Origin of the sequence: Paenibacillus sp. GYB004 (assembly GCF_036577605.1) — a bacterium.
Classification (GTDB): domain Bacteria; phylum Bacillota; class Bacilli; order Paenibacillales; family NBRC-103111; genus Paenibacillus_AB; species Paenibacillus_AB oceani.
Map to the genome: position 1 here is coordinate 403,700 of NZ_JARBDB010000047.1, position 115,343 is coordinate 519,042.

The 115,343-nt window shown below is 54.7% G+C and carries 84 protein-coding genes (2 of these 84 running past the window's edge); 65 read left to right on the forward strand and 19 right to left on the reverse strand.

Annotated elements, in window-relative coordinates:
* The 10 genes from PV433_RS20400 to PV433_RS20445 all read left to right on the forward strand — a co-directional run.
* Window positions 1–455, forward strand: partial view of an alpha-amylase family protein gene (locus PV433_RS20400; RefSeq protein ID WP_332073896.1) — the 3' portion only. It extends 1,474 nt beyond the left edge of the window; 455 of the gene's 1,929 nt are visible here — the last part of the coding sequence; its start codon lies off the left edge, out of view; its stop codon occupies window positions 453–455.
* Between the two features lie 202 nt (window positions 456–657).
* The gene (locus tag PV433_RS20405) at window positions 658–1,422 is read left to right on the forward strand and encodes a GTP pyrophosphokinase (RefSeq protein ID WP_332073897.1); all 765 of its coding nucleotides are present in this window, start codon (window positions 658–660) and stop codon (window positions 1,420–1,422) included.
* Window positions 1,423–1,476: 54 nt separating this feature from the next.
* Entirely contained in the window at window positions 1,477–2,547 is a 1,071-nt protein-coding gene (locus PV433_RS20410) for a hypothetical protein (protein WP_332073898.1), read from the forward strand.
* A gap of 27 nt (window positions 2,548–2,574) precedes the next feature.
* The gene (locus PV433_RS20415) at window positions 2,575–3,387 is read left to right on the forward strand and encodes an aminoglycoside adenylyltransferase domain-containing protein (protein WP_332073899.1); all 813 of its coding nucleotides are present in this window, start codon (window positions 2,575–2,577) and stop codon (window positions 3,385–3,387) included.
* A gap of 10 nt (window positions 3,388–3,397) precedes the next feature.
* Complete coding sequence (locus PV433_RS20420) at window positions 3,398–3,571, forward strand: hypothetical protein (RefSeq protein ID WP_332073900.1); 174 nt, start codon at window positions 3,398–3,400, stop codon at window positions 3,569–3,571.
* A gap of 314 nt (window positions 3,572–3,885) precedes the next feature.
* A complete protein-coding gene (locus PV433_RS20425) occupies window positions 3,886–4,443 on the forward strand; it encodes a sigma-70 family RNA polymerase sigma factor (RefSeq protein ID WP_332073901.1) in 558 nt (185 codons plus the stop codon).
* Complete coding sequence (locus PV433_RS20430; RefSeq protein WP_332073902.1) at window positions 4,403–4,747, forward strand: hypothetical protein; 345 nt, start codon at window positions 4,403–4,405, stop codon at window positions 4,745–4,747. Before PV433_RS20425 ends, PV433_RS20430 begins: the two co-directional genes overlap by 41 nt.
* Window positions 4,722–6,980, forward strand: coding sequence for a carboxypeptidase regulatory-like domain-containing protein (locus tag PV433_RS20435; RefSeq protein WP_332073903.1), 2,259 nt, complete (start codon window positions 4,722–4,724; stop codon window positions 6,978–6,980). The genes PV433_RS20430 and PV433_RS20435 overlap by 26 nt, the downstream gene beginning before the upstream one ends.
* A gap of 197 nt (window positions 6,981–7,177) precedes the next feature.
* Window positions 7,178–8,059, forward strand: coding sequence for an ADP-ribosylglycohydrolase family protein (locus PV433_RS20440; RefSeq protein ID WP_332073904.1), 882 nt, complete (start codon window positions 7,178–7,180; stop codon window positions 8,057–8,059).
* An 83-nt stretch (window positions 8,060–8,142) separates the two neighbouring features.
* Window positions 8,143–8,676, forward strand: a complete 534-nt coding sequence (locus PV433_RS20445) for a GNAT family N-acetyltransferase (protein WP_332073905.1) — start codon at window positions 8,143–8,145, stop codon at window positions 8,674–8,676.
* 138 nt (window positions 8,677–8,814) lie between these two features.
* On the opposite strand, the gene PV433_RS20450 is transcribed toward PV433_RS20445, so the two are convergent.
* Entirely contained in the window at window positions 8,815–9,348 is a 534-nt protein-coding gene (locus PV433_RS20450) for a type 1 glutamine amidotransferase domain-containing protein (RefSeq protein WP_332073906.1), read from the reverse strand.
* A 257-nt stretch (window positions 9,349–9,605) separates the two neighbouring features.
* On the opposite strand from PV433_RS20450, the gene melA reads away from it, so the two are divergent.
* From melA to PV433_RS20480, 6 genes are all read left to right on the forward strand, one after another.
* Complete coding sequence (gene melA, locus PV433_RS20455; protein ID WP_332073907.1) at window positions 9,606–11,018, forward strand: alpha-galactosidase; 1,413 nt, start codon at window positions 9,606–9,608, stop codon at window positions 11,016–11,018.
* A gap of 42 nt (window positions 11,019–11,060) precedes the next feature.
* The gene (locus PV433_RS20460; RefSeq protein ID WP_190928578.1) at window positions 11,061–12,251 is read left to right on the forward strand and encodes a HEAT repeat domain-containing protein; all 1,191 of its coding nucleotides are present in this window, start codon (window positions 11,061–11,063) and stop codon (window positions 12,249–12,251) included.
* A gap of 424 nt (window positions 12,252–12,675) precedes the next feature.
* Window positions 12,676–13,689 (forward strand): ABC transporter substrate-binding protein, encoded by a 1,014-nt coding sequence (locus PV433_RS20465; protein ID WP_317891207.1) that lies wholly within the window; start codon window positions 12,676–12,678, stop codon window positions 13,687–13,689.
* A 264-nt stretch (window positions 13,690–13,953) separates the two neighbouring features.
* Window positions 13,954–15,207: a threonine ammonia-lyase IlvA gene (gene ilvA, locus PV433_RS20470; protein ID WP_332073908.1), complete on the forward strand. Its 1,254-nt coding sequence runs from the start codon at window positions 13,954–13,956 to the stop codon at window positions 15,205–15,207.
* 226 nt (window positions 15,208–15,433) lie between these two features.
* The gene (locus tag PV433_RS20475; protein WP_332073909.1) at window positions 15,434–15,907 is read left to right on the forward strand and encodes a hypothetical protein; all 474 of its coding nucleotides are present in this window, start codon (window positions 15,434–15,436) and stop codon (window positions 15,905–15,907) included.
* Between the two features lie 31 nt (window positions 15,908–15,938).
* Complete coding sequence (locus tag PV433_RS20480) at window positions 15,939–16,454, forward strand: hypothetical protein (RefSeq protein WP_332073910.1); 516 nt, start codon at window positions 15,939–15,941, stop codon at window positions 16,452–16,454.
* A gap of 77 nt (window positions 16,455–16,531) precedes the next feature.
* Here PV433_RS20480 and PV433_RS20485 read toward each other — a convergent pair whose 3' ends face one another.
* The gene (locus tag PV433_RS20485; RefSeq protein WP_332073911.1) at window positions 16,532–17,476 is read right to left on the reverse strand and encodes an aldo/keto reductase; all 945 of its coding nucleotides are present in this window, start codon (window positions 17,474–17,476) and stop codon (window positions 16,532–16,534) included.
* 15 nt (window positions 17,477–17,491) lie between these two features.
* The gene (locus tag PV433_RS20490) at window positions 17,492–18,502 is read right to left on the reverse strand and encodes a Gfo/Idh/MocA family protein (protein WP_332073912.1); all 1,011 of its coding nucleotides are present in this window, start codon (window positions 18,500–18,502) and stop codon (window positions 17,492–17,494) included.
* A 299-nt stretch (window positions 18,503–18,801) separates the two neighbouring features.
* On the opposite strand from PV433_RS20490, the gene PV433_RS20495 reads away from it, so the two are divergent.
* On the forward strand, window positions 18,802–19,323 hold the full coding sequence (locus tag PV433_RS20495; RefSeq protein WP_332073913.1) for a hypothetical protein: 522 nt from the start codon (window positions 18,802–18,804) through the stop codon (window positions 19,321–19,323).
* A gap of 44 nt (window positions 19,324–19,367) precedes the next feature.
* Window positions 19,368–21,044, forward strand: coding sequence for an ankyrin repeat domain-containing protein (locus tag PV433_RS20500; protein ID WP_332073914.1), 1,677 nt, complete (start codon window positions 19,368–19,370; stop codon window positions 21,042–21,044).
* A gap of 81 nt (window positions 21,045–21,125) precedes the next feature.
* On the opposite strand, the gene PV433_RS20505 is transcribed toward PV433_RS20500, so the two are convergent.
* The 3 genes from PV433_RS20505 to PV433_RS20515 form a co-directional block, all read right to left on the reverse strand.
* Window positions 21,126–21,497: a Rieske (2Fe-2S) protein gene (locus PV433_RS20505; RefSeq protein WP_332073915.1), complete on the reverse strand. Its 372-nt coding sequence runs from the start codon at window positions 21,495–21,497 to the stop codon at window positions 21,126–21,128.
* Window positions 21,494–22,627 (reverse strand): amidohydrolase family protein, encoded by a 1,134-nt coding sequence (locus tag PV433_RS20510; protein ID WP_332073916.1) that lies wholly within the window; start codon window positions 22,625–22,627, stop codon window positions 21,494–21,496. Before PV433_RS20510 ends, PV433_RS20505 begins: the two co-directional genes overlap by 4 nt.
* 315 nt (window positions 22,628–22,942) lie before the next feature.
* A complete protein-coding gene (locus PV433_RS20515) occupies window positions 22,943–24,277 on the reverse strand; it encodes an ABC transporter substrate-binding protein (RefSeq protein ID WP_332073917.1) in 1,335 nt (444 codons plus the stop codon).
* 166 nt (window positions 24,278–24,443) lie between these two features.
* On the opposite strand from PV433_RS20515, the gene PV433_RS20520 reads away from it, so the two are divergent.
* From PV433_RS20520 to PV433_RS20560, 9 genes are all read left to right on the forward strand, one after another.
* Complete coding sequence (locus PV433_RS20520; RefSeq protein ID WP_332073918.1) at window positions 24,444–25,238, forward strand: AraC family transcriptional regulator; 795 nt, start codon at window positions 24,444–24,446, stop codon at window positions 25,236–25,238.
* Window positions 25,239–25,713: 475 nt separating this feature from the next.
* On the forward strand, window positions 25,714–26,979 hold the full coding sequence (hflX, locus tag PV433_RS20525; RefSeq protein WP_332073919.1) for a GTPase HflX: 1,266 nt from the start codon (window positions 25,714–25,716) through the stop codon (window positions 26,977–26,979).
* Window positions 26,980–27,637: 658 nt separating this feature from the next.
* On the forward strand, window positions 27,638–29,131 hold the full coding sequence (locus PV433_RS20530) for a HEAT repeat domain-containing protein (RefSeq protein WP_332073920.1): 1,494 nt from the start codon (window positions 27,638–27,640) through the stop codon (window positions 29,129–29,131).
* A 365-nt stretch (window positions 29,132–29,496) separates the two neighbouring features.
* The gene (locus tag PV433_RS20535) at window positions 29,497–30,831 is read left to right on the forward strand and encodes an ABC transporter substrate-binding protein (protein WP_332073921.1); all 1,335 of its coding nucleotides are present in this window, start codon (window positions 29,497–29,499) and stop codon (window positions 30,829–30,831) included.
* Between the two features lie 184 nt (window positions 30,832–31,015).
* Window positions 31,016–31,810: a class I SAM-dependent methyltransferase gene (locus PV433_RS20540; RefSeq protein WP_332073922.1), complete on the forward strand. Its 795-nt coding sequence runs from the start codon at window positions 31,016–31,018 to the stop codon at window positions 31,808–31,810.
* Window positions 31,811–31,870: 60 nt separating this feature from the next.
* The gene (locus PV433_RS20545; RefSeq protein ID WP_332073923.1) at window positions 31,871–33,649 is read left to right on the forward strand and encodes an ABC transporter ATP-binding protein; all 1,779 of its coding nucleotides are present in this window, start codon (window positions 31,871–31,873) and stop codon (window positions 33,647–33,649) included.
* Complete coding sequence (locus PV433_RS20550; RefSeq protein WP_332073924.1) at window positions 33,642–35,375, forward strand: ABC transporter ATP-binding protein; 1,734 nt, start codon at window positions 33,642–33,644, stop codon at window positions 35,373–35,375. The genes PV433_RS20545 and PV433_RS20550 overlap by 8 nt, the downstream gene beginning before the upstream one ends.
* A 120-nt stretch (window positions 35,376–35,495) precedes the next feature.
* On the forward strand, window positions 35,496–35,918 hold the full coding sequence (locus PV433_RS20555) for an NUDIX hydrolase (RefSeq protein WP_332073925.1): 423 nt from the start codon (window positions 35,496–35,498) through the stop codon (window positions 35,916–35,918).
* Window positions 35,919–36,064: 146 nt separating this feature from the next.
* Entirely contained in the window at window positions 36,065–37,582 is a 1,518-nt protein-coding gene (locus PV433_RS20560; RefSeq protein ID WP_442951552.1) for an MDR family MFS transporter, read from the forward strand.
* 64 nt (window positions 37,583–37,646) lie between these two features.
* Here the strand turns inward: PV433_RS20560 and PV433_RS20565 are convergent, their stop codons facing one another.
* Complete coding sequence (locus tag PV433_RS20565; protein ID WP_332073927.1) at window positions 37,647–37,868, reverse strand: hypothetical protein; 222 nt, start codon at window positions 37,866–37,868, stop codon at window positions 37,647–37,649.
* Window positions 37,869–38,049: 181 nt separating this feature from the next.
* Here PV433_RS20565 and PV433_RS20570 point away from each other — a divergent pair, with 181 nt between their 5' ends.
* The 14 genes from PV433_RS20570 to PV433_RS20635 all read left to right on the forward strand — a co-directional run bounded on the left by PV433_RS20570 (window position 38,050) and on the right by PV433_RS20635 (window position 66,910).
* Entirely contained in the window at window positions 38,050–38,790 is a 741-nt protein-coding gene (locus PV433_RS20570; RefSeq protein ID WP_332073928.1) for an MOSC domain-containing protein, read from the forward strand.
* Window positions 38,791–38,999: 209 nt separating this feature from the next.
* On the forward strand, window positions 39,000–39,416 hold the full coding sequence (locus PV433_RS20575; protein ID WP_332073929.1) for a VOC family protein: 417 nt from the start codon (window positions 39,000–39,002) through the stop codon (window positions 39,414–39,416).
* A 96-nt stretch (window positions 39,417–39,512) separates the two neighbouring features.
* Window positions 39,513–39,722: a hypothetical protein gene (locus PV433_RS20580; RefSeq protein WP_190928615.1), complete on the forward strand. Its 210-nt coding sequence runs from the start codon at window positions 39,513–39,515 to the stop codon at window positions 39,720–39,722.
* Window positions 39,723–40,055: 333 nt separating this feature from the next.
* Window positions 40,056–41,927 carry a leucine-rich repeat domain-containing protein gene (locus PV433_RS20585; protein ID WP_332073930.1) on the forward strand — a complete coding sequence of 624 codons (1,872 nt, stop codon included), beginning with the start codon at window positions 40,056–40,058 and terminating at the stop codon, window positions 41,925–41,927.
* A 247-nt stretch (window positions 41,928–42,174) separates the two neighbouring features.
* Window positions 42,175–42,879 carry a class I SAM-dependent methyltransferase gene (locus tag PV433_RS20590; RefSeq protein WP_332073931.1) on the forward strand — a complete coding sequence of 235 codons (705 nt, stop codon included), beginning with the start codon at window positions 42,175–42,177 and terminating at the stop codon, window positions 42,877–42,879.
* Between the two features lie 17 nt (window positions 42,880–42,896).
* The gene (gene nikA / locus PV433_RS20595; RefSeq protein WP_332073932.1) at window positions 42,897–44,504 is read left to right on the forward strand and encodes a nickel ABC transporter substrate-binding protein; all 1,608 of its coding nucleotides are present in this window, start codon (window positions 42,897–42,899) and stop codon (window positions 44,502–44,504) included.
* Window positions 44,501–45,463 (forward strand): nickel ABC transporter permease, encoded by a 963-nt coding sequence (gene nikB, locus PV433_RS20600; RefSeq protein WP_332073933.1) that lies wholly within the window; start codon window positions 44,501–44,503, stop codon window positions 45,461–45,463. Before nikA ends, nikB begins: the two co-directional genes overlap by 4 nt.
* Before the next feature lie 53 nt (window positions 45,464–45,516).
* Window positions 45,517–47,109, forward strand: a complete 1,593-nt coding sequence (locus tag PV433_RS20605) for a dipeptide/oligopeptide/nickel ABC transporter permease/ATP-binding protein (RefSeq protein ID WP_332073934.1) — start codon at window positions 45,517–45,519, stop codon at window positions 47,107–47,109.
* 45 nt (window positions 47,110–47,154) lie between these two features.
* Window positions 47,155–48,009 carry an ABC transporter ATP-binding protein gene (locus PV433_RS20610; RefSeq protein WP_332073935.1) on the forward strand — a complete coding sequence of 285 codons (855 nt, stop codon included), beginning with the start codon at window positions 47,155–47,157 and terminating at the stop codon, window positions 48,007–48,009.
* Window positions 48,010–48,141: 132 nt separating this feature from the next.
* Window positions 48,142–49,482: an extracellular solute-binding protein gene (locus PV433_RS20615; protein WP_332073936.1), complete on the forward strand. Its 1,341-nt coding sequence runs from the start codon at window positions 48,142–48,144 to the stop codon at window positions 49,480–49,482.
* A gap of 525 nt (window positions 49,483–50,007) precedes the next feature.
* Window positions 50,008–50,994: a hydroxyacid dehydrogenase gene (locus tag PV433_RS20620; protein WP_332073937.1), complete on the forward strand. Its 987-nt coding sequence runs from the start codon at window positions 50,008–50,010 to the stop codon at window positions 50,992–50,994.
* A gap of 60 nt (window positions 50,995–51,054) precedes the next feature.
* Window positions 51,055–52,389 (forward strand): ABC transporter substrate-binding protein, encoded by a 1,335-nt coding sequence (locus tag PV433_RS20625; RefSeq protein ID WP_332073938.1) that lies wholly within the window; start codon window positions 51,055–51,057, stop codon window positions 52,387–52,389.
* Window positions 52,390–52,541: 152 nt separating this feature from the next.
* A complete protein-coding gene (locus PV433_RS20630; protein ID WP_332073939.1) occupies window positions 52,542–57,998 on the forward strand; it encodes a heparinase II/III domain-containing protein in 5,457 nt (1,818 codons plus the stop codon).
* 374 nt (window positions 57,999–58,372) lie between these two features.
* Complete coding sequence (locus tag PV433_RS20635; RefSeq protein WP_332073940.1) at window positions 58,373–66,910, forward strand: S-layer homology domain-containing protein; 8,538 nt, start codon at window positions 58,373–58,375, stop codon at window positions 66,908–66,910.
* A 145-nt stretch (window positions 66,911–67,055) separates the two neighbouring features.
* Here the strand turns inward: PV433_RS20635 and PV433_RS20640 are convergent, their stop codons facing one another.
* Window positions 67,056–67,937: an AraC family transcriptional regulator gene (locus PV433_RS20640; protein WP_332073941.1), complete on the reverse strand. Its 882-nt coding sequence runs from the start codon at window positions 67,935–67,937 to the stop codon at window positions 67,056–67,058.
* Window positions 67,938–68,147: 210 nt separating this feature from the next.
* Between PV433_RS20640 and PV433_RS20645 the strand changes: the two genes are divergently transcribed.
* A complete protein-coding gene (locus PV433_RS20645) occupies window positions 68,148–69,008 on the forward strand; it encodes a phytanoyl-CoA dioxygenase family protein (RefSeq protein WP_332073942.1) in 861 nt (286 codons plus the stop codon).
* Window positions 69,009–69,901: 893 nt separating this feature from the next.
* Here PV433_RS20645 and PV433_RS20650 read toward each other — a convergent pair.
* Window positions 69,902–70,786, reverse strand: coding sequence for an AraC family transcriptional regulator (locus PV433_RS20650; protein ID WP_332073943.1), 885 nt, complete (start codon window positions 70,784–70,786; stop codon window positions 69,902–69,904).
* A 210-nt stretch (window positions 70,787–70,996) separates the two neighbouring features.
* On the opposite strand from PV433_RS20650, the gene PV433_RS20655 reads away from it, so the two are divergent.
* The 3 genes from PV433_RS20655 to PV433_RS20665 are packed head-to-tail and all read left to right on the forward strand — an operon-like array spanning window position 70,997 to window position 73,132.
* The gene (locus PV433_RS20655; protein ID WP_332073944.1) at window positions 70,997–71,341 is read left to right on the forward strand and encodes a hypothetical protein; all 345 of its coding nucleotides are present in this window, start codon (window positions 70,997–70,999) and stop codon (window positions 71,339–71,341) included.
* Between the two features lie 55 nt (window positions 71,342–71,396).
* Window positions 71,397–71,720 (forward strand): hypothetical protein, encoded by a 324-nt coding sequence (locus PV433_RS20660; RefSeq protein WP_332073945.1) that lies wholly within the window; start codon window positions 71,397–71,399, stop codon window positions 71,718–71,720.
* A gap of 47 nt (window positions 71,721–71,767) precedes the next feature.
* Complete coding sequence (locus PV433_RS20665) at window positions 71,768–73,132, forward strand: FAD-dependent oxidoreductase (protein WP_332073946.1); 1,365 nt, start codon at window positions 71,768–71,770, stop codon at window positions 73,130–73,132.
* Window positions 73,133–73,432: 300 nt separating this feature from the next.
* Here the strand turns inward: PV433_RS20665 and PV433_RS20670 are convergent, their stop codons facing one another.
* From PV433_RS20670 to PV433_RS20690, 5 genes are all read right to left on the reverse strand, one after another.
* Window positions 73,433–74,833: an ADP-ribosylglycohydrolase family protein gene (locus PV433_RS20670; protein ID WP_332073947.1), complete on the reverse strand. Its 1,401-nt coding sequence runs from the start codon at window positions 74,831–74,833 to the stop codon at window positions 73,433–73,435.
* A 72-nt stretch (window positions 74,834–74,905) separates the two neighbouring features.
* Window positions 74,906–75,775: an AraC family transcriptional regulator gene (locus PV433_RS20675; protein WP_332073948.1), complete on the reverse strand. Its 870-nt coding sequence runs from the start codon at window positions 75,773–75,775 to the stop codon at window positions 74,906–74,908.
* A gap of 52 nt (window positions 75,776–75,827) precedes the next feature.
* Window positions 75,828–76,724: an AraC family transcriptional regulator gene (locus tag PV433_RS20680; protein WP_332073949.1), complete on the reverse strand. Its 897-nt coding sequence runs from the start codon at window positions 76,722–76,724 to the stop codon at window positions 75,828–75,830.
* A 28-nt stretch (window positions 76,725–76,752) separates the two neighbouring features.
* Entirely contained in the window at window positions 76,753–77,496 is a 744-nt protein-coding gene (locus tag PV433_RS20685; protein WP_332073950.1) for a phytanoyl-CoA dioxygenase family protein, read from the reverse strand.
* An 87-nt stretch (window positions 77,497–77,583) separates the two neighbouring features.
* The gene (locus PV433_RS20690) at window positions 77,584–78,492 is read right to left on the reverse strand and encodes an AraC family transcriptional regulator (protein ID WP_332073951.1); all 909 of its coding nucleotides are present in this window, start codon (window positions 78,490–78,492) and stop codon (window positions 77,584–77,586) included.
* 169 nt (window positions 78,493–78,661) lie between these two features.
* On the opposite strand from PV433_RS20690, the gene PV433_RS20695 reads away from it, so the two are divergent.
* The 7 genes from PV433_RS20695 (at window position 78,662) to PV433_RS20725 (ending at window position 93,020) form a co-directional block, all read left to right on the forward strand.
* Window positions 78,662–79,723: a Gfo/Idh/MocA family protein gene (locus PV433_RS20695; RefSeq protein WP_332073952.1), complete on the forward strand. Its 1,062-nt coding sequence runs from the start codon at window positions 78,662–78,664 to the stop codon at window positions 79,721–79,723.
* Between the two features lie 23 nt (window positions 79,724–79,746).
* On the forward strand, window positions 79,747–81,093 hold the full coding sequence (locus tag PV433_RS20700) for an ABC transporter substrate-binding protein (protein ID WP_332073953.1): 1,347 nt from the start codon (window positions 79,747–79,749) through the stop codon (window positions 81,091–81,093).
* A 30-nt stretch (window positions 81,094–81,123) separates the two neighbouring features.
* Window positions 81,124–83,034: a hypothetical protein gene (locus PV433_RS20705; protein WP_332073954.1), complete on the forward strand. Its 1,911-nt coding sequence runs from the start codon at window positions 81,124–81,126 to the stop codon at window positions 83,032–83,034.
* 328 nt (window positions 83,035–83,362) lie between these two features.
* Window positions 83,363–84,757 (forward strand): extracellular solute-binding protein, encoded by a 1,395-nt coding sequence (locus PV433_RS20710; RefSeq protein ID WP_332073955.1) that lies wholly within the window; start codon window positions 83,363–83,365, stop codon window positions 84,755–84,757.
* The gene (locus PV433_RS20715) at window positions 84,754–85,761 is read left to right on the forward strand and encodes a Gfo/Idh/MocA family protein (protein ID WP_332073956.1); all 1,008 of its coding nucleotides are present in this window, start codon (window positions 84,754–84,756) and stop codon (window positions 85,759–85,761) included. The genes PV433_RS20710 and PV433_RS20715 overlap by 4 nt, the downstream gene beginning before the upstream one ends.
* A 22-nt stretch (window positions 85,762–85,783) precedes the next feature.
* The gene (locus PV433_RS20720; RefSeq protein ID WP_332073957.1) at window positions 85,784–87,085 is read left to right on the forward strand and encodes an ABC transporter substrate-binding protein; all 1,302 of its coding nucleotides are present in this window, start codon (window positions 85,784–85,786) and stop codon (window positions 87,083–87,085) included.
* A gap of 64 nt (window positions 87,086–87,149) precedes the next feature.
* A complete protein-coding gene (locus PV433_RS20725; RefSeq protein ID WP_332073958.1) occupies window positions 87,150–93,020 on the forward strand; it encodes a hemoblobin-interacting domain-containing protein in 5,871 nt (1,956 codons plus the stop codon).
* Window positions 93,021–93,289: 269 nt separating this feature from the next.
* Here the strand turns inward: PV433_RS20725 and PV433_RS20730 are convergent, their stop codons facing one another.
* Window positions 93,290–94,675, reverse strand: coding sequence for an FAD-dependent oxidoreductase (locus PV433_RS20730; protein WP_332073959.1), 1,386 nt, complete (start codon window positions 94,673–94,675; stop codon window positions 93,290–93,292).
* A gap of 114 nt (window positions 94,676–94,789) precedes the next feature.
* Here PV433_RS20730 and PV433_RS20735 point away from each other — a divergent pair, with 114 nt between their 5' ends.
* Entirely contained in the window at window positions 94,790–95,806 is a 1,017-nt protein-coding gene (locus PV433_RS20735; RefSeq protein WP_332073960.1) for a LacI family DNA-binding transcriptional regulator, read from the forward strand.
* Window positions 95,807–95,815: 9 nt separating this feature from the next.
* Here the strand turns inward: PV433_RS20735 and PV433_RS20740 are convergent, their stop codons facing one another.
* Window positions 95,816–96,688, reverse strand: a complete 873-nt coding sequence (locus tag PV433_RS20740; protein ID WP_332073961.1) for an AraC family transcriptional regulator — start codon at window positions 96,686–96,688, stop codon at window positions 95,816–95,818.
* Window positions 96,689–97,294: 606 nt separating this feature from the next.
* On the opposite strand from PV433_RS20740, the gene PV433_RS20745 reads away from it, so the two are divergent.
* The 3 genes from PV433_RS20745 to PV433_RS20755 all read left to right on the forward strand — a co-directional run bounded on the left by PV433_RS20745 (window position 97,295) and on the right by PV433_RS20755 (window position 101,110).
* Entirely contained in the window at window positions 97,295–98,608 is a 1,314-nt protein-coding gene (locus tag PV433_RS20745; RefSeq protein ID WP_332073962.1) for an ABC transporter substrate-binding protein, read from the forward strand.
* A 244-nt stretch (window positions 98,609–98,852) separates the two neighbouring features.
* Entirely contained in the window at window positions 98,853–99,746 is an 894-nt protein-coding gene (locus tag PV433_RS20750) for an AraC family transcriptional regulator (protein WP_332073963.1), read from the forward strand.
* Window positions 99,747–99,916: 170 nt separating this feature from the next.
* Window positions 99,917–101,110 carry a DegT/DnrJ/EryC1/StrS family aminotransferase gene (locus PV433_RS20755; protein ID WP_332073964.1) on the forward strand — a complete coding sequence of 398 codons (1,194 nt, stop codon included), beginning with the start codon at window positions 99,917–99,919 and terminating at the stop codon, window positions 101,108–101,110.
* 75 nt (window positions 101,111–101,185) lie between these two features.
* Here PV433_RS20755 and PV433_RS20760 read toward each other — a convergent pair whose 3' ends face one another.
* On the reverse strand, window positions 101,186–102,472 hold the full coding sequence (locus PV433_RS20760) for a neutral/alkaline non-lysosomal ceramidase N-terminal domain-containing protein (protein WP_332073965.1): 1,287 nt from the start codon (window positions 102,470–102,472) through the stop codon (window positions 101,186–101,188).
* A gap of 596 nt (window positions 102,473–103,068) precedes the next feature.
* Between PV433_RS20760 and PV433_RS20765 the strand changes: the two genes are divergently transcribed.
* The 8 genes from PV433_RS20765 to PV433_RS20800 all read left to right on the forward strand — a co-directional run bounded on the left by PV433_RS20765 (window position 103,069) and on the right by PV433_RS20800 (window position 111,384).
* Window positions 103,069–103,548 (forward strand): hypothetical protein, encoded by a 480-nt coding sequence (locus tag PV433_RS20765; RefSeq protein WP_332073966.1) that lies wholly within the window; start codon window positions 103,069–103,071, stop codon window positions 103,546–103,548.
* Window positions 103,478–103,783 carry a hypothetical protein gene (locus PV433_RS20770; RefSeq protein ID WP_332073967.1) on the forward strand — a complete coding sequence of 102 codons (306 nt, stop codon included), beginning with the start codon at window positions 103,478–103,480 and terminating at the stop codon, window positions 103,781–103,783. Before PV433_RS20765 ends, PV433_RS20770 begins: the two co-directional genes overlap by 71 nt.
* A 390-nt stretch (window positions 103,784–104,173) precedes the next feature.
* Window positions 104,174–105,493 carry an ABC transporter substrate-binding protein gene (locus PV433_RS20775; protein ID WP_332073968.1) on the forward strand — a complete coding sequence of 440 codons (1,320 nt, stop codon included), beginning with the start codon at window positions 104,174–104,176 and terminating at the stop codon, window positions 105,491–105,493.
* Between the two features lie 82 nt (window positions 105,494–105,575).
* Entirely contained in the window at window positions 105,576–105,827 is a 252-nt protein-coding gene (locus PV433_RS20780; RefSeq protein WP_332073969.1) for a hypothetical protein, read from the forward strand.
* A gap of 372 nt (window positions 105,828–106,199) precedes the next feature.
* Window positions 106,200–108,908, forward strand: coding sequence for a phage tail-collar fiber domain-containing protein (locus tag PV433_RS20785; protein WP_332073970.1), 2,709 nt, complete (start codon window positions 106,200–106,202; stop codon window positions 108,906–108,908).
* Window positions 108,909–109,016: 108 nt separating this feature from the next.
* Window positions 109,017–109,208, forward strand: a complete 192-nt coding sequence (locus PV433_RS20790) for a helix-turn-helix domain-containing protein (RefSeq protein WP_442951555.1) — start codon at window positions 109,017–109,019, stop codon at window positions 109,206–109,208.
* Window positions 109,209–109,219: 11 nt separating this feature from the next.
* Window positions 109,220–109,417 carry a hypothetical protein gene (locus PV433_RS20795; protein WP_332073971.1) on the forward strand — a complete coding sequence of 66 codons (198 nt, stop codon included), beginning with the start codon at window positions 109,220–109,222 and terminating at the stop codon, window positions 109,415–109,417.
* A gap of 611 nt (window positions 109,418–110,028) precedes the next feature.
* Window positions 110,029–111,384 (forward strand): ABC transporter substrate-binding protein, encoded by a 1,356-nt coding sequence (locus tag PV433_RS20800; RefSeq protein WP_332073972.1) that lies wholly within the window; start codon window positions 110,029–110,031, stop codon window positions 111,382–111,384.
* A gap of 295 nt (window positions 111,385–111,679) precedes the next feature.
* On the opposite strand, the gene PV433_RS20805 is transcribed toward PV433_RS20800, so the two are convergent.
* On the reverse strand, window positions 111,680–114,019 hold the full coding sequence (locus PV433_RS20805; RefSeq protein ID WP_332073973.1) for a hypothetical protein: 2,340 nt from the start codon (window positions 114,017–114,019) through the stop codon (window positions 111,680–111,682).
* Window positions 114,020–114,481: 462 nt separating this feature from the next.
* Between PV433_RS20805 and PV433_RS20810 the strand changes: the two genes are divergently transcribed.
* The gene (locus tag PV433_RS20810) at window positions 114,482–114,613 is read left to right on the forward strand and encodes a hypothetical protein (RefSeq protein WP_332073974.1); all 132 of its coding nucleotides are present in this window, start codon (window positions 114,482–114,484) and stop codon (window positions 114,611–114,613) included.
* A 411-nt stretch (window positions 114,614–115,024) separates the two neighbouring features.
* Here the strand turns inward: PV433_RS20810 and PV433_RS20815 are convergent, their stop codons facing one another.
* Window positions 115,025–115,343, reverse strand: partial view of a TIM-barrel domain-containing protein gene (locus PV433_RS20815; protein ID WP_332073975.1) — the final stretch only. 2,690 nt of this gene lie beyond the right edge of the window; the window shows 319 of its 3,009 coding nt (coding positions 2,691–3,009); its start codon lies off the right edge, out of view; the stop codon is at window positions 115,025–115,027.

Consider the following 115,343-nt stretch of genomic DNA (forward strand, 5'->3'; position numbering starts at 1 on the left):
CGCCTCCCGAGAAGGAGAACGGTGAACCGGCCGTTGCGAGAAGCGGAAACATCATTCACTTCTGCTTTCCCGTATTCGGCAATTACAACCGTCATGCGTATCCGGTGCACAAATATGCGGTGAAGCATTGCATCGATCAGCTGCTTGCGCAGCCGGTAATCCGGTGCGAACGAATCCCGACGACAGCGCGTGTGACGGTAACGGCGAAGGAGCGGAGCCGGATGATCCACATCAAGCTGACGTATCCGGAGAAGCGGGGCAACTACGAAGTGATTGAGGACCGTCCGATTCTGCACGGTGCGGCGGTTTCCTTAAGGGCGGACGGCGTGACGGCCGTCTATATGGCGCCGGACCGGACGCCGCTGCCCTTCGACCGGACGCCGGACGGCTATGTGCGGATCGCCTTGCCGCCCATTGAGGGGTATGCGATGGTTGTCGCGGAAGCCGCGTCCTGACGGACGGCTGACATGTGATGCGGAATGGGGAAGGGACACTTGCTTAACCGGCAAGTGTTTCTTTTTTGTCCTCCCGGACCGGTTTTCCGAAGCGGTATTTGTTCTGGCTGGGTTCCGTCTTATGGTATAATGGGATGGATAGGCTTGGGAAAACTGCCGGTATACGGCCATAACGAACGGACAGACAGAAAGGGAATCGGCAATGAGCATTAGTCAAGTGGAACAGGTAAAGTTCATCCGCAACAAGATTACGCGGTTTATGATGATGTACAAGTTTGCTCTAAGCGAGCTTGAAACGAAGGTGGATATTCTGAAGGAAGAGTTCCATCTGCTGCACGATTACAATCCGATCGAGCATACGAAGTCGCGGATCAAAACGCCGGTCAGCATTATGAACAAGCTTCGCCGCAAAGGCTGCGGCACTTCATTTTCCAGCATCAGGGAAAATATTAAGGATATTGCGGGGCTGCGGATCACGTGCTCCTTCATCTCGGATATTTATTGGATCAGCGAGATGCTCAGCAACCAGAGCGACTTGAACATTGTAGAAATCAAGGATTATATCATGAATCCGAAGCCCAACGGCTATCGCAGCCTCCACCTGCTGATGCAGGTGCCGGTTTTTATGTCGGACCGCCAGGAGAACGTTTTTGTCGAGGTGCAGATCCGGACGATTGCGATGGATTTTTGGGCGAGCCTGGAGCACAAAATTTTTTACAAATACGATCAATCCGTCCCTGCCCGTCTGCTGCAGGAGCTGAAAGAGGCGGCGGACTCGTCCAATCAGCTCGATCTGCGGATGGAACGGCTGCACCGGGAGATCGAAGCGATAAAGGGAGAACAGCATCACGACGATGCCGAGGAGCTGGCCCGGTTTATGATTGACAATAAGCATTTCTCGATCCCGGCCGCTTTGATGGAACTGCTCAGCAGCGAAGATATGGAGCTTGGAAAATCCGGGGGATAAGCGCCTGAAGCTCGATGTGCCGGGGGAGAGGAAGAAAAAGGGAGGGATTTCGAAATGAGCTGTACGGTTGTGTTTCCGCATGACGGCGATATGTTGAATGAGTACGACGGACAAATCCGGGAGGGGCGGCTCGTTATTAACGTGTCCATATCCGCGCCTGACGGCAGGCAATTGCTCGTGAACGGTGCCGAAGCGCGCCGGGAGGGCGAGTATTACTACGGGGAAGCCGCTTTGGACGGGTATGCGAATACGATAACGGTAACGGACAGGGAGACGGGTTACATCGACAGCCGGGTCGTCTATTGGCTGAAAAACGCCGTGAACAAATACCGTATTGCGGTAGACGACAACATCTGGTTTCTGAAAGACATCGCCGACAATCGCCATCAGTACCGGTCCATCTTCGACAACCCTTACCTCGGCATGTTCAAGGATATTCACGACAAGTACGGCACGAAGGTGCAGTTTAATCTGTACTACCAGACGGAAGGCTTCAACCTGTCGCAGATGCCGGATACGTACAAGGAGGAGTGGAAGGCGAATGCCCACTGGCTCCGGTTAACTTTTCATGCGCTGCAAAATGACCCGCCCCGGCCCTATGAACATGCGGAGCCCGAAGAGGTGCTGCGCGACTGCAAACTCGTCACCGGCGAGATCGTCCGGTTTGCGGGCGAGGAGGTTCTGGAGCCGGCCACGACGATCCATTACGGCGCAGCGACACGCGAAGGGTGCAGAGCGCTCCGGCAGTTCGGCTTCCGAGGATTAGCCGGTTATTTCCGGTTTGCGGGCGGCCGCCCGATCGTCTCTTATTATTTGAACGACGAGCAGACCGTGCATCTGAACGGCCGGGACTTCTGGAAAGATCATAGCGAGGATCTCATCTTCATCAAGATCGATGCGGTGCTGGACGGGCTGAAGAAAAACGATATCATCCGGGAGCTCGACCGGGTCAAGGCGAACCCCGGCGAAGCGGGATTTATCGAGCTGCTGATTCACGAGCAATACTATTATCCGCATTATACGGCTTACCAGCCGGATTACCGGGAGAAGCTGGAGACCGCAGCCAGGTGGGCGACGGAGAACGGTTACAGCCCGGCCTTTTTGAGCGAGTGCATCGGGGAGTAAGGAAGCCGGAAGGAGCGGGTGTATCGGATGAAGCGGATGAAGACGGACACATCGCTATATTTGAATAAGATCGTTGATCTGTTCAGGCAACTGCTCGAGGAGCGGTTGATCGGTATTTATCTACATGGTTCGCTCGCTATGGGCTGCTTTCATCCGGATCGGAGCGACATCGATTTTCTGGTCATCCTGAAGGAGAAGCCGGACGAGGACACGTACCGCGAACTGGCGCGTGCCGTACTGAAGATGGCCGACGACATGCCGGAGCTTCCCGAGCTCGAATTCAGCGTGCTGCTGGAATCCGCGGTGAAACCTTTTACGTATCCTACGCCTTTTGAATTTCATTACTCCCCGCTCCATAGAGAGAAATACCGGCAGGATGCAAACTACAGATGCGGCGGATTTAAGGACGAAGATTTGGCGGCCCACCTGACGATCGCCTATTATCGGGGCATCGCTCTATACGGCCGGCCGCTCCGGGAGCTGTACGAGCCTGTAGATGCCTTGCACTATACGTCGTCGATCCTGAATGACGTTAAGGATGCCGCCCGGGATATTCTTGTGAGTCCGCAGTATATGACGTTAAATTTATGCCGGGTGTTGTACTATTTGAAAGAAGGGGCGATAAGCTCCAAAAAAGAAGGCGGGGAGTGGGCGGTACAGGTTGTTCCGGACCGGTACAAGGCGCTGATCCGCCGTTGCCTGGACGAATACAGCGGAGTATCCGCGGGCCTGGAAGCGGAGACGCCGTTGCTGCCTAGCTTCGCTGAGTATATGCTAACTGAAATCAACCGGTCCCTCAAGGAGCGCGAATCGCCTGGAAATCGGCTGTTGAAGGAGTGAACGGCAGCAGATGAACCCTTATCATTGCTGTGCTTCCTGTACGCATTATGAGATCCGGAAGCACACTCCGGAGAAGTACTGGTGCAGCCGGCTCGGTTATGCAACGAACCCGAAGTACAAATTCGACTGCTGGACGCCGAAAGAATCGGTCCTTCATGCAATCGGGAAGAACAAGCCCAAGTAACCCGCCGCAGCTGCGTTCGGGTCGAGGAAGAGAGACGGCCTTTCCGCATTCCGGCAAATCGCTTCATCCTGGACGAGTACCAGCTTCAGGTTAACCGTACCTTTCCGGGCAGGAAAGCAGCTACACCGCTTGGAAGGAAGACCAGCAAGTTTCGGCAGGCCGAGCGCCTGCTTTTTTTTGTTTTTACGAATCGAAGAGGAGCTGTGTTTCAACTTTTTTTTGCAAAAAGGCGTACTTCATGCAACCGGATCGGTACAGCGTGCATCTAAAGTGCAGAGAGAGAGGGGGCGAGCGGACTGGATGTCATCGAACGGTTGAAGCGCCGGGATGAAGCTGCGCTGCAAAGTATGATGGAGATGTACGGCGACTATTTGCTTCGCACGGCCTATCTCCTGCTCAAAGACCGGCAGGCGGCGGAAGAGGCGGTTCAGGACACCTTCATCACCGCTTATTACAAGATCGGACAGCTCGCCGAGCCTTCCCGGCTGAAAGGCTGGCTGACCCGGATCGCCGTCAACCGGTGCCGGATGAAACTTCGTACCTGGGACTGGAACCGGCTGCTCTCATATGCACGGATGGAATCGTTTCTGGGGGACGATCCGGAGCCCGGTCCGGAGGAGCGTTTCTTTCTGGAGTGGCGCACCGAGCGCCTGACTGATGCGGTTCATCGGCTGACGTATTTATACAGAGAGGCGATCACGTTATATTACTACAATGAACTGACTGTGCGGGAAATGGCGGAACAGCTCGGAACGAACGAAAATACGGTTAAAGCGCGCCTCGCAAGAGGGCGTTCGATGCTGAAGCGGATCTGGGAGGAGGGGGACCACGATGAGCAGGGACAACGAGTCGGCAAAAACACGATTGGATAAGGAGCTCAGCGAGCTTCATTTTACGAAGCAGGAGGAGGTGCGGAAGCAAGCTTTTCCCGCTACACGGAGTGAACGGCTGCACGCGTTATGGAACAAAGAGATCGAGCTTCCGGTCGTGCCCGGCGCTGCGGCGGCGTTGTTATTGTTCGTCTTGCTGGGCGTCCAGCGGTTCCCCCAGGTCTCCGAACCGGAACATCCTGCGCCTGCGGCGGTCCGGCAGCTCGTCGAAGCGGGCGGCAATACGTATTGGGAAGATGAACTCGAGAAGGCGGTGACCTATGCTGAAAATCAAAATAAAAGTTAAGCATCTGGTCCTGTCGGTATTGGCGATCGCGGTGGCCTTGCCGCTGCTGACGGAAGTGGCGCTTCCTTACTGGAATTTGTATTACGCTCGACAGCAGGCGGCTGCCGGCAATATCCGGGGGGTGCAGGGCATCATGGAGGCGCTTGACGGTTCGCTGTTTACGGAAAAGCAGAAGCAGAAACTGATACGGGAGACGATGATCGAAGGAGCTATAGCGCCTGAGCGGATGCGCGCATCCAACTACGATTTGTATGTCGGACCCGGTCATACCCAGTCCCATCTGCCGAACCGTACGGAACTGTTCCGGACCGAAGAGAAAGTGCCTTACCTGGAATACTATGTGGACCAGGCGTCGATCGACGGTTATTGGTCGCAGGCGGTGAAACATCTGGCGTATGTCTACGAACGCCAAGGGCAGCCGGAGGAAGCGATCCGGACGCTTGAGGAGGCGGAGCGGCGGCTGACTGCCAAAAATTTCGCTTATGTGCGTCAAACGCTCGTCTTTAGACAGGCTGAGCTGCTTGCGGCCAGCGGACAAGTGGAGGAGGCGGACCGGGTTCTGGCAGAGTTCGCCTACCGTCTGCAAGAGGGCGGGACGAACGGCAGCGGGGAGATCGCCCGTATGAGAGCCCGGGTCTGGATCGATGCCGGTCAAAGCAGGCAAGCGCTGGAACGATTCAGTGCCGAGCTGGAGGAAGCGAATTCGCTCCCGGCGGCATCCGCCAATAGGCAGGTCTTTATACACCAATTAACGATGCTGCAGGAGCTGCTGCAAAAAGAGGAACAACGACTCGAAGCGGGACGTACGATCGTCTCGGGGACGCTCCGCCGCAGCGACGGCACGCCGATCGTAAACGCCGGCGTCTTCCTTCGGGAGGAGTCGATCGCGAATCGCAGCGTGACGGAACAAGATCCGTATCAGACGACTACGGATGCTTCCGGGCAGTATACGTTTTATGGAGTCACTCCCGGCAGCTACCAGCTGTACCTGGGGATGAATTTCGATCAAATCAGCGGCTGGACGTGGCCGATCGGCAATGACGAATGGACGATCATCGACGGACAACCGAACGTTTCGCTGCCGGTGACGTTATATCCGCTGTTGGAGCTGTTTTCTCCGGTGAACCAGCAGACCCTGTCCGGACCCGACATCGAGTTCGAATGGGAACGGGTGGAAGGAGCAGCCTATTATAATGTAAATGTAGGAATCGGATTCAAAAACGGATCGGGCAGCACGACGCTGCAGACGCATGTGGAAAATAACCGCTTAACGATTCCGGCGGAACGGTTGTACGATCAGGTATTCGGCTTGTCGTACGAGACGGAGAGGGACTGGGCGTCAGCCGACCCGTCGGGCCTGCTTGGTTTTTCCAATCCGGACAACCGGTTTTTCTGGAGTGTCGAAGCTTTCGGCGCGGACGGCCGGATGCTGACGAAGAGCAGCGGCTACCGGCTGGATGACGATTCCATCGGCAATCTGCCTTTCTTCTACATGAAGCAGAGAACGTTGACGGAAGCAGATCGGCTCGTTCAAGTGAGCCATTATGAGGAAGCTTTGTCGAAATACAAAGAGGTGCTGGAGAACGATCCGAACGACGTTCACGCTCTTCGAATGGTCATTCGCCTGCTCCAGTCGAAAGCGCTCGTGATGAAGGACGAGTCGATACAAGACGCGGTTGTTCCGTATTTGAAACGGATGCTGGAGGTTCATCCCGAAGCCGTCTATGCGAGCGCGCTGGCGGAATATTATGCCGGCAAACGGGACTGGACCGAATACAATGCAACAATCGGGCTTTACGACCGGCTGCGCCGCTCGCCGTTGTCCTCTTACGAGCAATCCGTGCGCGGCAAGACGCTGACGCAGCAAAGCCGGTTCGACGAAGCTTTGACGTACTTCGAACAGGCGATGCGGCAAGATGGCAGCCACCGATTCGTCGGATTGTATCTTGCAGTCGAAATCTATACAGACCGCTCGATGGAGGATGCGCTACGGATTGCAAAAGCTTACCCGGAACATTTCGTCGGTCCGCCGCAGCGGGATTGGGCCAGGCTGGTCGAGGCGATGGGCGAAGAAGCCGCATCCTCTTCCCAGGCGCTCACGTACATGGACGAATTAAGAAAGAAGCTGGAATGGGTGTTTCAAGGCGACGAGGAACGGTTGAGATCGTGGATCGCGGGGACCCGACAAGACGGTATGAAGGAGTTTGTAAGAGCGGTTATGGCGGTTCGATAACTGAATCGGGGTGGAGGAGAAAAGTCCGAGCGATCGGGCTTTTTTCGTTATGCCTTGAAGCTGGGGCATACGGCGAGCGGGCGTGTGCTTGACAGCAAGCGTAGGGGAGGATATATAATACTATTATGATAATAACAAAATGATACTAACAAATTTCAGTCTAGCTGACGGAATAAGCTGGATAGGGAGGGGAACTTATGAATCGGTTGAATCGTATAAAAGGCGGTCTGTACGGTGTCGCAATCGGGGATGCCCTGGGCGGAACGACGGAGTTTATGACCCGAAGCGAGGTCAAAAACAAATACGGCTACCTGACGGAGATCATCGGAGGCGGCGTCTGGGATCTGGAGCCGGGCGAAGTGACGGATGATACGATGATGACGCTCGCGGTCGGCGAAGGGATCGTCCGCAACCCGCATGATCCGATTCCGCATATCGGGTCAAACTTCCTGGAATGGTACCGGTCCGATCCGAAAGATATCGGCAATATCATTAGAAGAGTATTAAGCACTTATAACGACAGCTGGTTCGAAGCCGCCTACATCGCGGATCTGGATCTCGGTCAAAGCGCCGGGAACGGCTCGCTGATGCGTTGTCTGCCCGTAGGGCTATGCTACCCCGGACTGCCGGAGATCGAGAAGTTTTCGCGGTTGCAGTCGAAAATGACCCATTACGACGAACGATGCAGCGAAGCTTGTACGCTGTACAACCGGATCGTATACCGGATTATGAACGAGGAGCCGCTGCGCGAAGCCGTTCGCAGCGAAATCGGGAATACCGTCTACGCATCCGTCCTCTCCCGGGAACCCGACTGCGAACCAAGCGGTTATGTCGTTCATAGTATGAGCTGGGCGCTTTATATCCTGCTCCAGGCCGAATCGTTTGCGGAGGTGGTCCAAGCGGCGGCGAACTTGGGCGGAGACTCGGATACGATCGCTGCGATAGCGGGAGGGATCGCGGGCGTGTATGATGGATATGAAGGCATTCCCGCGTCCTATTCGACCAAGATTCTGATCAGGGACCGGTTGGATGAGCTGGCGGAGCAGTTGGCCGCCGTGCGCGCCAGGCTGATTACTTAGCGACTGGTCGCTATGAGCTCCGGCTGGCGGCATCCGTTCCGGCCGAACGGTGTGAAATTCGCAAAGTGAAGGTGGAAGAAAAGATGAGCAGCCCGTATCAAGACTTATACATAAGGCGGTTGGAGGATGACGATATCGGTTCCGTGATGGAGCTTATGCAGCTGATCGTATCGCTGCTTCCTTCTTCCGACTATTACGCGATGGACGATTCCGGCTATTTTCGCGAGCATATCCGGAATATGGGGGAGCTGTACGGCGCTTTTGCCGATACGCAGCTTGTGGCCGTAACCGTCCTGGGATTTCCCGGACCGGGTCCGCGAAACTTGGCACGCGAGTACGGGGTGCAGGAACGGGAGCTGCTTCGCGTAGCGGCTCTGGAAGGCTCGGCGGTCCATCCGTCCGTCAGGGGGAAAGGGCTGCAGCGGTTATTCGTGGAGCTTCGCGAACGGAGAGCTGCCGAGTACGGATGCTTGCACCTGTATTCGACAGTTCACCCGGACAATGAGGCAAGCCGGCGCAATCTGGAGTTGTCCGGATACGAATGGAAGTTTTCCCGCCCGATGTACGGTGGTCTGCCCAGACATTGTTATGCGAAACGACTGAACGGACATTTGTAAGCAGCAACCGGCGACTCATCGGCAGCTTCGAGCACCAAACCAATACGGTATCGGGGCCCAACAAAACATCCTCTGCCGCATCCGCCGAATATTGGCGGGCGATAGAGGATGTTCCGCGTATATCGGATCGCAAGCGGCTTAATTGGCTGAATGGCCCAGCTTGCGAAGCGTTTCGCCGATGAAATCCGGTTCATCGTGCGGTCCCCGGGAAGTAACGAAGTTGCGGTCCACGACGACCGGCTGATCGGAATATACACCGCCTTGCTCGGCGATTTTCTCCGCTACGCCCGAATAGGAAGTGAAATTTCGGCCCTGGACGAGCCCGGCTTCGGATAGCAGCAGCGGGCCGTGACAGATGGCGGATATTGTGATCTCCTTCTCGTTGGCTTGCCGAAGGAAGTCCAGAATCTGATCGTTCTCCATCAGATTTTCGGGAGAACGTCCGCCTGGAATGACGATCGCGTCATAATCGTCCGCAGATGCTTCGTCGATCGACAAATGCGTCGTATACGTGATCGTCCCCTGCTTGCCTTGCAGCTCCTGTTCTTTCTCCAGGCCGATAATGACGGCTTCGTGCCCATATTTGGTTATCGCTTCGAACGGATGTTTCATCTCGGAATCCTCATACCCGTCTGCCAGCAGAAAAGCGACCTTGCATCCTCTCTGTTCCATGTTCCGCACTTCCTTTCGTCATAAAGTTCTCTCTACAACTATGTATTACCCTTCTTGGAGGCGAGTCAAACGAAAGCCGGTATTCAACTGCGGGGCGGCTCGGGCCTGCCGGATTGCCATGAATGACGAGAAAAAATCAATTCCGTCCGGAAAATACGGAGGAGATGGAAGGGGATTCACGAATATATACGTATTGGGGTTTCATCGCGCCAATCTTCATGAGCTGGTTTTCATGGCAGGGAAGAAGGGGGAACGATATGAGAAGAGTAGCCATAATAGGAGCGGGCAGCGCCGTATTTTGCAAAACGCTGATGCTTGACATGATGGCCACGGAAGCGCTTGAAGATACGGAGTTCGTCCTGATGGCTCCTTCAACGAGAAAAACGAGCCAGGTCGCCGCTTTCGCAGATCGCGTCATCAAGCGGAACGGGTTGAAATCGAAAGTGAGCGTAACGACGGACCGCCGGGAAGCGCTGCGCGGCGCCGATTATGTGATCTGCTCGTTCCAGATCGGCGGGATGGGTGCATTCGAGCTGGATTATAAAATTCCGCTGCGCTACGGCGTCGATCAATGCATCGGCGATACGCTCGGTCCCGGCGGCGTGTTCCGCGCGCTGCGCACCATTCCGGTTATCCTGGACGTAGCCCGCGATATGGAGGAACTGTGTCCGAAAGCGACGATGCTTAATTACGTCAATCCGATGGCGATGGTCGGTTGGGCGCTCGGGGAGACGAATATTCAGTACGTCGGCTTGTGTCACGGCGTGCAGACGACGCTTGATCTGATTTCCGGCTATGTGGAGGTGCCGAAATCGGAGATCGATTTTGTCTCCGCAGGGATCAACCATATGGGCTGGTTTCTTAAAATCGAACATAAGGGGAAAGACTTATATCCGGAGCTTCGGAGACGATTCGAGCAGCCGGAGTATTACGTAAACGAGAAAGTACGAGGCGAAGTGTTCCGGCATTTCGGCTATTTTATGACCGAATCGACCGGGCACCTGTCCGAATACGTTCCCTGGTTCCGCAAAAGCCCAAAAGCGATGGAGCTGTACTGCGACGAACCCGCCTTCGGAGGCGAATCGGGAGCCGCCTATCACTGGGGCGAATACGTGGCCCGCAAATACGAGGAGCGCGACCTTCTGGCGGACGAGCCGGCCGACCTGCCTCCGCGTAGTATCGAATATTGCGCCTACATCATTGAAGCGCTCGAAACCGGCAAAACGTTCAAATTCAGCGGCAACTTGCGAAATAACGGCATGATCGCCAATCTTCCGGCGGATTGCTGCGCGGAAGGCCCGTTGTTCGCGGATCGGACCGGCATCCACCGGACGATTGTCGGGGAGCTGCCGCCGCAGTGCGCCGCGCTTAATATGACCAATATCAATGTTCAGCGTCTGGCTGTTCTGGCAGCCAAATCGGGAGATCCGGAAACGGTGGTGCAGGCCGTCGCGATGGACCCGCTTACTTCATCTGTGCTGACGCTGAAGGAAATCCGCGATATGGTGACCGAGATGCTGCAAGCGCAGGCGCAGTGGCTGCCGCAATTCGCAGGGCGGCTGCCGAGGCCGACTCCGGTGATTCCGATTCCGGCCGACGTCCGGAGGGCGCATGTACCGATCGATCCGGCGCTCGCGATCTTCTCGCGTTTCGGAGAATTGGCCAAGTAGGCTGCACGATAAACGAATACATACATAGGAGCCGAGTTAACGATGAATCCATTTGCAGATTCCGTAAGTATGGGAAGGTATCATTTAGAGCACGATTCGTACGGCCTGGCGTCATTTTTCTTTTACCGGGCGATCTTGGAAGAGAATACGAACGGAAACGCCTGGAACGGATTAATCATGTCCTTTAGCCTGATGCGCAGGGAGGAAGACGCCCAGATCGCGCTTGCCCGGTTCGCTTTGCAGGAAGGGCTGCCGTTTGATAAAAATCTGGTCACGTTCGCCATGATGATGTTTCAGCGCAGTCCGATCGCTTTGTCGTCGTGGTTCCGGGCGATGTCGAAACGTTTCGGGCTGACTGCCGAGGAGCGGGATAATTACTCGCAGCTGGCGGACGAGATGGAGCAGACGTACCGGAAAGCGGCGGAAGAGCAGGGCGAGACGCTGCTGAACTTGCAGGGCAACCTTACTTTGGAGGAATATGCGGGCAAGACGATGGAGCTGGACAATCTGGTCGGAGGCCAGGTGGATGCAATCTATACCCGCGCCCAGGCCGGCTTGGACGGGGATATGCACGAGGCGCTGAACGCGGTCCGGATGTTGTGCATGGTGCCCGATCCGAGAAGCGAGAAGCTGCTCCGCCGGGTATGCCGCAACGAAGACCTGAACGGCAAAGTGATTACGCAGGCGCTGCTGTCGCTGCGCTGGCTCGGAGTCCGCGGCAATGTGAAAATTCATAAGATGGGCGAGCCGTTCGTCGTGAATCTGGACGATCCGCAGCCGGAGCTTACGATATCGGTGCCGGCCGCGTACAAACCGGCTCTCGACCGGATGAAGCTGTGGATGGCAAAGGAACAGGGCGCCGTTACCGAAGCGGAATACGAAAGCCACGCGTCTACGGACGAGCCGGAGCTGCCGCAGGAGCTGGCCGAGAAGCTGGAGAAGGCGGACATCCCGGCCGTTCTGCAGGAAGTGGTGCATACGCTGATCCGGGCCGCCTACGATCATTATTATCCGTTCGTACCGACCATTCGCGAAACCCGCCAGTGGAGCACGGCGTTCCTTCTGCTGATGAGGGAGTATTTATTGGGAATCGGCGAAGCGTGGCCATACGGGGAGCCGGAGCAGGACGATACGGCTGTGCTGCACCGCAACTGGCTGTTAAGCGCCAGCCCGGATTTTCAAAATTCGGTGAAAACGGCCGGATTGATTCGGGCCAGCTTGAAGAAAGACTAAGGGTAGTCCGAGTGGAAGGGCAAGGGTAAGGATAGTGCAGGTGCATATTTGAGCTTACGAAAACGGCTAAAAGAAGGGCTGTCTCCATAGTTATTATGCGATTGTGGAGCCCGGCCAAGAATCGATTTGCTTGAAACGAAAGGACCTCAATCCACGTTACAGTGGAAGCTGAGGTCCTTTCGTTTCGAAACCGGGATGTTCCCGCCTCATGCGACACGTTTGGGGCAGCCACATTCCATGTGGAAGAGGCCTGGTGAAAAGCTTCCTATGATCGTTTTTGTTCCCGTCCGTTTTGTACAAACACCAAGACACATTGTTGAGTTTGTCCATTGAGTCTCGTTCCGATTTTGTGTAATCTCATTGATGATAATAATTATCATTATCACAGAGAGGCAGATTGCTCAAAAAGCGGGAGGGAACCAAGTTGAAAAGGCTGACAAAACAGAGCATCTCCGTGATCGCTGCGGCAACGATGATGGGGCTGCTATTGATCGGGTGTACATCCGGCAATTCGGATTCAGGTTCAGCGAAAGGGGACAACGGCGGCAGTCCTGCCGGTACGAATGCGACATCGCCAAACGGGCAGACGGGAACTAAGGAACAAGCGACGACACGCTCGTATACAGATTACAAAGGGCATACGGTGCAAATTCCGGCAGCGCCGAAAAGAGTTGTATTCGCAGGGGAGACGACAGGCGATCTGATTGAGCTGGACATTCCTATGATCGGCATTTTCGGTGATCATCTGGATGGTAGAGTGTACCAGAAAGAAGCGGCGCAAATCGAAAACGTAGGTTTTCCGCTTAATCTGGAGAAGGTGATTTCCTTAAATCCCGATCTGATCATCGTCGGCAATACGGACGAGAAAGCTTACGCCCAGCTGGACAAAATCGCGCCGACAATTATGTTCGACACGTTTGCTTCGCTGGACGACCGCTTCAAGGAATTGGGCATTATTTTCAATAAACAGCAACAGACGGCCGACTGGTTGAAAGCTCATCACGCCAAAACCGCCGAGATGTGGAAGAAGCTGTATGCGACAGTGCTGAAGCCGGGCGAGACGGCCTCCGTGTTCACTTATTACCCCGGAGACCGGTTGTTCGTCATGGCAAGAGCAGGTCTGCCGCAGCTGTTGTACGGCGAAGGCGGGCTGAAGCCGACGGCCCCGATTCAGCAAGTGCTGGATGCGAAGGAAGGTTTCCGCCAAATATCCGTGGAAAGTCTCCCCGAATTTGCAGGCGACCGCATCTTTATTCTGGACCCGGTTGCCGACGAAGCAAAGAAATCGACGGATGCCCTCATAAACAGCGCGGTATGGAAAGGACTGCCGGCCGTTAAGAATGGGCATGTATATCGCCTTTACATTCAGAAATCGGACTCCGACGCCGCCTCGCGGGAATGGCTGCTGGAGGAGCTGCCGCGCATGCTCGCCAAGTGACCGTCAAGAACCATGAAGAGCAAGAAGAGCAAGAAGAGCCATGAAGAGCCAAGAGCCATCGTCAAAGCTGGTACTTCCAGCACGTCGGGAAAAGTTTGCCGGACCGTGCTTCACCCTTTGGGGATTTCCTGAGCCTTCGCTTTGCTGAAGCTATTGTCGATAAATTGTCGGTGGACATTATGTCCCATGGATGTATAATGTAGAGATATTATGTGTACATGGATGCTGGACCGATAGGCATGTGCTGGATGGAGGAACTTACGGATGGTTGCGGATCGAGTCAGACTGGAAGACATTATCGTGGCGGGGCATGCGCTGAAGGACGTCGTGCACCATACGCCATTGCAAAAAAACTATATTTTATCGGAACGGTACGGCTGCAACGTTTATTTGAAACGGGAAGATCTCCAAGTCGTCCGTTCCTTCAAAATTCGCGGCGCCTATAACCTGATGCGCGGGTTGTCCGAGGACGAGCTTAAGAAAGGCGTAGTCTGCGCGAGCGCCGGCAATCATGCGCAGGGCGTCGCTTATTCGTGCAAGGCGATGCAGGTTTCCGGCAAAATTTTCATGCCGGCTACGACGCCGCGGCAAAAAATATCCCAGGTCAAGCTGTTCGGAGGCCCGTTCGTGGAAGTGCTGCTGACCGGCGACACGTTTGACGATTCGTTGCGGGAGGCGCTTGATTATTGCGGCCGCGAAGGGATGCAGTTCATTCATCCGTTCGACCAGCCCGAGATTATCGCCGGACAAGGTACGGTCGGTCTGGAGATTTTGAACGATATGCGGGAGCCGGTCGATTACATTTTCGCCGGGATCGGCGGGGGCGGCTTGATGGCCGGCATCGCCGCTTATGTCAAAGGATCTAAGCCGTCTGTGAAGCTGATCGGCGTAGAAGCGACCGGAGCGCCGTCGATGCGCCAATCGATACAAAGAGGCGAGATCGTAACGCTCGGCGAAATCGACAAGTTCGTGGACGGTGCCGCGGTGAAACGCGTAGGCGAGCTGACTTACGAAATCTGCAAGGACGCGCTGGACGATATTCTTGTTGTGCCGGAAGGCAAAGTGTGCACCACCATCCTCGAGCTGTACAACGAGAACGCGATCGTCGCCGAACCTGCCGGAGCGCTGCCGATTGCCGCACTCGACTTTTACAGAGACGAGATTGCCGGCAAAAACGTCGTATGCGTAATCAGCGGAGGCAATAACGATATCGACCGGATGCAGGAGATCAAAGAGCGCTCGCTTATTTATGAAGGGCTGAAGCATTATTTTCTGGTCAATTTCCCGCAGCGGGCCGGGGCGCTCCGCGAGTTTCTGGAGTTCGTCCTCGGGCCGAACGACGATATTACGCGTTTCGAATATGTGAAGAAGACAAGCAAAGACAACGGACCGGCGCTTGTAGGCATCGAGTTGAAGCAGAGGGACGATTACGAGCCGCTGATCGACCGGATGCGGACGCGGGGGCTGCAGTTCAGCTACATTAACGAGGATTCCAATCTGTTCAGCCTGTTGATTTAAGGGCTGGACAACTTTGGAAGCAAGATGAGCTTCGATACCCAAAAGACAGATGATCCAATCGCTGTCTTTTTTTGTTTTTTCAAGGAAACAGCAGGAAATATTCGGGAATTGGGCGAATCTATCCGATATGGAGGCAATATTCTATATTAGCTAATCAGCATAATCGGAAGAAAGGGGGCGCGGCACCGGAACTTGCAGACTTACACGAAACGGGGAGGTTAGTCGGATGCACAAACCTTACTACAATGTCGGTCACAACGTCGGTACGACCATTCGCTGGTTTATTTTCATACCCAGCTTTTTCGGCGCTTATATGCTGATGGCCTTATTTCGATATCCGGTCGATTATTTCGTGCTTAGTTGGTTTACGAAGTATAGTTTGCAGACCAAATTTATTTTGGACCATCTGTATTCGGACTTTATCTGCATCGCGTTCGCCATATTCGTAAGCTGCATATTCGCGCCCGGAAAAAGGGTCATGATCGCGGCCGTTTACATGGGATTTGTGCTAATCGCCATACCAGGGCAGCTCAAGACCGATCTGCTCTACAACTATTACGGTTATCAGCCCTGGAAGATGCCGTTTCTTATTTCTTGCTATGTAGCCGCAGCCGTCTTACCGTTTCTTTTTATGCTGTTGCAGCAGTATTTAGAAAAGAAAGCTTCAATGCCGGCGGACACCCCCAAGCAAATCGCGTAATAAAAAACCGGATCAGCCGGGAGGTTTCAAAGTGATCATTCTGCTGGTAGTCGGTCTGTTTGTCCTCGCAGCCGGAACTTTCGCGGGTATTCTGGAATCCGATATTCTGATCGTCGTTTGCAGTGTTGCCGGAGGTCTGATCCTCGTCTCCCTATGGAAAATTTGGAACGTGCTGCAGAAGATTCATTATCGGCTGCTCGGCATTGCGTTGACGGACAGTCAACTGAACACGATTGTGAAACATTCCGGGAAATACGTTGTCGAGTCGGACCTGTTCGACGTTTATCCGGATTCCAACACGCTATACCCGCTGGTTATGCTGGACGGCGAGCTTTATATACGGGCCAGACTGTTTCGCGATTATGTGGAGCAGGAAGAACATCGGTATCGGTTTTCGCTGCCGGACCGGGAGCCTGTCCAGATGAAGTTTTCCGATCGTTATGTTCCGGGCGCCGCGCTGTTCGGTCACGGGGATCAAGTGTTCGTTTCGGTTTCGAGGCTTGGGCTCACGCCGGTTTTCTATAAGGATCGTATCCGGCTGGAGTAACTGCCGAGAAGATGGCACGATAAAAACCCCCGCAAGGCGATCAGCCTCATGCGGGGGTTGCTTCGATTGACAGTCAATCAGATCGCTTTGAGCTCGGCGGACAAGTCGAGCCAGTTCAATTCCTCTTCGCTCAGCTGAATCCGGGTAGCGTCGTGGCACGATTCCAGCTCCGCCTTGTTTTTCGGTCCGATCAGAGCGCAGGACGGGAACGGCTGGTTCAATACGTACGCAAGCGCAATCTGAATCGTGGATACGCCGCGCTCCTTGCCGAGCTGTTCGGCCCGGCGATAACGTTCCCAGTTGGCGTCGCTGTAGAAGACGCGGACAAGGTCGGCGTTGTCGCGTACTTCCGGCGTGAACGATCCGGTAAAAAATCCGCGCGCCTGCGACGACCAGGACAGCAGCGGGAACTGCTTCTCGCGGTGCCAGGCGCAGTCGGCGCTGTCTGCGGATACGCAGCCTGCCCAGAATGGCTCGTTAGCCTTCGCCAAGCTTAAGTTCGGGCTGCTGAACGTAAAACCGACGAGTCCGTTCGCTTCGGCATAATCATTCGCATCCTGAATCCGCTGATGGGTCCAGTTGGATACGCCGATGGCACGTACGCGGCCTGCTTCGATATGCTCGTTCAGCGCTTCGATAATCGGGCCTACCGGCACGTTCGGGTCGTCGCGATGAAGGGCATACAGGTCGACATAGTCGGTGCGCAGACGCTGTAAGCTGATGGCGAGCTCCTCGTCGATCGCTTGCTTGTTGACGCGGGGGCCGCTCGCATTGTGATGGGCTCCTTTCGTCAGCACGATCACTTCGCTGCGGTTGCCGCGGGATTCCATCCATAAGCCGATTGTTTCTTCGCTTTTGCCGCCTGCATAAATATGGGCGGAATCGAGCGAATTGCCGCCCAGCACGATATATTCGTCAAGCAGCACACCGACCGTGTCCAGCAGCTCCGGCTTGTAGTAATCCGTTCCCATCATGAGCTGGGAGCAAGGTTTGTCCAGTCCGGGTATCGTAAAATAGTTCATGTCGGCTTCTCTCCTTTATCCGTTCGGGATCGAAATTCGGGAACGCGTGCGCGCCGATTCGAGGCAAGCGTCGAGAACTCGCATATTCAGGACGGCATCGTTCGGTGCAAATCGGGCAGGGGCGCCATCCAGGACGGCAGCCGCCATCTCATCCGATTGCAGACTGTACTGGTTGACGGGCTCCAGCTGTTCTTCGCGCCGGTTGCCTTTAACCGTGACATAAAAGACCGAAGGAGCGTCCGTCGAGCAGACGAATGCGGAAGGAAGCTCGATGCGGCCTTCCGTGCCGAGCACCTCCAGCGTGTTGCGGCCTGCGGCCCACATCGCGCAATCGAACGTAAGCGCCACGCCTCCGGAAAATTCCAGCAGCCCGGAAGCCATCATGTCCACGCCCCCATGCTCGGGCGAGAAGAACGCATGTACGGTTGCCGCTTCCGGCTCGCGGCCGAGCAGCATACGGGCGGCGCTGATCGGATAGACGCCGATATCGTACAAGGCGCCGCCTCCCATGGCTTGATCGTTGCGGAAGTTGGTCGTATTGGCCGAGCTGTTGAAGGTAAACGTTCCGTGGATTCCGCGAATCGTGCCGATCTCGCCGGATGCGATAATCTCTTGAATGCGTGCATATCGCGGATGATGGCGGTACATGAACGCTTCGGCCAGCTTCACGCCGTGCTTGTCGCACGCGGCGACCATCTCGGACGCTTCGGCGGCGTCCATCGAGAACGGTTTCTCGCACAGCACGTGCTTGCCCGCTTCCGCGGCGCGGATCGTCCACTCCTTGTGCATATTATTGGGCAGCGGTATGTATACCGCGTCGATATCGCCGTCGGCGAGCAGCGCTTCGTAGCTGCCGTACGCTTTCGGGATGCCGAGCTTTTCTGCGGTTTGCTTGGCTTTGGCTTCATCGCGGCTTGCGATCGCGGTGACGACACCCCGCTGCGATTGCTGGATTCCGGGAATGACGGAACGGATGGCGATTCCGGCGCATCCGAGAATGCCCCATCGAAGTTTACTTTGTCCCATTAGTTGTCCAACCCCTTATTAGCAGTATATTGTCATTATAGTTCAATGATATTAGAATAAAAATAATAATATATTGGCCCTCATAACACGATATTGTCATTGGATGGTATAGTTAAAAGCTGATTGCATCCATCGTACAAGTCCGGAACGCGTTGCTCTTACAGCTCGCATCGATGGGATGCGACATTTATTCAAGTCCGAGGTGTTCTATGTCTACTTATTATTATTTCAAATGTAATCGCTGTAAAAGAAAAGGAGGCTTCTACTCGCGACAGGCATGGGGATGGGGAAACTTCGATGTGATCGGTTCCTTTAAATTTCTCGCCTATCATACCGAGCATTGTGGAGAACAAAACACTCGGGTCATTTCCGAACATAGTGAAGACTACGAGGAAGATCTGAACCGGGAAATATTGGATTTTTATCTGAAGGATAGCAAAGAGATGTTCCCTTTCTCCAACGACTGGAGTTTCATGTACGAGAATAGAGAGAAGTGTATAGAAGATATAAACCGGCTATGGGTGGAGGATGCGACGTCAGGGATCGTACCTGATCAAAGAATAAAGCTGCGTGGTATAATAACGGAGATCGAATACGAGCAGAACAAAAGAGGATGGGCATACAAAGCGGTGCTAAAGACCAATAAGGGAGAGGATTATACATTCGTCCATGTAGATAAACGGTTGCCCGAGAAAGGACAACACTATTACCTATTGGGAGAAGTCGCATCCGACGATTGGTCCGGACTAGAGTACATAAGAGAAGTCAAAGGGAAGCTGAATCAAGTAATAGAGATCAAACGGCTGGACGAACCCGAATAAGCGATCGAGATCGTCGCTGTTATTACGGAAATGAGGTGCCGGACTTGAACGAGCGAGCAAGCGGAATGAGCGGGCAAAACGATCGACTGAAGCAAGGAGGGCGCATACACGTATGGATTCAACCCGAAGAGCTCCGGACGGGTGAAGGAACGGATATTTGGCAAATGATCATGGCCTCGATCACAGGAGACCTGACAGGCGCCGAACGTCTGCTTCGCGGCAATCCGCAGCTTGCCGTATGCAGCTGGGGATATTATACCCCGATTCATTTCGCCGTGCGTTACGGACATGCCGAACTTGTCCGGCTTCTGCTCGAACACGGGGCGGATGCGACGGAGCGATGGCTGAGCTGGCAGGACGTTCCGCTTACCAAAGCGAAGGATCGCGGGTATACCGTCATCGAGGAACTGCTGTCCGGTCACCTGGAGCGGGCTTTTAACATATCGCCGGATGGAGGCAAGGTTTGCGACTTGATCCGGTCGGGCAGAACCGATGAAGCTGTGCAGCATATCGACGATCGTCCCGAGCTGATACATGCCGGAGATGATCGCGGCAACACCCCTTTGCATTGGGCTGTGCTGACCCGGAATCTGCGGCTGCTGGACGGCTTGATCGAACGGGGGGCTGACCCGGACGCCCGGAGGATGGATGGGGCGACACCGCTTCAACTCGCGATTGAAGGCGACTACTGGTTTAGAAGCCAGCGCGATCTGAATCGTAACGCCATCCGCAATGCGTGGTTTGTCGTCGGTTATCTGGTTGCCCGCGGAGCGGCATACGATCTATGGACGGCAGCGGCCATCGGCGATACCGAATCGATCGAGTCTTTTCTGAACGAAGACTCCGCACTTGTTCAGGCGCCCGATTCGATGGGGAGAAGAGCGTTAAGCTATGCCGCCAAATACGGACATTCCGCAGCCGTTCAACTGCTGCTCGATTATGGAGCCGATCCGAATGCGGCGGAACCGGATGCGCCTTACGGCAGTGCTTTGTGGCATGCCGTGAACGGCAATTATGAAGATATCGTTCAAAGGCTGCTCGAATCCGGAGCGAATCCGAACGCCCCGGTCGATGCAAGTGGCAATCCGCTGTTCATCGCGGCGAAGAGAGGTCACAGCTCGCTCGTTCAGCTGCTGTATGCCCACGGCGCTGCGATGAATCTGGATGCGGCATGCTGTCTGGGCCGGCTCGATCTGGCCGGCGAGATTTTGCAGGCGAACCCGTCTCTCGTGAACAGCGGCGGCGACTACGGGCCGTTGTGTATGGCGGCGGGAGAAGGGCGTACGGACCTGGTTCGTCTGCTGATCCGCCGGGGTGCGGATCTGAATGCGCCCTGGTACGCCAACAATTATATGGGCTACGCGATGGAGAAAGGACCGGAACTCGTAAGCTTGCTGCTCGAATCGGGGGCCGATCCGAATCACGCAAACTGGCTCGGTGTCACGTATCTTCATAAAGCGGCGGCGGCAGGCAATCTGGAACTTGCCCGGCAGTTCGTGGATGCCGGCGCCGATTGCAACGCGATGGACGAGGAGTACGGGGCGACGCCTCTTGGCTGGGCGGCCAAATACGGCAAAGCCGAATTGGTCCGATATTTGCTGGACCTTGAAGCGGACCCCCGGCTTCCGGCCGAGCAATCCTGGACACAGCCTCTGTCCTGGGCAAGGCGCAAGGGGCATGCGGATATCGCGGAACTGCTTGAGGTTGCGCTGACAAAATGAAGACAGCCGGACATTGACAGGTCCGGTCTCCAGCAATTACGAAGGGTGCCGTATGTGATACCGGCACCCCAATTTCATGGATTAAACATGTACAAATAGCTGATCCTCGTTAACCGTAACGTCATAGCGCTCGACGGTCACATCGTACGTTTTCGTTCTCGTCTTCGGATCGACCACCATGCAGCCCGTCTTGATCTCGAATTCCCAGAAATGCCAGGGACACCGTACAATTTCGCCTTCCTGTTCAAAGCAAAACTCGCCGCGGGCGGTAGAGGTAACGAAGGAAGTCGTGATTCCCAAGCAGAGCGGTGCGCCTTGATGCGGACACAAATTGCGGATGGCATAATAATGTCCGTTCACATTGTACACGCCGATGCTGCGTCCGCCGATCTCCACGATTTTTCTCGACCCCGGTGCGATTTCCGAGGTGCTGCCTACACATACACGGTTCAAGCCAGGGCACCTCCCGCCGCTTGTTTTCTCGCCGGCAACCTGTACAGCTCCGCCGCATTTTGATAAAAGATACGTTCCTTCATCTCCTCGTCCATCTTCGGAAATGCAAGCAGCGGCGAATCAAAATCCCAGTGCGGATAATCGCTTGCAAACATTAAGTTTTCCCGGGCGTAGATCGCCTCCATCATAGGCATAAACATCTCCTTTTGCGGCGGAAGCTCGATCGGCTGCGAAGTTACTTTCATATGTTTGCGGTAATATTCGCTTGGCGGCTCTTTCACCCACGGAGTCTGATGACGCAGCGCCTTCCAATCCTGATCCAGTCTCCAGATGAAGGGGGCCACCCACATCATCCCGGCCTCGACCATGATTACTTTCAGGTCCGGATATTTGACGAACACGCCTTCGAAAATAAAGCTGGCCATATGCGCCATCATAATTTGCGTGCGTGCTGCCCTGTATTCCGCGTAATAGCTTACATAACCGGCGCCGGTAGGCGGGTTGTTGATCCCGATTCCCTCCATGCTCACGTGGATCGCGAACGGCAAATTGTTGCGCACGCAAGCTTCGTAGATCGGCTCGTACATCCGGTTGCCGTATGGTTTTATCGCACCGTTGGAGACGATGACTTGAACCATGTCCGGATGCGAGCCGACCCGGTCGATTTCCTTGGCCGCCAGGATCGGATCCTGCTTCGGAATATGGACCGAACCTTTCAGCCTGCTGTCCCGGGACAAATAGTGCTCGATCACGTAGTCGTTGGAAGCCGAGCAGAGCGCTGCCGCATAATCCGTGTCCGGCGTCGTGTGAACGCCGTAATCACTGCCCGTCATTATTCCGTACTCCAGATTGAATTTATCGATATGCTGGGCCCGAATATAGTTCAAATAGCTGTCTTCTTCCTTATTTCGCGGAGGTTGATGCTCCTGCATCGAGCCGTTCGTGCCGCCATTCAGATACATGTGGTTTTGTCCGGGAAGCCGGCGTCCCCAAGTTTCAACCTGTTCGCGGTATATACGGGGCAAATACGGCTTTATTCCGTCCAGTGGAATGGTGGCATGAATATCGCAATCGATGATGGACGTTTTCCCTCCGGGGGATTTGATTTTCGTCGACGCATTCGTTTCCATACGGTCACTTCCTCAACTATTAAGGTTTGGTAAAGTACTTATTTTCATCTTACAGGGGAGGGGGGGGCAAGAATATACAGGAATTTACCGTTTTATTTTCACTTTTTTGCATATGATCCGAATAGGTGCGGCTAATTTCGGTTCTTGATCCTTCGGGATCTGTCAGAGGAACTTCGGTCAGTGGACGAAGTATGGAAATGGAGGGCTTGGACAAAATTTTCGCCGGAGTACGCCGCCCGCCTGCCATCTTATCGTTAAAGAAGAAACAGACCTCCCGCCGAACCTGCAGCTGGAAGGTCTATTGGATTATGAGGATTACTTGCTTGCTTTTTCCTGCGCGATCCATTGATTCGATTCCTCTTCAATTTGCCGGAAAGCGGTATTTAAGTCGATCGTTCCTTGCGCGAGCTGCTCCAACGGCTTGAGGTATATATTCTGCACACGCAAATCGTACACTGTCATCGGAGGGGAGTTTGTAAATTTGTTTTTGAGAATCGCCGAATAGTTTTTATTCGGGTAAGGCGCTTTGGTGCCGTAGGCTTGGATGACGGCCGGCGTTTGCAGGATCGGAATGATGGCGCGTTCGGACAACGATTTTTGCACTTCTTCCGACAGCATGTAGGAGAGCACTTCCATAGCTTGATCCGGATGCTTGCTAAGTGAGGTTATGGCGAACATCGTAGGCAGCGCCTGCTGTCCGACTCCGGGAACTTCTTTATATAGAGGATAAGAAGCGATGTCCCAATTCATTGCGGATACGTCAAAGTTCAGAAACATATTGGCTAGTCCGAGAAACATGGCCATATTGCCTTTCAAAAATTGATTCGGATCGGACATTTTCTTATTATCGGTAGTTTGATAAGCGGTAACCAAATGCTCGTACAGCGTCTTCCAGCGGGGATCGGTTTGGATCGTCGCTTTGTCGGTTTTGGCATCGACGTACGGAATCGAGAACGGACTTAGGGCAAGGGCGTAGGAAGGATACGTTCCGAGTCCGTAATATTTGATCCCGCCGTCGGTCCGGTTAAACCGCTTGGCCAGATCCAGCAGCTCGTCCCGTGTCATGCCGTCTTTCGGGAACGCCACTCCGAACTTATCGAATACATCTTTGTTGTAATAAAGTACCTCGGTGTTGCTCACCAGCGGGAGAGCGGAGATGCCGCCGCCAGACATCGATTTGGCGATATGGAGGGAGGACGGGTCCAGTTGGGCCAGATTGACATTATGTTTCTGGATCAGCCCGCTCATATCGGACTGGATCTTGAAACGGTCCAAATTGTTGAAGGTGGCCGTATGAGTATCCCAATACACGTCGATCGCGGTTTTGGATGTGATCAGACTTTCCATCGTAACTTCTTTGCTTGCTTGAATATACTTGATCGTATATTCCGGGAATTTGGCTCTCATCGTTTGGCCGAATCGTTCGTTGAACGCTTCCTCCGACCAGCCCGAGGTGGAGAAAAAAACAAGCTCCACCGGTTCCCGCATCGCTGACGGTACCGGCTGTTGCGAAGTCTCTTGCCCGGTGAAGCCGCATGCAGCCAGTATCGACATAGTCCCTGCAGCGAGCAGAAACCGGTAAGGGGTTAGCGCTTTCCTAGAAATAGGTTCAATCAGCCTCTTGACGGTATGGACACTCGAAAAAAACAACTTGTAACCCTCCTCAACGTCATTGGATAACCTAATTACGCTTTCATGATACATGCCGCCTGCGCGAAAAAACATGCAAGAATTTGAGATTTAATTTTCATTTTTTTGTGTTCGAAAGTTTGTTATTCTGAAAAAGGACGATCTGGCAAACAGGGGAGAATCGCGCATGATGACATTATGGAACGGGAGCATCGAGGTGGAGAACTGCGTTTATACGGGACCGCGACCGAGCTTCATGTACCCGGAGAGCACGAACCAAACGTACACGCTGCTAGGGATCGAAACCGGATCCTTCGAATACGAGATTCGGGAGGAGACGGGCCGGGCAGCCTTTGGGGACTTGTTGTTATGTCCGCCGGACACGCTGTTTAAGCGCAAAGCGCTCGAGGAAATTACGTTTCATGTCATCTATTTTCATTGGGTGATGCCCGAGCGGGAGTTGTACGATCAGCTCCCTGTAGGCAAATTTGGAATCCGCGACACCGACCGTTTACTATCGACTTATTCTTATTTGCGCGGCATGCAAAAGATTTTCAGCACGATGACCTCCGCTAGAAACAGGGCGATCCCGTTGCTGATCGACCTGCTGTTTTTGTGCGAGATGGACAGGGAGCTTGCCCTCAAGGGCAAAGATTCGAGCGACCCGATCATGCAGCTGGCCGCGGGGTATATCCACCGGCATCTGTTCGAAGAGATCAGTCTGAAGCAGATTGCCGGGAAGCTGGGCATCGGGCAGTCCCAATTAACCCGGCGTTTTCATGCGGCCTATGGCACGACGCCTGTCGATTACATAACGAAGCTCCGCCTCGACGAAGTGAAGAGGCGGCTGCTGGAGACGGATGAGACGCTGGATGCGATCGCGTACCGGTGCGGATTCGAGAACGGCTCGTACTTAAGCCGCGTATTCAGCGCGAAGATCGGAATAACCCCCTCGTCCTTCAGAAGAAATTACCGGATCTAGCTGGCGGCGCTTTTAAGAAAATTCCTGACGAGGTTTGAGGCTCGCTGTTTCCGGAGAATATGGTTAGATAAAAATACTCGGTTGCATGAACGGAGCGTTAAGGTTAGAATAAGGGGTATGTTCAGGAACGGAGGGTTTCGTGTGGTGGATTTTATCCGAGTAGCAAGAATTTGGCGCGGCTAATGGAAGGTGCCAAAGGTCTGCCTGCGGGCAGAGGACTCGGGATAGGTCTGTCCACATAAGCTCATACGACAAGAAGGGAAATTGTGCTGCAAGACGGGAGGAGTGTGTCCCGAGGCGGCAGAAGTTCTGTTTTCTTTCTTTCCGTGTGACGATAGACCCGGCTATTCGAAATCTAGGCGTTTCGCCTTGCGAATGTATCCTTACGTCCTCTATACCGGTAACACAGGCAACGGCCGCGTCGTCTGTGTTTTTTTGTATTTTCAAAAACCGAGAATGAAAGGGCGATGAATATATGGAACAAAAAGCGATAATAGTTGGAGTTAATTTAAACGACCAGTCCGATTTTACGGATTCGATGGAAGAGCTTAAAAATTTGGCGGCGGCCTGCGATGTTGACGTAGTCGGGGAATTGACGCAGAATGCAAGCAAAATTCATATCTCGCATTACATCGGAACAGGCAAAGTCAAGGAAGTGAAGGAGCTGCTGGAACAGCGCGATGCCTCGATCGCAATATTTAACGACGAGCTGTCTCCTTCGCAAATCCGCAATCTGGAGAAAGATCTGGACTGCAAGGTGATCGACCGCACCATCCTGATTCTCGATATATTTGCCGATCGGGCCCAGACGAGAGAAGCCCAGCTGCAAGTCGATGTGGCCCAGCTGCAATATATGCTGCCGCGTCTGATCGGACTGCGGGAATCGCTCGGGCGGCAAGGCGGCGGTGTCGGGATGAAGAACAGAGGGGCTGGCGAAACGAAGCTGGAGCTGGACCGCCGCAGAATCGAAGCCAAAATATCCGCCCTGCAAAAAGAGCTGGAAGGGCTGGTCGCCCAGCGACAAGTACAGCGGAAGCAGCGGCAAAAAAACCGGATTCCCGTAGTCAGTCTCGTCGGATACACGAACGCCGGCAAGTCGAGCCTGATGAATGCGATCCTCGAGACTTACAATCCGGAAAGCGGCAAGCAGGTTTTGGCCAAAGACATGCTGTTCGCCACGCTCGAAACGTCGGTGCGTAATATTACTTTGCCGGACAACAAAGCGTTTCTGCTCACCGATACGGTAGGTTTCGTAAGGAAACTGCCGCATCATCTGATCAAAGCGTTCCGCTCGACGCTGGAGGAAGTATCCGAAGCCGATCTGCTGATTCACGTTGTCGATTACTCCAACCCGGAGCACGAGAAGCTGATCGAGGTTACGCGGGAGACGGTGGAGGAGCTGGGCGCCGGTCATATTCCCGTTATATATGCTTACAACAAGGCTGAATTGACGGGCGGGGAGTGGCCGGCCAACGAGCCGGATCGGGTGTACATGTCCGCGAAGCATAAGACCGGGCTGGATGAACTGATGCAGCGCATCCGCAGCAGCATCTTCGGCGACTACGTCCGGTGCGAAATGCTGATTCCGTTCGATCAAGGCCGCCTCATCGCGTACTTTAACGATAATGCGAATGTGACGGCTACAAGCTACGAGGAGAACGGGACGAAGTTGACGATGGAGTGCAGGCGTGCGGATTACGAGAAGTATCAAGCCTATATTGTGGAAGAGGAAGGCAGCTGATTTCAGGCTGAATGCAACCTCTTACCGAAAACCCGGGACGTTATGTTCCGGGTTATTCAGCTTACCGAGATGCCGGGACGTCATGTCCCGGTTTTTTGTCAACTTACCGGAATCCGGGAAATGCTGTTCCGGTTATTTTCTGCTTACCGAAATCCGGACATGCTGTTCCGGTATTGGCCACGTTTCGCGCTTAGCAGCACCCCTTAATTAACCAGGAGGACAATGCCGAAAATAAAGGGTGCCAAAGGTGTGCCAAAGGCTCTTATTACATAGAGTACCCTGCACGCCCAAAAGGTTTTGGCGAAGGGAAGCACTACCTGCTCGCAAACAAAGACGTTTACGGGCCGCATTTTAGTCGTGCGGGTGGATAACACGACTGAGGGCGGTCATCAAGCCGCTTGGTTGTTCTACACATCCGGAGATCCCCCAAGAAAGCATGGACAAGCAATTGAAGTTCCGATTGACGACCGTCACCTATTTAGTATATTATATATAATATAGATTATGTACATGGAGGTTGTGGAGAAACCGGAGGCTTAAGATGGAAGCGCATGCGCGAATGCCGTGCAGGAACAAGCACACAGGGGATCACACCGCGAGTGGTCGTTACTAACGTATTTAGAAGCACATATCGATGAGTACAGGGGAGGATTTCGACTTGATCGATGCTAAATATTTGTTGAACGATGAGCAGGTGGCTCAGTTTATCACCCATGGATTTGTGCAGCTTCAGACTGATTTCACCGAACAGTTTCACCAGGCCGTGCTGAAGAAAATGAGCGAAGTGTACGAGAACGAAGGCAATCCCGGCAACAATCTCGTCCCCCGCATTCCGGAAATTCAGAAGTTTTTCGATCATCCTACCGTTAAAGGGGCATTAACCAGCCTACTTGGGCCTAGCTATACGATGCACGCTCACCGGCACGGGCATTTCAACCGGCCGGGAACGAGCGACGGGGGATGGCACAAGGACAACTATTGGGGGAACGAGAAGACCCGCAATCATCTTCCGTGGTCAGCGATGATTTTTTATTATCCGCAGGACGTTACGGACGATATGGGGCCTACCGGCATCGTACCGGGCTCGCAAAACCGTTATAAAATGAACGTCGCCTCGGAAATCAACTTGCCGGTCGTCGGCAAGGCGGGGTCGTTCGTACTGATCAATTACGATATATGGCACCGGGCTACAGCCAACACGTCGGCGAACGACCGGTATATGCTGAAATTTTTATTTTTCCGCCTGGAGGCGCCGAAGCGAGCGGAGTGGAACAACCTCAGGGAGGAGTGGAAGACGCCTGAGGGAATGATGCCCGTTCCGGACAACACCTTATTGTGGAACCATGTGTGGAAATGGATGTCCGGGTCCCCGGCTTGGGCGGACCGGCCGGCCGATCCTGCCGAGCGTACGGGGGCAGCGCGCCATAGCGATATCGCCGGGCTGGAAAGCCGGTTATACGGAGAAGACGAGAATGAGGCTTTGAACGCGGCTTACGGCTTGGCGGCGATCGGAGCGGAAGCGGTCCCGGCGCTTATACGCGGATTGAAGCATACTGATCCCGATGTGGTCAATCCGCTGACGTTTTCGATTCCCCGGCTTTGCGCACACGGCCTGGCGGCTGTGGGACCCGAGGCGATTCCCGCACTAACTGAAGCGCTGGGCGATTCGTACGGGAACCGGGACGTGATCGGGCAGATCGCTTTTGCACTCGGCGAGATCGGTCCTCCCGCTTCCGGCGCCGTACCCGCATTAATCGGCTTGCTGCAGGAGGAATCGGATTTTATCCGCCAACATGTCGTGGAAGCGCTCGGCATGATCCAGGAGCCGGCGGAACAGGTCGTTCCCGCTCTTGGCGGCGCTCTGCAGGACTCGTCGATGTACGTCCGCTTCTCGGCCGGCCTGGCGCTCGCGCGGATCGGTCCTGCGGCCGCCTCCGCAGTCGGCGCGCTGAAGCAGGCGCTTCACGACGGGGATGAAGGTCCCGCTCCGATGCTGGCGGCATCCAAAGCCGACAAAGGGGCGCGTTACGTTTCGGCTATCGCCGCTACTGCGCTTCAGCGAATACGAACAGACGAAGCGTTGGACATTTTGTTATCCTATTTGCAAACCGCCAGATGGTGTCCGTCCACAACTAAAGTTTCTACGTTTTAATGTACAGGAACGGAAGCGGGTCCATCGTATAAGAAAACAGGTGCGGCTCGACCCCCGGCAAGTACGACGGTTATTGGGCAAATTGGCCTTGCCGGGGGCCGGCTCCCTACGAACAGAACGGATGATATGCCTCCCTGGGGGCAATCGTTCGCCCTATCCTCCCATCCTCCAGCCCTACGGCTTCCTAGCTGCAGATGAAACCTATACCTACGGATTTCGATCGATCATACCCGCAGATGCGATACCTCTTCTGACTAACAACAGCATGTGCCGAGTTTCTTTCAACCTTGTATGCGTTTACAAGTATGGATAGATAGGACGGATAACGTTGCAAGTCCGGAAAAATTAAAAATGGGGTGTTCCATATGCGGAAATCAAGAGTGATTTCATCCATCGGACTTTTATCCCTCACGTTAATTGTAAGCGCTTGCGGAAAGGCGGCCGGTCCAGCGGAGCCGGCTCCCGGTCAAACGCCGGACACTTCGCCGCCTCCGGCAACGGTTAATAACCAGCCGGTTACCGTGAAAATCGCCGTCCACGCCGGGATCGTCAACGACAACGATTTAAAACGGTATTTTATCGAACCGGTAAAAGCGAAATATCCGCATATCACAATCGAGAGAATCAATGTGGCCGACAAAGGGCTGAGCTTGCCCGAGCTGGTCTCGACGAATGCCGTTCCCGACATGGTGATCAATTATCCGTACAACTTGACGGATCTGACGCAGCTCGGCATCAGCTACAACATGGATGAATTGATCAAAACCCATAAGCTGGACTTGAACCGGATCAGCCCGGAATATTTGGAATCGATCAAAATCGTGAACGGTTCGAATTTTTATACGGGGTTGCCGATGAACAACAATACGTTCGCGTTGTTTTTCAATAAAGATTTATTCGACCGGTTCGGCGTATCGTATCCGAAGGACGGCATGACCTGGGATGAAGTACGCGAAATCTCGGTCAAGTTGACCCGCAGCGAAAACGGAGTTCAGTATTACGGCCTGTTCCCGGATAACGTGTACCGGGGGGCATATCAGGCAAGCGTGCCGTTCGTCGATCTGCAAAACAATAAATCGGTGTTCCAGACTGATGCATGGAAAAACTTGTTCGAGCTGTGGTACAGTCTATACAAATATCCCGGAGCCGAGATCATGCCGAAAGAAATGAATACCGTTAACGGCTTCAAGACCGGACAAATTGCGATGTTCTCCGGGTATTCGGGCCAATTGCCGGATCTGCTGTCGATGAAGGATCTGAACTGGGATGTGGTCACCTATCCGACCAATAAAGTCGCGCCTGGCGTCGGCCAGCGGGTGGATTCTCCGATGATGTCGATTACGAGCACAAGCAAGGTCAAGGATGCGGCGATGCAAATCATATCCGTCATTTTGTCGGATGAAGTGCAAACCGAGATGACGCGCAATCTGCAGTCATCCGTCTTGAAAGATCCGAAAATTAATGCCCAGTTCGGTAAAGCGACGCCGGAGCTTGCCTCCAAAAACGTCGTTGCGTTTACGAAGCTGAAAGTAGCGGTGCTGAAACCGTTCGGGTTCGTGCCGGTCGGCAGCGCAGCCGGCATCCCGATCACCGCGTTCACAGAGCTGCTCTACGCAGGGAAAGACGTGAATACGGTTCTTCGCGAAGCGGACGAGAAAATGGAAAAGGTGATCGCGGAAGAATTGCAGAAGAAAAAATAGAGCGGGTCTTTCAGGAACGAATGCACCCTCCTGCTCCAGACAGGGCGGGAGCATATAAGGAATGCGAGGAAGGCTGCCGCGTGCGGCCTTTTTTGTTTTAACCGATTGATCCTTCGGCAGGGGAAGGAAATCATGGAAGTAGTCCAGAATAACTATCCGGATAAGGAAGGGGGCTTACCGAACGATGAGTGAATGGAAATCGTTGACGGGTGATTCGCGGGCAAGGTGGGATGAGGTGGCGCCATTTTGGGACGATTATATGGGAGCGGCCAGCAACCGGTTTCACCGGGAGATCGTCAGGCCGAAAACGGAGGAGCTCCTGGAGGTCAAAGTAGGACATGCCGTTCTCGATCTGGCCTGCGGCAACGGGAATTTCTCCAGACGGCTGGCGGATCTGGGCGCCAAAGTTGTCGCTTTCGACTACAGTCCGGTCATGGTTCAGAGGGCGCTGGCGAGGTCCTCGGACTATGCCGGACGAATCGATTACCGGGTGGCGGATGCGACGAGCGCCGAATCCTTATTGGAGCTGGGGACGCAGCAATATGACAGTGCAGTGGCAAATATGGCGCTGCATGACATCGCGGATATATCGGCTATTCCGAAAGCGCTGCAGGTTATGTTGAAGCCCGGCGGCGTATTCGTCTTTTCGATTCCGCACCCTTGCTTCCAGCCTCCCGGTATGAGGAAAATTCATGAGACGGAAGAAATAAACGGTGTTGTTGCCACGAGAAACAGCATTCAGATCAGCAAATATTTGACTCCGGAGCCGTGCGAAAGCATCGGGATTCGCGGTCAGCCGGTACCGCATTATTTGTTCCATCGCCCGCTGTCGGCGTATATGAACCTGTTTATGCGCTCTAGCTTTGTGCTGGACGGCTTCGAGGAACCGAGCTTCGAGCCGGACGACAAAGCGGGCGAAAGGTTCGACTGGTATGAGATCCCCCCGGCGGCGATATTCCGGTTCCGCAAGCAGGGATGAGGTTTCGCCAGCTGTTGTGCGGCTGGCGTAATATAACATCGGAGAAAAGGGGGGACACGCTTGACTAAGCCGGTATCGGCGGATTCGGACAAATCTTTGTGGGCGGTGTACGTCTGGTGCGTATCCTTTCTCAAGCCGTATCTGTTCTTGTTAGTTTTATTAATAACGTCAGCTGCCGTCGTATCGGCGGCCGAGCTTGCCATTCCGCAATTTATCCGTACTTTTATCGATGTTACGCTTCCGTCCCGGGACCGGAGCGGGTACTATTCGGCGATGGCTTGGCTGGCCGGCATTATCGCAATCATGATCGCAGCGGGAATGGTTCAGAATCTGCTCCGCCGCATGTTACAGGAGAGAGCGGCACGCGATTTGCAGGTTGCCATACTCGGGCATCTGCGGCGGCTCGGATTTGCTTACTTTGAACGTACGCCGTCGGGCCAAACGTTGTCACTGGTCCATACGGAAGTCGCCGCCGTTCAGAACTTGTACCGGCAGCACTTCCCTGCGATGATCGGCAGTTTTTTGTTCTCGGTCCTGTCGATCGCGATTATGGCATCCACGCACATCGGGCTGACGCTGATCGTGATCCCCTGCTTTTTGCTATACTATGTATTCGGTCCGATGCTTGAGCGCAAAGCTTCCGTCAGCGGCAAGGAAATGTCGCAAAACCGGATCGAAGAAAACCAGAAGGCGTACGAAAGTGTCTCCGCTGCGATGGAGCTGCGGGCGTTTAGCGCGCACGGATGGGATATGAACCGGTATAACGAAAAGGTGACGACTCACAACCGGAGCATGATTCGCACGTATTGGTACGCTTATTTGCGGGGGACGAACCGGAGACTGACTTATTACGCGGGTGCCATTGCCGTCTTTATATATGGATATCATTTGATACAGAATGATTTGTTAACGGTTGGGGGATTCGTATCTTTTCTGCTGTATTATTTCGCCGCGATGCACCGGCTGACCGCTGTCGTGACCAGCGTTACGGAACAGAAAGTACTTATGTATCAAGCGGAGAAGCTGTATCAATTCATCCGGCGCAAGCCGCTCGTCGAACCGCCGGCGGAGCCTGTAAGTCGGGACAGTATTCAAGGAGAGATCCGGTTCGAAAGGGTTTCGTTCAGCTACGATTACGGAAGGCCCGTTTTGAAAGAGATGGACTTGGTCGTACGGCCCGGGCAGCGGGTAGCATTGGTCGGACAAAGCGGCTGCGGCAAATCAACCGCCCTCAAGCTGATCGGCAGATTTTACGACCCGGACAGCGGCTCCGTTCGCATAGACGGCATACTTGTCCGCGAATTGTCGCCCGACTCGCTTGGACATGCTCTAGGTTATGTGTTCCAGGACACCTATTTATTTGGATCCTCGGTCAAAGAAAATATCCGTTTCGGCCAACCGGATGCAACAGATGAAGAGGTTGAGCTTGCTGCCAAAGCCGCTTACGCCCATGATTTCATTACCGAGCTGCCGGACGGCTACGATACGCTTGTCGGGGAACGCGGAGTGCGTCTGTCGGGCGGACAAAAGCAGCGCATCTCCATCGCTCGCATGTTTATCAAAAATCCTGCCGTCGTTTTGCTGGATGAAGCTACCTCCGCCCTGGATAATACCAGCGAACGCGAAGTGAAATCGGCATTGGATCGTCTGTTGGCGGGCCGAACGGTGATCGCCGTCGCTCACCGGCTGACGACCATTAGCGACTTCGATGCAATCGCTATGATGGAAGACGGCCGGGTGATCGAATTCGGTACTTATGAGGAGCTGATAGCGGCCGGAGGTGCTTTTAAGCAACTGGCCGAAGGCGAAGCGCCGAGAAAGGAGGAGGCCGGTGTCTAATCTTATCTGGCTGGCCAGGCTGGCGGGCAAAGCCAAGTGGCTGCTCCTGCTATCCGTTGTATTGATGACGGCTGAGTCGTTATCGTATCTGATGCAGATCGGACTGCAGCAAACGATCATTGACGATGTGCTGATGGCGGGACGGACGGAGTTGTTCTGGCCGACCTTGCTGCAAATCGCTGCGGCTTATATTGCTTATTCGCTTTTATTTACGTTCGGGCCGCATGCGATCCATCACACCGTTGCCCGGGTTCGCCATTCGCTGTCGGGTAGTCTGATGGATCGGCTCCACCAGATCCCGGCGCTTGATTTGCAAAAAGAAAGAACCGGGCACTACGTGTATCATTTCACAACTGATTTGCAAAATGTGGCCGGCATGACTGGAGGCGATTTGCCGAGATTGTTTCAGCACTTGACCACCGTGTTGTTTCTATCCTATGTGATTGCCAAGGCAAACCTGATCTTGTTTGCAGTTTTGGCAGCATTCAGCGTGATTTACGTACTTCTTGGAAAAAGGTTTGCCTCCGAACGCAAGCAGGCCGCTGCCGAAATCAACTGCACCAAATCTGCGCTGCTTGTACATATGGAGGAGAGCATATCGTCAACTCGTGAAGTCATCGCCTTCCACCGGCAGTCGTGGGAATCCGCCATCTACAAAAAACTGTTCGGAGCTTATTACCGTGACGTCATACGGGAAGGCAAGCTGGTCAACCGGCAGCAGTTGATCAGCGACCCTCTGCGATGGGGAACGACGTGGATCGTGCTTCTGGCCGGCGGACTTCTCGTCATCGACGGCCGGCTGTCTCTGGGGATGTTCGTGATCACGTACCAGTTTGCCAACCGATTTATGGATTCCTTTCATGGATTGTATCAATTCACGCTGGGGTTGTCCGGCAAGGTGTCCTCGGTAGAGAGGTTGCGCCGCTATCTGGGTGGGGATCGTCTGCACACGTTAGGTGACCCGCTGCAAGCACCGCTCTCGGAACTGAGGTTCGAGCAGGTATCGTTTGCGTATGACACCGGACGGAATGCCGTATTGGCCGGAATCAGTCTGGACATCCCGCTGGGACGGAAGGTTGCTCTGGTCGGCACAAGCGGCGGCGGCAAATCGACCCTAGCGGGCTTATTGCTCCGGTTTCTGGAACCTACGGACGGTGTACTTGCGGTAAACGGCCGACCGCTGCCGGAATGGTCCCGCGGCGACTGGATGAATCGGGTGGCCGTCGTGCTTCAAGACCCTTACTTTTTCCCGGATACGATCCGGACGAATCTGCTGCTGGGATTGGAACAAGTGTCGGATCGGACCATGATCGAGGTGTGCGAGGCGATGCAAATTCATGATTTCATTATGAATACTCCTCAGGGCTACAACACGGTGATTGGGGAAAGAGGCATTACGCTCTCCGGCGGGCAAAGGCAGAGGCTCGCTTTGGCGAGAGCGCTGCTGCGCAACCCGGATATTCTCATCCTTGACGAATCGACCTCGGCGCTCGATCTGGAGACGGAACGGCGCATCCAGGAGCAGTTGGATATCATCCGCGAGGGGCAGACGACGATCATCATCGCGCACAGACTGTCGACGATCCGCAATGCGGACCTGATTGTGGTGCTCGATAAAGGGAAGCTGGCAGAAAGCGGGTCGCACGACCAGTTAATGCAGGACGGGCGGCTATACCGCGAACTTGTTTGGAAGGAGCAGGAGGGGGAGGGGCTCGTGGCCGGGTAACAATCAAAGAAGCAGACAAGGCTTGAAGGTTGCGCGAAAGCGTACCCGGTTCGATGCTGGAACAGGTACGCTTTTGTATGTTGAGCCGGGTGATCACTTTTGCAGAAAGGTGGGTTTACAATGAACCGATATACACATTTGGGCGTTTACGGGATTTTAACAAACGATAATAAAGTGCTGCTCATCAAGAAATCCAGAGGGCCGCACAAGGGGAAATGGGATTTGCCGGGCGGTTCGATTGAGTTTGGTGAAGAGCCTTACGCTGCACTACAACGGGAATTTCTGGAGGAAACCGGGATCGGACATATCGTGGGGCGCATCCGTTCGGCCGTATCGTCTACGATTATTTACCCTTATCGAGATGAAGAATTGGAGCATATGCACCATATCGGAATCTTGTACGATGTAAGTACGAATGCCGATCCTGGTACGATTAAGATTGGCGGAGATGGTCAAGATTCGTTAGGGGCTCGTTGGTTCGAACCGGACGAGATTAAGAAGATCGAAACAACCCCGTTTGTAAAAGAAATCGATTCGCTGTAAGTTGTATCCAAGTCTGTTTCCAACCTCCCAAAAAGACAGCAATCCGTAAGAAAGCCCGGCGCAATCACCATGCTACAATAGGAAAGCGATAGGAGCATAAGTTCGCTTATGGCTTATGGTTTACGGCTTATTGCTTATGGTTTTAGATGGAGACAAGACCGGAGAGGAGCCAGACGGTGGAGAGTCAAGGAACTAAAAAAGATAGAGAAGGAACCTTTGGCAGCAGAAGTAATTTTATCGTAGTTCTGGTTATGATTCTGGGCGTGTTTGTCGCCATTTTGAACGAGACGCTGCTTAATGTGGCCTTGTCCAAAATTATGGCTGATATCGGCGTTCTGCCCAGTAAGGCCCAATGGCTGACGACCGGATATTTGCTGGTGATCGGTGTGCTGATCCCGGTGACGGCGTATTTGATTCAGAGGTTTACGACAAGGAGCTTGTTTCTGACCGCTATGGGGCTGTTTACGGCGGGGACGTTCGTCGCTGCGGTCGCTCCCGGATTTGAAGCGCTTTTGGCCGGGAGAATCTTGCAGGCGGCGGGGACGGGGCTGTTGTTCCCTTTGCTGACCAACGTCGTATTCGCTACAGTCCCTATCGAGAAAAGAGGCTCGGCCATGGGGATGATCGGGATCGTGATTACGTTCGCTCCTGCAATCGGACCGACTTTGTCCGGCATCATCGTCGAGCATTTCAGCTGGCGGCTGCTCTTTTACAGCGTGCTTCCTGTCGCTCTGTTCGTCATCGCCTTCGCTTACGTGAAGCTGCGCAACGTGACGGAGACGACGAATCCGAAAATCGACCTATTGTCGCTTCTGCTGTCGACGCTCGGGTTCGGAGGGCTGGTGTACGGGTTCAGCAGCGCAGGAGAAGGCCACGGCGGATGGACCAGCAGCAAGGTATACGTGCCGATCGGAATCGGAGTCGTGTCGCTGGTGTTATTTACATGGAGACAGTTGACGCTGACGCAGCCGCTGCTCGATCTTAGAACGTTTAAGTACAACGTATTCCGGATGTCGACGCTGATCATGATTATCGTCATGATGGCGATGTTCTCGGCGATGATGCTTCTGCCGATCTACTTGCAGAACGCCTTGAGCTACAGTCCGCTTGAAGCCGGGCTAATCATGCTGCCGGGCGGAGTCGTGATGGGGATCATGTCGCCGGTCACGGGAAGGCTGTTCGACAAGTTTGGCGCCAAGTGGCTGGCTGTAGTCGGGCTTGGGTTAATCGCCGCTTCGTTATGGCAGTTCGCGTTTCTGTCGGTGTCCACACCGTATTTCACGATCATGATCTTTAATACGTTGCTGATGCTCGGGATCTCGATGCTGATGATGCCGGTTATGACCAATGCCTTGAATGAACTTCCTTCCAGGCTGTATCCTCACGGAACCGCCATCATAAGCACGCTCCAGCAAGTGGCTGGAGCCGTAGGGACCGCGCTGCTCGTCACGATTATGACGAACGGCTCCAAACGTTATTTGGAACAGCTCGGCGGCTCTGCGGACGATAGGGAGATGCAAATTCTTGCCATGATGGCGGGAATGAAAAGCGCCTTTCTGCTCGCCTTTGCTCTGGTCGCGGTCGCATGGGCGGTATCGTTTATGCTCAAACGGTCGGTTCCGCCGGAAGGGGAGCTGGAAGGCAGCCGGGCAACGGCTAACTAGTCGCCGAAGCAGCGGACTGTTGGCGGTTGAGAGGCGCTCTGAATATCGAAAGCTCGGTTTCTATCTATTTTTTAGGTTTGCCCGGTTTTGGGACCATTTTCGGCTTGGACACTAACGTCATTTTCTTATTGTCGATATAGTCGATTTCATAGTCGCCGAGCTGGCGGATCAGGGACAAGACGGCAGGCGGAAAATTGGCTGCCTGAACATCAAGCTCATCTTCCAGCTCGTTGTACCAGCCCAGCATATTTTTATGGATCGTGACGAATTTCGCTTTATTTTTCATAGTGTACCCCTCTGTTCTAGTTTTTCTATATCCTATGCGCCGCCACTGTAATAGGGATGGACTAATAGAGGTAGAAACCGAAAAAGATTCGAAACCGAGACCCCGTTTGTTAATCTTGGCTGAATCGTTGATAATAACTTGAAAAGCGGTTATTACACCATATAGAAATGAGCGATCAACGGTGCAAAAACGATGGGTTGGCGAGGTCACGCATATTACGAGATATCCGGTAAAATCGATGGCGGGAGAGCCTTTAACCCGGACCGCTGTAGCGGCTTACGGCTTGTACGGGGACAGGAGCCATGCTTTCGTCGATCCTGCGAAGCAGGGCTGGGAGCGTTATATCACCGCCAGACAAATCCCCCGGCTGCTTGGCTACAGGCCGACTTTTCTCGAACAAAGCGCCGAGGGAGAGTTCCCGCAGCTGAGTATCGCGTCTCCGGATGGACGATCATTCGGGTGGGACGAGCAGTTGTTAAGCGAGATCGATGGCCTGTCGAACCGGACGATAACGATGATCCGGCATCGGGCGGACAGCGTCGATCTGCTGGCCGTGGATACGGGGGCGATTCTTCTGATTACCGACCGGTCTTTGCGGAAGCTGCAGCGTCTGATGGGCCGGGAGATCGATCCGCGCCGGTTTCGCGCCAATTTCATCGTTTCCTTGCGGGAGGATTCGGCAGAGGACGAGACTGGTTGGATCGGAAAGGAACTTTCCATAGGCGGCTGCCGGCTCCAGATCGAAGAGCCGTGCGAGCGATGCTCCGTTATTACGTTAGATCCGGATACCTACGAGCGGGATGTGAACATTCTGAAGCAAGTCAACGAACAGATGAATCTGATCTTCGGCGTATATGCTTCGGTAACGGCGGTCGGCGACGTAGGCGTGGGGGACCGTGTGTATGTGGAGCGGCAGGGATAGATTTGATCGGATGGCCAATTAAAAAGATTGGAAAGTTATGATCAATTATTCCTTGACAGGAATATTCCTTAATAGGTATATTTAAAACGTAACCTGTAGCGGGAAGGGAAAACCGCTGCGGCTCAAGGAACCGAATGAGGTCGGCAAAGCGGCTCAGCCTGATAGCCCGTAATAAAGCCGGCACGACAAATTATCGATGAGGTGATCGCATGGCAGTTAGAGCGAATCAAATTTTTGTTAATTTACCGGTTAAAGATTTGAACCAAACGATCGAGTTTTTTACAAAAGTCGGATTTGAGTTTAATCCGGAATATACGGACGAGAATGCGGCATGTATGATCGTCAGCGACCATATCTTCGTGATGCTGCTGGTCGAAGAGTTTTTCAAAAATTTCACTAAAAAAGAGATCGCGGATGCAACGAAAACGACGGAAGTTATCGTGGCTCTGTCCGCGGACAGCAAAGAGCAAGTGAATGAGATCGTAAACCGTGCGCTTGCAGCCGGCGGTACAGTATCCAACGAACCTATAGATCAAGGTTTCATGTACGGATGGAGCTTCCAGGATATTAACGGCCATCTGTGGGAACTGATGTATATGGATATGAGCGGAGGCGGCCAAGCTTAAATCCGCGGCAGAACGAGCTTGTTGGGTATGAAAGCGAAGACGGGCCTCCTCAAGCGGGAGGCTTTTCGCATACGGGGAGATCGAAAGGAGTTCATAGTGGGCGCATATGTGTATTCGGGAATCGTATGGGGGCTGCTTCTGATCGCGGGCGTGCTGCTCATCGCCGCATCCCGGACGAATCGGAAAGATAAGAACAGCGGCATTTTAAGATGGACGGGGTATGGACTTCTTCTCTGTACTCTTGGGCTGATTGTCCTGGAAATCTATGCTGGTTTCGAGGAAGCGTCGCATCGGATCGGTCATTAAACGCCGAGCGCGAGCGTATATCCATTTCGCCGAGATGAAGTTGAAAGACAAAGGGTATGGGTAGCAGATCGGAAGTCCGTTTCTGGATGGAGCGGGCTTTTTTGCATTTCGAAGTTGATGGGGCTTCTCTGCATACGATCGGTGCGGGACGTTTTCCATCCGTTTGAAGTATAATGAAAAAGTTGACATTTAGTTTTCAGGCAACTAAGCTTAATTGGAAATTAATACGATTTTTTTGGGGAATTTTTTTGGTTTATCCGTAATAGATGATAGAATTTGTCTTCCTACTATTAGTTCATCTTATATAGTTAAGAATTTTAGAGGGGTGCCGAAGTGGAGTTTATCAAACTAATCTGTCCAAATTGTAACGGGAAAATTGAAAATAAAAAAGGGCAAACGTTCAAATGTCCTTTTTGTGAGACAGAACTATTATTAAAAGAGAATAAAGTCTATTATGTGGACCAAACGATTCATAATTATTACGGAACGCCTCCTGCTTCCGCTCCGGTAGCAACAAAACCGGCGAATAGTGCAAAAAAGCTAGGTCTTGTGTCGCTCGTGCTCCTTTGTGCCATGGTTGGATATTTCTTTTTGATCGGCAATCCAGTTAAAGACAGCGGTACTGTCAAATCGCCGCCTGTACGAACCATGCCGGAAAGCGAAGTGCTCCTGTTCTTTTTAAAAGATATTTTCAACAAAGGCACAGCGATGCCGACGGAAGAAGAAATTGCGCGAATCCGTTATTTGTCCGCAGACCATTCTGAAGATCAGTGGCATTTCGTTTACAGCTTCGACGATCCGTTTACGAATAAGCAAGCCGAAAAAATCAACTATGTGATTACAGACAAAATATTGAATACGCAAAAAATCGAACAAAAAGACTTTGAGGCGTTTAGCGGACTAACGGCGTTAAATCTGATGGGGGAATATGAGATTTCCAAAAATCAGGACATTAGTTTTCGGCATATGCAAAGCTTAAAAAGCTATGAAGGCGGCTTTAACGAATCGTTCCGGGTGTTCGCCCAATATTTTGCCGATAAAGCCAAGATCGTAGAACTCTCCGTACAAATCCGGAACAACGCGGAACTGGCTTTGCTGCTGGAGTTTCCGAATTTGCAGTCGCTTGACATTTCCTATGTCGATAAGTCTGTTACGGACTTCCATCTGCTGAATCAGCTGAAGCTAAAGTCATTATCATTTCGTACGATCAACGATATAAAATGGTTGTCTTCCTTAACCGGCTTGGAGTCCTTAGGCATCTATTATAGTGATGCAACCGACTTTAGTTCCTTGTATTCACTGAGTCAATTACAAGAGTTGAGGTTTGAGGCAGTAAAAAATTTAAAAACGATTGATTTTGTCCAAAACATGCCTAACCTGCAAGTGCTGGAGATCGATCGGGCCGATCTTGCGAGCTTAGAACGCCTAAGAAATAAGTTATCCTTGACGAAGCTGCAAGTAGCGTACCTCTCTCCATTAGGTTCTGTTGAATTTGTGAACAGTTTAACTTCTCTGACGGAATTGTCGATAACGGGTTATCATGGAGCGGTCTCCTCATTCACACTGCCTAATTTAAAGAAAGCCGAAGTATCCGGTTCGATCTTGAAAAAGCTGACGGCGCCTGCCTTGCAATCTTTAAAGGTTAACATTGGCAGCGTAGATGTACATGGGGCAGATGTCATGAAATACCCGCAGCTGGAGCAGCTTTCACTGATTGATGGAAGTTTTGAAGATGTCCGTTCCCTGGATCGTCTGCCCAGTCTGCAATCCTTATATGTAGAAGATATGAGTTTTTACGATGAAACGAGTGCGTTATTCCAATTACAGCATATCAAAACGTTGACCTGTAATGATTGCAGTTTCCAGCTCCGCAGCCAAGATCCGTTCTCAAATGATACGCTCGAACATTTAATTTTGACCAAGACGTGGTTTCAAATAGGCAACGAACGAGTGAGTGAAATGGATAAGGTGATGCCTTATTTTGCAAATGTGACAGCCTTACGTTCATTTTCCATGCAGGACAGCTCGCTGCAATCGCTGGATTTCATGAACAAGTGGCAGCACATGGAGGTGCTTCATTTGGAAAATAACGCGATTTCCAATGTGGAGCCTTTAGTGAAATTGCCTAAACTGCAAAAGTTGTATATGGCAGGAAATCCGGTACAAAACAAGTCTGTTCTGGATAAGAGAATTTTAGTTTATTGATAAAAAAGGTCGGTTGTCCAGCTCCCTATAGGATAGACAGGTAACACGGTCTGTCGCATAGGGAGTTTGTTTTTGCTGCAGAAACGATTGCATATGGGAGAAGAGGATATATATTTTTACTTGATAGTAGTAATAATTACGATTATAATATCGCTATGCTTCACACATTGATTCTTTTTCAGTTGTATTAATAGTAAAAATTACGTTTAATCGATTCATCTTACAAATCGAAAGGCAGGTAAATCTCATGAGCGAAAATCAGCTTTACGATGTATGGTGGACCGAGCAGAAAGACGGCGAGCAGCGCATGGAGGATGAGCACCAGACTCATTGGCGCAAAGTGGTAGGGTATATGGAGGAGTCCGAGCTGAGCGATTTCGAGATTCTCGACTTCGGCTGCAATCAAGGAGGCTTCCTTCGCTTTCTGTACGGACAGAAACCTTTCAAGAGCGGTGTCGGCATCGATCTGGCCCGTCGTTCGGTGGATATCGCCAATGCAAGAAAGGGCGGCTTGCCGGTTCGTTATGAAGCCACCTCAACGCCCGAGCAATTTCAACACCGGTTTCACTTAGCCGTCAGCATTTCTGTCATCTATCTGATCTCCGATCTGAAGGAGCACGCCTGGAAAATCAAGCAGGCCCTCAAGCCGGGCGGCGTTTATTATGCGACCTACACCGACTACTCGGGGAATCCGAGCTTGCCGTCCATTCGCGAGCAAATTAACCGGAACGGTGCTTTGCCCATGAACGAGCATCGGCTTGACGATATCGCCGGCGCATTTCTTGGGGAAGGTTTTCAAGTCCAGATTCGCCGAATCCCGCCTCGCGGCTACATCACGCTATCCGATCAGGAACGATGGTTCGGCTGTTATGCGGACCGGATGCTGTACGAGTATGAGCAGGCTTATATGTTCCGTTTCACGGCTCCTGCCGAAGATCAAAGTAACCGGTAGCGAAAGGAGTTTATATCATGCTTGCTCTCATTAGAAAATATGTATGGCTGTTTCCCTTGACGCTTGCCTTCTTGCTCGCAGGCTGCTCATCGGGCGATCCTGATTCCGAAACGAAACCATCCCCGGAAAAATCCGTCACAGTAGCCTGGAACGTCGATGTCGGTCCGCTAAATCCGCATCTGTACGCTCCCAGCCAAATGTTTGCACAGGCTATGGTATACGAGCCGCTGGTGGACTATGCGGAAGGCGGCAGCATTGTCCCGCGGCTGGCTGAGAAGTGGGACATTTCGCCGGACGGCTTGAGCTATACCTTTCATCTTCGCCGGGACGTCGTTTTCTCCGACGGCACCTCCTTTGGGGCAGACAACGTGAAGCGGAATTTCGACGCCATTATGGCCAACAAGGAGCGCCATTCCTGGATGGGAGTCATCTCCGTGCTGGAGAAGACGGAGAAGCTTGATGAATACACGATCAGGCTGACGCTCAACCAGGCTTATTATCCGCTTCTGCAGGAACTCGCCTTCGTCCGGCCGTTCCGGATTCTTGCGGACGCCGGTTTCCCGGACAGCGGCAAAACCTCGGAATCGATCGCCAAGCCGATCGGCACCGGACCGTGGATTCTGAGCGAGTACAAGAAGGACGAGTACGCGGTATTTCGCCGCAACGACCATTATTGGGGAACGAAGCCGAAGCTCGGTTCGGTGAAAGTACGTATCATCCCGGACCCGGAGACGATCGTAACCGCCTTTGAGAAGAACGAACTGGATATGATCGTAGGAAGCGGCCTGATCAGTATAGACAGCTTCAAATACTTGAAACAGTCCGGGAAATACATCACAGGATCTTCCGAACCGCTGACCACCCGCACCTTCGTGCTGAACAGCGTCAAGGCGCCTACGTCAGATATTCGGATTCGGCAAGCGATCCAGCACGGCATCGATAAGGAGAAGATGGTGAACAGTGTCACCCTGGGACTGGAGAAAAAAGCCGATTGGGTCATGGCGCGCAACTTCCCCTATTCGGACATCGGGCTCAAGCCGTACGAATACGATCCGGACAAAGCCGTGCGGCTGTTGGAGGAGGCCGGCTGGAAGCTTCCGGCGGGGAAAACCGTACGCGAAAAAGACGGCAAGCCGCTTTCGCTCGACCTGGTCTACGTCAGCACGGATGCGATCCAGAAGCCGATGGCCGAGATCGTTCAAGCCGAGCTCGCGAAGATCGGCATCCAGGTTCTCGTCAAAGGTGAGGAGCTGATGGTCGGCAACGGGCGGTTGAAGTCCGGCGATTATCATCTGAATGTGTGGAATACATACGGCGTGCCGAACGACCCTCATAACTTCGTAACGACAAGCACGCAAGCCAAGACCGGTATTCATGAGGCGCTGCTGGACGTATCGGCGAAACCCCGGATTGATGCATGGGGCAAAGAAGTGCTGAACAGCACGGACGAGAAGAAGCGCCAACAGCTGTATGTCCAGTTTCTGACGGCCATTCACGAGAGCGCCGTGTTTTACCCGATTTCTTACGATGCTGTGATCGCAGTCGCCCATAAGAAGTTTAGCGGTCTCAAGTTTGGGGCGACGAAGTACGATTTCCCGTTCCAGCAGCTCGACATCGTTCCATGACGGGACGCCGGATTCTCCTATACGTTCGCAACCGGCTTCTGGGCCTTCCGTTCATCCTGCTTGGCATCTCTCTGCTGGCGTTCGTGCTCGTCCGTCTTGTCCCTGTGGAGCCGGCCGAGGTCGTTCTGCGGATATCCAACATTCCGCCCACCGATGAAGCGATCGCCTCCATGCGCCAGGAGCTCGGTACCGACCGGCCGCTTCCGGTTCAGTATGCCGATTGGCTGTGGAAAGCGGTGCATTTCGATTTCGGAACGTCTTATGTCGGCAAAAATCCGGTGTGGGCAGACATCCGGGAGAAGTTTCCTTCGACGCTGCTGCTGGCGGGCTCGGCTACCTTGTTGTCGCTGCTCGTCAGTATTCCGCTCGGTGTATGGGCCGCCATGTACAAGGGGAGGGCCATCGATCAGTTGAGCCGCGTGTTATCGCTTGTCGGTTCCTCGATGCCGCGTTATTGGCTGGCCTTCCTGCTCGTGTATGCGTTCGCGGTCAAGCTCGACTGGTTTCCGATCCAGGGCCGCGGCGGCTGGCAGCATCTCGTGCTTCCTACGGTCACGTTATCGGCGGCGAATATCGCATTGTTCTCCCGCCTGCTTCGTTCCACGATGCTGGAGAATGCGAAGGAACCCTACGTCCTGTACGCGAGGGTGCGCGGACTAAGCGAGAGGGAGATCGTCCTGCGCCATATCCTGCCGAATTCCTTGCTCCCGCTGATCACTTCGGTAGGCGTCAGCTTTGGTTATTTACTGGGAGGAACGGTCATCGTGGAGCAAATATTCAGCTGGCCCGGACTGGGGCGGTTTCTGATCGAATCGATTATGAGCCGGGATTATCCGGTGATTCAATGTTATGTGCTGCTCATGGCCGCCGTGTTCGTTCTGACGAATCTGGCGGCGGATGTGATCGGCCGGATGCTGGACCCCCGGCTGATGAATGGGGAAGGGGGGAACGGGAGTTGAATGCGCCGGCTGCCCCTAGTTATGTACGGCGGGGAAAAAAGCAGGTTTCCGTCGTGATCGGATGCTCTATGATCTTGGCGCTTCTAGTGCTTGCCGGGGCTGCGGCGCCGTGGATCGTGCCGAACAATCCGAATCAGATCGACCTGATAAACAAATTTGCCTCCTTTTCCGCCCAATACCCGTTAGGAACCGACCATCTGGGAAGGTGCACGTTCTCCCGGCTGCTTATGGGAATACGCACTTCCTTGTTTATTTCGCTACTGGTCATATCGTCAACGATTCTGATCGGCGCTCTCGCAGGCACGATAACGGCTCTCCGAGGCGGGTGGCTCGACGCCGCATTTATGCGAATCTGCGACATTCTCCTGGCGTTTCCGACTCTTGTGCTCGCCTTCGCCCTGCTCGGGATTCTCGGTCCCGGGACGATGAATCTCATTCTCGCGCTGGTGCTCTCCCAGTGGGTCTATTATGCGAAGATGGTGCGCAGCATGGTGCTGAAGGTGAAGCTTCAGCTCTATTATCAGTCAGCCCGGGTTGCCGGTACGAGACGATGGGGACTCCTGTGGCGGCATGTGATTCCGGGCATATCGTCGCAGCTGCTCGTACTGGCTACGCTTGAGTTCGGAACGATCCTGCTCGAGGTGACCGGATTGTCCTTCCTGGGTCTCGGCGTGCAAGCTCCCCACGCAGAATGGGGGAATGATGATGAACGAAGCCCGCCAGCACCTGCGACAGCATCCCGAACTGATGTGGCTTCCCGGCATAGCAGTTACGCTTGTAGTGATTTGCAGCAACGTGCTGGGGGAGACGTTAAGAGATTATTTCGATCCGAAGGAGCGGTCATGATGCGGAATGTCAAATTGCCGGAGCCGATCCTCTCGGTAAGCCGCCTTGCCATCGATCTATCGGCGGCAGCCGGACCGGTCCGGATCGTGGACGGCGTCGATCTGCATGTCCGCGCCGGGACGGTTATGGGGATCGTCGGGGAGAGCGGCAGCGGCAAATCGATGACCTGTATGGCTTGTATGGGGCTATTGCCTCCGGGGGCCGCCGTTGCGGGCGGAAGGATCTCGCTTGCCGGTCGGGAATTGCTCGCGCTCTCCCCGGAAGAGCGCCGCCAGCTTCGCGGTTCGCGGTTATCTATGGTTATGCAAAATCCGATGGCTTCGTTTAATCCGATTCGAACGATCGGCCATCATTTCACAGAGACGATTCGGGCCCGCGAATCTGTCGGACGCGAAGACGCCCGGGAGCAAGCCGTCGGCCGCTTGAAGCGGATCGGTCTGCCCCGTCCGGACGAGCTGATGAACCTGTATCCGTATCAGTTAAGCGGAGGGATGCTCCAACGGGTCATGATTGCAATCGCCCTGTCGGCGGGACCGGATGTGCTTTTTGCGGATGAACCGACAACCGCGCTCGATCTGGTCAGTCAGCGCCATGTATTAACCGAACTGGAGCAGTTGTGCCGTTCGGAAGGAACGGCTCTTGTGATCATTACCCACGATCTGGGAGTAATCGCCGAACTGGCCGACGAAGTCGCTGTCATGCGTCAGGGGCGTATCGTCGAAACGGCTGAGGTTTTCCGGCTGTTTAACGATCCGCAGCATCCCTATACGAAGCAGCTGCTTGAGAAGCAGATCGGGTGAGGCGGCGAAGCGACGGATATTTCGTATGAAGGGAGGTTGCCCGGAATGTCATTGCTGGAGCTGGCAGGTGTGAGCAAATCCTACGTGAAGGAACGCGGCTTACTGGGGAGCGCCAAACGTTATGCGGCGCTGCATCCGGCATCGTTCAGCCTGGAGGCCGGCGAGTGCTTGGGGATCGTCGGAGCAAGCGGATCGGGCAAAAGTACGCTCGGCAAGCTTATCCTCGGACTCGAACAACCGGACGAAGGGGCGATCCGGTTCCGCGGCGCCGATTGGCTGAACGCCTCAGCGGCGGAAAGACACCGGCTCCGCCGCGACCTGCAGGCCGTCTTCCAGAACAGCGGCGATGCGCTGAACCCTCGAATGAACGTTAGACAAATCGTAGCCGAACCGTTGTTGAATTATGAGCGCTTCACGAAGCGGGAGCTGGAGCGGGCCTGTCTGGATGCATTGGAAGCCGTAGGGCTGAGCGCCGCGGAGGCCGGCAAGCTGCCGCATCAATTAAGCGGGGGCCAGCAGCAGCGGCTGTGCATTGCCCGCGCCCTGACGCTCCGTCCCAAGCTGATTGTGCTTGACGAAGCCGTAAGCAGCCTCGACCGGATGCTGCAGGCTCAAATTCTGGAGCTTCTTCGCCGTCTAAGATCGGAACATCGGCTGTCCTACCTCTTTATCACGCACGATATGAAGGCAGCCCGTCATTTAGCGGATCGGCTGATCGTAATGGATCACGGAGACATCGTCGAGCGTTTGGATTCCTTGACGGCGCTCGAATCCTTGTCCCATCCGGCATCGAGACGGCTGCTGGAAGCCCGGTTGCCGGGTCATCCTTCGGGGCGTAAGCGAATTGTGGAAGCGGGACTAAGGGGCGCAGCGTCTCCATGCCTGGTCCATATTCCGTAGATAGTAGGCAGGACTTGAAAAGGACGGTGCGAATTGATAAGATTTTGGTGACATCCAAAATCCAATTCAATCAGGCAGGGAGCAGAAATAGCGATGAATTCAAAGCCGAGCCGACGCACTTTCAGAGACCGTATGAACGAAATGATCGCCGCGCTGCGCCGCGATATCGAGTCGGGCGTTTATGCGCCCGGTTCTTTCTTGCCATCGGAGGAACGGCTTGCCGAGCAGTTCGAAGTGAGCTACAAATCGGTGGCCAAAGCACTTGATCAGCTGGCGGCCGAAGGGTTGCTGGTCAAAATACGCCGGGTGGGCAGCAAGGTCGTCAAAAAGGAGACGGTTCATTTCGGGTTTCACGATACGATGTACCGGGACGTCGACCTGGCCTCGCTGCTTGCCTTGTTTCACCAGGAGCATCCGCATATCGAGATCCGTCCGGTCGCCATCTCGCAAAACTATGCTTCGGATACGATCGATGATCTGATGACATCCGGCCGGTTCGACGTCATGATGACTAATCATATTTACTACCAGCACGCCCGGGAGCGCAATCGGCTGAACGTGCTGGAGCCGGTGCGCCTTGCGGACGACACGTATCCGTTTCTGCGCGAGGAGCTGCTTGTCGACGGCGTCAGCTACGCCTTGCCGCTTGTATTTTCACCGGTCATCCTCGCCTATAATCCGGAGCATTTCCGGGAGGCGGGGCTCCCGGAGCCGGACAGCGGATGGACGTGGGAACGGATGCTGGAGGCTGCCGCGCAGCTGACGAAGCCAGGCGGAAGATACGGGTTCGCCGCCAGCTTCCTGGCCGGCAACAACCGCTGGCCGGCGATCTGGATGCAGCTTGCCTCCGATCCGCTGCATTCATCCGGCTGGCGGCCGGAGGCGGAGGAGCTTGCCGCCGCACTGACGTACTGCTGCGGCTTGATGAAAGCGGACGGAGTCGTACCGAGTTTCCTTGACGTTTCGACGATGCAGTCTCTGTTCGCCGAAGGCAAGCTGTCGATGCTGATGACGACTTACTTTTTGCTGAACGGCTTGGGCGACAAGATTCCGTACGATATTGCGCCATTGCCGTACGTAACGAAACCGCGAACCATGCTGCTGTGGATCGGACTGTCCATCTACCGCAAGACGGCGGTGCCGGAGGCGGCCCGCACGTTCGTTGAGTTTATGTCGTCTCCCGAGGCGCAGGCGGTCATCCGCCGCAATACGCTCAGCATCCCGGGCTCCGCAGTCGCGGCCGGCGCATCGGAGCCAAAGGTGCATAAGCCGGAGCGTTACCATTTGTACCGGGAAATTATTCCGTCCTACCGGAGCCATCGGCAATACGGACTGAGCCACGAGACAATCGAAGCGGTGCGCGAGCTGCTGCCGCTGCTGTACTCCGGCTTGATCGGAGATGCGGAGCTGCGCGTCCGGCTGGCGGAGCTGCTGGATCGGCAGGAGGCGGAGCGGACCGCTTCCGGCGGTTAAGGCACTTCGGCACGGGGCGGCTGCCAGTCCGATGACAAAAGGGTACATCCCCGCCAGTTGGTTGGAATAAGAACAAACCACCTTTATTTCGTTTGTTTGATGGAAAAACGCACTAACGTAGAGGGTTGCTCGCCAAAGGACCGCCCGGATGGCTTAGAGACCACAGAAATAGTCATGGTTTTTCGAGGAATGCCGATTATTAGGTTTGATCTTCAGCGAAAAGACCGTTTAAAGCCAGTTCACAGGCTAAAACGGTCTTTTTGCATCTTAGAAAAAAGCCGAGAGGGCTGTTCTGTTCAGTGGCCGCGAGCTTTTTGGACGGTTTTTGGCTTGCATTCGTTCTGCCGGACGCGCCATTGAAATCAAAAAAAGCGACGAATGGAAATCCGATGGTTGACATTGCTGCGGGAAGGATTATAATTTGTTATGTAGATAGTATGTAGATGTTTATATGTGAATTATTATAGCTTGTTAACGTATTCTGCATATCTTCTACATAACGTAAAAGAATGGAGGACGAGAAGCTTGGCATGGACGATCGCTCTCTGCTATCCGCCCAACCTGCAACGACCGATTTTGCACGAACGGCACCTGGAACGTCTGGCGGGCCTGGGGAGGGTGATTCACACGGAATGGACGGACCCGGAGCAAGCGCGCCGTTCGCTGTATGAGGCCGATGCGGCCATCACCTCGTGGGGGACGCCGGTGCTGGACGAGGAGTGGCTTCGCCACTGCCCACGGCTGAAGGTGGTCGCGCATGCGGCCGGCACGGTCAAAGGGCTTGTATCCTCCGCGCTGTGGGAACGGGGCATCCGCGTATCGAGCGCCAACGGACCGCTGGGGGAGGGGGTTGCCGAGACAACGTTAGGCATGACGATCGCCTCGCTGAAAAATATGTGGCGCATCGATCGGGCAACGCGTTCCGGCGGATGGAAGGAAGAAAGAAAAGAGGCGCGAGAACTGTATCAGATTACGGTCGGCGTGATCGGAGCGGGCAAGGCGGGCATGCACTATATGAAGCTGCTGCGTCCCTTTCAGATCAAGGTGCTGGCTTACGATCCGTTCGTCAGCCGGCAGCAGCTGGCAGAGCTGGGAGCGACCCGGACGGACCTGGACGAATTGATCCGCCAATCCGATGTCATTTCGATTCACGCGCCGCTGCTGCCTTCGACCCGCAATATGATCGATCGGAGCCGGCTTATGGCGATGAAGGACGACGCCATTGTGATCAATACGGCCAGGGCGCCGATCATCGACGAGGAGGCGCTGGTCGAGCAGTTGTCGCTCGGACGGCTGTTCGCCTGTCTGGACGTCACCTCGTCGGAGCCGCTGGCGGCCGATCATCCGCTGCGCTCGCTGCCGAATTGCACGGTGACGTGTCATATTGCGGGAGCGGTATCCAATGGCGGCTATCGGCTCGGACAATTTGCAGTCGAAGAGCTTGAACGTTTTAAGCGGGGGATCCGGATGGAAGGCGAGGTGGAACGCGAGCAGATGGAGATTTTGGCGTAGGAGCCGCTGGCTTGGGCACTTGAAGAAAGCGTTTACAAAAATAAGGAGGCAATGTGGACCATGAATACCCGAACTGTGAAAACGGCATGGCTGCCAGTGATGATGGCGAGCGCGCTTGCCCTGACCGCATGCGGCAGCGTCGGAACGGAGCCGCGGCAGGCCCAAGAGGACAATGGCGCGGCCGTACCGAGTGCGCCTAAGCCGGTCGATCTGTTTATTTATACCGATGTGACTGACGAAGTGTTCCAGGCGACCTGGGGCGAGCGTATTCGCCGGCAATTTCCCCATGTGACCGTCAAGCATCAGCAGGGGGTAAAAGGCGCGCGGATCGAAGATCTGGTGGCGGCGGGCACGATCCCGGATGTGATGCGGACGCAGACGACAACGATTCGCGACGAATATCTGAACCTGGGGCTCTCCTACGATATGCGCGAGCTGGTGCAGAAACACAAGTTGGACCTTAACCGGTTCAATCCCGTTTATTTGCAGCGCATCATCAATGAAACCGGGGCGTCCGGGGGCGAAATCTACGGCTTGCCGATCAATTCCCCCAGTCCGCTCGTCCTGTTTTACAACAAAGACCTGTTCGGCAAGTTCGGCGTTCCGTATCCGAAGGACGGTATGTCATGGGACGATTTGGTTCCGCTGGTCCAGCAGCTGTCCCGCTCGGAAGGCGGCATCTTGTATCGCGGATTGACGACCAATTATATGTCGGTGCTGCGGGACAATGCATGGTCCCACCCGATTTTGAACCCGAATGCCAACGAGATGGCCGACACGGCCAAATGGCAAATTTTGTTCAACAATCTGAAGCGTTTTTACGAGATTCCCAACAATCCGATGGCGGCCTCGCTTACGGCCGAGCTCCAGCTGTTTTACAAGGAACGGACGGCTGCGATGTATGTCGGGCAAATTAACCAGTTCAACTCGTTCCCGGCCGATCTGAGCTGGGATATGGTCAGCTTGCCGCAGTTGAAGGAAGTGCCGAACAGGCTGTCCCAGCTGACGCCTCCGTACTGGTCGATTACCCGTCAAAGCAAGGTGAAGGACGAAGCGTTCGCCGTCATAATGGATTTGCTGTCCGAGGACGTGCAGCTCGCACAAGCCAAGGAAGGCAAAATTCCGACCCTTGCGGACAAAAAGCTGGAGCAGGCGTTCGGTCAGGAGACGCCGGCGCTGAAGGGCAAAAACACAAAAGCGGTCTTTTATCATCCGTTCGCCGACCCGACGCCGCTCAGGAAAGCCGAACTGCCGGTCGTGCCGCTTGGCAAGCAGCAAACGATTGTGAGCAACGCTTTCGAGAAGGTGGTGAAGCAGGGAACCGACGTCAATACGGCGCTGCGGGAGGCGCAGGATCAGCTTAAGAAAGAGCTGGATACCGCAAAAGCCAAGTAGAGCCGGCTGCGCAAGGCGCACAGACGACAGAACAGCGGGATGAAGCGATCCTATGACGATACGAAGCTGTATATCGCCTGGGACGGACGATATGTAAGCGGATACAATAAAAGGCTGCGGCAATCCTTACAGCCTTTGAGGAGGAGACGCACATGCAGGGAAAATGGAAACAAGGTCTCACCCGGGTGCAGGCGGGCGTATTGATCGTGGCGCTGGCATCGCCAGGCTGGACGGCAGCGGGCGGCTCGCCGGTGACGGAGCCGTATGAAGGGGAGAGCGCCACTGTAGTGGTTGCGCCAGAGGTTGCCGTGCATACGGATCGATGGCTGACGGCGCAGCGCGCTTCAGTCCCCGTCCAGACGGACGGCGTGTGGAGCGAAAGCGTATGGGAAGAAGTTTACGGAACCGGCGGTTTTTCCACCGCCTTTTTCAATGAACAGGCGGAACAGCAGACGATCATGAAGCTGGCTTATGACGATACGCATCTGTATATTGCCTTGGACGGCCAATATGAGAGCGGATACAGTCCGGCGAATGCGCCGGAGGCGGAACGGGTTTTCGTGCTGCTGAGCCGCGACGACGACATGATGAAATTTTACAGCGTCCCTGTCACGATTACGCCGGGACCGCATCCGATCCGGATTCGGTACAACAATTTCACAGCTGCCGATGTGCGGGAAACGCTGCAAGTGACGGTGGACTTGACGCAAGGCGGGCAGTCGCAGCAAGCGGTGAGCAAGCGAAGCGACGGCTGGAGCGCCGAAGTCAGCATCCCGCTGTCCGTGCTCGGAGTCGATGAGATTGAGCCCGGTGAGCGCTGGCATGTGAATGCGATCCGTTATTTTGGGATCGCTTCCCAACGTCCGCTCAGCTCCTGGGCGCCGGTCCGGCGGGCGACGGTGATCGATGGCGACGGCTCCGGCCCGAACCGCGGATATACGCTGAGCGTATACACGGCCAATGAAGGGCGGTTCGGCAGCTTGTATTTCGGAGGAAGAGCGAATGCGCCCGTCAGCGGCAAGCCGGTTGTCGCGTGGCCGCTGACGACTCCGGCACGATTGCTGTACGATAGCTTTACGGAGAAGCGGCTAATCCTGCAGGAGAGTGATTGGAATGCGGTTGAGTCGTCGGTGGATATGCGCTGGACTTCGCCGCACGGTGAACAAACTTCGATCGTTCCGGCGTCCATCGCAAGCGAGGGAAACGAGCGGGTCCTCTCGTTCACCCATCCGGAGCCTCTGCAAAACGGGACGTACCGGCTTCAGGTGACCGCAGAGGAAACCGGAGGTCTTCAGGCCAGACAGCTGGAGCTGGCCTTTGACCGGGACGGACTGATCGCCGCCGGCGATAAGCGGTTTCCGGTTCAACCGTTGGCGGCCGTGACTCATTTGACGCCTGCGGCCCCATCGCCGGAAGTCGCCTTGCTGCTGACACTTGTGCCGGAGAAGGTGGGGATGTTTTTCGCGGGGGTGCCGCATGCCCCGGAGCTTTCGGAACGGGCGACCAATTACACCTGGTCGGTTGCCGATCCGTGGGCATTGACCTCGACGGACAGCGGGAAGTTGAAGTATCCGAATGCGCAGTATCCGGAAAACAAGCAGCTGACGGTGACCAATCGTCTGGGTCAGACGGTGGACTACCCGTACTACGAGGATGCGAACGGAACACGGTACTTTCTGTCCGCCCATCTGTGGTATTTGCAGCGGCAGTACTTGTTGACGCGGACGCGGGAGCTGGCGTTAACCGATCCGCTTGGGGCGGCGCGTCTGATACACCGGTTCGCGGAGGTGTTCCCGGGCTGGGTGCCGATGAACGATTACGACAAAGGCGTGCAGTATCCGGTCGATCCGGCGGGCGGTCCGCCTTACCCGTACTATGGCGGCTTGTGGTCCCGCTGGTCGCAGTCCGAACTGAACGCGCTCGGGCAGTTGGCGGATGCTTATGCGATCGTCAAACGGACGAACGCCTTCGATCTGCTGAGCGCCGAATTGGGCGAAGACGCGGACGCGCGCATCGTCGAGGACATGTTCCGGCCGACGCTGGATTACTTTCATTCGTTTCCGGTCATTAAGCACAACAACGAGGTGCTGAACTACATCGGACTGATCGCGCTGGCCAAAGCGCTGAACGATCCCGCCCTGATGCACGAGGCGGTCGAGCTGGTGGAGCGGTACGCAGCCAATGTATATATGCTGGACGGCTTCTGGAAGGAAGTATCGGTGACGTACCACAAAGATTCGGCGCTGCTGCTCAGCCGGGCGGCCGAGCAGGCGGCGGGGTGGAGCGATCCGCCGGGGTACGAGTCGCCGCGGACGGGCACGCGGCTGGAACAGCTGGATTTGCTGCAGCGGATGCCGCAGCTGCCGGCGATGCTCGGGCTCGCTGCGAAGCTGACGTACCCGGACGGACGGGTGCTGCCGATCAACGATACCTGGGCGTTCTATAAACCGCCGCAGCCGCAGGATACCGGCTCGCTGGTGCTGCCCGGCGGCGGGATTGCCAAGCTGACGCGCGGCCAGGGGGCCGGACAGACGATGCTGTATATGGGCTTTTCGCCGAACAACGGCCACGATCACAAAGATCCGCTCAATTTGACGCTGTATGCAAACGGTCAGGAGCTGCTGCCGGACATCGGTTATACGCATACGAAGTATAGGCAGTGGAGCGCATCGACGCTGGCGCACAACACAGTGGTGGTGGACGGCCGCGATGCGTCGATCTCGGGGAATGCCAAGCCGGGCGGCGTCATCCGCGAGATGGTCAAGCTGGGCGATGCGGCCGAGGTGGTGCGGGCGGAGCAATCGAACGCATACCCGCAGACGGAGAGTTACGGACGGGAACCGTGGTTGATCGGGTTCCACGGAGGGGGAGCGAACGAGGCGTATGTGCTGGACTTGTTTCGCGTGACCGGCGGGGCGCGGCACGAGTATACGCTGAACGGTGATGCGAACCGGACGGCATATTTCGAGACGGAGGCGGCACTGCAGGAATACGGCCCGTATTTGCTGGACGGAAATCCGGCCGTGGTGGAGCCGGTGAATGAATACGATACCGGCACGATCAGCGGCGGGCAGTACCACGGGTACATGCATGTGCGAAACGTGCGGTCAGCGGCGCTGGCGGACGGACGGTTCGAGGCGACGCTGCGGACGATGGAAGGTGCGGGAGCGCGTTCGAATCTGCGAATCAGCGGGTTTGCCGGAACAGGAGCCAGCCAGCTGTTCATCGGCGAATCGCCGTCGCTGCAGGCCACCCGGCTGAAAGGCTTGAACTATGACACGCAGACGGAGGCGGTCAAACATTTCATGCCGAAGCTGGTCGTGCGCCGGGAAGGAACAGCGCTGAAAAGTAACTTCATTACGGTGCTGGAGCCGTTCGCGTCCGGGCAGCAGCCGCGGATCGAACACATCGAAGTGCTGCACAGCGACGAGCAGACCGGAGCAGCCGCGGTGGCGATCACCTACGGCAACACGCGGGATATTGTGCTAAGCGCGCCGCAGTATGCGGGTGTGCCGCTGGTCGTCGGCGATTTGCGGCTGGACGGCAAGCTCGGCTTTATCCGGCTGGTGGACGGCCAGATCGAGCAGATGCGTCTGGCGGACGGCACGCGGCTGAGCAAGGGAGCGGTCGTAATCACGGCAGGCGGCGCGGTTCAAGGTACGATTGTGCGAACGGAGCGGGAGCGGGACGGCCACGGGCATAACGCGCTGGTGACGGAGGCGGCGGTGCCGCAGTCCGCGGCAGGCCGTTACGTGATCGTCACGCATCCGGACGGATCGGCAGCCGGCTACCGGATCGAAAGCGTCCAGCCGCGGGCAGGCGAGACGGCGCTTGTGCTGGGAGAGCAGGAGCCGGGCTTCACGATCGGGCCGGACGGCCGCTCCGGACAGCTGTATTTTCCGATGAAGCAGTGGACCGGTGCGCATACGCTGCATCTTGCAAATCTGGAGGCAAGCGGGTTTGCCGCTCTTCCGCAACTTATGGCGGGAACGGTAAGCGGAACGGTATACGGTCCCGGGCTTGAACCGCTGGATGGCGCAAATGTGAATGTGAGCGGATTTGGCGGTTTATCAGCCGTAACCGGACCGGATGGCGCCTTTGTGCTGCCACAGGTTCCGGGCGGCTGGCAGCGGGTAACGGCTAAGAAAGACGGCTATCGTACGACAGTGTCGGATGCCGTCTATGTAGAAGCGGGTCAGGCGGTAAGCGTTCCGCTGAAGCTGGATGACAACTCGCCTCCGATGTTGACCGGCGGGCCTGCGGTAGGTGCGGGAATCGGGGAGTCGATACAGGCGGCGTCGTCCCGCGACGGCTGGCTGTACCTGGTACCGGAAACGGTTCCTCCGGTGCCGTCGCAGCTGGAAACGGCTGTCGTCAGCGCAGCGGTGTACGCTGCCCGCGCCGAGGCTGCGGCTCATATTCCGGCTTTGCTCGAAACGTCCGGTTTCGCTGCCGGGAGGTATATGTTGTACGCAGTAGACGGCCGCGGACGTGTGTCCGCAGGATCGCTCGTATGGCTGTTGTCTACCGTCCAAGAGATCGTGGACAATGAAGATCCGCTCGTCCGGTATTCCGGGACGTGGACGACGACGCGCAACGACGACCGGCATATCGGCAGCAGCGCTGTAACGGCGACCTCGGACGGAGCCTACGCCGAGATTCCCTTTTATGGCGCAAGGGCGCAACTGCTCGGCGTTCGTTTCCATACGCACGGCAAAGCTGCGATTTATGTCGATGGCGAATACCGGACAACGGTGGACAACTACCGTGCAAGCTGGAAAGCGCAGGAGGTCCTATTCGATACGGGAGAGCTGCCGGAAGGGGCGCACATCATCCGGTACGAGCGGCTCGGCGAGAAAAACGCAGCCTCCAGCAACTATTTGATCCACTTTGACGCGCTGCGTGTCATGACAGCGGCACAACTGCCGCCGGTTGCCGCCCGCGTCGGAGAAGGACCGGTTGCCGTCGGCTCGCCGGTAGCGGCCACGAGCTCCAAGAGCGCTACCCTTTATCTTGTCCCGCGAAGCACGAGCGCGACTCGCAGTGCGATCGAAGCGGCAGCGGCGGGAGCCGGCGGCTCAAGCGTGACGGTGACGGCTTCGGCTTACGGGCTGCTGGACACGACCGGTTTTTTGCCGGGCTTGTACAGCGTATATGCGATCGATGCGAACGGCGTCCTATCCGAACCGCTTCCGCCGATTCCCGTGATCGATCCCGGCGCAACGATTGTAGACAGCGCCGGCCCGGTTGTCTATTATAGCGGATCGTGGTATACCACAAACAATGATAGCCGGCATATCGGCAATAGCGCGGTGACGGCGATGAACAATGGGGCTTATGCCGACATTCCGTTTTACGGGAAAAGGGCGCAGCTGCTCGGCGTTCGCTTCCATGCGCACGGGAAAGCCGCGATTTATATCGATGGCGAGTACCGGACAACGGTGGACAATTACCGCGCAGCCTGGAAGGCGCAAGAGATTATTTTCGATACGGGAGAGCTGCCGGAAGGGCTGCACACGATCAGATACGAGCGAATCGGCGAGAAAAATCCCGCCGCCAGCGACTATTTGGTTCACTTCGACGCGCTTCGGGTGATCAACGAGCCGTAGTCGGGGGGAGGAGGGGATGCCGATCCGCAGATCAGATGTATAACATACTCTACCTGCTGCTGCAGGAAAGCATTCCTCCCACGCACTGCACGTCAACAGACCGTCCGGACTTTTACCGGACGGTTTTTTGGTTTTCTCAATCGGATTGTCATCGAGTGACAAAAATGGTGACAACGCGCTCCCAGATATGGGCCGTTCGTTGCTATGTTGCGAATGGCGCCTCTCCTATAATGAAAAAGGCAAAAACTGCACGCATTGCCAACAAATCGAGGGAGGAAGAAGAGATGAAACACGGATGAAGCGCGAAGTCGGGTACGGACAGCAGCCGATGCCGGGTTATGGATCAATCCGCGATTAGGAGAAGGAGCAGTGCAATGGGAAACCGTAATCGATTTTTGAGGAAAACGCTTTGTTTGACGCTGGCGCTTTCGATTCCGCTGTCCGGTCTGCTGGCGCAGACGGGAATCGGGGGGACTGCGGCGGCCGAGACGAATGCATCGGAAACGATGCTGAGAAGCTTGTTCGGCGGGTTGACCACAGAGTCGATCACGTCGCAAGCTGCGTCGCCGGAGTCGAACGACGATCCGATCGTCAGGCAGAACATCGGTATATTCGCCGCCGATGCCGGGGGTGTCGTCAATGCCGTCTACGCGGCGGAGAAGCCGGCCGCGCCGGTACTGGACCCGCTGCCCGCCTACTCGAACCTTTCAAGCATCGCCGTAACGGGAAGCGCGGCGGCGGGAGCGGCCGTAACGGTAAGTTATGCCCGGAACGGGGGGGCTGACACCGCAGCGGGAACCGTCACAGCCGACGCTTCCGCGGCATTCCGGTTCGATTTGCCGCTGATGGAGGAAGGGGAGTACCGGATTACCGCCATAGCAAGTCAGAACGGGACGTCAAGCGACCGTTCCGGGCCGGCTGTCGTCATAGCCGACCGTACGCCGCCGCAGAGAGTGGAGAATGCGGGCTGGAAGCTGCTGTACCCGTCCAATACGACGGTGCTGCTGCAGTGGATGCCTCCGCTTGTCCCGGACGGACAGGGAGGCATGAAGCCTGATGCTTCGATCGCCCGCTACACCGTGTCCGATACGTCGGATACGCAGCTTCGGGAAACGGCGGGGTTTGAGGCGATCATGGAAGGGCTGGAGCCTGCGCGCATGTATCCGTATCGGGTTCGTGCGGTCGATCAGGCCGGCAACGTATCCGACTACGAGACGATTTATGCGGGAACGTCGCCTGCCGGGGAGGTCAAGTTGACCGATTTTGCCTTCGAGGTGCCTGTGCCTCCCGCAATGAGCGGCGATGGCGGCACGATCCTGTACACGGACGACGAGAACCAGCTGTACCGCGTCGATACGACGACAGGAGATCACACGGAAGTGGTTCTGACGCGCGACGGGGAAGCGCCGGACGGCACAATCCGGGAACTGGCCGTCAACCGTGCCGGGAACCGCTTCGCCTTCTCGTCGGATGCGGCCAATCTGCGGGTCGCCCAAAACCCGAACGGAGCGCCTAATGCCGTCTATGTGTATGACACGGATACGGAGCTGATCGGTCTTGTGTCTACGCCCGGACAGCGGGCAGGCAAACCGGTCTTGAGCGGAAGCGGGCAGTTGCTCGCATTTGTGGAGAACGGCCAGGTTTACGTGCACGACCGTGCCGACAATTCCGTCAGGCTGGTAAGCGAAGCGGAGGGCGGAGGGGCCGGCAACGGCATCAGCGACTTTCCGGCGATCAGTGCGGACGGGCGGCGGATCGTCTATGAGACGACCTCGACGAACCTGAAGGGGGCGGCAACGAGCGGGGGCGGGTCCAACGCCATCGCCGTGTACGACGTCGCCTCGGACCGGCACGTATGGGTGGCCGGAAGCGTCGGCTCGAGCCGCAACCCGGCGATCAGCGCCGACGGCGCACTTGTCGTATACCGGGGCAGTTTTGGCGGCTTCCCCAAGCTGCATATGCTGGATATGCGAGACCCGGACAGCGCTAATTGGACCAACGAGGCTTTCCCGGACAACCGCTCTACGAATCAGCGGAAGGACAAATCTTACAGTCGGGTCGCGATCAGCGGCGACGGCAGCTATGCGGTTGCGACACTGCATGACTATAACCCGCAAGGAAGCCCGTACGCCAATTCGTATGCCGAGCGGTTCAACCGTCAGACCGGAGCGGTCGATACCGTCGGCAATCCGGCCTCCAACGCCCCGTTCGCCTTGATCGACGAAACGGGCAACCGGATCGTTTATGTGAGGGACGGGGGTTTGTACACGTACTGCTACGGAGTATGCGTGCAGCCCGAACCCTCGGATGACATCGAATCGGTTAATTGGTCGACGGCAAGCAGCGATCAGACGTTCGGCAGCGTGAATCCCGGCGCCGTTGTCACGATTCAGGCGATCGGCAAGCCGGGAGGCGATATCGTGGCCGAGGTTGCTTACCGCGAGACGATCGAGGGAGATCCGGCCCGCGAGCGTGCGGCGAAGAAAACGCTGGCGATGACGGAAACGCCGGGCGGTTCCGGCTTGTACCGGGCGACGTTCTCCGTAGCCGAAGGCATGACGCAAATCGACTCCATCGCCGCCCGTCCGGCAGGCGGCGGAGATTCGCGGTACGCGCCTCAGACGCCGATTCACGTCGCCGGCAAGCTGTTGGTCACGATTGAGGCTCCGTATCCCGCCGTGCTCGGCACACTCCAGCTCGCGCTGCAAAGCTCGGAAGGACTGTCAACGAAGAGGCCGCTGGCCGCAGGGCAGACGCGTTACGAGTTGATGTGGCCGGCCGATCCCGGCGTGACCTTGGAGATCCGCGACGCGAACGGCGCAGAAGTTTACGCTAGACAAAGCGGCGTAACGGTTCACAAGGGAGCGGCGACACCAGTCGCGCTGGCTCCGGTCATTCCCGCCACCCTGTCCGTAGAGGTGTTGCACGGCTTTCGCCCGGTGGTTGCTCAGTTGACGTTCAAGGACGAGAGCGGCGCGACGATCGGCAGCATGACCACGGACAGTATGGGCAAGGCTGTCTTGTCGGGCCGCCAGGCCGGTGAAACCGTAACGGTATCGGTCGCGCCTCCGAACGAATATGCTATGCCGGCCGATCGGCAGGTTACGCTCCGCATCGGAAACGAATCGCTGCAAGTTTCGCTCGAAAAGTGGAGCGATACGGTAGGCAGCCATAAAATCGAGTTCGCCCGCGAGGTTGGCCGGGAACCGTTTAAACGGCCGGTAATCGGCAGCGAGGTCCGCGTGACGGCCAGAGCGAAAAGCGGTATTGCGCTGCGGGCCAAAATCGTCAAGGAGGTGTGGGACGGCGGGGAGTCGACCGTACCGGCAGACGAGTGGATCGGGCTTGCCGAATCGCCGGATGATCCGGGAGGTTATGCGGGGAGCTTTGCGATCGCCGAAGGAACCGCCTCATTAGAGGAGCTCACGTTCGAAGCAAACGGCGTCTTGTTCGCCGAAACGTATCCGATCCGAAAACATGTGGCAAGCCGGCTCCAGGTCGAACTTGACGTGCTTCCCGATTCGGAATGGTCGGCCAAATTGGCAGGCGCTGCGCTAGACATATCGTCTTACGGCGCTTCGAATCTGTTCTATTACTCGGAGAGGAAGACGGTCGGCGACGGAACGGAGGTGTACACGTTTGACACCCCGTATCCTTTGTCAGCGCATTCGCTTATCTTGCGTCCGGCCGGGTTGAAGTCGGTACAGCTTAAGGTGGCTTCGCCTGCGAGCGGGTTAACCTCGAATGTGTCGCTCGCTCCCGAATTCGACTTCGCCTTTCGCTGGAACATGAAGCAGGATGGCGTTCCGGCCATGTGGTATAAAGGGACGCTGCGAAACGTCTCCGACGATTCCGTCCTCTGGCAGAGCAGCGGATACGACTTGTTGCCCGCCACCGTCCAGCTGCCGCGCCGCAGTGCGTCGGTGGAAAGGCTGCAATTGACGATCGTTCCGTCAGACCCTTCGTACGAGGTTCAAACGGTCGAAATGACGGCAAACAGCGCTGTCACCGCCATGGATGTCCCGATTGTCAAAAAGCCGGAAGCGCTGCTAAGCGGGCGCGTGTTCGGGACAGGTGGGGCACCGTCGGCTGGCAGCACCGTAACCGCTACGGTCAAGCGGGACAACACGTCCAAAACGTTCCGGGCGGTCACGGACAAATCCGGAGCTTACAGCCTGACCGTGCCCGCGGGCGAAGTAGAGCTGAAGGCGACGAGCTCTGCCGGCGCCGGACGATTGTCCCGCACGTTGAAGCTGGAGGCGATCGGCGAGCAGACCGTCGATTTGACCTTGCACGACTATGCCAAGGTAACCTTCCGTCTGTATACGAAGCTGCTCGGAGGGGATTGGTCAGGCCCGATCGAGCTGGATTGGCGGACTTCCGTCCATTTTCATGTGAAGCCGTCGTTCCAAGTCATGAGCCAGAAGGGGAACGAGTATCGGGCAGAAGCCGTAATCGGGGATACGATCGGCATATGCGTGAACGGATTCGAGGCCGGATTGCCTGGAAAATGCCAGGAGACCGTCATCGACGAGAATAACGAAGCCGCGATCGAGATCCGATTGGAAAACTCGGGCGGGCAAGCCGCATTCCGCGCGATCCGCCCCGACGGCAGTACGCCTACGAGCGTTTCGGCGGTACTGTACCAGCCGGACGGCTCGCACTCCAACTACTCCAATCTGTTGATTCATAAGGAGAAGCAGCAGTTCGTCATCCCGATCGGCAGCGCGGGCAACCACCGCCTGCAGCTGAGAGCGGCGAACGGGGATGCCGCCATGGTCGATTTCGCTGCGCGGCCGGGAGACATCGTCGAATTGGGCAACATTGCCCTGCAGCGGCCGATACGATTTTTCGGCGCAGGCAACGGGCTTGAAAGCGCGTCGGATTGGGCGACGCCGAACGGACGCATTACGCTTCGCGCTTTTTATTTGGACGGCGGCGGCTCTGGTCAAGCCGAAGTTCGGGATGCTATTCTGTCGCTTCAACTGCCTAAAGAAACGGAATACGTTCCGGGGACGCTCGTCGTGAACGGTACCGCTGTGCAGCCGTCGGACGTCGGGCAAACGCTTGAAATCCCGCTCGGATCAGTTAAACGGGGAGAACGCGGCGCCGTGCAGCTGCAATTGAAGCTGCGGGAGCAGCCTTCGCTGTCCCAGGTCGCGATCGCAGGCAAAATTCGCTATTCAGACAGCGTTCCACGCGAGGAAGCCATCGGTACGACGGTCATCGACATCGTGCCGGTAACGATCCGGGCGCCGGAGACGGTTGCGGCGCCGCAATTCAAGGTGAGCGGGTACGCGCCGGCTGGAGCGCAAGTAACTGTCTATGACAACGGAGTCGTGATGGGCGTCGCGTCCGTATCGCCGGAAGGCACATGGTCGCTTCCCGTGGAGCTGACCGACACGTTGACGCGGAAGCATCGCCTGACAACGGAAGCGGAGGTCGCCGGCGTACGTACCTACGGGGAACGCGCTTTCGTCGAGTACGATCCGAACGATCCCGGGCTTTCTTCGGTCGTGATGCGGCAGCCCGACGGGCGCGTCTACCAGTTCGATCCGGGCGAAGGAGTGGCGGTATTTCCATATGTCGTCGCCCCGAGCTATCCGTTTCTCTTCGAGCTCAGTTTTCGCGATATTTCCCGCGTCTATGACGTTTATGTGACGGTCGGAGACAGCGTCGCGCCGGCACAGCTGGTGGACGGCCGTTACCAGGCGAGCGTGCCGGTCACGTACAATCTCGGTCCGATCGGCGTGGAGTACAGAACGAAGCGAGCGGCAGATGAAGGGCCGGGTCCGGTACCGGATGAGGAGCAGTTCCGCCGCAGCCTGCCCAGCGATGTTGCCGGCTACAGCGTCGATTGGATCGCCGGTCCGGGCGAGAGAACGCCGGATGGAACGGTTATGCCCGCAGGCGCCGCTTCCGTCAAGCTGCAGTTCAATAGCAGTCTGAAAGGGCAGATGAGCGTGCTCACGGAACCGGCAGGCGCATACGAGCCGAGCGAGCGGGACCGGCAAGTTGCGGAGAGAACGGGTGTCCCTGTATACGGCTTCAACCTGAGTCTGTCCAAGAACGAGTCGTCTATGACCGTCAAGCTGACCGGATACGTGCCGGACGGCTCGGCCTCGCCGGCGACGGCGCGCGGCGGCGGTTCGGTCGCTGCGCTTGCGGTCAAGGAGGAACTGGTAAAGAAAACGGTGAGATTCACGATCGATAGGGTTGGCCAGGCGCTCGGCTTCCGCGACATCATCGCCGGGGCGATGGACGCCGCCGATCCGGACAATTTTGCAAGACGGATCAACCGGGCGATCGAAGTCGCCGAAAACCTTTGCGATTTGCAGGCGCGGGAATATTACACCAATTTCGCCTGGAACGTCAAACTGGATATTCATATGCACGAGCGAGTCAAAACGACAGTCGGCGTGCTCGGTACGTATCTCGGCAAAGGCCTTGGCGGTATCGCCTTCTGGGGAGAAGGCTACTACATCGGGATGAAGCTGGATGAGGTCATCAACGATGAATTGACTGAGCTGGAAGACCATTTGAACAAATATAACAGCGAGTTGAAATGCTCCAAGAAAAAGCCGAAGAAGCCGGTCGCCGATCCGAAATATATATGGGACCCGAGCGGGTATGTGTATGAAGGCATTCCGGGCAACCGGGTACAGGGCGTGACCGCAACCGTGATGGAGAAGGAGCCGGCAACCGGCGTCTGGAACGTGTGGGACTCCGAATGGTACGGCCAGTCGAACCCGCTGTTGACCGACGGTCAAGGCCGGTATGCCTGGGACGTTCCACCCGGCAAATGGATGGTTAAGTATGAGAAGGAAGGCTACGAGACGACATACAGCGACGAGTTGGATGTACCGCCGCCGCAGCTCGAGGTCAATATTCCGATGATGTCGTTTGACGAGCCGCAGGTGGACGCCGTTTACGCTGCCGCAGGCGGTGCGCATGTGGATATCCGTTTCAGCAAGCCGATCGATGCAGGCTCCATTGGTCCGGATTCCTTGATCGTGACCGCCGAGAATGGAACGGCCGTCGCGGGGGAAGCGAAGGCGAAGGAGCCGGTTGAAGCGAACGGCAAGACGCTGACCGAAGCGGTCCGTTTCGTTCCGGCCGGGCCGATGCCTGATGGGGCTTATCGGATGATCGTATCGGGAACGCTCGCCAGCTACGCCGGGGCAACGATGGGACGCGATGCCGAGCTATCGTTCCGGGTCGCAAGGCGGGACGTGACGCCTCCGGCGGATGTTGCGGGTTTGACGGCCGGGGTGACGTCCGGCACCGCGATCGTGGCGTGGGACGAACCGAAGGACGCCGATTACGCAGCGGCGCGCGTGCGCTGGAAGATGCGCGGTGCATCGGCGTTCGGCGAGCCGATCGAGGCGGCTAAAGGCGCCGGATGGGCGCAAATAACGGGATTGCCCGACGCGGACGGTTACGAGTTCCGAGTGACGGCCGTCGACGAGTCCGGCAACGAATCCGCGGGCGTCACCGCGCCTTGGACGCGCGGGGAAGATTGGACGCCGCCGCTTTCCGCTGCCGATCTGGAGGCTCTTTCCGTCGGGGAGGATCGGATCGAGCTCCGCTGGACCGATCCGGCTTCCTCCGATCTGGCAAAGCTACGGTTGTCGTGGGCCAGGGAGGCTTCGCCCGGCGACGTTCGTTCCGGCGAAACGACGCCGCGGACGGGGGCTTATACCATATCCGGGCTGACTCCGGATACAGCGTACATCGTATCGGTTGTGGCTGTCGACACCGCAGGCAACGAATCGCTGGCGGCATCGATCCAAGTCCGGACGGACGCGGCGTCAACAGGAGGCGGCGATCCGGCTCCGGGCGGCGGCTCCGGCGGGCACCCGGGTGGTCCTGCAGGCGGTGGTTCCGGCAGCGGAACGGCGGCGGACCCGCATGCAACGGAAGCGACGACCGGCCCGGCTGGCGGCATCTACCGGGCGTTCGAAGGCAAGTTGGAGCTGACCGTTGCTCCGGGAACGTTCCCGGCCGATACGAAGCTGTCTCTGCGCCTGAAGGAAGGAACGGACGCCAAGCTGCCGGGCGGTTATGCCCGCATATCGCATACGGTTACGATCGCATCCGACGGAGCCGTGCCGGCGAAGCCGATGAAGCTGAGCCTTCGGTTCGATCCGGCAGCGGCACGAACGATCGACGTGCGAAAGCTCGGCTTGTATAAGAAAGCAGATGCCCATCCGGCCGGATGGACTTATGTCGGGGGGATCGCCGATCCGGACAGCGGTACAGTCGAAGCTGATGTACCAGGCTACGGCGAATACGCCGTACTGCTGTATGACCGGACGTTCTCCGACTTAATCGCCCATTGGGCACGAAGCGATGCGGAAGTTCTCGTCAGCCGGCATCTTGTCGACGGTGCGGGCGCCGACCGTTTCGAGCCCGACCGGCCGATTACGCGGGCCGAGGCGACGAAGCTGCTGGTAGAGTCGCTTCGGCAAGGAATGGCTGCGGAGTGGAACGGCCAGATGGAAGCCAGGGCGAACACCGTATTTGCGGATGTGGCCCCGGACGCATGGTATGCTCCATACGTGGCTGCCGCCGTCCGGCTCGGCTTGGCGGAAGGGGCCGACAACCGATTCCGTCCGGACGATGCCGTCACCCGCGAGGAGTTGGCCGTCCTGCTGCGGCGGTTTGCCGGGCTGTACGACGGCGGAGCCTTGCCGGTGCCGCGCGGCGAAGAGCCGGCAGTGCTGGAGCGCTTCGCCGACGTGCGGGACATCTCCGGCTGGGCCAGGGAGGCGGTGGCGGATTCCGTCAGCCAAGGCTGGCTGCAAGGCGTAACCGCCACTGAGCTGATGCCGCAAGGCGAGGCGAATCGCGCCCAGGCCGCCGTGATGCTGCTTCGCGTGCTCACCAGCCTCGGCGCTATAACGAAATAGGCCGGCGTCATTTCAGCCTAGCCGTCTGGAAAGGGCAGCGGAACACCTTCGGGTATTCCGCCCTCTTCCGGGCGGCTTTTTCTTGTTCTCTGAAGGGGCTTTCGCAGCAGTTTTCCGCTCAACCCGCTATGTCCGGAACCGGCGGTTATGTATCGCGTCCAGCAGGGGAGTACCGTTTTTTGTACGACAACGGCGTCTCGTTCACCAGCTTCCGGAATTCCCGATAAAAGGAAGAGATGCTCTGGAACCCGCATTGCTCGCAAATGTCCTCGATCGGCATATCCGTCTGCACCAGCAGCCGCTGAGCCGCTTGCACGCGCAAATGAAGCAGGTACGTTTTGAACCTTTCCCCCATCACCTCCGCAAACAGATGACGGGCCCGCGACGGGCTGAGCGACATCGCTCTGGCGACGTCCTCCAGATGGATGCTCTCGCGATAATGGGATTGAATATAGGCAAGACCGGCTCGTACGGTTGCATATTTGGAATAAAACGGCTTCCATGCCCCATCCGTCTCGGCATCGTAATGGCGCGCGAGCAGCGAGCATATATGAAACAGCAAGCTTTTGACCAGCGTACCGTAGGCCGGACGGCGCTCCGCCAGCTCCTCCTGCATCTGTTGAATCAGTTTGCCGATGTCTTGAGCGATCGGGAGTTGTCCGGGGATCCGATGCGTAAACCGCTCGCGGTCATAAATAAACGGTCGGAGCAGATGGAAGTCCAACTGCTCGATCGTTGATGCCTGGAAAAATAAAAACATATTCGAGCAGGTGCGGCCCCTGTACGATTTGGACGTGTGACGCTCGACATTGTTGACGATGATCAGATCGCCCGGCTCGATATCGTATTCCCGGTTTTTAAAATAAAACACCCCTTTGCCGGAAAGACAGTAGCAAATCTCCAGCGTATCGTGCCAATGCGGTATTTCCGGAATGGTCGGCAGCGTCCATGGAACGAGCGAAACCCCCGTTTCGGCGCTAGGCAGATGGTTGTTCCGGATCGCCTCGACGGACTGAATAATGTCCATAGCCACAGCTCCCTTCGTATAGAGCCTTCTCGGTTCCAGTATAGAACCCGGCCAGCCGCCGTTCAATACGCTCCTGACGAAATAGCCGTTTTTGAGAATAAAAGAGACGCTGCCGCCATTGTTTGCGTTAAGGATGATCAGTAAGATGAAATCACGATCGGTGACCGGATGATCAAGGTCAGCGGTTGGACAAAAAGGAGGGATATGCGGATGCCAGCACATGCGACATTGCCGTACCGCTTCGAATTCGACAAGAACGAGGTGCGGAACATTGTGGAATGCAACGAGCAGCATGGTTTTGCGATTGTAAAAGGGATGCTGCCCCCTGCTATGGTGGAGATGCTGAAAGCGGAAGTGCGCCGCGTGCTAGAGTCCGTCGTACAGTCATCCGGCGTTATTACGTATACGCATACTCATTTCATCGAGTTTTCTCCCGTTTACGCGTCTTTGATGGCTTATGAGCCGTACATGCAGATCGCCCGCGCCCTGAACAACGATGAACCGATCACATTGAACCGTTCCGCCGCGATTTACAAAAAAGCGGGCTGCGGCCCGATGGCCTGGCATACGGACTGGGGGCCGCTGGAGCATCCGTACGATACCAATGCGGTTTTGAACAATTCCGGCGCCAGCTCCATGTGGTTTTATTTGAATGGCATTGACGATGTGAGGGGAGGGTTGGCGATCATTCCGGACTCCCATACGGAAGATTGGAACGCGCCCGAAGGCTTTGCTTTTACGAAGCACAACAAGTCGTTTTACCGAAAAGGGGACGTGCCGGCGCCTCATACAAGGATGGACGATGTGCCCGGCGCGATGCCGGTAATCGCCGAACCGGGCGATATGATCTTGTTCGCGGAGCGGACGTACCACGGGGTATACCCGCACCTTGGGACGGAAACGCGGCTAAGCTGCGGAATGAGCTTCCGTAAGATAAGCTACAAGCCCGAGCAAGTATGGCCTCTGTCCGAATCGGCGAGACGGTTTATCGACTCAAGCGCGCCGGAGATCAAGCCGTTCGTCGAAGGGTATATCGGGATGGGCGGGGACTGGCGGAGCGTCGCCCGTTAAGGTGTTCCCGCAAGTCGCAGGAATGAGTCGTAGAAGCTGTCTACTGATTGTGGGCAACTAAGTGCTTCTCGTTTGAGCAATAGAACGATCGTGGTAACTGTGGTCAACGTGGAGTTTCATAAAAATTTGATCGGAGGCATCCACAAAGTAGACTTTAAACTGTCCCATGTAATCGACAGCCTCTGCGTACACCGCTAGTGCCAGACCTCGAAATTAGAAATTAGACCAACGGATAAATCTACCAGCGTATGGGCAGCGGAGATCGGTGTCCGGATCCGGCAGCGAATGAATTTATGCCTACATGCTGAATGAGGATAGCAAGGGCTTGTGCAGAGTGAAGCGAGTAGCGGAAGAAAGACTTCCGCTACTATGCCTGAAACCGTCCAGAAAGGTGGATAGCGGAACAATTATTTCCGTTATTTATGAAAATTTGCTTGAAATACAGAGAAATCCTCCGTATAGAGGAAATAAAACTTCCGCTAACGACCATAAAAGAGTTTGATTGACGAATTAGCGGAAGTAAAGTTTCCTCTATCTTCATTTGCTGGTAGCAAAACATCTGTTCAAGTTTACTAAATCGTTAAAGCAGTAAAATGAAACATTCTTTATTAAGTAAACCCTCCGCTTACATAGGACTTTCATCGTGGCTAAGCATCGTTTAGCCACTTTTAGAACGTATACTCAGGTTCGACGACTAACGAATCGGATCGTGCTTATGACCGAAAAACGACGTTATTGCAGACGTAACGAATCCGGGCATCGTTATCGAACCGAAAGTGGAAAAAATCGATCCGAATTGCGGCGATTAACAATACAAGAGTTCGTTACAAATTCAATCGTCAGTATTCGGCTCTGCTAACGAATGCTGGGTTCGTTAGCCCAACCCAACTAAATCACAACACAGGAACGAACCGTTTCCGGTATTCCATCGGCGTGAAGCCGGTTTGTTCCTTAAACACTTTGTCGAAATAGTTGATGTTGCAAAAACCGCTTTTTTCGGCGACATCAGTGACCGGTATGTCCGAATCGAGCAGCATCCGCTTCGCTTGTTCGATGCGAATCCGGGTCAAGTAGCGGATAGGGGGAAGGCCGAACACTTTTTTGAACAAGCTGGAGAAATGATATGGGCTTAAATTGACGGTTTGGCTGACTCGCTCCATTTGCACTTTGCCGGCATAATGGTGTTCCATATAATCGATCGCCGGCTGCAGCCTGCGGAAAGAGGCGGCATGCTTCTCGGCATCGCCGTTCCGCGGCTCGTGCTGATGCAGCCGGAGCAGCGGGGCCATCACCCGGTAAATGCAGGACAAAATGCCATATTCGTAGGCCAGTTCCTGCTTGATATACTCCTCGTACGCCTTCTCCATCGCATCGGCCAGCTCCGGCCATAGCGGATGTTTGGTGTTATAGTGATTGCGTATGACGTTGGAGCCGCCGAACAAGGAGAGCGCCTGGCGGATTTCCGGATTGTCCGCGGCAAGGAGCAGCAGCGATTTATCGAACACCATTCCTTGGATTTCGCCCTTGCCGTTCCCGCTCGCATCCACTTCGGTCGTAACGGAATGGATCTGGTTGCTGTTGAAAAAAAAGATATCGCCGGCTTGCGCTTCGAACGTCTCCCTGTCAATCCGGACGGTAACAGAGCCTCGCGATACCCGTATAAATTCGAGATGCTCATGCCAATGGGCGATTACCAGAAAAGGTGCCCGATGCTGAATGGACGCTTTGAACGGAAACCGAGTTCCTTCAAAATCTTCTATTTTTTTCATAGGCTCCATCGCCGGCTGCCTCCTTCGGCTGCTGCTATTGTATGGTTTTATTGTAGCACGACTCGGTTAAGCGTTTTACCGGAATCGCAAAAAAACATAACTTAATCGCGAAAAGTTGTATAGCTATCCCTATCGGAATCGGGCATAGTAAAGAGGGTAAACCGCGCGGGGCCCAACGAAAGATACAAAATTGGAAAACGATTTCATAGGGGGATTACAATGTTTAGTCGCCGATTGCGTTTTTTTGCTGCCGTACTGGTTGTCGTCATGGCAGCGGGCTGCTCCGGAGAAAGTAAGCCGGGAGCTTCCTCGCCGAGCAGCGACGTTTCGTCAAACAAGGGCGAAACGCCCACCGAGCCGGTTACGTTGAACTTCTATACAGAAGGGAATGCATCGGTTTTGGCGGATACGATTGCCGAGCTGGTTGCGAAGAAATATCCCCATATCAAACTGAATACGACGCTGGGCAAGGGAAAGGCTCAAATCGAGGATATGGTCGGAGCCGGTCAATGTCGTATCGCTTCCGGCTTTCCAAGGATACGAGGGAAAAGGCTCCCAGTTTAATGCGCCGTATTATACGATCCCGCCGACGAGTAAATATAAAGATCAGGCGTTTCAAGTGATTGCGTACATGATGTCCGACGAAGTGCAGCAGATAATGTCCAGGCGGGGACGGCTTCCGATTGTGAAGGACGAGAAGGCGAAGAGTGAATTCGGGACCGGAATCGAAGGCTTGAAGGACAAAAACTTAAAAGCGTTCTTCATGGATACGGTCGCCAAGCCCGCGCCTTCGACGATTTATGATACGATAGCCAAAACGACGATGGTCCAGAAAAGCATACGCGGTATCGCTGTGGACGGCAAGGACGTCAATACGGCGCTTCGCGAGTCGGAGGACGATATCAATAAACAGATTGAGGCTGACAAAGCAGCTAAGAAGTAAACGAATCGGACCTGGTCGTCAAAAGCGGAAGAGGGAGAGGGAACGACATGACCCATAAACAGGAGCAATACGATATTGTCATCGTCGGAGCGGGAGTGGGCGGCATATGCGCCGCTCTCGCGGCGGCCCGGCTGCGGCGCAGCGTGCTGCTGCTGGAGGAGATGGCGGAGATCGGCGGAACGGGCGTGCATTCCGCCGTCTCGCTGATCTGTGCGTTCAGGGACAACAACGGACGGCCGATCAATAACGGAATTCACCGCGAGCTGTTTCCGCAAGCGTATACACACGGCAAGGGCTTGTTCGAAGTGGAGGAGACCGTTCCCACCTACGACGAGAAGCAGTTGAAGGCTTCCTACCAGGCATTACTGGAAGCGGAGCCGGGCATAACGGTTCGGACAGGACACAAAGTGACGGATGTCGAATCGAAAGACGGCTCGATCGTCTCGTTATCGGTGGAGTCGGTTAACGGGGAGACATCTCGGGTAGTCGGACGCGTGTTTCTCGATGCGACGGCCGACGGCAACCTGAGCGCCCTGGCAGGCGCCGAATGCCAGATGGGACGCGAAGAGGACGGGAAAATGCAGACAGCTACCGTGACGTTCAAGATGGTCGGCTTCGATCCTGCCAAGCTCCTCAACCCGCGTATTACGACATGGGGCGGCATCCATTCGTTAAGAAAAGAATTGACGGTGTATTACCAGCAAATGAAGGAAGCCGGGGGAACGAACAATCCGCGCCCGAGCGTACTGTGCTTTCCGTATCCGGACGGACGGGGCATTTTGTTCAACTCGACGGCCGTGACCGATATAGACCCGACGGATGCGGAATCGGTTTCCGCAGGGATGCGGGAAGGAACCGAGCAGGCGGTTCAACTGGCCGAAGCCGTCAAGCGCCACCCGGCGTTTGCTCAAGCGCAGGTCGAATTTATCGCGCCGAAGCTGGGCGTCCGCGAAGGGCGGCGAGTCGTCGGGGATTATATGCTGACGGCCGACGATTGTTTGTCCGGGCGCACCTTCGACGATATGGTCGCCGCTTGCGCGTACAGTTTGGATATTCATGATCCGCTCGGCGGCGGCGCCAAGCTCGTGAAAATCGGCGGCCCCGGCTATTACCATATCCCGTATCGTTCGCTGATCGCGAAAGGCTGGACCAATTTGCTGCTGAGCTCCCGCTGCATCAGCGGCTCCCACGAAGCGCACAGCTCGTACCGCGTCATGTCCGGTATTAGCGCTATCGGGGAAGCGGCGGGGACGGCGGCGGCATTGGCGCTATGGAGGAATGCCGGCGATGTGCGCGACGTTCCGGCGGCGCAAATTCGCTATGTGCTTCAAGCCGGCGGCCAGTTTGTGGAAGGTCCCGTAGAGAAAGTGAGCCTGAAGCAGCCTCCGGCGGAACAGAGCATCCAGCGGTAGAACAACGGATAGAACGATCAGGCTGCCGGACAGCCGGGTCGTTCTATTTGTGTAGGACAGCTTGACAGTTGGCATTTAAGGAATCGAGGTTTTCGTTGGAGCAGAATCGTCAGATTCAGTTAGAGGTTGGATGGCAATGCGCGAATGGACATCGGGGCATCAAAACAACCGGAAGCGCTGAAATAGCCGGAAGCGCCACAGCGAACTAAAGTGCTACCTTAGTCCGCTGCACGGCCTTCAAGTTTTCCCTTACGTGTAATCCAAAGAGTGGCGAGCTGAAGCCGGTCTTCCGTCCCGGAATTACGCGCCGCTCGGGGTCAAGGAAGCGCGGATGCTTTGAAACACATCATAAGTGCGTTTGGCGCATTCCGAGATCGAGATGGGGTGGAATCCGATCAATTCCGCGTATAACGTATCGTTCAGCGGTTGCGTCCAGTTTGCAGGCAGATTGTTTGCGCCTAGCGAGGCACCCATAATGGAACCCACAGTTGCGCCATTGCAGTCGGTATCCCAGCCGCCAAGCACGGAAGTCGCGATCGCAGTAGTGAAATCGCCTTTGGCGAAAATGATCGAGGCGGCGACAAGAGCCGCGTTGTTGTTCGTATGGACAGGGTGGTAGTGCTTGAACGACTCCCAGATCCGGTCGACAAGCTCTACCTGGTCTTTGGCTTCTTTGGCGATCGTGATCGCAAGCTCGATATCGTGCGCAAGTCGGCAATTGCGCGGGATTTCGCTCAATCCTATGCGTACGATCCGCTCCGGATCGCTTTCGACGAAAGCGGCTGCGATCATGGCCGCACAGAACATTTCCCCGTAGATGCCGTTCTTCACATGGGAGAAAGAAGCGTCGCGCCAAGCCAGATCGGCTGCAAGTTCAGGGTTGCCGGCTGCGCCGTAGGCGAAACCGTCGGCGCGAATTTGCGCTCCGATCCATTCCCGGTAAGGATTCAAATACGTGCGCACCCAATCTATGCGGGAATTCCAATCGTCCGGCCGTTGTCCCTTCTGATGAGAGGTCGCCTGCATGAAGTTCAAATAAGCTTGTGTCTCTGCCGTACAAACCTGTCTGTAGGCGAGCCGTCTGTGCCATAATTTCCCGATGTCGAACGAGTCGAATTCAAGCCCTTTCTCCTCCAGCATAACCAGTCCAAGGACGGTATAGCGGATATCGTCGTCCGTTTCCATGAATGCGATGCGTTCCCGCGTGCTTTTCACGCTGGCAGGGGCAATCGCTAAACCATGCTCCTTCTCTGCGCGGGATGCGATCGGGGTGTAGCCCTGAATCGGCCAGGCGTCAGCGCCTTCGAACCACAGCTGGACGTTGCGCCATCCCGGATTGTTCTCCGTTCCTGCCATGTAGGGCCATGCCTCGAGCGGCTTGCCCAGTGCGCAGCCGGCGCTGCGGCCGAGCCAGGCGCCATAAAATTTGTCCTGCCACTGCGCTTCATCCATCGAATCGTTCAACAGGCGCGGACCGTCAGGCCGCAGAGCACGTATATCCGCCAGCTCCGACGGCTCCTCGAACGGGAAATCGCTTCGAATCGGAAGCGCTGCCAATTCGTTGTAGAGCGCCATCAGCAACGCTTCATCGGTTCCTGCCGCCGCGACCTTCTCGGCATAGCCGTCCACATTGCAGCCTTCCTCCTGTCTTTGCACGACTTCCTTTTGTACCAGCTCATCGAGCGATGTCCAACCCGCCATATCCGAACCCTCCATAAAATGATGTTGTTGTAGGATCATTATAGTTGCGGCACGAGTGAGACTTCTACTCAGCTATTGTCGGGTATTCTCAATAATTGCGCAAACGGAAAATTTACTGCGGTAATCTAACGGAGAAATTCCCGCGATCGATTTGAAAAGACGATAGAAGGAAGGGATGCTCTGAAAGCCGCTTTCAAAACAAACGTCTGCGGCGCTCAGGTTCGTACTGATCAGCAGCCGCTTCGCTTCGTTAATCCGCAGCTGCAGCAAGTAATCTTTAAAGCTGCGGCCAAGCTCCTGTTGAAACAGATGGCTGGCCCGGGAGGGGCTTATGTGAAGGGCATCCGCCATGTCCGTCAACTCGAGCGGTTCTCGGAAACGCTCTTCAAGGATAGCCAAAGCCGGCCGCATCCGCCGGAACGAGTCGCTCATCCGTTTCCATTCGAGCTTTGACATGCCGGTCGAATAATGGCGCAGCAGCAGCACGCACAGCTCCAGCAGAGCGCTTTTGGCCATGCTTAAATAGCCGTCCTGTTTGGCGTCGAGTTCGTACCATACTTTCTCAATTAATGCCCCGATCGGTGCAGACAGGGGAGAGGCGGAAGTCAAGCGATTGTCGAAATGATCGGAGCTGTAGGCGAAGGGCAGAAGCAGCGATTCTTCCTCACCCAGTAGCAGCCGCGGATCGAAATTGATAAAGATGTACGTACTGGGGTCGCATTCAGCCGATTGGGCAATATGAAGTTCCCTGTTATTTACAATGAAAATATCGCCGGCAGCGACCCGGTACCGCTTCTCGCCGAAATAAAAAAAACCGCTGCCGGAAATACAGAGGCCGATTTCCAGGCTGGAGTGGTAATGAAGCGGCTCCAGCTCTGGGCTCGGCGTCCAGCGGAAGGCGTTGATCGGAATATGATTCTCATAAGTAATAGTCAGCCTCATCAGGAACCTCGAATTCTCATGTTTTGCCCCGGGCATCCCAAAGAAACGCCAGTTAAGGCTGATGCGGCCCCTGTGCCTTCGTCTCCCGCCGCTCCTGCTGCTGATATTGGCGGGGGGAGCAGCCGTATTTGCTGCGGAACACCCGTTCGAAGTGGGTCAAGGTGCGAAAGCCGGAAGCGTAGCAAATATCGGTTACCGGCCGGTCCGAAGCAAGGAGCAGGGCTGCCCCGAATTCGAGCCGCAAGTTCTGCAGGTAGTGCTGGAACGTATGGCCGGTCGTCTGCCGGAAGCATGTGCTGAAGTAGCCGGGCGCGAGATTGGCTTCTCTGGCGGCATCCTGCAATCGCAGCGGTTCCCGGAAGTGATGATGAATAAAGGGAAGGGCGTTCGCTACCGCGGCGTGCCCCGATGTCGTAGCCTCGGCGCCGATGAAGCCCCGATCGGCCGGGCTGATCTCCCGCTGGCGCAGCAGTTCGATCAGGATGCGTTCCAGCGCCCCTTTGACCATCAGCCGCTGGGCGATCTTCGGCTCCCGCACCTCCCGGTCGATAACCCGGTATTCCTGCTCCACCCGCAAGAGTGCATCGTGTTCCAGACGGATCATCCGGCTGGTATTGCCGTATAGCAGCAATTCGCGCAGCTCGCCGACCAGCATATCGTCCGAGAAGATTACGTTATAGATATGCAGGACGGAATCGGGGTCGGGATAAACTTCGTGGAAATCCGCCGGGGTTAGCAGGAAAAGACTGCCTCTCTCCAGCGGATGGGAGACTCCGTTCAAGACGTTCGTTCCTGTTCCTTCCGTTATGACGCACATCTCGTAAAATTCGTGCCAATGAAGCGGAGACGGCTTCGTCAGCCGCTGCACGAAAAAGTTGAATGACCGGTTAAGCTCCATATACTGCTCATTCAACAGCCGTCTGGGCTGCGTTCCGTTCTCCCGCTTCATCGGTTCATTCCTTTCCGGTTACAGTCGTTTATATGTTCTCGAAACGGCTTCCTGCTACATCCCGTCCTCGGGCAAGCCATACCTTGTGATTCTCATTGCGCTCCGGAATGACGCGCGTTTCCGTAGAGAAATAACGCATCGTATAGCCGCATCTGCGGTATGGGCTCGTATTGGCCTTTGCGCCGTGGATGATCCGGCTGTCGTGCAGCGAGCATTCGCCCCGTTCCAGTTCAAAGTAGACCGCTTGCGAGTCGTCGATATTTTTGATCTGCGACCGAAACAAGTTTTTGCTCGAATCCACTTTCTCATATTCGGAAAACCCGTTGTTGTGAGTGCCGGGGATGACGCGCATGCAGCCGTTTTCCTGATTGCTGCGGTCAATCGCCAGCCAAACCGTGACGATTTTATCGAAGCTGCTCACGCGTCCTTTCCAGTAGGCGGAGTCTTCGTGCCATGGAGTTGCGCGTCCCACCACCGGTTCTTTGCTGATGAAATGGCTCGACCACAAGCCGATGTTCGGGCCGATGATCGGTTCTACCAGATCCAGCACCTCGTCCGCCAGCAAAAACTCCAGCAGCCGTTCGTCACGGAAGTGGGGGGTATCCAGCTCATCCGACAGTTTTGCACCTTTCAGCTTCAGATGCTCTTCGAAAATGTTCGTCAAGAGATTCAACTTTTGTTCAGAAAAAAGCGGCTTTTTGTAAAGAAAATAGCCGTTTTGATTATAATAGGCCGCATCCTCCGGAGTTAGCAAGCTTTCTTTTTGCTGCATGAACAACGCCTCCACCAATCGATTATAGGTACAGCATTACTGTAGCAAATCAGGTGCGGAAGGCGCTCATCTTTCCATCCGGAAAAGTTAGCGTATCTTCAGATGGTTGTCGTCGGATCTCGCCTGGACCGACCGTGTATATTCTGTAGGCGTCATCCCGGTAGTATGTTTAAATTGCCGCGAAAAATGATGCACACTGCAATACCCGAGCCTTTCAGCAATTTCCGAAAAGTTTTTTCTTTCCCCCCGGATCAATTGCTTGGCCTGCTCAATTTTCAACTGATTGAAAAACTCTCTTACCCCCATGTTCGTCTTCGCCTTGATAATCATCTTTAATTTCGTGCGGCTGATGGCAAAATGGGCACATAATTGGTCGATCGAGAGCGTGTCCGAAAGATGCTCGATCATATATTGAATGATTTGCTCCGCCAATTCCTGAGCGCTATGCTCAATAGCAGCAGTAGACACGATGTTCGTACGATGAGCCGGATTTCCCGATCGGATTAACTCAATCAATAATATTTCCAAATAATTGCGAATCAGCTGATCGCTGCCAAAAGGCGCATCCAAACGACGAAACGGGTATTGCATCGAAGGAGAATGGATGGGCGGATCGAACGACGACTTTCCTTCTCTCACTAATTTCGTTAAAATGTACCGCTCCTCATCGCGCAGCCGAAAGGAATTGCCCGAAAAAAAGTCCATACACGGGGCGGAGCATTCGAAGGTGATAATGATCAGATTAGGTGCCGTGCCGTGCAAAGCTTTGCCGCCATGAAATTCATTCGGTTTATAAAACACAATCTCGCCCTGCTTCAGCTGGCATGTGCGCAAATCGGTCACGATCTCGATTTCTCCCGTATCTACGTAGACCAGTTCCCAAAAATCATGTTTTTCGCCCGGACTGTCATAATGGCTCGGCAGTTCCTTGTAGTAAAACGTTATCAATTTACGAATCTCCAATTCTTCCTTCAAGAGATACCGTTGATACACCATGTTGTGTCCGGCCCCCATCCAATCATGCAAATTATATGCCTAAGCAGATAAAGCCTTTTCATCCCGTATCTCTTATTATAGCAAATAAGAATGAACACTTTGAATTCATCATGCGCAGAGGTGTATCATTCTCTTATTTTCAACGATACGGTGGGGGAGAGAAGACGTCATGAGCAAAATCAGATTAGGGGTTATAGGCTGCGGAAACATAGCCGGATCACACTTTGGGGGGCTGACCGAATTAAGCGATGTGATGGAATTAACTGCGGTATGCGATATCATCTTGGAACGAGCCGAGCAGGCGGCCGCCCGATTCGGAATCCGGACGGCTGTGGCGGAATACGAGCAATTGATTGATGAAGTGGACGCGGTGCTCATTTCCTTGCCGCACGATCTTCACTTTCCGGTAGGCATGTATTTCTTGCAAGCAGGAAAGCACGTGCTGATGGAGAAGCCGCTCTGCAATACCGAAGAAGAATGCACCCAGCTAATTGAGACGGCTGAACGCAATAATCGGGTGCTGATGACCGCTTATCCGGTACGTTATTGGCCGGCGATTGTCAAGATTAAGGAATGGATCGACAACACAACGTACGGAGAACCTTTCCAGCTGTCGATCTGGACGGAGCAATATACGAAATTTCCGGAAGACCACTGGGCGGCATCGGCCGAACGTCTGGGCGGCGGACAGTTTTTCAGTCACGGCTGCCACTATGTGGATCTGATGATGTGGCTTCTCGGCGATCCGATCCGTGGCACTCACATGGGAACGAATCTGGGGACGCCTTGGATGGAAAAGGAAGGGACGAGCAATGTCGTGATCGAGTTCGCCAGCGGGGCGACGGGGTACCATATGGGAACTTGGGGAGCCCGGGGCACTCGGCTCGGTTGGAGCTTGCACATTCATTGCACGCACGGCATGATCGAATACAAGCGTTCCGATGGCAAAGTTTACTTGCACCACAGCATCAAGGAAGAGAAATCAAACCTGGACACGGATTCGAAAATCACAGTCCTATATGAAGATTCCAGCAGCGGCAAGCTCACCCAGCATGAAACGCGCCACTTCCTGGAATGTATCCTGAACAATAAACGTCCGATGACCGACGGACCATCCAGCCTGCAAGGATTGCGCGTGATCTGGCGTCTATATGAAGCGGAGAAAAATCATACGGTAGCGGACCTGAGAGGTCTGGGTCTGCATGGACATGGAGTCGTTAGCGGGATATAACACATGGAAAAGAGGGGGATGGCATGATGCAACGAGTTGCTCGGCAAAAAATGATTGCTATGATCGGTTGTACAGCGATTCTATCAGGATTGTTGGCGGGCTGCGGCAGTCCGAAAGAGAGTTCGCAGCCGGATGCGAAGCCCCAGTCTGCGCAAGCTGATCCTGTTGAACTCGTTTTTTACGCGTTGTCCCCGTTGTCCGGAACGGAGCAGGAGATGGCGGCGCAATGGACGGCTTATGTGCAGAAAAAGCATCCGCATATTTCATTCAAATTTATTAATGCAACCGGGGAAAATTCCGTCGACAATTTCATTCTCACGAAACAGACGGCGGATATCCTGTTCGGTTCGTTTGCCAGCTTTCTTCTGTACAAGGACCGGGATCTGGTGGGAGATATGAGCGACTTGGTCAAGCAGTATAAGATGGATCTCGGTACGATCGAGAAGCCGTATATAGATCTGGTGCATCATTCTTTTGACGGCAAGCTGCCGCTGCTGCCCGTATACGATCTGAGGTTGGGGCTTTATTACAACAAAGACGTATTCGATAAATTTGGCATCCCTTACCCCAAGGACGGGGTCACCTGGGAGGAACTGCTCGTCACCGCCAAACAGCTGACCCGGGTAGACGGGGGAGTCACTTACCGCGGACTCGTAACGGCTGCCGCTGGAGGAGGTCTGGCGATCAACCAGAACTCGTTAGGGTACGTCGATCCGAAAAAACCGGATAAAGCGGCGATTTATACGGATTCGTGGAAGCGCTATTTTGAAACGATCGTCCCTTTGTTTACAGCTCCGAACTATGAACCGACACGAGAACTAATGGCAGGGGGCGCCCAACTCAAAATGTTCGAGCAAGGCACTGCCGCTATGCTGCTCGCCTTTAACTCTTACGGGATATTCAACCTTCCTTCGCTTCATCTCAATTGGGACGTCGCCAGCCTGCCCGAAATGAGCAGCCTGCGCGGAGTCGGAGCTCAACCGTATCCGGTGTATCTGGGTCTCTCGTCCACGAGCAAACATAAGGATGCCGCTTTTCTGGCGATCAGCGCGCTGCTCTCCGGAGAAGTCCAGATCGATCGGTCTTCGAAGTATGGAGTGTTCAGCCCGTTGAAGGATTCAGCAGCGAAAGCCTCCTTCGGAGAAGCCGGGATGTGGAAGGGGAAAAACATTCGCGCCTTTACGGCTCAAAAACCTGCGGCTCCGGCTCCGGCTGCCAAAGCGGAATTCAAAACGATTATTGAAGGCGAGCTTAACAAGGCGTTCCTGTCTGTCGTAACGGGTGAAAAAGATATCAATACCGCTTTGCGGGAGGCGGAAGAAGCGTCTGACAAAGCGATCCAGCAGCAGCAGTCCCAACAAGCCAAGTAACAACTCTAACGGGCGAAGGAGGCGTTACCAATGTCAAACAATCAGGGAAAAATGCAGGGTGGAAGCGATACTCCGGTTCTCAAAGACCGGAGTGCCTTCCGGAAGCTTAGCCGAAGAAACGTGTTGACCGCTCTTGGTGCGACAGGGGTTATGATGGCAGCACAATCGTTCGGCGGAGCGTCCTTGTTGATCGAATCAGAGGCGTCGGGCTCGCCTCCATTTGTGAAGTATGTTTCAGACATTGCGGAGCTGAGAGCGCTGAACGGTATGCAGGAAGGGCAAGCTGTGGCGGTAATGAAGACTGGACGGGCGGGCTTGTTTTATTTTTCCTCAGGGAATCTGTCCGCGAAGGTGGCCGGCGACCCGCAATATGGGGTTTATATCGCTCCCAACAGCGATACGTCAGGAGCCAGCGGGGCGTGGATTCGTCAATACGGGCAAGCTGCAGCCTTTAACGCGAAGGTCAACATTGCCTGGTTTGGCGCCGCAGGAGATGGGGTTACCGACGATTACCCGGCCATTCAAGGCGCCGTCGATTTCTCGTTGAACGTATTTTTCCCGGAGGCTCCGGTGCAGTGGCGAGTTTCACAGTCTGTAGTCGTACGCCCTCTCCAGCAGTTGGAGGGCGAATGCAAGTGGCAGGATTGGAATTTGTCTGCCGACACAGCCAAAGGGGTTAAAGGCGATCCGGGAGTAGCGCCGTTCACCACGCTGCCGGCAGGCACGTCCTATCCGTCCGTGCCTCCCGCATCTGCACAGCAGCGGCGCGGTCTGACCTTTTATCGGATGCACGTCATCGGAGATCACGCGCCCGCGGTCATTCACCATTACGCGAGCAATTTCACTTATCGGGAATGCTGCTTGCGCTCCAGTCACGCCCCAACCCTTCCGATGCGTTACTCGTACCGGGGAACGTTCGACAACAATCTGATCGGCGCCAGCAATTACGCAGGGTGGGTGGTACAGCTCTATGACAATTGCAATGCGATCGACTTTAAAGGGAGCAATTACGTTGCGGGCTCTTCCATTGGCGGCGCCATCGATATTTCCAAAAGCCAGTCCATCACGATTCAAGGCGGGGTGCACGAGGTTGTCGGCCTTCCTTGCTACCGGATCGGCGGCCTGTCCACTCAAGAAGCCGAGCATATCCAAGAGGTCGGCAATTGTCACGGGATTCGGATCGTCGGCAATTACTTCGAGCGGTGCGCCTTACCGATTTCTGTGGGCATGGCGGCCTATGTGTTCGGTGTTGAGATTGAAGGCAACTTTTTAAGCTGCTACGGAAATGAGACCGCTTACATAGCGGGAATCGAGCTTGGCTCCGTTAACGGCTGGAACGTCCGGAATAATTCGCTGATTAAGGGAGCCAATAACATCCCGACCGTCCGCTTCGGCTACAACCCGCAGGCCACGTACCGATACGCAGTGGCTGGAACGTTAAAGGATAATCATGTTCAGCGAAACGATCTGTCTAACGGAATCGATTATGAAGTGGCTGCGGGAATGAATGCCGGGCTTCTCGGTTACTTGTTTGGCAGCAATTACATGGATTTTACGAACACGAAGGACCTGACGGACGGGAGTCCGGTCACGTTCAAAACGTATGGCCGGCTTCATGAGTGGACCTCGCGTGTAATAGACGGCACCGAAACTACTAAAATCATCGATTTCGATTTTGTCGGCCCTGAAGGCGGGATGTTGGAGGAAGTGACCGTATTTCTCGTGGACGGAGCGCCGGATGCTTCGATGTCGGTGGGATATACGGGCAATAGCCAATATAACGCAAACACCGCGATCGCATCCCTCACCTTCATCGGAGAGAGAGCCTCTGTCCCGATCAGCAATCAGTTGATTTTAGGAGGGGCGGGGCGCCTGGTCATCAGGCACACGGCCGGCACGGCGTCCGGACGATATATGGTGCAGATCAGGTACAGGAAGTAAATAAAAGCGAACGGTCGCCGGGGCGTTCGATCGTTGGAAAAAGGCTGCTGACATGGATCGGCAGCCTTTTTTGTTGTTTCAATCCTACTTATCTCCATTCATAGGGGTCCAGAGAAAACGTGGTGTTCTGGTTTCTATAAATATTTGTTGTGGTTTTTATAATCGGTTGACACAACGATCAAATGCGTTATATAACTAAATTAACCCGGGTTATATGCATGAAAATCAATATCTGGTTATCAAATTTAAAAACCAGAAACCGATTTAAACGTTTGTAAAGTAAACATAGAAGATGTGCCATTCCACTCACGTATGGGAGAGTTGGGCGATGAAGGGCAGGCCGACGAGCGAGCAATTCCAGAAGCAGCTGGAGGATATGGTCAATACGTTGCGCAGCGAAATCGTCAGAGGCCACTACGCGGCCGGGGAGTATTTGCCGTCGGAAAAAATGTTGGCGGCGCGTTTCGGGCTGGGCAACGTATCGGTTCGCAAAGGACTGGACCAGTTGGTGGAGGAGGCGTTGATTGAAAAAATTCCCCGGGTCGGCAACAGGGTTCGCATCAAGCGCACGAAGGGCGAGCCTGTTTCGCTGACGGTGTCCTGCAGTGACGTAACGGTGCGCAATCTGGAGCTACCGCGGCTGCTCGACGAGTTTCACAAGCAATATCCGTGGATCAGGGCGGACTACAAGATCGCTACGGCCGAATCGACCGAAGGGGACGTCATCACCCTGGACAATTATCAGTTTCGGCGTCTGGTCGAAACGGAGGGGCTCCCCGCACTGGAGCCGCTGGATGCTCAGCCGGATATTTATCCCGGTTTGTTCAAACCGTTTCTGGTGCGCGGCCGGCTTTATATGCAGCCGATCGTGTTTTCTCCGGTGGTACTTTGCTACAACAAAGCGCATTTTCGCGAATGCGGACTGCCGATCCCCGACGGCGGGTGGACGTGGGACGATCTGGCCGGAACCGCGGAGAAGCTGTCCGAGGTGAAAGGCCGTTACGGATTTTGTTTCCATGTGCCGGATATGAACCGCTGGCCGCTGTTTTTGCTGCTTGGCGGGGGCCGGTTTGAATGGGACGGTCCGCGGCTGAAGCCGATTCGAGGTACGGCGCTGATGGAAGGAATCCGGCTGTGCCGCAATCTGATCCAGAACCGGAAGGCGTTCCCGCTTTATTTATCCCAGAATAACTACGACATCAGCCAAATGTTCTCGGAAGGCAAAATATCGATGATTTTGACGACCTACCTCGGCTTGAACCGCTGGAAACGGACGGAGCTGGACTACGATATAACGCCGGTGCCCCGCCTCGATTCGCCCAAAACGCTTTCGATATGTCTGGGAGCCGGCGTAAGCGCGGGAACCCGTTATCCGGAAGAGGCTCGCTTGCTGGCAAGCTTCTTCACATCCCCGATCGCGCAGCGGTTTATTCAGAAGCAGACGATGAGCATTCCGAGCAGCCGCCTGTTGCCCGTGCGCATAACGGACGATGCGATTCGCCGGCCGGAGCGTTATCCGATGTTTCGCGAAATGATGTTTTCCTTGCGCACGCATCACGATTTGAATGTGCCGGCGATGGCTTTTCCGGTGTTATTTAATCAGATCAAGGCGTACTGGGCCGATCTGATTGACGAGGAGGAGCTGTGCGCCAGATTGGAATCGATTCGTTTCGACGCGAATCCGAACATGACAGACGAAGAAGGCAGGGAAGTGGAACGATGAGATACCGGACAGCGGTTATCGGAGCGGGACGCATTGCCGACAGCCATATCCGCGGAATACAGGCGATTCCCGATTTTGCGCTTGTCGCGATCGCGGATGTGAATGAGGAGCGGGCCCGAGAGCTGGGTCAGCCCGATCAGCTTCGCTGTTACACCGATTACCGGGAGATGATCCGCAAGGAGAAGCCGGATGCCGCGATTATTGCGCTGCCGCATTATTTGCACCGGGAGGCGGCGATTTTCTGCGCCGAGCACGGCTGTCATCTGATGATCGAGAAGCCGATGGCAATTGGTCTGAACGAGTGCGACGAGATCATCGATGCGGTGCGCCGGTGCGGAGTCAAGGCGATGGTCGGCCATACGCAGCACTACATGGCGGCGAACCGGGCGGCCAGGGAGCTGGTGCGTAGCGGGGCGTTGGGCACGCTCGTGATGATTAACGATACGCGGCACGGCAATTATTTTGCGGCGGACCGGCCGGATTGGTTTTTCCGGAAAGCGCTGGCGGGCGGCGGACGCATGATGAATCTCGGCTCGCATTCCGTCGACCGGATTCAATGGATTACAGGCAGGTCGATCTGCAAGGTGAAGGCGTCGCTTACCTTTTACGGCAATCGCGGCGATGTGGAGGGCAGCGGGCTCGTCTATGCGGAGAACGCAGACGGTGTGCCGATTACGATCTCGCAATCCGGTTATATCGGCGCTCCCCGCAATGAGCTGGAGCTGATCTTTACCGGCGGTATGATCCGCATCGAAGGGGGAAACAAATTGTCGGTCAGCAGGGGAGGAAACTACGAGCAGGCGGATATCGAAGCAGGCGAATCTTCGTTCGCCCGGCAATACGGTGATTTTCTGGAGATGATCCGGAGCGGCCGCGAACCGGAGTGCTCATTGGATTACGCCCGCGGCGTCATAGCCGTCGTGGAAAGCATGTATCATTCGCACGAGTGCGGCCGGATAATCGAAGTGCCGCAGGCCGGGCGGATCTCAGGTAATGCACTATAGACCAAAGGGGAGATTGTTTCAGATGAACATAAAATGGATCAAATCGTTATCCGTGCTGACGTTGTTGACTGCCGCCGCATGCGGATCGAAGGAAGGAGCGGGGGAAAGCGCCCCCGCGGCCGATCCGGCCAAGCCCCAGACGAAGGAACCGGTGGAGCTTGTCGTCGTTACGCCAGACGCCGATTTTAACGAAGCGCTCCTGGAGAAGCTCGGCAAAAAATTCCCGAACTACACGATACGTCATATCAACCAGTCCACGAAAGGGAACTCCATCCCGGAACTGCTTACGAACGGAACGCCAATCGATCTGTACGGCAAAGCGGCCGGCGGCTTCGCCGAGGAATATATCGCCAACAAGCTGCATTATGACATGACCGATCTGGTCAAAACGTACAAAATCAACCCGGCCGACTACGAGAAGGGCCTAATCGATTACGTGAGGAAGCTGTCTGACGGTAAAATGTATGCGCTTCCAGGAAACGGAAACAACCTCGTGGTGTTTTACAACAAGACGGTGTTCGACCGGTTCGGCGTTGCTTATCCGAAAAACGGCATGACGTGGTCGGAAATGATGGAGCTGGCCAAAAAGCTGACCCGCACCGAGGACGGCAAGTCCTATATCGGGCTGAGCGGCCACACCCAGCTGCTGCTGAACTGGAATCAGATGGGCTTGCCGTTTGTCGATCCGAAGACCGGCACGCCGATGATGAACAAGGATGAGAGATGGCGTACGTTCTTCCAGACGATCTATGGCGAGCCGGTCTTAACCCAGGCGTACCAGGCCGCGGGACAGACGTTCTCGCAAGGGAACAGCGCCTTTTACGCAGGCACCGTGGGCATGATGATCTTTAATTCCAACACCGCTGCGATGGCGGGCTCCAACCTGGAGAAGATGGACTGGGATATGGTCGCCATGCCGTCGTTCCCCGGTATGCCGAATGTGGGGACGCCGATGAACGCGACGCTGTGGGCCGTTCCGGCAATCTCGCGGAACAAGGAAGCGGCGATGGATGTAATCGCTTACTTGCTGTCCGACGAATATATGGGCGAGATGTCGAGGCGCGGGAAGCTTGTATCCAAGCAGACGGACGCTATTCTGAAACATTTCGGCTCGGAAGCGACCCCGAAGGACAAAAACTGGTCGGCGATCATCCACAACAAGTTTGCTCCGTTCCCGGAAAAAGCGCCGTATGAGCCCAAAATTTTAACAATTAACGAAAAGTTTGCAAACGAATACATGGCCGGTAAGGCCGATCTGAACACGGCGCTTCGGATGATGGAGGAAGAGGCGCTGAAGGTCATTCAGCAGGAGAAGGCTAAGTAGCCCGGCCTTGCCGGATGGAGACAAGACGTAACATTATGGTCAACGAATGAAGGAGGACCGATGTATGAAGAAAGCGAGTTCCTGGATCGTAATCGTCTCGCTGCTGGCTGCTCTCTGTCCGGCCGCAGGCCCCGCCGGTGCGTTGGAGGGGCCCGGCGTTACGGAGGAAGGGGAGCTGGTGCGGATGTATACGAACAAGTGGGCGGTTGTCCCGAAACGGAATCAGGCTCCCGTCATAGACGGGATCGCCGACGAAGCCGTCTGGGTGCAGGCGGCGGTTCTGGATGATTTCCGGACCGCTTACCACAACGAGGCTGCAGTCGATAGTCCGGTCTATACAATCGCTTACGACGATGCGGGCCTGTACGTGGCCGGCTCATTGGCACAAGTGGAGAAGGAAGCGCTCGCGGAAGTCGATATTATCATAAGCCCGGATACGCACGGCGACCGGCATTATGTGGCTACGATCCCCGTTACTCCGCCGGCGATGCCGATGAATACGGATTGGAACCCGGATCTGCTCGGCGACCAGAGCAACCGCAATCGCATTTCTATCACGTCGTTTACAGTGGAAACGTCGGAGTCCGGCGGACAGTTCCGGCTGGAGGCGGCCATTCCGTGGAGCGCGTTCGGCACGGCGGCGCCCGCTCCGGGGGACGAATGGCGGATGAACATTATGCACCTGCACCGTCTTAATACGAGAACGCTTTCTTCATGGGTGCCGATCCGGACCTCAAGCTTCTGGGATACGGGCGGTTCGGTTACCGTACCGGTCAACACGGTCGATCAAGGCCGGCTCGGCAGCGTGTACTTCGACAGTCCGCCGGCGGGTGAAGCGTGGACGCCGGAAGAACCGGAACTGCATTACCTGGACTTTACGCGGAAAGGGCTGGAGTTCAAGACGCCTTCTCCCGAGCCGGCCTCGTACGTCCTCGCTTGGAAAGGGCCGACAGGCGACTGGGAGCAGCTGCAGCAGGCAGGGAAGACGGCGGCCGGGGGACGGACGTCGCTGATCTTCGAGCATCCTCCTGTGCTGGAAGACGGGCATTACGAGCTGCGGCTGCACACCTACGGCGGCGTTCCGGCGAACGAGTTTTTTACGGTGTTCAGCTTCGACCGCGATGAGCTCATTCGTGCCGGCATAGCCGGGGCGGCCCAATTCCCGCCCGCAGCCCGTACCCCGGTAACATCCGCTCCCGCATCGCAGCGGGTGGAGACACTGCTGGAGCTCGTTCCGGACAAGATCGGCTTCCGTTTCGCCGGACTGCCGGAAATGCCGGAGCTGAATCCGGACGATTTGTACAGCTTGTCCGCCGACCGCAAAAGTCTCGTTTCCAAAAAAACGGGCACGGTTTATCCGAATGCGGCATACCCGGAGGCGCATACGCAAACGGCGGTCAACAAGCTGGGGCAGACGATGGAATATCCGTATTACGAGGATAACGAGGGAAGGCGGTATTTTCTTTCCGCCCATCTATGGTACCTGCAAAAAAACTACGTCGTTCAGGAAACGGAAAACGTTTCCAAAACAGATCCGCTCGGAGCGGCCAGGCTGCTGTACCGGTTCGCCGAGCGTTATGAAGGCTATGTGCCGGTAACGGATTACAACTGGCATACGTACCCGATCAACTGGACGGCCGGTCCTCCGTTCAACTATTGGGGAGGGATGTGGAACCGCTGGTACATTTCCGATTTGACCAGCCTGCAGCCGCTGCTGCGCGCATTTGAGACAGTAAGGAAAACCGATGCGCTGGAGGTGCTCAGCCAAGAGGTCGGGGAAGACGTCGAGACGAAGCTGGTGGAGGCGATGCTGGTGCCTTCCGTCGATTTCGTACTTGGCTACACGAAGCGGCTCGGCAACATGAACGCGAGCGCGTGGCGCGGGCTGATCGACGCGGGCAAGGCGCTCGGACAACCGGACTATATTCACAAAACGGTGGAATGGATTCGCGAATACGTCGACAAGCAGTTTTTGGCCGACGGATTCTGGAACGAGGTGACCCTGTCTTACCATATCCAGTCCACGGAAGGGGTGCTGGGGGCGGTGAAACAGCTGGAAGGCTGGAGCGATCCGCCCGGCTACGAGTCGCCGCGTTCCGGCGTCCGTTACGATAACCTGCAGATGGCTGCGGAATACCCCATTACGGAGAAGGCGAAGGAGCTGCCGAACTTGCTCGCGTACCCGAACGGCTATGTTCTCCCGATCCAGGATACGTGGGCCAACCAACGTGCGGAAGCGCCGGACATTACATCGGGATCGCTGCTGTTGCCGGCGGCCGGAATCGGTAAATTGGCGTCCGGAGAAGGGGAGAGCCAGACCCAGCTTTATTTGCAGTTCAGTCCCAAGTACGGCCATACCCACTACGATCCGCTGAATTTGAATTTGTACGCGCAAGGGCAGGAGCTGCTGCCGGATCTCGGCTACACGTATACGAAGTATCGCTACTTTACCCTGTCCACGCTTGGACATAATACGGTAGTCGTAAACGGCAAAAATATGACGACAGCGGGTGAGGCGAAGCACGGCGGAACGATCGAGGCGTTCGTCCCGAACGGAGGTCCGTTTCAGGCGATCCGGGCCAGCGAAACGAATGCGTATCCGGAAACGGAAGAATACAGCAGGGAACCCTGGTTCGTTCCTTTCGGCGGTGGTAACGGCAGTGAAGGCTATGTGCTGGACATCTTCCGGGTATCCGGCGGGGGCCGTCACGAGTATACGCTGCAGGGCGACGCCAACCGCGATGCGGTGTTTCGCACCGATCTGCCGCTTGAGCCGTACGGTCCGCGGCTGCTGCCGCCGGGAACGGAGGCGGTGGAGGCCGAGACGTTTCAGCAAAGCGGAACGGCGGAGGGGCATTATCCCGCCTATATTTATGTGAAGGACGTTCAGCGCGCGGAGCTGCAGGACAACCGGTACACGGTTACGCTGGTCACCTATGACAGCGGCGCCGAGCAGGCGAAGCTGCGCATCACCGGGCTGCTGGAGGACGGGGACAACGAGCTGTACCTCGGACGTTCTCCTTCCCTTCGCCCGACCCGGATTTCCGGCAGAGCGCTGGATACGAACGATGAAGCAGTCAAGCACGACATGCCGAAGCTGGTGCTGCGGCGCGAAGGAACCGACTTGACGAGCACGTTCGTTACGGCGATGGAGCCTTACAGCGGCACAGCGGGTCCGGTCATCGAAGCAGTGGATCGGCTGGAGCCGGATGCGGCGCCGGAAGGCGCGGTTGCCGTTCAGGTGAGCTACGGCGACACGACCGACCTCATTCTCAGCTCGCCGCGGCACCCGGCAGAAGCGCTTGTTGTTGGAGACGTGACGATGCGCGGCGAGATGGGGATGATCCGGACGGTGAACGGCGTTATTACGAAAATGGTGCTGGTCGGGGGCACTTTGCTGAAAAAAGGAGACCGGGAACTGACCGGAAGCGGGCCGGTAACGGGAACGATCGCGTCCGTGAAGCGCCTCGACAATGGCGACGGCTACAACGGCTTTGTGACCGGGACTCCGGTCGCTCCGGAGCAAGCGGCGGCACTGCGGAACCGTTATGTGATCGTCACCCATCCGGACGGGTCCGCGGGCGGCTATCGCATCAAGGACATTCGGACAGAATCGGGTTCAACGGCGATCGAGCTTGCCGACCAAGATCCGGGATTCGAGATAAACGGCGACGGCAGTTCGGAGATGGCGTATTTTCCGGGCAAGCGGTGGACCGGCACACACACGTTCGCGATCGCCAATCTGGAGATCGAAGATAACGAAGCGCTGCGGTCCGTCACGCTTGATGCGCCCAAGCGTCACTTGCTGCAAGCGGAAACGGTTCGGATAACCGCAAACGGCGCGTCCGTTGACGGCTCCGCGATCCCTCTGTCCCGGTCGCAGGTCTCGTTTGCCAGCAGCAACCCGGCCGTATTAAACGTGGATGCGGACGGCAACGTGACGGCGGTCGGGGAGGGAACCGCGACGATTACGGCGGAAGCGAGCGCCAATGGCGGAACGGCAGCCGCCTCCGTTATGATGTCTGGGCAGGCCCGGCTCTTCCGGCAATTCGACGCCGTCGATCTGCCGATCCTGGAGCAAACCGCGGCGACCCAATATTTTCCCCAGTATAATATGGTCCGCTTCGAGGCCGCGGATGCCGGACAACATATCCGCTTCGGCTTCGAAACGCCGGGAACGGCAGCGACCGATTACGATGTCGGAATCAAAACGTACAAAGGCGGCGGCTTCGGCAAATACCAGATCGGTATAGACGGAGCGGACCAGCTGACCTACGATTTCTTCAGCCAGCCTTCCGTCATCGGAACCGAGTTCGAGCCGCTGGGTACGATTGCCTTGACACCCGGCTCGCACAGCCTGGAGCTGACGAATGACGGGAAAGCTTCCGCCGCCTACGGCTACCGGTTCGGGCTGATTCAGCTCCTTCTGAGCGAACGGATGAACGAGCCGCCCGGTCTGCATGCCGCCGGATACCCGTTCTACACCGGCGAGGCGGCGGCGTTCACATTCGCGGACGATCCGGACTGGAGGGCAGGCGTATCCGGGTTGAGCGTGAACGGAACGCCGCTGCCGGCCTCGGCCTACGCGCTGACATCAGGCGGACTGACGATCGCGCCGGGCGTGTTAACGGAACCGGGCCGTCACTGGATCGTCGTCCGGTCGGCGGGTTATCGCCATGCCGCGATCGAGCAGATCGTCCTATCGAGCGCAGCGCTAACCGGTCTTACCGTTGATTCGGGCGTGTTGTATCCGGCATTCGCGCCTCAACACTCTGCATACGCAGCAGCTGTCGGTTCGGACGTGGAGGAAGTGAGCGTAACCGCAGTTACGTATCGGCCGGACGCGGTGGTTAACGTAGCCGGACACGTGTACGGCACCGGCATGGCGGCGCCGATCGGTCTGCATGCCGGCAAAAATTCGGTGGCCGTAGCCGTGTATGCTCCAAACGGCGAAACGTCCAATTACACGATAGATATTTATCGGGCACATCCGGAGCTTATACGCAGCAGCACCGTTACCGGCACCGTGTACGATCCTGATGGTTATCCGCTTGACGGAGCTGCGGTTCGGCTAATCGGCCCGACTTCGCGATCCGAAGCGGTGACGGACGTAACGGGATCGTTCTCGATCGCGAACGTGCCGGCGGGACATTACCGCGTGAAGGCATCCCGGATGGGGAGCAGCGGCATGTCCGCTCTATTCAAGGTGGATGCGGCGCAGACCGCCGGAACGACCGTGACGGTGATCGACACGTCGCCGCCGCAGATCGCGGGCGCTCCCGTGCGATATGCCGCGACCGGTGATCCGGTTCAGGCCGCTTCCTCGAAGAACGGGCATCTGTATCTTGTTCCCTCAGGCACGGGGGAAACGGCTGCCGAGCTGGCAGAGGCGGCCGCCGCTCCCGGCGGCGCCGCGGCAACCGCCACGGCCGGCATTACCGTTACGCTGGATACTTACGGATTCGCTGCCGGACTATACAACGTGTATGCGGTCGATACGCCAGGAAACGTATCCGCGCCTAAACCGGTTACGATCATAAGCCGCGATCTCGCCCTGCTGGACGATCCGGACCCGGTCATCGCGTATTCGGGGGCATGGACGAAGTACACGTCGGCCAACTATGCGGGCGGTAGCTTGTACCTGGCCAACCAGGCCGGCGCGTCGGTCGATCTCCCGTTTTACGGCACGCGCGCCGAATGGGTCGGCATGTTCTCCTCGAACGGGGGCATGGCGGACCTGTATGTCGACGGCCAGCTTGTACAGACGGTTGATACGTATCGCCCGGGCGTTTCGCAGTATCAGGCGACGCTCTACGATACGGGCGCTTTGCCGCCCGGCGTCCATGTGCTGACCGTTGTGGTCAAGGGAGAGAGGCACCCGTCATCGACGGGCGGCTTCGTACGCTTCGACGGCTTGCGTTTATTTGGATATTGACGTTGCTTGAATCATCGAACCCGCAAGCGGCAGATGATGCAGATCACTGCAAAGGAAAGCTTAAAGAATGACCGGTTGGTCGTGAACTATGCCCGATATCGTCAACATACTCACAAGCTGATGCTGGTACCCTGCGCGACCTCTTGGTGTCCGGGTTATAAGCTACCAACAACATTGTCATGCAGTATGATGGAACGGTTAATCACCCAACTTTCGGAGGTGCGAAAGTTGGGTGATTGACTTTACCGGGCATGTTTATGTTCTCCGCACTATGTCTGACGCTGCTTTACCGTTTCATCGCTGCTTAGCAGGGCGCCGCTCTTCCGCAGCTCGCTCTGGAGTTCGCAAACCGCGATGTCACCAGGCTGGCAATGATGCTTGACAGCGAGTCCCGCTGCTGTGCCCGCAGCTTGCCCCGTCGCCATACAGCTGGGGGTCAGCCTGGTGGTGGCGAGCGCCTCATGGGAGGTGGAGATGCAGCGGCCGGCGACAAGCAGATTGGTTATTTGCTTGGGCAGCAGACAGCGGTAGGGGATGTCGTAGGCGCCGTCGCCTTGCACCCATGCGGCTGTGACGCCCTTGCCGGACGGATCATGGATATCGATCGGATAGCCGCTTCTGGCGATACAGTCGTCGAAACGTCTGCCGCTAATCACATCCTCCGCCTGCAATACATACTGTCCGTCGATTCTGCGCGATTCCCGGATGCCGATCTGGGTGCCGACGGAGGTGAGCGAAGCGCGCTCGAAACCGGGCAACTGACGGATCATAAAGTCGGCCACCATCCGCACCTGCTTGCGTCCAAGCACTTCCGCTTCCGTCAGATCGGCGACATTGGTGCCGTCAAGCCCCTGCACGCGCGTCGTATTAACCAGCACCTCGTCCTCTCCCGGCCCGGTAAAAAACAAAATCTGATCGCGGTTGATCGGCAGATTGGCCGCCTTCCAATGCTTGTAAAAGCCAAGCACGCCGGACAACGGCAGATGCGGCAGCTCGTCCACAGGCGTTTTTTTGTAAAACTCGTCGGGATGATCGATCATATATTGCTTAACCCGCCCCAGATCGACGCCGCGCATCCGGAACTTCATGGTCATCGGCTGAGTCAGCTTATCTCCGTCGCGTCCTTGCAGGCATGGCGCACCGGACAGATGGGCCAAGTCGGCGTCGCCGCTTGCGTCGATAAACTGCTTGGCCCGAATCGTAATACGCCCCGATTTGGTCGTAATGGACAAAGAAGCAATCTGGTCGCCGTCCACCGTTACATCGTCCACAAAGCTGTGCAGCAGAACCGTTACGCCGGCTTCGCGCAGCATATCGAACACGAGGATTTTGTATACCTCCGGGTCATACGGCGTAATCGTGTTGACGAAACCGACCGTATCTCGAACATGGCCGGGCGATGCGCCCTCCGCCTGCAGCCTGTCAACGATTACCTGCGCAATTCCGGCGATCACCTGCTTGCCGCTCTCGGTATGAAACGTCATCCACGGATAAACAAGCGCGATCGTCGACATGCCGCCAAGAAAGCCGTAACGCTCGATCAGCAGCGTTTTCGCGCCGCTTCTGCCCGCGGCCAGTGCGGCATTAATGCCGGCGGGGCCGCCGCCGCATACAACAATATCGGTTTCCAGCAACTGAGGGGGTTGTTTACTCATAGGGCAACCTCTTTCCATTGGCGTTTACCCAGTATTATAGAGTTCATTTTCCCTTTCATCCTAGTGTTACTTTCGTTTAATATAGGCAGTAATGGGTGCGGGAGGGGACGGAGCATGAAACGACGCAAGCCTGTTACGCTTGTTGATTTGTCTAAAGAGCTGGGTCTGTCCGTACAGACCGTTTCGAAAGCGCTGCGCGGCATGCCGGGCATGTCGGAGGAAACACGGAGCGCCGTCATCCGCGCGGCTTACCGCTGCGGGTATTTATACCCCCAGCAGGCGCGCGAGATGGCGCGGCAAGGGATTGCGCCGTACCCGATCTTCCGGCTGCGGTTTATTCTCGTGCAGTCGCGGGAGTCGATGAACTACAATCGGCTGCTGCTGGATGGACTGAAGGAGCGCTTCAGCCAGTACGACCACCAGCTGGACAGCTTTGTACTTGATGAGGATTTATCGCAGAAAGCGTTCGAGGAGTGGGTGGACGAGCATCATCTGCTGCATGCGGACGGGTTATTCATTGCGCCGCGGCTCATCTCCGGCCGCATGGAATCACAGCTGCTGGCGCTGCCGATCGCCAAAGTGCTGATCAATTACGCCAAGCCGTTAACGCAGGTGGACAGCGTCGTTTGGGACGTTTGCGAGGCGGTCTGTCAACTGGCTGATGCCTTGATCCTCTGCGGGCATCGCCGTCTGTTGTATGTCGGCGATACCCATTCCCAGCGGGGCTACGTCCTGCGCTGGCAGGCATACCGGGATTGGGTGGAAGGGCATGGAGTGGAAGCGCAGCATACGACAGTGGAGTCGTTCGACAACGATTATGAAACGTATAAGCCAACAGCGGTTATCGTTGGCATTGATGAGGATTGCGGTCCGGTGTACCACGCGTTACACCGCAAGGGAGTGGCGATTCCGGCTGGCTGCTCTCTCCTCGGCCTGGTGAATGAAGGGATGCCGGATCTGCCGGGATTGACGCGATCGCTGCTCACGATCAAGGAAACGGCCTATCGAGCGGCGGACCGGATGCTGTGGCGGATTGCGCATCCGAATGAGCCTGTTGAGCATACGCGGGTCGCAGGCAAATTTTTCGCGGGCGAAACCGTCCGTTCGCTGCCTGGTGGAACCGTCCAATAACGGAACATTTTACTGAAACCGCTCGGTCATCATTTTCCTGTAATGGCCTGGGCTTGCGCCGTACAGCGATTTGAAAAAACGGGTAAACGGAAACGGCTGTTCATAGCCGACCCGATTTGCGATTTCATGGATCGTCAAATCGGAAGTAGCCAGCAACGATTGCGCTTTCTTATATCGCTGCGATTGAATATATTGCAACGGAGAAACTCCGAACGCCTCTTGGAACTCTTTATGGAAATACGATGTAGAGATGAACATCAGGCCGGCTAACTGGGATATGGTTATTTTCTCATTCAGATGGCTTTCGATATAATCGAGTACCGGCTGGAAACGCTGAAGTTTACTGATTTTCTCAATACCCCCGGATTTGTAGCGAGAAAAGGACATGACCAGCTCCAGCACGACGTACATGAGCTGCTTCACAAGGCTGGCCGTGCGCAGAAGCTCGCCGGGATCAGAACGCTCAGCATGAATAAGCTCGTAAACTTGTGTTTGCAGCCTCCTTACCTCGTTTCCAATGGATTCAGAGGATACATAAGGAACATCGAGCAGATCGAGCAGCGGAAAATGTTCAAATACCGTGAAATTGAAATTAAGCCAATGCGAGACGACGTCGCGGTCGATCAGTTGCAACGTGTAAGGCTGATTGGCCGGTATATACAGCGCTTGCCCCGGATTCACGATAAACGTTTCATGCTGGAGCGTAATTTGTACAGGCCCGTCGGTAATTTGAGTCAGCAGCGCCCACGGCTGGACGCGAATGGACGTGTAGTAGCTTTTGTCGTGATTCGTGCTTAGCGTGGAAGTCCCACATTCGAATTCGGACAATCTCAGTGTCGTGAGTAAATGAACGAGGCGGAAATCATCCGGCGAACCTTGCATACGAGTCCCATCCCTTTACCGATATTCACCTGATACCCCTTTGAAAAGAGGCTGATCTGCGCGGTGTCATGCTACCATTATAGGGGGTATCGGGTTGCAGTCAATACGAATCTTGCAGGCGCCCTCGAAAGTGCAGAGGATATGTGCACTCGACTGCACAATCCGTGCTTTTTGTCCAAAAGTCTATGTGTGATAATGGCTTTGCGACACGATGAGCGCTTAAGCGGACGATACCGAATGGGCAACGAAGGGAGCATACACATGACAGACAAAGTGAAGATCGGTAATTTTTGGAGGTGGATAGATTTTGCAGGCGAGTGATTCGGCTTTTGTGCGTTCAAAAGACAACGTCGTACAGAGCTGATCTTGAGCAAGCAAGCTGCTGCGTTAGGGGCGCTGTACAGCGACAACATGTCAAGAATTTGTTTCTTTTCTTGATGTAAGCGCTACCAAATTCTAGAGAGAGGAATTGCAGCTCGATTTGACGCTTCTTTCGCTTGCCCCATTGGATGGAGTCCAAGAAGGTAAACGAAACGGTACGACATTGTTACAAAGTTGCAAGACCATGTTTCAAGCAATCCAATTTATTCAATGGGGTGGGTCTATATGAAAAAATGGAAAAGTGCAGGGTTAGCCGCTGCAATGGCCATCGTTATGCTGACTGCCGGATGCGGCGGCGGGAAGGAAAGCGGCTCGAAAACAGAAGGGGCTGCCACACCGGGCAGCAATAAGCCTGCGGAACCGGCGAAGCCGGTCAAACTGCTCGTCATCACGCCACAGGGCGGCAACATGGAATGGTTTATGACCCGATACGGCAGTCAGATTCAGAAAAAATATCCCCATTATGAGTTTGAAGTGGTGGAGAGCGTCGGAAACAATGTGCAAAATCTCGTGATCGAGCAGCGCAAAGTCGATCTGATCATTTCCTCCGTTAACAATTACCGTGCCAGCCTGCTCGACCTGTACGGCGGCGATATCTCGGATCTGATCGCGAAGCACAAGTTCGATCTCAGCCGACTGGAGCCTTCTTATATAGAAGCGGCGAAGGTGGACGGGAAAAACCAGAACGGCTTGCCTTTGTACGATTTGCGGCTGACGATGTATTACAATAAAGATATTTTCGATAAATTCGGCGTTCCTTATTTGAAAAATCATATGACTTGGGAAGAAGTGACGGAGGTTGCGACGAAGCTGACGCGAATCGATGGCGGCGTGCAGTACCGCGGATTTGTCGCCCACCCGAACCCTTTGCTTGTCGGTAATCCGCTTTCAATTCCGTATACCGACGAGAATGGCGAGAAAGCCGTCTTGCAGACCGACCCGTGGAAATCGTGGATTAACACGCTGCTGCCGTTGTATAAAGCGCCGGGCTATGACGCCAAGCTTATGAATGAAGCGCGGAACGTCTTCGTCAAAGAGAAGACAAGCGCCATGTTCCTGGCGATGAACTCTGACGCTCCGAAGCCTGAGGAAAATATGAACTGGGACGCGGTCAGCCTGCCGGAGTTGAAAAGCTTGCCGGGCGTCGGCTCGCAGCCATACCCGGTCATTATTACGGTAGCTCCGACGAGCCAGCATCGGGATGAAGCGTTCCAAAGCATCGCCCAGCTTTTGACCGATGAAGCGCAAACGGCGATCGCCTCCGACTTTGCCGCGATTACGCCGCTGAAGACCCAGGCGGTGAAAGAAGCTTTCGGCCGCAACGTAGCGCAGTGGAAAGGGAAAAACGTTAGCGCAATCGCTGCACTAAAGCCTGCTGCGCCAGCCCGCACCGGCGTGTTTGATTCGAACGCGACAAGCGCGATGAACAACGCCGTCCTATCCGTCATCGCCGGAGAAACCGATCTGAACTCGGCTCTGCGGACCGCCGAAGAGCAAGCGAACAAGAAGATTGCCGAAGCGATTCAGATGAAAAAGTAACGAATAGTCCCCCTGATAGCTATGTCGCTGCCCAATAAGGCATTTAACAAAAAAAGAATGGTGCAAACTGGCCCCTATGGTGATTGCTTAAGATGAAGCCCTTCGGGGCTTTTTTATATGGAGTGACTGCATTTACATCTGTGTCAAACGCTTCCACAGGATATCCGCTTCGCTTGCGGGGCGGAAATTGATAGTGATATGATGAGGTAATAGGGACCTTTTGTTTCGGGAGGGTTGAGTTCAGATGAACAAGAAACTGGAGCACTATGAATTCATGGAAGGAAGCAGCCCTGGGGAAGGTCAGCTGCCATTTTATATTGGAATTCATGCCTATCCCACAACTGTGTTAAACTATCATTCCTTCGTTGAGCTTACTTATATCCTAGATGGAAGCGGTTACCAGAGCATAAATGGAGTTCTGCATCGTATGGAGCCGGGCACGATTTCAATTCTGCCTCCCTATCACATTCATCAAATGACGAGCGATAACGGATGTGTGATTCGAAAATACTGCTGCCTGTTCGATATGAACATTTTATTAGGTTCGCCACACGCTTCGGAATGGTCGGAACAACTATATCAGATTGGAACCGCACTTCCGTCATCTATTTCGTTTCGTGGAGAAGAAGCGGCTCTGATGAAAGACCTGTTTGCACGCCTTTTGACGGAATACCATAATACCGAGCTGCGCGGGCGAAATCAGATGATTTGCAATAAACTGTCCGAGGCATTGATCCTGTTTCTGAGAACGGCCGCTGCTGCTGTCGAGCTTGCGCCAACGCCGAATGAACAGGAGGAAGGGAACCCGTTGTTCTGGACGGCTCTTCATTATGTACATGCGCATTATACGGAGCGATTAACGCTTGATAGGGTAGCGAAGTATCTCCATATCAGCGAAACGTATGTAAGCCGGATGTTCAGAGAAAGAACGGGACGCAGCTTCCTTGAATACGTGCACCAACTTCGTATAGATAGCGCGGCCAGTATGCTGATTACGACGGACAGAACGATTATGGATATTGCATTCGATACCGGATTTGAATCACCCCGTACTTTTTATCGAGTGTTCAAAGCGATTAGGGGGCAGTCGCCAAAAGAGTATCGGAATGCTAAATTGTGCAGGCCTGGACTAAGCTAAGTCCAGCCTGTTTTTCATTTTCGCCGCTGCCCGGTTAAGGATATGACCTAATGTTATTGGAATTTGTCACCAATATTTTCCCGAATCGGGTTACAATCCGAACAGATCCGAAATTAGCTTTAGATGATCCAAATCGGAGCAAATGAACTATCACACAAGGAGAGGTATACATGGACAAATTGGCAATCGATGGAGGTCCGCGAATCAGAACGAAACCGTTTCCGGCATGGCCCATATTTGACGAATTGGAGGAACGGCTTATTCTCGAAGTCGTTCGCTCCGGCAAATGGGGAGGCACCGGTCGTGTCAAGCTGCCTGAGCTGGAGGAAAAATTTGCCGCCCTCCATGATGCGAAGCACGCGGTATCGATCGTCAACGGCACAGTTGCGATCACGATAGCTTTGCAGGCGGCCGGCGTACTGCCGGGTGACGAAGTCATCATGCCTCCGTATACGTTTATCGCCACGGCCAGTTCCGCACTATTGTTTGGCGCAATCCCGGTATTCGTCGACGTCGAGCCGGATACGATGCTGCTCGATCCGGAGAAGGTGGAGGCGGCGATCACTTCGAAGACGAAAGCGATTATCGCTGTTCATATTGCCGGTTCTCCTGCCAACCTGACTCGTTTGAAGGCGATTGCCGATAAACATGGACTTCGCCTGATCGAAGATTCGGCGCAAGCGGTCGGCGCGAGGTGGAACGGGGTCGGAGTCGGCGCCTTGGGCGACCTTGGCACGTTCAGCTTTCAATCGAGCAAAAATATAAATGCCGGCGAAGGCGGAATGATCCTGACCAACGATCGGGAGATGGCCGACCATGCCTGGTCCTTGGCGAACGTGGGGCGCATTCGGGAGGGCGGTTGGTATCAGCATGAGACGATTGGCTGGAATTTACGGATGACCGAGCTGCAGGCAGCGATTTTGCTCGGCCAACTGTCTCGTCTGGACGGACAAATGGAGCTGCGCGAGCGGAATGCCAAGCTGCTTACCGAACTGCTGCACGATATACCGGGAGCCCGTACGCTGCGCCGCGATCCGCAGGTTACCCGGCACGCGCAGCATTTGTTCATGTTCCGCATCGATCCGGAGTTAGCCGACAGGGTTAACAAAAACGACGTGATCCGTAAGCTAAATGCGGAAGGCATACCGGTAAGTTACGGCTACGTTTCTCTCAACCGGAACAAGGCAGTTATCAAGGAGACGAAGAAATGGACAGGGGAAGAACGCGAGTATTCGTGTCCGAACAGCGAGAGGGCATGCGACAAAGAGATTTTGTGGCTCAATCAGAACGTATTGCTGGCGGGCGAGACGGATATGCACGATATCGCGGCAGGGGTGCGCAAGGTGTTGACTTCCTTCCGGTAAACCATGCGCATGGGTAGACAAGCGGCAAGCAGGGACGGATCGCAACGACCGTGCCTGCTTGTTTTTTCTGTTGCTCTATCGCTCAACAAGCTCGGCCAGCTTTTGGCGGATCGCTGGCTCCGCTGCTTCCGTAAACGGCGAACACAGACCGAAGTATGAACAGGATCCAACCGGCTCATATCCGCCTTCCCGAAGCTGCGGGACCGTGGATACATAACCGATCATCCCGTTGCTGTAAGCTACAGGGAGCGTGCGTTTGTCTGACCGTTCTTTGATAAACAGACCGTACTCCACGACCATTTCCGCATTCATGGCGAGCAGCGACAGCCCGTCCGCAATATCCATGTGCACCAGGTCAAGCTCTGCCGCAGGCCGCACCAGTTCCGGATGGTCCAACAGCAGCTTTGCCCAGCTGCGTACGTGCGGTTCCGCCGATAGGCTGTATGCGGCAAGCTCCGGCAACGTAGGGACAGAAGAGAAGGCCAATGGCAGTTTGACGTGCTTCCCTTTTGGCGGGCATGGCTGCAGTTCATGCATATGGCCGTTCAACACGTTCCTAATGGATTCGTATAACCGCGCTCCAAGCTGCCGAACGTCTGTATCGGTTCCGCTGTAAAAATGATCGTCACGGTACAAAGCCGGGCGTACATCGCCGCAGCATCCTTGGAAGAACAAGGAAACAGCGCCGCCACCCGCTTCGCGTTCCAGTTGTTCCATGGCCAGACCGCAATACTCGGATGATACGAAGTTGGCGTTCGTTGTCGTCGGGTGGCACGTATAATGGACGATCCATGCTTTTGCTTGTCCCGTTCCGTTGACGAATCGGATCACCGTAACTTCAGGGTCGGTTACTCCCTGCTTATTCGGAGCGGTAACCATCTTACCGACAACGAGCTTCCTGCGGTGAATGCCAATGTCGCAAACCCCGGCTCCGCGCTGTATAGTAACAGGCTCCAAATTTGCCTCGGCAAGTTCAATACCGGCGAGCAGCTTGCGTTCCAGCTCTTGAAGATAGCTGTCGTCCGCTGCCCCCAGCGACGGCATCAAGGAACTTGTTTGCGGACCGGAATGGCTGTGCGTGGCGTTGAGAAGGATGTCTTCCGCCCGCATGCCCCAGCGCGTTGCCAGTTCCCGCCGCAGCTTCTCCGTCAGTTCGGTTGACCACCAGATCAGATCGCCGGCAACAAGAAGACGGTTACGCGCTGTTCCCGTTTCCTCGTCTTGCTGCCTAAGGAACAGGGCTTTCGTATAAATCGGGTGATGCACCCCTTCGAAGACGCCATTACGGCTGCTGTAACCGGCCAACATTACAGGTGGGCTTGGGGTAATGTCGATTTTACAAGTTCCTAACCAAACGCTCATGTTCGTTTCAACTCCATTCTTATATCGTTCAGGAACGCTTGCTCGATTCCCTCAGGAGCTATGATAAACTAAACCCACTTGCAGCGTGTGCCATTTTCAGGATTTGTTGCGCCATTATTTACCACAGTTCGCCGCTTCCATCCTCCGCTTGTTTATTGGTTTTCGTCAGCATGGATGGCTGGCAAAGACGATTGAAGATCAAGTTGTTCATCTGGGAAGCAAGCCTAGCCAGTAAGGATATGACCCATTGTTTTTTTATTTTGACACGAATATTTTCCGTAATATAGATACAATTTGTGCAGATAAGAAGATCAGTTGTTACTTTTTAGCGTTTGTAAATGCGACTTTTTTCGATTATTTAACATTGATGAGGGGGTGAAATGTTGAAAGTGAAATGTTTATCCATTGGTCGAGAGTTGCCCAACGTCACCTGTTCATCATGACGCTCTCCGCTTTGATGATGTCTGGACTGGCGGCACGGATTACCCAAATAGGATCTCAGGCGAGGAGTTTACTATAATAAAGATCTGTTTGACAAATTTTACGTTCCTTACCCATAAGACGGAATAGGCATCACCTGGGACGAGCTGTACGACTTGTCGGTCAAGCTGACGCGCAAAGAAGACGGCGTCCAATATTACGGCTTCACGATTTCGCCGAATCATTACTTTTGGCGCAACCAAATGTCGCTCAACCTCGTCGACGCGCAAACGCTGCAAGTGTCGCTGACGAACGACAACGTCAAAAGCCTCATGAACAACATAGCCCGCTTTTATCAAATTCCCGGCTTCAATCCGGATAAGGACAGCTTGACCAAAATGTTTTTCAAGGAACAAGTGTCGGCGATGTGGACGCCGGTGGCCGGTCTGCATGTCGAGAAAGACCTGGCCCCGGCTCAATTGGGATATTGTCTCGTACCCGACGATGAACGGCTTCGGGCCACAGCCTTATCCGGTCTTCATTTTCCTGAACATCGGCAGCAAATACAAGGAGGTGATGGACTTTTTGTCCACCGAGACGTTTCTGACGGAGAAGGCAAAGGCGGCGACGTTCATCCCGGCGCTGAGCAGCGCTAACATTCCGAAAGTATTCGGTCAGGACGCCCCTCTGTACAAAGGGCGCAATGTCGCCGCAATCCCGCTGAAAAATATGGCGAAGCCGTCTCCCCAGAGCAAATATAACTCGGAGGCTACGGCGCAGCTAACGAACGCCTTGCGCGGCATTTTGTACGAGGGCAAGGATATCAACACCGCGCTGCGCGATGCAGAAGAAGCGGTGAAGAAAACGATCGAGGCGGACAAAAACAAGTAGCCGCGGAGGCCGAAGGCCGGCGGAAGCGGTTTGAACGGAAAGCGAAAACAAACATGCCGGAATGGTACCCGGAAACGGGATCCGGCCGGAAAGGTCGGTGTCAACACGGGACTTCGGCACCTCGACGAGAAGTTGAAGGCTGAGCTCGCAAAGGAGAAGAGCAAGTAAATGGGAAGGACTCGCTCCGACAATCCAACGAGAGCGGGGAGGGAAACTCCGACTGGGTTAGCCGGATCGCGGTGTACACCGGTTCGGGAATCGAGAGGTTCAACATACCCGATTTCTTTATTATCGGCTTTTTGGAAACGTTTCCGTTTATTGATATCCACATTTCAAATTCGTTGAACTGCGGCATGAAAGGCCGCACATAACCAACATGCAGGAGGGTCAATGTATGAGAACAAACAAACAAACAAACAAACACTTGCGCTTGTCATCGCGGTATCGGCGGCTCTGATGATTGGCGGTTGCGCCGCCAAGAAAGAAGAAGAAGGGGGCAAGGCGGACCCTCAGACGGTGGGGGTGAAGCAGGAAGCGCCCCTCGAGCCGGTTACGCTGAAATTTCATCAGCTCGGCACCTATTTTACGCCGGAGGATTTCAAAATGCTGCTGGCCGATCCGGTTCATAAAAAATATCCGCACATCACGCTCGAAATGATCAATTCCCAGAACGATATGGCCAAAATGCTCGCTATGGGGGAACAGGTCGACTTTCTGGTGACGTATAACGGGCGGCTCGCCCCGCATAAAGATTTGAACGTTCTCGAAGATATAACCCCGCTCGCCAAAAAACATAATTTCGATCTGATCCGCTTCGACCCGGGCGCGCTGGACGCGCTGAAGTCGGCTTCGGATAAAGGCGAGCTGTATGCCCTCCCCTACGCAGTCAATCTGAACGCGCTCTACTACAATAAGGATATCTTCGACAAGTTCGGCGTCGGGTATCCGTCCGACGGTTTAACCTGGGAAAACGCGATCGAGCTCGGCAAAAAAGTCAGCCGCCTGGAAGGGGGCACGCAGTACAGAGGGCTGGAAGTGGACAATTTGGCCCGCCTGCTTTTCCCGCTGTCGCTGAACGTGATCGATCCGAAGACGGATAAGGCGATGGTGAACAGCGACCCGTACAAAACCGCGTTCGGGATCGGCAAATCAATCTATTCGATACCGGGTAACGACTACAAAACGGGGACGGGGGCGATCGACCGCTTCTCCAAAGACCGGAACGTTGCGATGCTAGGATCGGTCAATTTGTTCCTCACCCTGCGGCAAATGCCGGATCTGAACTGGGACCTCGCGCAGTTCCCAAGCTACAAGGAGAAGCCGAATACGTACGGCATGTACGATCTGCACCTGCTTATTCCGATGAAGATGAGCAAATATAAGGACGATCAGATGCGCGTTATGGAAGTGATGTTCTCCGACGAGGTGCAAACCGCGATGGTGCGCAAAACGGCCCGTATCTCTACTGATCCGAAATACAGCCAGCAGTTCGCCCAGGAAATCCCCGAGCTGAAAGGAAAACGGATCGAAGCCGTATTCAAGAGCAAGCCGGCGCCGGCTATGGCTTTCTCGGTGTACTATTCGAACGCGTATGCACTGCTGAACGCCGAATACGAAGCGATGCTGCAAGAGACGCAGGATACGAACACCGCGCTGCGGACGGCTGAGGAAAAGATCAACCAGCTTATCAAGACGGAAAAAGGCAAATAAGCCGAATACTAACCGAAAGCGATTTCATTTCGAGCGAGGAGGCTGGCCGTGAGTTTAGGTCAAGGGATGAACGTGTTATGGTTTGGAACGAAGGGTGACGGGGTGTCGGACGATTCCGACGTGTCAACGGCGTCTTGCTACAGTTCGCGAATGTATACTTGCCTCCCGAGCGGACTACCGCATTACGAAGCCGCTGGTCGACCCCGACGGTAAATCGCTTGTTTCTTCAGGAAACGGCGCGACGATCAAAATGACAACGGTAAATGTGGCCGGGATCGAGGTCGGTCACCAATCCGCCGTAGAGACGCTGACCATACTGATCTGCGGCGGGTAATACCGCCGAGTCAGCTTGCGCGATCAAAATCCGAACGAGCCCGCTATCGTCGCGGGCCCGAGTCCGGGACATCGGCATCAGGGGGACCGATTTTACGAGCAATGGAATCTGCATCAAGGATACGCAAAACTACGTCGCTTTTACAGTTATTGAGAACATCTATAAGGCTCGGAAGCGAATGTAGTGAACAATGTGCATTGGAATTCCGGCAGCGAGTCGATCGAGTCATTTATGCCGAATCCAACTACAATCAGTGGAACGGCTGGTATTACGACTTGGGCGTTTTCTTGACAGAGGTCCACAGCGAAATATCCCATACTTGCTGGGGTTCTTCGATTTTCAAAAATCGGCTTAGATGGAGGAGAATAAATTATGACTGGTTCAATTTTAACTGCAATCGGCAAAGCAAAATTAGCCCGTGCAACCTCTGAAAATCAGCTTGAGATTACCCATGTCGCCGTTGGTGATGGCAATGGCTCATATCCTGTTTTGACTGAAAATATGGTGGCGTTGGCAAACGAAGTTTGGCGTGGTACTGCTTCTACTCCAGTTCGTGATTCGTTGGCACCAAATACATTGATGTTTGAATCTGGAATACCAGTTGATGTTGGCGGCTTTACCATTCGAGAGATTGCTGTTTTTGACAGATCAGGTGTTATGATTGCAATCGGGCATGTTGACCCTGCACAGCAAATACCACTACCGAAGCAATCGAGTGGCATCCCTATGACCGTACGTATCCTTATTCTACTAGCAAATGCGACTGAAACAAATCTTATTCTTCAAACAGAAAAGATGGAGTGGCAAGCAGGGAAAGGTATGGAACAGGAGCAACTGGAGGAGCCCGTCACCCATGTAAGCCGCAGAAAGCTGCTGACGGCCTTCGGCATGGCCGGTGCGGCCTTAGCCGCGGGCAGCATACTCCCGGGATCGGTAGCGGCTTACGGGAATGAGGGTTTATCGGTTGCCGATACCGTATACGGTGGGGCTAACGGGAAGGGCAAAATTCCCCCGGGAATAGCGGCGAAGCTAACCCATAACGAGCTGGCAGGTCTTGATACGGCTGGAGCACATCCGGCGAGCGCGATTTTGGATTCAAGCGGGTTATCCCAGCAGCAGGTTAACGATTGCAATCGCTGTGTTGATTCCATTTCCGACATGCTGGCCATAATTTCACCGGAAAATGGTATGCGTGTTGCTGTAAAAGGTTATCATTCACCCGACATTTTTATTGAACTTAATCCGTATAAGGGTGGCGGCGATTTTATTTGGGATGCTACAAGTACATCTACAGCAAATGGCGGTACCGTTTTTCAAGTTGCTGGAGTTGCTACCGGTCGATGGATTCGATTAGATTGCTCTGAAGTTACAGTGGAGATGTTCGGCTCAAAAGGGGATGGCGTCTACGATGACCGGCCTTCATTCCAAGCTGCTATTAACTACCTGCACGGGCGCGGCGGCGGTGAGTTGGTTGTTCCAAAGCCTATAATAGAGTACCGCTGGAAATCCTATGATGCCACAAACTCCGCATGTTTAGTTATTCCTGCGCCAACACGAAGCATTTACCTAGATCCGATCTCTATTCGCGGTACGGCTAACTTAACGTCTATTAAAGTGGATTTAGGTCCAGGTGTTACCATTGAAGCCGCAATTCTATTGAAGGGCGGCGGTCTATATAAGAAATTTGAAAACTTATCGGTATGGGGCGGGGCAACCGCAACAGCTCCAAATTGTAATTATGTTCTCAAAGGTTCGGACACCTATTACCCGAATATGGCTATCCGCCAATGCCAATTCTATGTTGCGAAGAAAGACTGCGTTCGTCTAGCAACGTATGTGACATTGCTTGAGCAGCTTCAAACGGCTTATTCTCCACGTGGAATTGTTGTCGCAGGACCCGGGGTTAATGATTCAGGTGTATGTACTTCGGTGACATTAAATAGTTGCTATGCTTTAAACCATACGGAGTTCGGTTACTGGTTCGGTGAGTCCACCTATATGACTTTCAATTCATGTGCAGCAGATCACATCATTAATGACACGGGTAATGGTGTAGCAGCTTATCCGTACTATGTGGATATTGCCCGAGGTGTAGCCTTTAATGGTTGCGGTGCCGAAGGTTCTACTCGCATTATGAAAGTCCGTGTTGCACAAGGGTTGAATATTAATGGTTTTATGACATTATCAATCGGCAACGCCACAACTCCGCCAGACCACTTAATCCGGATTGACGGCGGTTCTTCTACCACAATCTCAGGGTTATGGAATCATAATAAGTTGGGTGCGACTTATGTATTATCGCTGGGGAATACATTCTCTGCTGAAAGCGTTACCATATTGGATCAGAGTATTTTTTCTACAGAAGTGACTTATTCCTCTAATTGGCGATTTGAAAATCCGATCAGATTCCTATTGAATGACTTTTCTAAAAAGACTCAGGATAACACGTTAACAAACACAGGTAATGCCACAACAAACACGACTAATCTAGTAAATTTAACAAAATTAGCTTACGATACGGAGTTAGTTCATGATGTAATTATTCGATTACCGTCAGGAGATTACGAAATAAACGGAACCGTTTATTTGTGTAATTCAAAAACCCGTGGTGTCGGCAGAGTTCGCTTAATTGGCCATGCAGATGGAACAAGCAGAATTGTGTTTTCTGGTAATGGGGGGATTGCATTTGGAATTCCAAGCCAACTATCTAGTGTCAACTTCACTGTGGAAAATGTAGAGTTTCACTTGGGGCCTGCGATTCATGCCAGTAATAAAGGCGTAATGTTCTATAAAGCAAATGTAGCATTTACAAATGCAAAAATTACATCAAACGATGGGGCTAAACAATACTATTCTGCCGGTCAGGCGACGTTAACTTTGGATAACAACTCAAGAATAATGACGCCGCTGTATGGCGCAATTGAGGTTGCTTACAGTTATAAAGCTGCTGCCGCCCCAACGAACAGCACAAAATTGCCGGCGGGAACTGTATTTAAAGCGTCCGATCCTAATTCAACTCGCATCGGTTGGATTAATACAGCAGACAATGGTGCAAGCTGGCTTCCTATGGTAGTCACTTAAGATGAAGCCCTTCGGGGCTTTTTTAACAGAATAGGGAGTTATAATGGATACAAGAATAGTGGTCGTATAAAGGATGTCTGAGGATGAATTCCAACTTATAGCAAGATGATGAACTTGAGTTACTCTTATTTTTCCAAATACTTCAAAAGGGTTATGGGACTTTCCTTTATCGAATATGTCAGTATCCGAAGAATCAAACAGGCGGAGCGCCTCCTTCTGACCATGGACGGCAGTATTGCCACCATAGCCGAACAACCGCCTACCCGAGCTACAGCGATCGGCAAGGAGTCGGGCTGGTAGTCGACTTCCATATGACAGTCGTCAACAAATCGGGCAAAAACAAGGAAGCGGCTTATCAAGTATTGCTCGGCCTGGTGAGCGAGAACGTACAGACGATGCTCAGTAAAGCCGGACGATTGTCTGTCCAGAACGACCCGGGCATCCGAAATGTATACGGGGCGGACAACGATTTGTTTAAGGGGAAAAACTTGCAGGCGATTTTAAAGTAACCCCGTCGCCGCTGCCGGAAGCATCCAAGTATGATCCAAAAATCAACGGCCTGCTGAACGAGGAAGTAACGAAGAGCGTCGTTATTGACGGAACCGATATCAATACGGCATTGCGAAACGGCGAAGAGAAAGCAAACAAAGAAGTAGTGGATGTTCTCAAGTAGATCTACCTATCGAACCGCCGAAGAGCAAGCTATCAAGAAGATCGCCGAAGCGATTCAGATGAAAAAGTAACGAATAGTCCCCAAAACAAATGATTTTGATTTGGGGACTTGACCCAGGTGTCGTTTTATATTTACTAATATGGTAATGCAGGAGGATAAATAATTCAGGCGCAATTTTAGCTGCAATCGGCAAAGCAGCTTCCACCAATCGGAATTGTCCTCGGATTCGAACAGGATGCGGATGTCGAACATGCAGCAGTATTTTCGAATCGCTTGTCCGGGGTCGCTATGAAGGATATGGGAATAATTTCCATGGAAGTCATCTCCGTTTTCATGAGCATTTGAAAATGGCCGATTTCTTTTGGATTATGACACGTATTTTTCCTTCCCCTATTTTAGCATAGGAATCGGATGCAGTTCATCCAAAAAATGAAGGGGGAGTACACTATGTTGAACGGCAGATGGATCAAGCTGCCCGCTGTTGTTTTAATCGCCGCGAGCCTTGCCGCTTGCGGGGGAGGCGCCGGAGGTTCTGATCCAGGCAGCAAGGCAAGCGTCGCGGAGCAAGGAGGGGAGGGAAGCGGTCCGGGAAAGAAGCCGTCCGGCGAACCGGTGGAAATTGTATTTTATTCAGATAACGGCGATCCGCAAGAAAGTTTCGAATACCGATATGGGGATCTTCTCCGTAAAAAGTTCCCTCAGTATAAGATTTCGTACATTCAAGCTCAAAAAGGAGCGTATTTGAACGATTTGCTGATGAATGGAACGAAGTTCGACATCTTCTACGCTACCATCGGCAATTTCGAATGGGCAATGCTCGAGAACGAACTTCAATTCGATATGACGGAGTTGATCAAGAAGCACAATGTTGATCTGAATCGCATCGAACCGAGTCTGTTGGAGGCTCTGCAGCAGATGCAAGGCGGCAAAATGTATGCCCTTCCGATCGCAACGGCCAATATGGTGTTGTACTACAACAAAGACCTCTTTGACAAATTCGGCGTATCGTACCCTACAGACGATATGACCTGGGAGCAAACGTTGGAGATGTCTAAGAAGCTGACCCGCAAAGAAGACTCCACGCAGTATTTCGGTTTTGCGACTTCTTTTCCGCATATAATCCGCATGAATCCGCTATCGATACCAAATGTGGACCTGAAGACCTGGAAGCCGACCATCCATACAGACGAACGTTGGAAAACATTTTTCAAGACGTTTTTCATTGATCCCGCACAGGATGCCGGGTATCAAGGCTACATGCAGTCGACGAATTCAATCCCCGGTTTGAACCAATTTGTTAAAGATCAAACCGTCGCGATGTATGCCTATTTGTCCAGTCTGATCTACGCGTGGCCGACGGAAATGCAATCGTTTAACTGGGATTGGGCGGCGTTGCCCCACTTCAAGGAAAGCCCTGGTTTCGGATCGCAATCCTATCCGTTCTACTTCGGCATTACGAAACGAAGCACGCATCCCGACGAAGCGATGGAGGTCCTGAAGTATATGCTGTCTGATGAAGTTCAGGCCTCGCTTTCCGGAAAGGGGATTATGCCTGCCGTCAAAACGAACGATGTGATCGGGAAATTCGGGAAAGAATCGCCGTTCCACAATCGGAGGATGCAGGCGGCGTTCCATAACAAGTTTGCGCCGATTCCGCCCAAAGCTGTCTATGACGCGAATATTGTCAACATCTACGTCAAATATGCCAATGCCGTACATAAAAATGAGATGGACTTGAATACGGCGTTAAGCAGAGCGGATGAGGAGGCCGCGAAATTTATTGCCGACTATAAACAAAAGTAGATGCTTGTTTGAAAGGGTGATGGGACAATGGGAATGGCGAAAGTGTTGTATGACCCGCAAAACAGGACGCGGAGCGTACGGAGAACGTAACGCTCTGAAGGAAAGAAGAACTCGAGAGGGCGGGCAGAGGGAGTGGGGAAGCGAAGCGTCCGCCTTTGAAATCTTGTGCTGCCCTTAGCCTACTCCGATCAAGAGCACAAGATTTCAACAGCGGTCGGAGCCCCTCTGCCTGCTCTCCCTATGCGCCAACTGAATGCCTAGGCCAAGAAGGACCGTCCGGGACCCGGACGGTTTTTTATTCCAAAACGACTCTCTCTTCCCCGACATGAAGCAAGTTGTGAAATTCCGCTTCGTCTTCCGGTTCGAAATCAATGCGCCAGGTGAGTGTCTCCGTTCGAAACGCCAAAGGTTTGAGGACGATTAAGCTTTTATCCATGGGAACTTTTGCGGTTTGAAGCCCTTCATATTGAACGGGCTTCCACCCTCTCGGAAGCTTCAAGAACAAATTCCCTGCTTCCCCCTTTGGCCGGATGCATACGCCGCTCAAATAGCGCCCGTTCGGATTCCACTCGAGCCGTTCGATTTCGACCCCTCCCTGGGTTACATGCATATCGGTCCCGATCAGCCAAGGATGCGGCCTCGACCTTGCTATTCGAAATACCCGGATATGATGGGGCGGCACCTCGACCTCGAGACGGTCTTTGATTTCGCCCAAATACATCTCGTTCCAAAAATCAAACACGGTGAAGGCAGGGCCGTGTTCCAATCCAAGTTTGTCCGGCGAGAGCTCCATTTTTTCGGTCGTAGGTTCGGTATTCAAGACGCCGATAACGTTCCATTCGTCCCAGCCCTTCCCGACCTTCAAATTGAATATTTTGGGCCAATCCGGATATACGGCGTCAAACAAGTCTGCCGGTTTTGCCATCTTGTTATATGGCGGAAGCGCCTTCTTGATCAGCGCAAGCCGTTCTTCGCCAATGGTCGAAATATCGTCCCCGAGCATCACGGGACCGCCTGATAAAGCAAACATGCTGACTGTGATCATCGCTTCGTTCAAAGGAATAGGCTTATCGATGGTCATCACATTAAAAGCGTCGTTATAATACAACTTCCGATCTGTAAAATAAGTGTTGGCCATCGTGGTCGATACGGTTCGAATCAAATTCCACGCATTGATCGTATACATGGCAGGGTATTCATTCATTCCTTTTATAAGCGGACGTCCTTCCCCGCAATCGGGAGCAACCCTTACAGCATCGACACAACCGATGTTTTGGAAGGTTGTTCCGGTCGAAGACAAAATATACGCATCCTCGCCTGCAGCTTCCCGGATCGTTTTCAAAGCCTCTCTGTACACTTCGGGGCCTTTCACCTTGGAGCGGTCGAAATAATCATCATAGAGGTAGTTCCCCGGGGTCGAGCCCGATCCCGCATAAAGAAAATCGATCATATAGTACCGGATTCCCAGCTTCTGAAAAAATTCAAAGGTTTGCTTCAAGAAGTCAGCCGTATCGGGATGACTTCCATCCAGGCAATAAAAGTCAACCCGTTCATCAGGCGGCAAATCCCCGGACATCCCGAACCTCCATCTGGAATAGCATTTGACGAACTCTCCTTGCCTTTTTAACAGATGATGCTGGTGTTCTTCGAACAGCGGACTCAACTTGTCCGGTATCCAGAAGGGAGCGACCCAAAAGCCGAGTCGTTGTCCGTTTTTCGCCAATTTGGATACAAGCCATTCGATATCGTGGGGGAACGTCGTTTTGTTAAATGTCGTCCAGTTTCCCGGCAGCATATGCTCTAAATTGCCGATGCTTACCCAGAAATTCGTCACATCAAACCCTTCGAGTCTCGTCTGGATGGCGGCGGAATTCTCCAGCACAAGTTCTTCGTACGTTTGTTGGGAGAAGCCGTCCCTCCAAGTCCATCCTCCGAGCCAGCCGACGGACGGTTTCGGGGCTATCCGGGGCTTGTAATAACGGCTCACCTTCGTTGCCCAATTTTCCAAAGACGCGTAAGGATCGTATGACCAATGGCACCCGATCGTTTCGGACTCGATTTCCAGATCCGGCTGAAGCTCATAATCATCGAAGTCGCAGTAACCATCGACATGAATCTTATTGTGGGACGTGCTGTATGCAATCTCCGTATTGATTCGGTCAAAGGTCATAAAGCTGCAGTTGAATGCAAGTTTTTGGGACCGGTTATACAGCAAACCGACAGTTTTGCTCCGGTGACAGTTGTTTTCCGAATAAAGCTTTTTCACAACATTATCGGTCACCCATGCCGTCTGACAAAGCGCCACCGTTTCCTCGGCTCCCTCGCCAAGATCAATATTGCCGCTCTCGTGCAATAGATGGCATTTCCCGAGCTTAATGGCTGTTTTCCCAACGTTTTTGATCCGGGCTTTTATGGTCAAGAAGCGTTCCTCTTCATAGAACCGGTACGAAATCGCAAACTTCTTCCCCGAACTTGAGGCGCCGCAATCGGCAACAAGTTCCGAGTATCGTCCATGCAGGTCTTGGCCTTGATTCATTTCGACCGAATCGGTTTTCTCCAGACAGCGGATCGGGGAGCCGTCCACTTCCCATACGAGCGAAAACGATTCCATCACCAAGCGTTGATCTGCGGTCATTGACCATGTTCCTGCAACGGAATCGAATGAAACGGCTCCGAATTTGTTACTTAACGGGTATAACATGCCTGCACCTCTTTTTTTATGGTTTTTGCGATGGAAGGGCTTCGGCCGATCTCCTTCCTGTTGCTGCAAGCCGTTCCGTGCCGCCAAAGATACGATTGAAACTAAGATGACCCATTTTGTATGGCATGGCGGGGGTGCCCTTCCTGTTTTTCTTATTATCTCTTGCTGTACGGTGCGGAAACAGCACAGATCGTCTGCTTTTATTGTTATATTGTCTTTGCTTCTCCGTGTGGGACTTCGTGCCCCGGTGAATGAACCGAGATCTTGCACAAAGGCAATGCAGCGGCAAATAAACGCAACCAAAACACAACTGGATATAAGCTTATATATTGCACTATCGGGTATCCGGATGAACGAAGAGACGCATCATCTCTATATCAACGCGGGAGACGTGGAATGGAAGGAAAAGTTGCAGTCGGCGCTGGAGAAGTCGCGGCCGTCGGCGCTTTTGTTCTGCAAACGATTACAAAATATCATGAAAAGCATAGAATTTATACATTGGACGATAAGGTTTCCGTGATTAAATGAGTTCAGTTCACACAAGAGGCCGGGGCGGGTCGCCTCTGGACGTCCGCCGAAAACATCGCTGGAGCAGGCGCTCGTCGTGCGGGAGCTGCTGGACGCAGTCTATGAATCGTCGGCAACAGGACGTTCGGTGGCTGTTCGCTCTGCCCTGTGATACCATCAATCCGGACGTTTCACGAAGGACGGGACGGGGCTTATACGAGACGATTGCCCGCTGGAGACGGGACGTACCGCAATTTGGCGGAATGGCTCGGCGAGCGGACATCGGACATCCCTAAGGGGCTGCCGCAAGCAGCCCTTATTAGAACCGAATAAGAGCGGTTCGCAACCTTTATTTTGTCTGAAACTCTAGAAGCTTTTCTTAAAAGCCGGAAAGAATGAGCTTTTCGTGAAACGAAAACTACCCACGCATTCCTACCCGCTGGTAGCACCATTCTTCAAATAAATCGGCGGAACTCCCCAATATTTGCTGAAAGCTTTCGAGAAGTTGCCGGGGTCCTTGAATCCGGTATCGGAGGCAACTTCGTATACTTTACATCCGGCTTCCAGACAGGCGCGTGCATGCAGCATCCGCCGCGACATGACATAGTCCGAGAAGGTTTGGCCGGTTTCCTTGGGGAACAGCCGGCTTAAGTGAAAAGGATGGAGGGCTACGCGACCGGCGAGCGTCTTGAGTCCCAGATCTCCATCGATTTCCTGCTCGACAATCGCGATGATCCCGCGGACCGCCGGA

Bases quoted from the DNA above. Each gene is read 5' to 3' on its own strand.
- PV433_RS20735 (WP_332073960.1), top strand. From the start codon at position 94,790: ATGAAACGACGCAAGCCTGTTACGCTTGTTGATTTGTCTAAAGAGCTG.
- PV433_RS20745 (WP_332073962.1), top strand. From the start codon at position 97,295: ATGAAAAAATGGAAAAGTGCAGGGTTAGCCGCTGCAATGGCCATCGTT.
- PV433_RS20405 (WP_332073897.1), top strand. From the start codon at position 658: ATGAGCATTAGTCAAGTGGAACAGGTAAAGTTCATCCGCAACAAGATT.
- PV433_RS20610 (WP_332073935.1), top strand. From the start codon at position 47,155: ATGTCATTGCTGGAGCTGGCAGGTGTGAGCAAATCCTACGTGAAGGAA.
- PV433_RS20710 (WP_332073955.1), top strand. From the start codon at position 83,363: ATGAAGGGCAGGCCGACGAGCGAGCAATTCCAGAAGCAGCTGGAGGAT.
- PV433_RS20625 (WP_332073938.1), top strand. From the start codon at position 51,055: ATGAATACCCGAACTGTGAAAACGGCATGGCTGCCAGTGATGATGGCG.
- PV433_RS20725 (WP_332073958.1), top strand. From the start codon at position 87,150: ATGAAGAAAGCGAGTTCCTGGATCGTAATCGTCTCGCTGCTGGCTGCT.
- PV433_RS20795 (WP_332073971.1), top strand. From the start codon at position 109,220: ATGACAGTCGTCAACAAATCGGGCAAAAACAAGGAAGCGGCTTATCAA.
- PV433_RS20755 (WP_332073964.1), top strand. From the start codon at position 99,917: ATGGACAAATTGGCAATCGATGGAGGTCCGCGAATCAGAACGAAACCG.
- PV433_RS20800 (WP_332073972.1), top strand. From the start codon at position 110,029: ATGTTGAACGGCAGATGGATCAAGCTGCCCGCTGTTGTTTTAATCGCC.
- PV433_RS20775 (WP_332073968.1), top strand. From the start codon at position 104,174: ATGTATGAGAACAAACAAACAAACAAACAAACACTTGCGCTTGTCATC.
- PV433_RS20490 (WP_332073912.1), bottom strand. From the start codon at position 18,502: ATGGGACAAAGTAAACTTCGATGGGGCATTCTCGGATGCGCCGGAATC.
- PV433_RS20440 (WP_332073904.1), top strand. From the start codon at position 7,178: ATGAATCGGTTGAATCGTATAAAAGGCGGTCTGTACGGTGTCGCAATC.
- PV433_RS20740 (WP_332073961.1), bottom strand. From the start codon at position 96,688: ATGCAAGGTTCGCCGGATGATTTCCGCCTCGTTCATTTACTCACGACA.
- PV433_RS20690 (WP_332073951.1), bottom strand. From the start codon at position 78,492: ATGGTGTATCAACGGTATCTCTTGAAGGAAGAATTGGAGATTCGTAAA.
- PV433_RS20640 (WP_332073941.1), bottom strand. From the start codon at position 67,937: ATGGACATTATTCAGTCCGTCGAGGCGATCCGGAACAACCATCTGCCT.
- PV433_RS20635 (WP_332073940.1), top strand. From the start codon at position 58,373: ATGGGAAACCGTAATCGATTTTTGAGGAAAACGCTTTGTTTGACGCTG.
- PV433_RS20520 (WP_332073918.1), top strand. From the start codon at position 24,444: ATGATGACATTATGGAACGGGAGCATCGAGGTGGAGAACTGCGTTTAT.
- PV433_RS20575 (WP_332073929.1), top strand. From the start codon at position 39,000: ATGGCAGTTAGAGCGAATCAAATTTTTGTTAATTTACCGGTTAAAGAT.
- PV433_RS20760 (WP_332073965.1), bottom strand. From the start codon at position 102,472: ATGAGCGTTTGGTTAGGAACTTGTAAAATCGACATTACCCCAAGCCCA.
- PV433_RS20535 (WP_332073921.1), top strand. From the start codon at position 29,497: ATGCGGAAATCAAGAGTGATTTCATCCATCGGACTTTTATCCCTCACG.
- PV433_RS20665 (WP_332073946.1), top strand. From the start codon at position 71,768: ATGACCCATAAACAGGAGCAATACGATATTGTCATCGTCGGAGCGGGA.
- PV433_RS20655 (WP_332073944.1), top strand. From the start codon at position 70,997: ATGTTTAGTCGCCGATTGCGTTTTTTTGCTGCCGTACTGGTTGTCGTC.
- PV433_RS20410 (WP_332073898.1), top strand. From the start codon at position 1,477: ATGAGCTGTACGGTTGTGTTTCCGCATGACGGCGATATGTTGAATGAG.
- PV433_RS20750 (WP_332073963.1), top strand. From the start codon at position 98,853: ATGAACAAGAAACTGGAGCACTATGAATTCATGGAAGGAAGCAGCCCT.
- PV433_RS20715 (WP_332073956.1), top strand. From the start codon at position 84,754: ATGAGATACCGGACAGCGGTTATCGGAGCGGGACGCATTGCCGACAGC.
- PV433_RS20560 (WP_442951552.1), top strand. From the start codon at position 36,065: ATGGAGACAAGACCGGAGAGGAGCCAGACGGTGGAGAGTCAAGGAACT.
- PV433_RS20615 (WP_332073936.1), top strand. From the start codon at position 48,142: ATGAACGAAATGATCGCCGCGCTGCGCCGCGATATCGAGTCGGGCGTT.
- PV433_RS20790 (WP_442951555.1), top strand. From the start codon at position 109,017: ATGAACTTGAGTTACTCTTATTTTTCCAAATACTTCAAAAGGGTTATG.
- PV433_RS20785 (WP_332073970.1), top strand. From the start codon at position 106,200: ATGACTGGTTCAATTTTAACTGCAATCGGCAAAGCAAAATTAGCCCGT.
- melA (WP_332073907.1), top strand. From the start codon at position 9,606: ATGAGAAGAGTAGCCATAATAGGAGCGGGCAGCGCCGTATTTTGCAAA.
- PV433_RS20675 (WP_332073948.1), bottom strand. From the start codon at position 75,775: ATGAGGCTGACTATTACTTATGAGAATCATATTCCGATCAACGCCTTC.
- PV433_RS20510 (WP_332073916.1), bottom strand. From the start codon at position 22,627: ATGGAAACGAATGCGTCGACGAAAATCAAATCCCCCGGAGGGAAAACG.
- PV433_RS20450 (WP_332073906.1), bottom strand. From the start codon at position 9,348: ATGGAACAGAGAGGATGCAAGGTCGCTTTTCTGCTGGCAGACGGGTAT.
- PV433_RS20650 (WP_332073943.1), bottom strand. From the start codon at position 70,786: ATGGAGCCTATGAAAAAAATAGAAGATTTTGAAGGAACTCGGTTTCCG.
- hflX (WP_332073919.1), top strand. From the start codon at position 25,714: ATGGAACAAAAAGCGATAATAGTTGGAGTTAATTTAAACGACCAGTCC.
- PV433_RS20705 (WP_332073954.1), top strand. From the start codon at position 81,124: ATGTCAAACAATCAGGGAAAAATGCAGGGTGGAAGCGATACTCCGGTT.
- PV433_RS20565 (WP_332073927.1), bottom strand. From the start codon at position 37,868: ATGAAAAATAAAGCGAAATTCGTCACGATCCATAAAAATATGCTGGGC.
- PV433_RS20695 (WP_332073952.1), top strand. From the start codon at position 78,662: ATGAGCAAAATCAGATTAGGGGTTATAGGCTGCGGAAACATAGCCGGA.
- PV433_RS20685 (WP_332073950.1), bottom strand. From the start codon at position 77,496: ATGCAGCAAAAAGAAAGCTTGCTAACTCCGGAGGATGCGGCCTATTAT.
- PV433_RS20445 (WP_332073905.1), top strand. From the start codon at position 8,143: ATGAGCAGCCCGTATCAAGACTTATACATAAGGCGGTTGGAGGATGAC.
- PV433_RS20435 (WP_332073903.1), top strand. From the start codon at position 4,722: ATGCTGAAAATCAAAATAAAAGTTAAGCATCTGGTCCTGTCGGTATTG.
- PV433_RS20805 (WP_332073973.1), bottom strand. From the start codon at position 114,019: ATGACCGCAGATCAACGCTTGGTGATGGAATCGTTTTCGCTCGTATGG.
- nikA (WP_332073932.1), top strand. From the start codon at position 42,897: ATGCTTGCTCTCATTAGAAAATATGTATGGCTGTTTCCCTTGACGCTT.
- PV433_RS20680 (WP_332073949.1), bottom strand. From the start codon at position 76,724: ATGAAGCGGGAGAACGGAACGCAGCCCAGACGGCTGTTGAATGAGCAG.
- PV433_RS20475 (WP_332073909.1), top strand. From the start codon at position 15,434: ATGCACAAACCTTACTACAATGTCGGTCACAACGTCGGTACGACCATT.
- PV433_RS20720 (WP_332073957.1), top strand. From the start codon at position 85,784: ATGAACATAAAATGGATCAAATCGTTATCCGTGCTGACGTTGTTGACT.
- nikB (WP_332073933.1), top strand. From the start codon at position 44,501: ATGACGGGACGCCGGATTCTCCTATACGTTCGCAACCGGCTTCTGGGC.
- PV433_RS20700 (WP_332073953.1), top strand. From the start codon at position 79,747: ATGATGCAACGAGTTGCTCGGCAAAAAATGATTGCTATGATCGGTTGT.
- PV433_RS20645 (WP_332073942.1), top strand. From the start codon at position 68,148: ATGCCAGCACATGCGACATTGCCGTACCGCTTCGAATTCGACAAGAAC.
- PV433_RS20730 (WP_332073959.1), bottom strand. From the start codon at position 94,675: ATGAGTAAACAACCCCCTCAGTTGCTGGAAACCGATATTGTTGTATGC.
- PV433_RS20430 (WP_332073902.1), top strand. From the start codon at position 4,403: ATGAGCAGGGACAACGAGTCGGCAAAAACACGATTGGATAAGGAGCTC.
- PV433_RS20555 (WP_332073925.1), top strand. From the start codon at position 35,496: ATGAACCGATATACACATTTGGGCGTTTACGGGATTTTAACAAACGAT.
- PV433_RS20415 (WP_332073899.1), top strand. From the start codon at position 2,575: ATGAAGCGGATGAAGACGGACACATCGCTATATTTGAATAAGATCGTT.
- ilvA (WP_332073908.1), top strand. From the start codon at position 13,954: ATGGTTGCGGATCGAGTCAGACTGGAAGACATTATCGTGGCGGGGCAT.
- PV433_RS20540 (WP_332073922.1), top strand. From the start codon at position 31,016: ATGAGTGAATGGAAATCGTTGACGGGTGATTCGCGGGCAAGGTGGGAT.
- PV433_RS20810 (WP_332073974.1), top strand. From the start codon at position 114,482: ATGGAAGGAAAAGTTGCAGTCGGCGCTGGAGAAGTCGCGGCCGTCGGC.
- PV433_RS20420 (WP_332073900.1), top strand. From the start codon at position 3,398: ATGAACCCTTATCATTGCTGTGCTTCCTGTACGCATTATGAGATCCGG.
- PV433_RS20670 (WP_332073947.1), bottom strand. From the start codon at position 74,833: ATGGCGGGTTGGACATCGCTCGATGAGCTGGTACAAAAGGAAGTCGTG.
- PV433_RS20485 (WP_332073911.1), bottom strand. From the start codon at position 17,476: ATGAACTATTTTACGATACCCGGACTGGACAAACCTTGCTCCCAGCTC.
- PV433_RS20590 (WP_332073931.1), top strand. From the start codon at position 42,175: ATGAGCGAAAATCAGCTTTACGATGTATGGTGGACCGAGCAGAAAGAC.
- PV433_RS20460 (WP_190928578.1), top strand. From the start codon at position 11,061: ATGAATCCATTTGCAGATTCCGTAAGTATGGGAAGGTATCATTTAGAG.
- PV433_RS20630 (WP_332073939.1), top strand. From the start codon at position 52,542: ATGCAGGGAAAATGGAAACAAGGTCTCACCCGGGTGCAGGCGGGCGTA.